Genomic DNA, 88,269 nt, shown 5'->3' with positions numbered 1-88,269 from the left:
GGTGTGCCTGTAGCAGGGGCAACACCGCGCACATGCGCCGGAAACGGCCAAAAACCGCAGGCCTGAGCGTCATTGGCGCGACCGATGCGGCTTACCTCATCCTCCGATGGCGTTGATCAGACCATCCCTAAGCGATTCATGCGTCGGCATCGGCAGGCGCGTGGCCCGACGACGGCGCGCATCCGCCGCAGGTGCAGGCGCGCCCTGCGCGCAAGCAGCCGGCACCGTGAGGGCATGGGTGATAATACGGCGATGACCACTCTCTGCAATATCGCGGCCACCTTGCCGCAGCTGGCGCGCGAGCGCCCCGATCAGATCGCCATCCGCTGCCCCGGCCGCCGCGCCGCCAACGGGTTTGCCGCCTACGACGTGACCTTGAGCTATGCCGAACTGGATGCACGCAGCGATGCGATCGCCGCCGGCCTGGCGCTGCACGGCATTGGCCGTGGCACGCGCGCAGTGGTGATGGTGCGGCCGTCGCCGGAATTCTTCCTGCTGATGTTCGCGTTGTTCAAGGCAGGTGCGGTGCCCGTGCTGGTCGATCCGGGCATCGACAAACGCGCGCTCAAACAGTGTCTGGACGAGGCGCAGCCGCAGGCGTTCATCGGCATACCGCTTGCGCAACTGGCGCGCCGGTTGCTGCGCTGGGCGCGCTCTGCCAGGCAGATCGTCACCGTCGGCGGACGCTACGGCTGGGGCGGGGTGACGCTGGCGCGCGTGGAGCGCGATGGCACCGGCGCCGGCAGCCAACTGGCCGATACCGCGCCCGACGATGTCGCGGCGATCCTGTTCACCAGCGGCTCCACCGGCGTGCCCAAGGGCGTGGTCTACCGGCATCGGCATTTTGTCGGGCAGATCGAGCTGCTGCGCAACGCCTTCGGCATGCAGCCCGGTGGCGTGGACCTGCCGACGTTTCCACCGTTTGCCTTGTTCGATCCGGCCTTGGGGCTGACCTCGGTGATTCCGGATATGGATCCGACGCGGCCGGGCAGCGCCGATCCGCGCAAGCTGCACGATGCGCTCAACCGCTTCGGCGTGACGCAGTTGTTCGGCTCGCCGGCGCTGATGCGCGTGCTGGCCGACTATGGGCAGCCGCTGCCCAACGTGCGCCTGGCAACGTCGGCAGGCGCACCGGTGCCGCCGGATGTGGTGGCCACCATCCGCGGGCTGCTGCCGGCCGATGCGCAGTTCTGGACCCCGTACGGCGCCACCGAATGTCTGCCGGTGGCCGCGATCGAAGGCCGCACCCTGGACGCAACGCGCGCTGCCACCGAGGCCGGTGCCGGCACCTGTGTGGGGCAGGTGGTCGCGCCCAATGAAGTGCGCATTATTGCGATTGACGATGCGGCCATTGCCGATTGGAGCGGCGTTCGCGTGCTGGCGGTGGGCGAGGTCGGCGAGATCACCGTCGCCGGACCCACCACCACCGACACCTATTTCAATCGCGATGCCGCCACGCGGATCGCCAAGATCCGCGAGCGCAGCGACGATGGCAGCGAGCGCATCGTGCACCGCATGGGCGATGTGGGCTATTTCGATGCGGAAGGGCGCTTGTGGTTCTGCGGGCGCAAGACCCATCGCGTGGAAACGGCCAGCGGCCCGCTGTACACCGAGCAGGTGGAGCCGGTGTTCAACGTGCATCCGCAGGTGCGGCGCACCGCGCTGGTCGGTGTGGGCGCAGCCGGACAACAGCAGCCGGTGCTGTGCGTGGAATTGCAGCCGGGCGTGTCGGCATCGGCCTTTGCGGACGTGCAAACCGCCTTGCGTGCGCTGGGCGCCGCGCATGCGCATACCGCCGGTATCACGCGTTTCCTGCGGCATCCCGGTTTCCCGGTCGACATTCGCCACAATGCCAAGATCGGCCGCGAAACATTGGCGGTGTGGGCAGCGCAACAAGGTGGGTAACGGTCTGCAGCAAATCAATCAGATGCGTGTCGGCGGCCATTCGCCAATGCGATGGCCGCCGGCTATGGTGTGCTCCCTCGAATGAACGGTGCGGTGCGATGAAGGTATTGGTAACCGGCGGTGGTGGCTTTCTGGGCCAGGCGTTGTGCCGCGGCTTGCGCGCGCGCGGGCACGAGGTGGTGAGTTTCCAGCGCGGCGATTACCCGGTGCTGCAGACGCTGGGCGTGGGCCAGATCCGTGGCGACCTGGCCGACCCGCAGGCCGTGCGACACGCCTTCGGCGGGATCGATGCGGTGTTTCACAACGCCGCCAAGGCCGGCGCCTGGGGCAGCTACGACAGCTATCACCAGGCCAATGTGGTGGGGACGCAGAACGTGCTCGACGCATGCCGCGCCAATGGCGTGCCGCGGCTGATCTACACCTCCACACCCAGCGTCACCCATCGCGCCACCAACCCGGTGGAGGGCCTGGGCGCCGACGAAGTGCCGTATGGCGAAGACCTGCGCGCCGCGTATGCGGCGACCAAGGCGATCGCCGAGCGTGCGGTGCTGGCGGCCAACGATGCGCAGCTGGCCACCGTCGCGTTGCGTCCGCGGCTGATCTGGGGGCCGGGCGACAATCATCTGTTGCCGCGGCTGGCGGCGCGTGCGCGCGCCGGCCGCCTGCGCATGGTGGGCGATGGCAGCAACCTGGTGGACAGCACGTACATCGACAACGCCGCGCAAGCGCATTTGGATGCGTTCGACCATCTTGCGACCGGCGCTGCCTGCGCGGGCAAGGCGTACTTCATTTCCAACGGCGAACCGTTGCCGATGCGCGAGTTGCTCAATCGCCTGCTGGCTGCCGTGGACGCACCTGCAGTCACGCGTTCGTTGTCGTTCAAGACCGCGTACCGCATCGGCGCGGTCTGCGAAACGCTATGGCCACTGTTGCGTCTGCCAGGCGAAGTGCCGTTGACGCGGTTTCTGGTGGAACAGCTGTGCACGCCGCATTGGTACAGCATGGAGCCGGCGCGCCGTGACTTCGGCTATGTGCCAAGGATCAGCATCGAAGAAGGCTTGAACCGGCTGCGATCCTCATCTTCCAACGACATCTCCATCACCCGATAAAGACCGGCACATCCACAAGATACGTCTGCGCCGATTCGGCACGACAACTTCTGGAACCCTTGCCATGCTGCATTACGCCATCATCTTTTTCGTCATCGCCATCATCGCCGCTGTGCTGGGCTTCAGCGGTATCGCCGGTGCGGCGACCAACATCGCCTGGATCCTGTTCGTGGTGTTCCTGATCCTGGCAGTGATCTCGATGTTCCGTCGCGGCAAGGTCTAACGCCTTACCGCGATACGTCACGGCAGCGGCGCTGCCGATCGGCGCTCACATGGCCCGCTTCCGCAAGGAGGCGGGCCATGTGCGTTGTGGCGGTTTTCAGCCGTGTTTTGCCTTTCACAGCAGTTTTTCCAGGTACTGCACCTGCTTGCCACTGGCCAGTACCGCATCGCCGATCGGCACGCATCCCAGTTGCCGATGCAACGCCAGCGAGGCCGGATTGGGCGGGCTCAGATTCACTTCGCACACCACGCGCGGTTGCGCTGCTGCACGCGCATGGCGGATGAGGTCGTCGTACAGCTGCCCGGCAAGGCCGCGTCGCTGCGCATGGGTGGCGATCACGATGCGGTCCACATACACAAAGCGCGCAAAGCGCTCCGCTAGCCACGCGAAGTTGGCGTTGGCATAGCGAGCGCTCTGATCCAGTGCGATCAACAAGCCGTCGGCCGGCGGGACGAGGCGTGCGCGCCACGCCATCTGCAACAACGCAGCCAGCCCATCGGCATCGAGCAACGACAGTGCGCTGGCATGGGTATTGTTGAGTGCGAGCAGTGCGGCATGGTCGTACGCCTGCACTGCGCGCAGCTGTGCGGCGCTCATGCGCGCGTATCCACCGCGCTACGCAGCAGTTGATCGTCCGCATGCCGCTGCAATGCCAGCTCGATCAACTGCGTGATCAAGCCGCGATAGTCCAGTCCGCTTGCCTGCCGAAGTTTGGGATGCATGCTGATCCGTGAACGAGCGGCTATCAAACTACTGCGCAGCCGCCATGCGGGCGCAGCCGGTGCTCGGAATCCTCATGTACTGCTTGTACATTCCGGTTCCTGCGCGCCGTCCGCGCCCACCTGGCGACTGCTCGCTACGTTTGTTAGCCACTCTTGACCCCGGAAGCGTATTAACCTCGTTGATCACGATGCGTCCATCCGCGCATAGGAAGACATCCACGCGCGCCATGCCGGCGCAATCCAGCGCCTGGTACGCCTGCACCGCAAGCTGCTGGATGCGCTGCTGCGTCTGCGCATCGAGATCGGCGGGGATCACGATGTCGGCGCCGTGCGCGCTGATGTATTTGGTGTCGTAGGAATAAAACGCATCGTGCACCACCACTTCGCCGCATACGCTGGCCTGTGGCGTGGCATTTCCCAGCACCGCGCATTCGATCTCGCGGCCGACAATGGCTGCTTCCACCAGCACCTTGTGGTCGTAGGACAACGCCAATGCGAGTGCGTCCGCAAACGCATCCGCGCTGCGCACCTGGCTGACGCCCACCGATGAGCCCTGGTTGGCCGGTTTGACGAACAGCGGCAACCCCAACTGCGCGATCAACGCCTCCACATCGGCGTGCGCGGCGGTGCGGCGGTTGAAGCACACAAACGGCGCCACCGCCAGGCCGGCATCGCGCAGCACGCGCTTGGCCATGTCCTTGTCCATCGCCACCGCCGAACCAAGCACGCCGGAGCCGACGAAGGGCAGGTTGGCCATGCGCAACAACCCCTGCAGCGAGCCGTCCTCGCCCAGGGTGCCGTGCACGATCGGAAACACCACATCGATCTGCGCCAGTGCCTGCTCGGTGTCCACCGGCCGCAGCTGCGCCCGCTCGGCGCCGGGCAGCACCGCCACCGAGCGGCCGCTGCGGTGCAGGGCGATCCGGCCCGGGTCGTCGGCATCGCGCAGAAAGCCGTCCGGCGCGCTCAGATGCCACTGGCCCTGCTTGTCGATGCCGATCAGCACCGGCTCGAAGCGCTGCGGGTCGAGCGCGTCCAGGATGTTGCGTGCCGACTGCAGCGAGACCTCGTGCTCGGCGGATTTGCCGCCAAAGATGAGACCGACCCGGATCTTGCGCATCGCCTGCTCCTGCCAACTGTTCGAAAAGAGCGCCAGCATGCCCGCGACCGGCCGGCCGAAGGAAGTCGGCAGATCGGGCGGGGCGGCTGTGCACGGACGCTGCGCTGGTCGCCGCCGGGAGCGACGGGCCGCCTGCGCAGCGCAGCGCGCGCACCATCCTGGCCAGCCATGTGCCGCGCCGGCTAGCAGGCAACCCGGGCGGCGAGGGGTGCATCGATCGTTTCACCGCCAGGCAAGCGCCCGCCGCGGCCACCGCGGCAGGCGCCGGCGCGCAGCGCCCACCATCGTCAGCCAGCTGCGACATGCGGGGGCGGTAGAATGCGCCCATGCCCGCATCACTTTTCAATTCTCTCAAGCCACTCGCCGGCCAGGCCCTGCAGGCCGCGCTCAATCGCGCACTGGCGCTGGACCCGGATACCCGCGATGCCCTGTTGCCGCTGGAAGGCCAGCGCATCGCGCTGACCCTGGATGCGCCTGCCCTGGCGCTGCAGATTCGCGTGCATGAGCGCCGGCTGCTGGTCGGCCCGGTGGATCAGGCACAGGAGCCGGATCTGGCCGTGCGCAGCAGCCTGGCCGGTTTGCTGGGGCAGCTGCCATTTCTGGCCAACGCGCGCCGCAGCGGCGCGCCAGCAGGGCGGCTCAAGGTCTCCGGCGACGCGGAGCTTGCGCGTCAGCTGCAGCACCTGGCCGGGCGGTTCGACCCGGATTGGCAGTTGCCGTTCGTAGCGGTGTTCGGCGAGATCCTGGGCGTGCAGATCGCCGGCGCGGTGCGTGCAGCGTTGCAGCAGGCGCGTCGTAGCGCGTCGGATCTGGCGCATAGCGCGGCCGAATTCGTCACGGAAGAATCGCGCGATGTGGTGCCGCGGGCCGAGCTCGAGGCCTTCCACGACGATGTGGACGAGCTGCGCGACGACGTCGAACGGATGGCCGCGCGCGTGAACCGCCTACGCGGCGCCGGAGGTACGCCATGAAGGCGATCCTGCGGGCCAGCCGCATCGGCCGGGTGATCCTGCGCTACCGGTTGGATGCCTTGCTTGAAGGCACCCCGGCCGAGCGCTGGCTGCGTCTGGCCAAACCGTTCGTGCCGCGCGCCAGCGCCGAAATCGCCGTGCAATCGCGCGGTGCGCGGCTGCGGTTGGCCTTGCAGGAGCTGGGCCCGATCTTCGTCAAGTTCGGGCAGATCCTGTCGACCCGGCGCGACCTGATCCCCGCCGACGTGGCCGAAGAACTCACCTTGCTGCAGGACCGGGTCAAGCCGTTCGATGGGGAGGCTGCGCGCCTGATCGTGGAAGGTGCGCTCGGCCTGCCGGTCAGCGTGGCGTTTGCCTCGTTCGACACCGTACCGCTGGCATCGGCCTCCATCGCGCAGGTGCATGCGGCCACGTTGCCGCCCGATGCCAATGGCGTGCGCCGCGAGGTGGTGGTCAAGGTGTTGCGCCCGGACATCGAGCGCCAGATCGATGCCGATATCGCGCTGCTGCATTCGCTGGCCACGCTGGTCGAGCGCACCCATCCGCGTGCCGACAAGATCCGCCCGCGCGAAGTGGTGGCCGAGATCGAAGGCACCCTGGCCGCCGAGCTCGACCTGCAACGCGAAGGCGCCAATGCCAGCGTGCTGCGCCGGTTCTGGGAAGGCTCTGACGATCTGTACGTGCCGGAAGTGATCTGGTCGCACACCGCCGAGCGTGCGCTCACGCTGGAGCGCGTCTACGGCATTCCCTCCGACGACATTGCCAAGCTCGATGCGGCCGGCATCGACCGCAAGGCGCTGGCGGCCAAGGGCGTGCGCGTGTTCTACACGCAGGTGTTCCGCGACAACTTCTTCCATGCCGATGCGCACGCCGGCAACATCTGGGTCGACTCGGACCCGGAGCGCCGCCTCAATCCGCGCTTCATCGCGCTGGACTTCGGCATCATGGGCCAGCTCTCGCAGGAGGATCAGTACTACCTGGCCGAGAACTTCATGGCGATCTTCCACAAGGATTACCGCCGCATGGCCGAGCTGCACGTGGAGGCGGGCTGGATGCCGTCCAACGTGCGCATCGACGAACTGGAAGCGGCCGCGCGCTCGGTCTGCGAGCCGTACTTCACCCGCCCGCTGTCGGAGATTTCGCTGGCGCAGGTGTTGATCAAGCTGTTCCGCGTGGCGCAGCGCTATGAACTGACCCTGCAGCCGCAGCTGATCCTGCTGCAGAAAACCCTGCTCAACATCGAAGGCGTTGGCCGTCAACTCGACCCCAAGCTGGATATCTGGGCGGTGGCGCGACCGGTGCTCGAACGCATCCTGCGCGAGCGCTACAGCCCGCGCCGTGCGTTGCGCGAGCTGGGCAAACGGCTGCCGGAAATCATGACCCATGCGCCGGACATGCCGCGCCTGGTGCACAGCTGGTTGAAGCAGCAGGTGGAAGGCCGCCATCAGCTGGAGATCCGCTCTACCGAGCTGCGTGCGCTGGAACTGAGCCTGCGCAAACTGCAGACCCGCGTGGTCACCGCCATCACCGGCAGCGGGCTGCTGGTGGTCGCCGCGGTGCTGTACGGCCTGCATCCGGACGGCTGGTACCTGGGCACCGTGCCGGTATGGAGCTGGATCAGCGGCGGTGCCGGCACCGCCGCGCTGCTGGTGGCCTGGCTGCGTCGTTAGACGGTGGGTTGACTGCGCCGCGCACGCCCATGGAGTGGGCGGCGCCGGTGCGCTGCCAGATAGCGACATGCGCCAGCGCGGGGCAGCCAGCTGGCGCAGTGGCACGCGGTGTCGGCGATGCGGATAATCCGCCGGTGAGCACATCCCCCAAGCATCTGCAGATTCTCTACCAGGACGACGTCCTGGCCGTCGTCGACAAACCCGCGGGCCTGATGGTCCACGACAGCAAGCTGGCGCGCGGGGAAGACGACTTCCTGGCCGACCGCCTACGCGAACAGCTGGGCCGGCCGATCTTGCTGGTGCACCGGCTCGACCGCGCCACCAGCGGCTGCCTGCTGCTGGCCTTCGACCGCGACAGCGCCAGTGCGCTGGGCAAGGCGCTGATGGCCGGCGAGGTGGGCAAGCATTACCTGACGGTGTGCCGTGGCTGGCCAGCCGAGGAGCGGTTCGTCGTCGACCACGACCTGGACGGCGGCCCCGGCAAACCGGTGAAAAAGCCGGCAGTGACGCACTTCCAGCGCCTGGCCACCGGCGAGCTGGAGATTCCGTCCACCGGCTTTGCCACCTCGCGCTATGCGTTGCTGCGCTGCCAGCCGCAGACTGGCCGCTTCCGACAGATCCGCCGTCACATGAAGCACCTGTCGCATCACATGATCGGCGACACCAGCCATGGTGATGGCCGCCACAACCGCAGCTTCCGCATGCTTGGCATCCACCGCATGCTGCTGCATGCCGAACGCCTGGAATTTCCGCACCCGGCCGACGGCAGGCGCATCAGCGTCACCGCACCGCTGGATGTGGAATTCGCCAAGGCCTGCGCGTTGTTCGGCTGGGACATGCCGCAGTTGCAGGCGACCGCACAGGCGTAGCACGGGCATGCCGTGACCTGAGGCGAGCGGGCGTTGCGCGCGCAAACGCTCCACGCTCCAGGCACAGCACCGGTACCCAGTTTCGCTTGTGCGTCAGCCGCGCAAGCGTGCCGCTTCAAGCGCGGAGCGTGGCTGGCACGCCAGCCCTGTCGCGCTGCATGCGAGGCACATGAGCCGTTGCATCCTTTTCTCTTTGGGAGAAGGTGCACCGAAGGGGCGGATGAGGGGACGTGCGAAGCCTGCTGCGGTGGAAAGTCACAAGGGCTTCGCCCCGTACCTCACCCCGACCCCCGCTCCGCGCCCCGGCCCGCGCTTGCGGCGGGCGCTCCAAGGCACGCGCGCCAGTGGCGCGCAAGCTGTACCTTCTCGCCCCGCAGGGAGAGAGACGTAATCACCGCGCCCGCCACCCTCAACTACTGATCTAAATGCCAGCAAGCCATGCTCTAACGATTCCCGATTCCCGATTCCCCGATTCCCCGCCCCTCAGGGCTTCTGCGCCGGAGCCGGCTCGTTGACGATCTTCTCCAGATCCTTCTGCAGGTCGGCAAACAGCGGCAGCATCTTCTGCTGGATGGCGCCCATCAGGTTCTGGGTCAGGGCCGGGGTCTTGTCCAGCAGGCTCTGGCCGGCCGAGCTCTCGTAGAACTCGGCCATGGCCAGCACATCCTCGCGCGAGAACGAGCGCTTGTAGATGTCCACGTACATCGGGCGCAGCTCCGACCACGACAGCGCCTTGCGCACGGTCTGGCGGGTGCGCTCCTGGATGCGCTGCAGCTGCGCCTGCTGGGCGGCGTCGAGTTGGCGCTGCGCGGTGAGCTGGGCGAACTGCTGCTGCTGCATCGCTTCGATCTGCGGCAGCATGGTGTCCAGCATGGTCTGCGCGCGCGAGGCGGCCAGCAGGCGGTTGACGTCGGCATCGGTCGGTGCCTGTGCCAGCGCGGCGGGGGCGGCCATGGCCAGCAGGGCCAGCAGTACCAGGCGGCGGGCAAGCGCGCCGGCGGCGGCAAGCGAATCAGGTGTCATCGGAGCATCCTGCAATGGGGAACCGGCCGCAGCATACGGGAAGCCGGCGTTCGCGCGCATGCGTGCCGCTGCCGATACAATCGGCGCGTATGGCCAGCGACCCGATCCAGATCACCCCCAGCCTGACGATTCCGCCCAGCGAACTCGTCGAACGCTTCGTGCGCGCCAGCGGCGCCGGTGGGCAGAACGTCAACAAGGTGTCCACTGCGGTGGAGCTGCGCTTCGACGTGGCCGGATCGCCGTCGCTGCCCGAACCGTTGCGCGCGCGGCTGCTGTCGCGGCGCGACCGCCGCATGACCGCCGAGGGCGTGCTGGTGATCGATGCGCAGCGCTTCCGTACCCAGGACCGCAACCGCGACGATGCGCGCGAGCGGCTGGCCGAGATCATCAGTGCGTGCCTGTCGGTGCCCAAGCGCCGGGTCGCCACCAAACCGAGTCATGGTGCCAAGCTGCGGCGGCTGGATGCCAAGCGTGAGCGCAGCCATATCAAGCGTGGACGCTCTGCGTCCCACTGGGAGTAAGCGTGAGTCAACCCGACCCGTCGTTGCCACCGGTAACACAGGCCAACATCCTGCTGCAGCCATCCCCGCCCAGAATGCCGCGCGCACACGGCCGCTTCGGCCGCTGGCTGGGGCGCACAGCGCTCCGTCTGACCGGCTGGCGCCTGCTCGGGCGCCTGCCCGACGAGCCCAAGCTGGTGATGATCGTGGCGCCGCATTCCTCCAACTGGGACGGCTTCCTGGGCTTTGCGGCCAAGTTCGCGCTGGGCTTCGAAGTGCGCGTGCTGGGCAAGGCGCAGCTGTTCTGGTGGCCGCTGGGCCCACTGCTGCGCAAGCTCGGCGGCATCCCGCTGGATCGCAGCTCGCCACAGGGCACCATCGGCCAGGCGGTGCGGCTGATCCGCAATTCCGAGCAGATGTGGTACGTGATCACCCCCGAAGGCACGCGCAAGCGGGTGGAGCAGTGGAAGGCCGGCTTCTGGAAGATCGCCTCCGATGCCAAGGTGCCGATCCTGCCAGTGTATTTCGACTACCCGAGCAAGACGGTGGGCATCGGCGAGCCGTTCTGGACCGGGACCGACATGGCGGCCGACATCGCCGCCATCCGCACCTGGTACCGGCCATGGCGCGGCAAGCATCGCGATACGTTGTAGGAAGCGGACGAGTCGCGGCACGTGCGTGTGAGCCCCCCGACGAGCCCACCGAGTGCCGCGGCCGCTTTAAAGCATGATGCGGTGCGCGGCAGTGGGATCAGGCCTGCGTGCACAGGATAGAAAGTGTTCGAATGAGCATGACCCAGGAACAGCTGTTCGCATTCGCGCTCTACGAGATTCGGCTCCTGCTGGCCGGGCACCTCGGAAGCCAGAGTGAATCGCCTCTATCGGTGCGTGCCGCCGCGCACCTGGCGTATGCACTGCACAACGATGCGGAGGCGGTGCTGCAAGGCCGGTCATTCGATCCTGAGAGTGTGGCCACCAGGCTCGGCGCGGTGGATTGCATGCTGGGGACGACTTTTCAGCAACGACTGTCCGAGGCAATGCGTGATCTTCCTTGAAAAGTGCGCAGGCTAGATGTTTTTCATCGGTTGGCTGCTTCAGCTCCTGCGTGCCCCGTGCAGCACCTCACTCCGGTGCTGCGGCTACTTGCAACCGAACGCCTCGCTCAACGCCGAACATGGCTTTCTCGCTAGCGAGAGAGAGCCGGCCCGTGCCCGCCCCACCGATTATCATGATCACTTGCAAGGAGGAAACATCATGATCAGCTTATCCGCCCGCGCGCTTTGCCTGTCCTTGTTGCTATGTACCGGCCCGGTGCTCGCAGCCACGCCGATGCTGGTGATCCACGGCGGTGCGGGCGTGGAGAAATCCAGCCTCTCGCCCAACGAACACGCCCAGGCACGTGAGGCGATGCAGCGCGCGCTGCGTGCCGGGCATGCGGTGTTGAACCGCGGCGGCAGCGCAGTGGAGGCGGTGGCCGCCACCATCACCGTGCTGGAGGACGCGCCGCAGTTCAATGCCGGACGCGGTGCGGTGTTCACTCACGACGGCAAGAACGAGCTGGACGCGGCCATCATGGATGGCGCCAGCGGCAAGGCCGGGGCGATTGCCGGCGTGCACACGGTCAAGAACCCGATCCAGCTGGCACGCCGCGTCATGGACCGCTCCAGGCACGTGATGCTGGTCGGCGACGGCGCCGAGCAGTTCGCGCGCGAACAGGGCGTCACCCTGGTCGATCCGTCGTACTTCCGCACCGACAAGCGCTGGCAGCAGCTGCAGAAGGCGCTCAAGGCCGAGGCCGGCGATCGGCAGGCGCAGGCGGCGCTGGATCTGGAAACCGCCAAGCATTTCGGTACCGTCGGCGCGCTGGCGCTGGACCGCGACGGCCATCTGGCCGCTGGCACTTCCACCGGCGGCATGACCAACAAGCGCTACGGCCGCGTGGGCGATGCGCCCATCATCGGCGCCGGCACCTATGCCAATGCGCAGTGCGCCGTCTCCGGCACCGGCTGGGGTGAGTTCTACATCCGCGCGGTGGCGGCCTACGACATCTGCGCACGCATGAAATACGCCGGGCAGTCGTTGCAGCAGGCTGCCGAGGCGGTGATCGACCAGGAGATTCCCACCGCCGGCGGCGATGGCGGCGCCATTGCGCTGGACGCGCAGGGCAACGTGGCGTTTCCATTCAACACCGAAGGCATGTACCGCGGCTGGATCGGCGCCGACGGCACCCCGCATGTGGCGATCTTCAAGGACGAAACGCTCTGACGGGGCGATCGGGTGTGGCGTGTGGCCGGAGTCGCCCTCATCCGCCCTTCGGGCACCTTCTCCCCTGCAGGGGAGAAGGGAAATTCACGACTCCTCGCGTCCACAAGCAGGCATCTCCTTCTTCCACAAGCAGGCGTCTCCTTCTTCCACAAGCAGGCGTCTCCTTCTTCCACAAGCAGGCGTCTCCTTCTTCCACAAGCAGGCATCTCCTTCTTCCACAAGCAGGCATCTCCTTCTTCCACAAGCAGGCATCTCCTTCTTCCACAAGCAGGCATCTCCTTCTCCCGCGTGCGGGAGAAGGTGCCCGAAGGGCGGATGAGGGCGCACCAGCCGCGACCAAGCCTCCCAGTCGCCAACACCGCCCCACCACCCAAGCCAACGGCACATGCCAGCGGTTGCGAAACCCGCTAGCGTGACCGGCTGCCGTAACAACCACTCAGGGAATCACACGCCATGTCGCGTACCGTCGTTCTGGCCGCTGCCATCACCCTGGCACTGGCCGCATGTTCTGGAAAAGAGCCATCCGGTAAGGAGTCCACCACCGTGCCCGAAAAGACCACCACGCCAGCCGCGGACGCAGCGCCGAACCCGTTGCTGACCGCCAGCACGCTGCCATTCCAGGCGCCGCCGTTCGACAAGATCAAGGACAGCGACTACCTGCCCGCGTTCGAAGAAGGCATGCGCCAGCACCTGGCCGACATGCGCAAGATTGCCGACAACAGTGAGCCGCCCACCTTCGACAACACCATCGAGGCGATGGAGCGCAGTGGCGAAACGCTCACGCGCGTCTCGCGCATCTTCTTCGGGCTGGTCCAGGCCGATACCAGCGACGCACGCCAGAAGATCCAGGAAGAGATCGCGCCCAAGCTGGCCGCGCACCAGGACGAGATCAATCTCGATCCCAAGCTGTTCGCGCGCGTCAAGACTCTCTACGACCAGCGCGACACGTTGAAGCTGGAGCCGGAACAGAAGCGCCTGCTCGAGCGCGATTACGAAGAACTGGTACGCGCCGGTGCGCAGCTCTCCGATGCCGACAAGGACAGCCTGCGCAAGCTCAACGTGGAAGAAACCACGCTGTCCACCCAGTTTCATACCCGCCTGGTCGCCGCCTCGGCCGCCGGTGCGGTGGTGGTGGACGACAAAGCCAGGCTCGATGGTCTGAGCGAAGGCGATATCGCCGCCGCCGCCGATGCTGCCAAGGCGCGCAAGCTCGACGGCAAATATCTGCTGACCTTGCAGAACACCACGCAGCAACCGGTACTGGCCTCGCTGAAGGACCGCCAGCTGCGCGCCGACGTGCTCAAGGCCTCGGAAACGCGCGCAGAAAAGGGCGATGCCAACGACACCCGCCAGACCATCCAGCGCCTGGCACAGCTGCGCGCGCAAAAAGCCAAGCTGCTCGGCTTCGACAACTACGCCGCCTACAGCCTGGGCGACCAGATGGCCAAGACCCCGGAGGCGGCGCTGAAGCTGCTGACAGACACCGTGCCGGCGGCCACCGCCAAGGCGCGCCGCGAAGTGGCCGAGATGCAGAAGGTGATCGACGCTCAGAAGGGCGATTTCAAACTCGCCGCGTCCGATTGGGATTTCTACGCCGAGCAGGTGCGCAAGGCCAAGTACGACCTGGACGAGGCGCAGATCAAGCCGTACTTCGAGCTGGACAACGTGCTGCAGAACGGCGTGTTTTATGCGGCTACGCAGCTGTATGGCATCACCTTCAAGCAGCGCACCGACATTCCGACCTACCACGCCGACATGAAGGTGTATGAAGTCTTCGATGCCGACGGCACCTCGATGGCGCTGTTCTACACCGACTACTTCAAGCGCGACAGCAAGTCCGGCGGCGCCTGGATGGACGTGTTCGTCGAACAGGACGGCCTCACCGGCGCCAAGCCGGTGGTCTACAACGTGTGCAACTTCACCAAGCCCGCTGCTGGCCAGCCGGCGCTGCTGAGTTTCGACGACGTCACCACGCTGTTCCATGAGTTCGGCCACGCGCTGCATGGCATGTTCTCCAAGGTGAAGTACCCCTCCATCGCCGGCACCAGCACCTCGCGCGATTTCGTGGAATTCCCCTCGCAGTTCAACGAGCACTGGGCCTCCGATCCCAAGGTCTTCGCCAACTACGCCAAGCACTACCAGACCGGCGCGCCGATGCCGGCCGAGCTGGTGGAGAAGATCAAGAAGGCCAAGACCTTCAACAGCGGCTACGCCACCACCGAGTACCTGTCGGCCGCGTTGCTGGATCTGGCCTGGCACACCCAGCCAGCCGATGCGCCGCTGCAGGATGTAAGCAAGTACGAAGCCGATGCGCTGAAGCGCTTCAAGGTAGACCTGGCCGAAGTGCCCCCGCGTTACCGCAGCACCTATTTCGACCATATCTGGGGCGGCGGTTATTCGGCCGGTTACTACGCGTACTTCTGGTCGGAAGTGCTCGATGACGATGCGTTCGAATGGTTCAAGGAAAACGGCGGCCTGACCCGCAAGAACGGCGACACCTTCCGCGCCAAGATTCTCTCGCGTGGTAACACGGTCGACCTGGCTACGCTGTATCGCGATTTCCGCGGCAAGGATCCCAGCGTCAAGGCGCTGCTGGAGAATCGCGGTTTGACCGAGTAATCGGCGCTGTCTAAGCGATAAACGAAACGGGATGGCGCTGCCATCCCGTTTCGTTTTTGCAGCCAAGGATTCCGTTTGCGCCGATAGCCATGCAGGCATTGCCCATAGTCTGTGCGGCCGCTAACGCGACGCACGCTCGCGTCGCTTGCCCTTCTCATGCAGGGCCCGATGCAGGACGTCAAGGCATCGGTTCTGTGTTGGTTACACTTCCTGCAGAATCGATACACCATGCAACGTTCACTTATTTTGGCTGCTGCGGTTACCTTTGCGCTAGTCGCCTGTTCTGCAAAAGAGTCGCCGCGGACCACATCCGTCGCCACGGGTTCAGCAACGGCGAACCCAGCAGGCGATCTGGCGTCCAATCCACTGCTTGCGCCCAACACGCTGCCGTTTAACGCGCCGCCATTCGACAAGATTCGCGATAGCGATTATCTGCCCGCCTTAGAAGAAGGCATTCGCCTGAACCGGCGCGAATTAAGAGAAATCACCGAAAACCCCGCGCCGCCCACCTTCGAAAACACGGTTGAGGCGTTGGAGCGTAGCGGTTCAACACTCGCCTACGTCTCCAATATCTTCTTCGGCGTTTCGACCGCCGATACCAACGATGCGCGTCAGAAAATCGAAGAAGCAATCGGCCCCAAGCTATCTGCGCTTGGTGATGAGATTGCACTGGATGCGAAGCTGTTTGCGCGCTTCAAGGCCATTTACGATCAACGCCATAGGCTCGCACTGGCTCCGGAACAGCTGCGCTTGCTCGAACACGACTACGACAGCTTCATCAATGCCGGGGCGCAACTGTCGGACGCTGACAAAGCCACCCTGCGTAACCTCAATCTGGAAGAGACCAACCTCACCACGCAGTACCACAAGAAATTGACGGCTGCGGCGTTGGCCGCTGCAGTGGTGGTCGACGATAAGGCAAGGCTCGAAGGCATGAGCGAGAGCGATATCGCCGCCGCTGCCGCTGCCGCCAAGGCGCGCAAGCTTGAGGGCAAGTATCTGCTGAATCTGCAAAACACCACCCGGCAGCCGATGCTGACCTCGCTGAAGGACCGCGCGTTGCGTGCACAAATCCTGCAGGCCTCGGAACAACGGGCCGAGCAGGGCGATGCCAACGATACCCGTGACACCATCAAGCGCTTGCTGCAGGTGCGTGCGGACCATGCCAGGCTGCTGGGCTACGACAGCTATGCTGCCTACAGTCTGCGCAACCAGATGGCCGCGACGCCGCAGGCGGCACTGAAGCTGCTGATCGACACCGTCCCCGCTGCCACTGCCAAGGCACGCCGCGAAGCGGCACAGATCCAGGCGTTGATCGATGCGCAACATGGCGGCTTCACGCTGGCTGCGTCGGATTGGGATTTTTACGCCGAGCAGGTGCGCAAGGCCAAGTACGACCTGGACGAATCGCAGATCAAGCCGTACTTCGCTTTGGACACCGTGCTCACCGATGGTGTCTTCTACGCGGCTACGCAGCTGTATGGAATCACCTTCAAGCAGCGCACTGATATCCCGACCTATCATCCCGACGTGAAGGTCTATGAGGTCTTCGACGTAGACGGCACCTCACTGGCGTTGTTCTACACCGACTACTTTCAGCGGGAGAGCAAGTCCGGTGGTTCGTGGGCAGGCTCCCTGGTCCAACGCAGCGGGCTTGCTGGCAGCAAGTCGGTGGTCTACAACGTGTGCAACTTTACCAAGCCGGCCAATGGCCAGCCTGCACTGCTGAGCATGGAAGAAGTCACCACCATGTTTCATGAGTTCGGGCATGCCTTGCACTACATGTTGTCGACAGTGAAGTATTCCTCGTTGGACAGCGCCTTTACGCCGCGGGATTTTGCCGAATTCCCCTCGCAGTTCAATGAGCATTGGGCGACCGATCCGGCCGTTTTCGCACACTACGCACGGCACTACAAAACCGGCGCGACGATGCCGGAGGCGCTGGTCAAGAAGCTGAAGGATGCAAAGACCTTCAATAGCGGCTATCTGATAACCGAGTCACTCGCAGCGCAGATCGTGGACCTTGCCCTGCATGGTCAACCGGCGGCGGCGCCGTTACAGGAAGTGGATGCGTTGCAGGGCGACACACTGAAACGGTTCAAGGTGGATCTGCCCGAGGTTCCGCCACGCTACGGCGCCAGTTATTTTGACCATATCTGGAGCCGTGGGTATGCGGCAAGCTACTACGCCTACTTCTGGTCGGAGGTCATCGACGATGATGCCTTCGACTGGATCAGCAAAAACGGCGGTTTGACGCGAAAAAATGGGGATCTGTTCCGCGCAAAGATTCTCGCGCCTGGCAATTCGGTGGATGTGACCAAGCTGTATCGCGATTTTCGTGGCAGGGATCCCAGCATCAAGGCACTGCTGGAGAATCGTGGTTTGACCGAATAAGCGATGCGTTTGGGTGGCGATGGTTGCACCGGTGGGCGCACGTCATGGACGAAACGGGATGGCCGTGTGCCATCCCGTTTGCGTTGGTGCAGTCGGGAGCATGCGGTAAACCTACCGCTGTTGCTGTTGCCCCCTGCTTTCGCCATTGGCTTGCCAATCCGCATGCCGGGACGGCAAGCGGCGAAGGCCTGGAGTGGAACCGGCTCTAGCCACCGACGCGGCGGTGCCCGCACAGCGCGTACGGGCTGCGGGCGAACACCCGCAGGCCATGCGCAACCGCCTGCAGCGCGTCGTGATCAGAACGCCACATCCGCCAGCGTGCAGGAGGTTTCCCACAAGCGCGTTGCCACCTGTCGGTCTTGGACCTGGCGGGCGATGATGGCAGGGGCGGGGGCGCCCTTCAGTTCGAACAGGCCATCCGGGCCGTAATACCCGCCGCCCTGTGCCTGCGGGTCGGTGGCGGCATACAACGTGGGGAGCGCGCCAGCGGCCGCGGAGTGGCTGATGTAAGGCCCCAGTAGCGCGGTCGCTGCACCGATCGCGGTGCGGCGACCGCCGGCCGCCGGTCCGTTGGCGATCAAGGCGGTACGCGCCAGACCGGGATGCGCGGCGATGGCGCGCACGTTCCAACCCTGCGCATCGCTGCGTCGCTGCAGCTCCATGCTGAAAATCAGCATTGCCAACTTTGACTGGCCATACGCCTTCCACGGGCGATACGGGCGTGCGCTCTGCAGATCGTCGAAATCGATGCGGGCACTGCGATGCGCCAGACTCGACAGGTTGACCACGCGCGGCGCCGCTGCCGCGCGCAGCAACGGCAGCAGCTGCGCGGTCAGTGCGAAATGCGCCAGATAATTGCTGCCGAACTGCAGCTCCATCCCGTCGGCGGTGGTCTGCCGCTGTGGTGGCGCCATCACGCCGGCGTTGTTGATCAGCAGGTCCACGCGTGGCTGCTGCGCGCCCAGCCGTTCGGCGAATGCGCGCACCGATGCCAGCTGCGCAAGATCCAGTGCTTCCACGCGCACATTGGCATCCGGATACCGGGCAAGCAGCGCCTGCCGCGCGGCCTGGCCCTTGTCGGGATTGCGCGCGGTCAGCACCAGGCTGGCCCCGGCACCGGCCAGGGCCAGCGCGGTCTCAAAGCCCAGCCCGCCGGGACTGGCGCCGGTGATCACGGCCACCCGCGCCCGCTGCGGCGGCAGGTCGGCCAGCGTCCAGCCGCTCATTGCGCCAGCGCCCGCGTTTCGGGCAGCATGCGCCACCAGCGCTCGCCGGTGGCCGGCTGGCGCAGATCCACCCGCTCGCCCATGTGCGGCGTGGTCAGCGGCACGTTGGCGGCCGCGCCAGCGCGACGATGCGCTCGAACGGTTCGGACCAGACATGCATGGCCAGATCGAAGGTGCCGTTGTGGATCGGCAGCAGGGTGCGGCCGCCGATGTCGATGCAGGCCTGCAGGCTCTGCTCTGGCTGCATGTGCACATCCGGCCACAGTTGGTCGTAGGCGCCGTTTTCGATCAGCGCCACATCGAATGGCCCCAGGCGCTGGCCGATCGCCTTGAAATGCGGGCCGTAACCACCGTCGCCGCTGAAGAACACGCGCAGGTCGGCATCCTGGATCGCCCACGAGCACCACAGCGTGCGGTCGCGATCGAACAGGCCGCGTCCCGAGAAATGCCGCGACGGCGTGGCGGTGAGCGTCAGGCCATCGAGCTGCACCGACTGCCACCAGTCCAGCTGCTGCACCTTGGCCGGATCCACGCCCCAGCGCACCAGCAGATCGCCCACACCCAGCGGCGCGACGAACACGCCGACGCGGTCGGCCAACGCACGGATGGTGGCGCGGTCCAGGTGGTCGTAATGGTTGTGCGACAGGATCACCCCGGCCAGCGGCGGCAACGCATCCAGTGCGATCGGCGGCGCATGGAAGCGCTTGGGCCCGGCAAACGCAAACGGCGACGCGCGCTTGGAAAACACCGGGTCGGTCAGCCACAGGCCGCCACCCAGCTTCATCAACACGGTGGAGTGGCCCAGCCGGAACAGGCTGTGATCCGGCGCGGCCTGCACCTGCGCCGCAGTCAACGGCGTGACCGGCAGTGCCTGCGACGGCACTGTGTGGGCCGGCTTGTTGAACAACACCTCCCACAGCAAGCGCAGCCCGCCCAGAGCTCCGGGGGTGCTGAGCGAAGTCGGCAGTGTGTTGCGAAAGCGCCCCTTGCGAAATTGCGGCGAAGCGGCGTGCGATGCGGCGTGGGGCAGCTGACGGGACTGGGTGAGCACGACAGGTTCCATCGTTGGGGAGGGGCGAACATGGAAAGTAGCCATTAACTTACACTACACAGTGTAGTTTTATTGGGCAAATGTAAACTGACGGGTGTAACATGCAGCCATGTCCAGTTCATCCGATTCGGCCCCGGCGCCGCAGCGGCTCACCGACCGCAAGCGCCACGCCATCCTTGAGGCGGCCATCGCACAGTTCCGCCAGCACGGGTTCGAGGCCACCAGCATGGATCGGGTCGCCGCCGCCGCTGGTGTCTCCAAGCGCACCGTCTACAACCATTTCCCCAGCAAGGACGCCTTGTTCGGCGAGATCCTGCGCGGGCTATGGCAACGCAGTGCCGAGGCCGTGAGCCTGGCCTATCGCCCAGACCAATCATTGCGCACGCAGTTGACGCAATTGCTGCAGCAAAAGCTGCGGTTACTCGACGATGCGGCCTTTATCGATCTGTCGCGCGTGGCGATCGCAGAAGGCATCCACTCGCCCGAACGCGCCCGCGCACTGCTGGCGCAACTGGGCAGCAAGGAAGAGGGCACCACCACCTGGCTGCGCGCGGCACTGGCCGATGGCCGCCTGGCGCCGGTGGACCCGGAATTCGCCTCGCAACAGCTGCAGTCGCTGATCAAGGGCTTTGCGTTCTGGCCGCAGCTGGCGCTGGGCCAGCCGCCGCTATCGGCCGACCAGCAGACACAGGTGGCCGAGTCTGCGGTGGAGATGTTCCTGGCGCTGTACGGGCGCACGTAAGCACCGCTTGCAACACGGCGGCGCGTGCGTGCGCAGGCGGGTGCGGCGCTGTGCTCCGAAGCGGCCGTGCCGCTTTCATCTTGCGCGCTGTTCGTGCCGTCCATGCGCCGCTGGCTGACTTGCGACGGTCTGCCAGCCGCCGCAATGTGCCTGTGCGCACCGGCAGGCGTTCAACATCGCCATTGCGCTCGAGTACGCTGCGTGCACGTAAGCGCAGCGGCAACGGCCAACGTGCCTGTCGCTGGTTGCGTCCCTGCACCGCGGAAGGCTGAGAATGTTTACGCGCAGTCGGCGGCAATCGTGTCGGCGCGGCTCACGCGCCGGCAGCATCCTGTGTCCACACCGCCAGCGCGTACCCGTGCGGGTCGGTGAAATGGAAACGCCGCCCGCCCGGGAATGCGAACGCCGGGCGGGTGATGGTGCCGCCAGCGGCTTCGATGCGTGCCTGGGAGGCCGCCAGATCGTCCGAGGCCAGGACCACCAGGGCGCCACCTGGTTGCGGCACGCCATGGAAGAAGCCGCCGCTCAGGCGGCCATCGCGGAACTCGCAATAGTCCGGGCCATAGTCCTGGAACGTCCAGTCGAACGCCGCAGCGTAGAACGCCTTGGCGGTGGCGATGGAGGTCACGGCAAATTCCAGGTAGTCGATACGGTGATGCTGTGCGCTGTGTTGCATGGCGATGTCCTCGCGGTTGGCGGTTGCACAGCCTGCCCTGTGCAGCACCCTGGCGGCTTGGCGAAAACGGCCATCACGGCGCGTGCTGCTGCACCAGCTCGCGCGGACTCAAACCGGCCAGCTGGCGCGCATCGCGCACCAGATGCGGCGCATCGCCATACCCGGCCTCCAGCGCAGCGGCGGTCAGCGTGGGCTGGCTGCCAACCAGCCGCAGGAAACGCTGCAGCCGCAAGATCCGCTCCAGCGTCTTGGGGCCATAACCGAACGCGGCGTGGCAGCGCCGCCGTAGCTGGCGCTCGCTGATCTCCAGGCTTGCGCACACCGCAGGCAGGCGTGGCGCCGCTGCTCCGGCCAGCTGTGCGAAGGTGAGTGCCATCTGCCGATCCACGGGTGCTGCGTGCTGCCGACACAGCGCGTGCAATGTCTGCAACACGTCGGCGCCATCGCGCAGCTTCTGTTGCCAGTCGCCCGCACCGCGCCCCCACAGCGCATCCAGTGCCACGCGCTGGTCGGCGATGTGGTGCAGCGGAAGACCGAGCACACCGGCGGCCGCCCCTGCCGTCAATCGCACGCCGGTGAGCACGTTGCCGGGGGCTACGCAGGCCATGGTTGCGGCTTGGTCGGGGCCGGCGACGAACAATGAAGCGCCATCCCAGATCAGGTCGACACAGCCGTCGGGCAACACCCGTACCGGCGTAGTGGCCACACCTTGCCGATAACGCCAGCTGCAACGCAGCTGGGTACGCAACTCGGGCGGCGGTGGCAATTGCGCGTAGTGGGATTGGCTGTGCGAGGGCATGGCGGCAGTCTGCGGCAAAACGTGTCGATACACCTGTAGGACCAGGTGTGCCGAGCTGTGCTGCGGTGGTCGCGCCACTGCAGCGCCATTCCCTCAACGCTCGGAATCACCGCCTTCGTCGTAGCCGCGCGGGGTAAACAGATCCGGCTGGATCAGTTCAATGAACGCGCGCGCCTGCGGCGACAGGTACTTGCCCTTGCGCACCACCACGCCATAGCTGCGGGTGGGGAAAAAATCCTTCAGCGAGCGCGTGGCAAGCCGGTCGCGATCGGCATCGGTCACACAGATCGCGGTGACGATGGAAATGCCCATGCCCATCGCCACATATTGTTTGATCACCTCCCAGCCACCCACCTCCAGCGCCACGGTGTACGGCACGCGGGCCTGCTGGAAGATCAGGTCGACTAGGCGGTAGGTGACCTGCCGGCGCGGCGGCAGGATCAGCGGATAGGGCGAGAGATCCTGCAGCGTCACGTTGGCCTTGCGCGCCAGCGGATGATCGGGTGGGGTGATCAGCAATTGCTCGAAGCGATACACCGGCGCGTAGGACAGGTCGGCCGGCACATCCAGCATTGAGCCGACCGCCAGGTCCACCGCATCCTCGCGCAACAGGTCGGTGCCATCGGCGCTAATCGCGTTGTGCAGGGTCAGCCGCACATCCGGGTGGCGCGCGCGGAAGTTCTCCACGATGCGCGGCAGCAGGTACAGGATGGTGGAGCTGTTGGCGGCAATGGTGAGTTCGCCGGCATCCAGCCCGCGGACCTTCTCGCGAAAGCTGGCTTCCAGCCCGTCCAGGCTTTCCACCAGTGGCAGCGCCATGTCGTACAGCAGCTGGCCCTCGCGGCTGGGCGCCAGGCGTCGCCCGGAGCGTTCGAACAAGGGCACCCCCAGATCGCGCTCCAGCGCCTGCAGCTGCAACGTCACCGCCGGCTGACTGACGTAAAGCGCCTCAGCTGCCCGTGAGACAGACCCCAGGCGCACCGTCTGGCAGAACGCACGCAGTGGCTTGAGCCGGTCGGATTTGTAGGAAAAACGCGGAGTTGGCGCCATCGGACAGCTGTCAATGAGTCAGGTATAAGTTGAGCTTATTTACAGCATTGATAAAACTGCTTTGTCAAATAATGCGCCTCGGCGCACGGTGCAGGTCCGTACGCACAAGGATCTCCCACATGTCTGCCACCGCTTTTGCCTCACGCCCTACTGACCGCGCCACGCCCGGCCTGTCGCTGACCACCCAGGTTGCAGGGCAGGCCGAGCTGCTGCCGCCGGCCGCGCTGGCCCTGCTGGTATCGTTGCACCGCGCCATCGAACCGGGTCGGCAGCAGCGCCTGGCACAGCGGCGCGCGCGCCAGGCCGCGTTCGATGCCGGCCAGTTGCCCGACTTCCGCGACGATACCCGCGCCATCCGCGCCGGCGACTGGCGCGTGGCTCCGCTGCCGGCGGCGCTGCAGGACCGCCGTGTGGAGATCACCGGCCCGACCGACCCCAAGATGGTCATCAACGCGCTGAACTCCGGCGCCAAGGTGTTCATGGCCGATTTCGAGGATTCCACCGCGCCCACCTGGCGCAACCTGCTGGCCGGCCAGCGCACCCTGGCCGCCGCCGTGCGCGGCGATCTGAGCTTCGACGCCCCCAACGGCAAGCATTACGCGTTGCGCCCGGAAGCCGAGCGTGCCGTGTTGATCGTGCGCCCGCGCGGCTGGCACCTGGACGAAAAGCACGTCCATGTCGATGGCCAGCCGCTGGCCGGCGGCCTGTTCGACGCGGCGTTGTTCGCCTTCCACAACGCCCGCACGCTGTTGGCCAAGGACCGCGGACCCTACCTGTACCTGCCCAAGCTGCAGAGCATGGAAGAAGCCGCGCTGTGGGAGACCGCGCTGTCGCACATCGAAGCGATGCTCGGCCTGCCGCATGGCCAGATCAAGGTCACCGTGCTGATCGAAACGCTGCCGGCGGTGTTCGAGATGGACGAGATCCTGCACGCGCTGCGCGAGCGCATCGTCGGGCTCAATTGCGGGCGCTGGGACTACATCTTTTCGTATCTGAAAACCTTCCGTGCGCACCGCGACCGCGTGCTGCCCGAGCGTGGTCAGGTCACCATGACTCAGCCATTCCTGAAGGCCTATTCGGAGCTGCTGATCAAGACCTGCCACCGCCGCGGTGCGCATGCGATGGGCGGCATGGCTGCGCAGATTCCGATCAACCACGATGAAGCCGCCAACGAACAGGCCATGGCCCGCGTGCGCGCCGACAAGCTGCGCGAGGTCAGCGCCGGGCACGATGGCACCTGGGTGGCGCATCCGGCGCTGATTCCGGTGGCGATGAAGATCTTCGACGAGCACATGCCCACCGCGCACCAGCAGCATGTCTTGCGCAACGACGTGCAGGTGACGCGCGACATGTTGATCGCGCCTTCGCCGGGCAACGTCACCCGGGCCGGCTTCGAGGGCAATGTCGAAGTCTGCGTGCGCTATCTGGCCGCCTGGCTGGACGGCAATGGATGCGTGCCGATCCACCACCTGATGGAAGACGCCGCCACTGCCGAAATCAGCCGCGCGCAGCTGTGGCAATGGTTGCATCACGGTCAGCACCTGGACGATGGCACCGCCATCGATCAGCCACTGTTGCAGGCCAGCCTGCGCGCGTTGCCGGCCCGGCTGGGAGCCGCCAGCACGCTGCCCGGCGCCGCGCGCATCGATGAGGCGATCGCGCTGCTGGAAGAACTCAGCCGCGCCGATGAACTGGCGGACTTTCTCACCGTGCCGGCGTACCTCCTGATCGAGTAATCGTCACGTTGCAGCGACACCTCCCACGGTGTCCCTGCACTCGCCCCAACGCAGCACACCCCCCGTTGCGCGCAGACGCAACGATGGCTTCGCCATGCCGCATGCCGTGTCATGCATGGCCTTCCTTCCTCGTTCCATCCGTCGTCCCTTTTCAGGAGAACGCAAGATGAGCACCACACTGCAAAGCGCCGAACACCTGCAGCAGGACTGGGCCAGCAACCCGCGCTGGGCCGGCATCACCCGCAATTACACCGCCGCCGACGTGGTGCGCCTGCGCGGCACCGTACATGTGGAGCACTCGCTGGCGCGGCTGGGCGCCGACAAGCTGTGGACCTCGTTGCATGCCACCCCGTTCGTCAACGCGCTGGGCGCATTGACCGGCAACCAGGCCATGCAGCAGGTCAAGGCCGGCCTGAAGGCGATCTACCTGTCCGGCTGGCAGGTGGCGGCCGATGCCAATCTGGCCGGGCAGATGTATCCGGACCAATCGCTGTACCCGGCAGACTCGGTGCCGGCGGTGGTCAAGCGCATCAACAACACCTTGCTGCGCGCCGATCAGCTGCACCATGCCGAAGGCAACGACACCATCGACTTCCTGCAGCCCATCGTGGCCGACGCCGAAGCCGGTTTCGGTGGCGTGCTCAACGCCTTCGAACTGATGAAGGCGATGATCGAAGCCGGTGCGGCCGGCGTGCATTTCGAAGATCAGCTGGCCTCGGTCAAGAAGTGCGGGCACATGGGCGGCAAGGTGCTGGTGCCCACCCGCGAGGCGATCGAGAAGTTGAACGCCGCGCGCCTGGCCGCCGACGTGCTGGGCGTGCCGACCGTGCTGATCGCACGCACCGATGCCGAAGCGGCCGACCTGATCACCAGCGACGTGGACGCCAACGATCGCGCGTTCACCACCGGCGAGCGCACCGTCGAAGGCTTCTTCAAGACCCGCAACGGACTGGGCCAGGCGATCAGCCGCGGCCTGGCGTATGCACCCTACGCCGACCTGATCTGGTGCGAGACCGGCAAGCCGGACCTGGAGTTCGCGCGCGCCTTCGCGCAGGCCATCCACGCCAGGTTCCCCGGCAAACTGCTGGCCTATAACTGCTCGCCGAGCTTCAACTGGAAGAAGAACCTGGACGACGCCACCATCGCCAGGTTCCAGACCGAGCTGGCCAGCTACGGCTACAAGTTCCAGTTCATCACCCTGGCCGGCTTCCATGCGTTGAACCACAGCATGTTCCAGTTGGCGCATGGCTATGCACGCCGCCAGATGAGTGCATTCGTCGAACTGCAACAGGCCGAATTCGAAGCGGCCGGGATGGGCTTTACCGCAGTCAAGCACCAGCGCGAAGTCGGCACCGGCTACTTCGATGCGGTGACCCAGGCGATCCAGCAGGGCCAGTCGTCCACCACCGCGTTGCGCGGCTCCACCGAAGAAGAGCAGTTCCACGGCGAGAAGGCGGCCTAGCCTGCAGCAGGCCGCCGCATGTCGCCACCCCGGGAGGGGGGGAGGGGCTCGGGAAACCGGGCCCCTTTTTTGCGTTCCATACCCGTCATTTTGTCTCTTTGCTGATGAGAACGACTGTGATGTGGTGCTGAACAGACGGCTACGGTAGGATTTGCGCATGGGCTAACGTTGCAGGCCGGCCTAAGGAAGAGGGATGACTTGCCATAACACCGCAGGCGCGGTCGAACCGACGGGGAGCGTTGCCAAAACGCTGTCTGACGGGCTGCATGCGTCAATGACAGCCGACGAGCTGGCGTTTTTCGCCCGCTTTGGCCGTACCCGCGATGTCGCGGCAGGTCACGCCTTGTTCGAGCGCGGTGCGGTGGGCACGCAGATGTTCATCGTGATCAGCGGCCAGATCGATCTGGATTTCGGCGAAGACCTGATGCTCAAGCATCTGGGACCTGGCGAATTCTTCGGCGAACTCGGCCTGCTGATCGGCGACCATGCGCGCAGTGCCGGTGCCAGCGCGTCGATGGACAGCCGCCTGATCGAACTGACGCACGCCGATTTCGAACGGCTCGTGGACCACGACCCATCGATGGTGGCGCATTTCCTGCGTCGCTCGATCGTGCGCGTGGTCAACAACGAGCAATTGCTGATCCGTCAGCTGCGCCGTCGCAACCACGATCTGGAAGCGGCGCTGGACAATCTCTATGTCACCTCGCACCAGCTCAACCACACCGAAGAGCTGAGCCGCACCGATGAGTTGACCGGCCTGCATAACCGACGCGGCCTGGCGCTGTACCTGCAGGAATGCCGGCGTGCCGGCAACGTCCCCGGCGTGGGGCTGATCCTGATCGATTGCGATCGCTTCAAGCGCATCAACGACGAATTCGGCCACCTGGCCGGCGACCGCGTGCTGCAGAACGTGGCGCATGCCTTGCGTTCGGTGATCGCCGAAGGCGACCTGGCCTGCCGCCTGGGTGGCGACGAATTCTGCGTGCTGGTTGCGCAGGGAACCCCGGAGTTGGTGCATCACATCGGCGAGTGCATCGTGCGCGCGGTGGAAGCGCGCCTGTGCAACGGCCAGGGTGAGCAGGGCTGCTCGGTCAGCGTCGGGCTGTGCATGATCGCCGCGGAGGCGGCCTGGAACGACTGGTACACGCTCGCCGACAGCGCCTTGTACGAAGCAAAGCGACAAGGCGGCAACGTGCTGTGCATGCACGACACGCTCGCCGTGACCACTGCGCCGCTTCCCGGCATTGCGCCCGAACCGGATACCCGCTGAGCAATGAGCGCCCGCACCCACGCACGCAAAGACGCGTCGTCGGAAGCGATCCAGGCGCCGCGTCTGCGCACCTTGTTGCTGACCGACCTGTGCGATTCGACCGCGCTGGTCGAACGCATCGGCGACAACGCCGCCGCCGCGCTGTTCCGCGAGCATGACCGCCTGGTGGTCAAGCTGCAGCAGCAATGGCGCGGCCGCCTGATCGACCGCTCCGATGGCCTGTTGCTGCTGTTCGACCGCCCTATCGACGGGCTGGGCTTTGCGCTGGACTATGCCCGCGGCCTGAAGGCGATGAGCCAGACCCACGCGCAAACGCTGTGCGCGCGACAGGGCCTGCACGTGGGCGAGGTGCTGACCTGGCGCAACAGCGAGGAGGCGGTGAGCATCGGCGCCAAGCCGCTGGAAGTGGAAGGGCTGGCCAAGCCCACCGCCGCACGGCTGATGTCGATGGCGCGGCCGGGGCAGATCCTGATCTCGGCCGTCGCCGAATCGTTGACGCATCGCGCCGCACGCGAACTGGGCGATCGCGCTGAACGCATCCTGTGGAAATCGCACGGCCGCTGGCGCTTCAAGGGCGTGCCCACGCCGATGGAGATCTACGAAGTCGGCGAAGTCGGCCTGACCCCGCTGCGCGTGCCGAAGAATTCCGCAAAAGCCTGGCGCGACGTACCACTCTGGCGCCGGCCGGCAGCGTTGTTGGCCGAGGTGTGCGTCGTACTGGCGGTAGGCATCGCCGTCTGGTTGTTCATTCGTCCGCAGCCGGCGATCGCCTTTGCCGAGCGTGACTGGGTGGTAGTGGGTGACCTGCACAACCTGACCGACAGCGCGATGCTCGATGAACCCCTGCAGCAGGCCCTGCGGCTCAGTTTGCAGCAATCCAAGCACGTCAACCTGATTTCCGAAAAACGCGCGCACGACATGCTTGAGCTGATGAAGCAGAACGAGCGCGCCAAAGTCGACCGTGCACTTGGCGCGCAGGTTGCGATGCGCGCCGGTGCAAAGGCCTTGATACTGCCGAGCGTTGCGGATATCGGCGGCAAGTTGCGCTTTACCGTCGAAGTGGTGGATCCGGCGACCCAGGCAACCGTGTACATGTACAAGTCGGAAGGTCGCGGCCAGCGATCACTGCTCACGTCTGTCGATACAGTGAGCTCAAACCTGCGCGAGGGGCTCGGCGAAACGCTGGCGTCCATCAAGGCGAACTCTGCGCCGCTGCCGCGTGTGTCTACCGCAAACATGGATGCATTGAACGCCTTCGCACTGGCCCAGCGCGAATTTGGTGTCGGCCATTATCTGCGTGCGCGTGACTATTACCTCAGGGCTGTCGAACTCGACCCGACGTTCGCCCTGGCGAATGTCGGCGTGGCGCGCTGCTATTTCTACCTGGAAAAAACCTCGGTTGGCTTGCCGTATCTCGAAAAGGCATTGAGCCTCAGAGCCAAGCTGCCTCCGCGCGAGCAGGTCTATCTGGATGCGTGGTATGCGCAGATCAAGGACCCGGCAAACGCCTACGAAAAATGGATGCAGATGGCCAATCTGTATCCGGACGATTTTGCCGCAGCCGAGAACACTGCATACGCGCTGGAAGTTCGTAATCGGTACGCAGAGGCATTGGTGTACGCCAAGCGCGCAGCGGCGTCGCGCTACGACTTCGATCCGCTGTCGCTCGAGCTGGTTGGGCGCATGCAGCTGGCATTGGGCAAGACCAGGGAAGCATTGGGAACCTTCCGGTCGGCGAGGGCCTCCGGATTGGCATCGGCTGCGGTGTGGGAGGCGGTGGCCCTTGCGGTGCTGAGAGACTTTCCGGCCGCCCATGCCTCGTGGCCTGCAGAGGGGCGCCTGGACGTCGCCTATTTCGATCAGGTATCCATCTACCTCGACGAGCATCGCAGCGACAAGGCGCTGCCGGAAATGGAGCGCATTTCCAATGCGATCGATCGCAGCTCATCGCGTTACTCACAGTCACTGGTCGCCAAGGCATCGACACAATACGCGAAGGGCGAGCACGCCAACGCCTTGCAGACCATCGACTCGGCCGTGCCGGTGGCGCTCGCAGGTATTGCAAACAGCGAAGAGGGCGTTGCGCAGCGTTCAGATGCGGTCGTTGCGGCATCCCTCGCGCTCATTGGACAGCGCATGGGCCATGGTGAAGCCGCCAGGGAAGTATTGAAAACGCTGTTAGCCAGGCCAGCATTGGCAACGATGCCTGCGGTCGCCGAAATGGTCGTGCTCATGCAGGCGCGCGCGGAACTTCTGGAGGGGCATGCGCAGGAAGCCATTCAACTCTTGAAGCCACGGCTTGATGGAAACGAGGCTTACCAGTTCCACGTGGTTCTCAAAGAAGCTTACACGGCGCTGGGAGATCGACAATCTGCTGCCGGCGAGCAGACCTGGCTGAAAGTGGCACACGGCCGGGCATATGCAGAGTTCGGTGGGTGCGGCTGGTGCCAGCAGCCATTGAACGTCTTCGATGCGGCAATGGCGGACGGCAAATAGCGTCGCTACCTGCCGTCGCAACCTTACTTCTTCAGCTGTGGCGAAGAACCCGACGGCACGTTCAAGCGGATGGGCTGCATGTTGGCCGCTGAAGTTAGGCTGGCCTGGATGTCATCGCGTGCCTGCGCGATGGTGGCCTTGTCGGCCAGCGTCTCGACCTTGAGCCGGGAAGCCATCAGCTCGACATCTTCGGAGGGATAGCCGACCTGCAGCAACGCTGCCTTGGTGTCGGTCTTGAACAGCTCCCGGAAGGCATCGTCGGTTGCCAGAAGGTCCAGTAGCGCGTGGGCTGCTTCCGGTTGCAGGGGAGTTGGGCGTTCGTCGTTTTCGTTCATGCTGGTCACTGGTGGGAAATCTTCAAGAAATCTAATTCCAGACCGTTAGAAGATCAATCTTCGATAAGAGCGTTGGACCATGCTGGTGAGGCGTTGTGCGGTTGTCTATGTTGAACCCAGGGAACGAATAGGAATCGATCTGCTGGATCTGTGTGCGGGCGGGGCGGGCGCCTCCCGGACCCGGGAATGGGTTGCGCTTGCACCGCACCTGGGCGCGGAGTGCGTACTCACCGACGATGAAATGTTCTCGCTGGGTCGCAGCAGTCCGAGCCAGTGGCAACGACAAGACGTGGTTGGAGAGCCGTCGGTCGTGCAGTCGTTGTTGGATAAGGGCCTGTTGCTTGTAGAAGGCGCGAGCCCGAATGCCGCGCACGATCGCGACCAAACACAACGGAAAAGCCAGTGGCATCCACTGGCAGCCACGTATCACGCTTTTACTCGATGGGACAACGTGGACTCCGCGCAAGCAGCCAAGGATGCGGGAGCCGATACCGCCGCAGCGATGTTGAAGGTATTTGGCCCGCCACCTCCCGAACAAGTACCGCGCGGTCGCCCTGACCGGATCGCACTGATGCGGGGTGCCGATGGACACCTGGACAAGCTATTGCGCCAGCGCACGACCTGCAGGAACTTCGACGCCGATCAGCAGATGGAATTTGCAGACTTCTCAAAGGTGATCGAGCGCGTATTCGCCGCAAATGCGGTGTTGCAAGCAGATGCGGAGACTGTTTTTCTCAAGCGATCCAGTCCATCAGGCGGAGGCCTGCATCCACTGGATGCTTACCTGATCATCAGGAAGGTATCCGGGATCACCGATGGGGTATACCACTATCTTCCGATCGACCACGCACTGGAGCCACTGCATGTCGAAACGTCGAATCTGCAAGACGTGGCGCTCACCATTCTTGCAGGACAGGACTGGTTTTGCGGGGCACAGGTGATCGTGGCACTGTGCCCTCGGTACTACCGGAACTTCTGGAAGTATCGCGTACATGCCAAGGCATATCGCGCACTCAACCTGGAGGCAGGGCATTTCTCGCAGACGCTTTACATGGCGGCCACGGAGGTAGGGCTGGGGGCGTTCGTCACCTGCGCAATCAATGAGGTGCAGGTTGAAGCCTTGCTTGGGCTGGAGCCCATCATGGAGGGCGTTCTGGCGGTGTGCGGATTTGGTATCCGCGCTGATGTCATGCAGACGATGGAGCTGGACCCCAACAACGAAGTGTGGGCCTGCCATTAGCCGGTCGCGGGCGGACTACAGGCCGATTCAATGAATGACATCGGGGAGCCGGCGACAGGATGCCGCCGGCCATCATGACGATGATGCTTATGCGGTGTCCCGATACGGCTACTGCCGAATCGCCTGCGTATGCGTCTTCAGTGCATCGCTCAGGCCGATGACCTTGTCGGCGCCTTCCGGGACGGTGATGCTGGAGCCTTGGAGGTCTGCGCCGATCGGTTGCACGCGGCCGCCCAGGCATTGGCCGAGGAAGGCTTCGGTCACCGCGTTGAAGGCCTTGCTGTTTTCCGGGCGGCGGAAGCCGTGGCCTTCGTCGGGGAACAGCACATAGGTCACCGGGATGTTCTTGGCTTTCATCGCGTTGACGATCTGGTCGCTTTCGGCCTGCTTGACGCGTGGGTCGTTGGCGCCCTGGCCGATCAGCAGCGGTTTGCTGATCTTGTCCACGTGTGAGAGCGGCGAGCGCTCGGTGAGCCACTGCTTGCCGGCGGCGGTGGCCGGGTCGCCCATGCGCTTGGTCAACTGCTTGTAGAAGCTGGCCCAGTAGGGTGGCACGGTGCCGAGCAAGGTGTTGAGATTGGCCGGACCGACGATGTCCACGCCGCACTTGAAGCTGTCCGGGGTGAAGGTCATGCCGACCAACGTGGCGTAGCCGCCGTAGCTGCCGCCCATGATGGCGACCTGGTCGGGTTTGGTCACGCCCTGCTTGACCGCCCACTGCACCGCATCGAGCAGGTCGTCGTGCATCTTGCCGGCCCACTCGCCGTTACCGGCGTTGGTGAAGGCCTTGCCGAAGCCGGTGGAGCCGCGGAAATTCACCGACAGCACCGCGTAGCCGCGATTGGCCAGCCATTGCTCGTAGGGGCCATAGCCATAGCTGTCGCGCGCCCACGGGCCGCCATGCACGAACAACACCAACGGCACCGGTTTGTCGGCCTTGCCATCGTGGTTGGCGTCCGCCTCGGCGGGCAGGGTGAGATAGCTGACCAGGGTGAGGCCATCGCGCGCGGTGAGCGCCTGCGGCCACATCGGCACCAGCGGCTTGCCCTCGAGTGCAGGGCGGGCGGAAAACAGCTTGCTCAGCTTGCCGCCGTCGGCGCGGTCGTAGCGGTAATACGTCGTTGGCGTTTCGGCGGCCGAGTAAGCGACGATCCAGGTGCGGTCATCGAGCGTGCGTGCGGCCACAGCGGCATCGCCGGCCCCGAGCGACTTGAGTTTCTGCAGGTCGGCAGCGATCCCGGTATCCAGCGCCTTCCATTCTTCGCGCAGATAATCGGTGGACACTGCCTGTACGACCCCGGTCTTGCGGTCGCTCAAGGTGTCGCCGACGTCGGCTTTCGGGTTCTCGAACAGCAGCGTGCGTGCATTGCTGGCGGTGTCGATGGCATACAACGCGGAGGTGTCGCGGTTACGCGAATCGCGCATGTACAGCGTCTTGCCGTCGTCGGTCAGTCCCTCCGGCGAGGTGTTGGTGACATCCTCGAACGGAATGCGATCCACGCTCTTCCACACCTTTCCATCCGGCACCAGCAACTCCCTGCCGGCATCGTCGGTGGCGCGGGTCGCGTAGCGCAGCCGGAAGTCGCCATCGAGCAGGTAGCTGTCCAGGCTGTCGGTGTTCTTCTGCACCAGGGTACGTTTACCCGTGGCCAGGTCGACGCGATACAGGTCGTGCCACTTGGCGTCGCGGTCGTTCATGCCGACCATGATCGATTCCGGATGGTGCGCGCTGATCCCGGCCACCTCGGCATTGGTTTTCTGGAACGGGGTGAGATCCTTGCTGCTGCCATCGCTCAGGTTGACCGAGAACAGATGGAAATCCTCGTCGCCGCCATTGTCGCGCAGGTACACCAAGGTGTCGGTGTGATAGGTCCAGAAATAGTTGCGGATGCCGCGCGCGGTGTCCTTGGTGATGGCGCGCGCCTGGTCCGGCGCATCCACTGGTGCGACCCAGACGTTGAGCACGCCGTCCAGCGGCGCCACCCAGCTGAGGTACTTGCCATCCGGGCTGATGCTCACGTTGGCGCGCTCCGGGTTGCCGAACAGCGCGTCGCGGGTGATCAGCGCCGGTGCGGCGACCGGTGCGGGCGCGGCAGTGGGCGTCTGCGCGGCGGTTGCCGCAGTGCTGGCGGCCGGCGCGGTCTTGTCGCTGCAGGCGGACAAGGCCAGCAGCATGCTGGAAACGAGAAGCAGGCGTTGCATGAAAGCCTCCGGTGGGAATCGCGGCCAATCCAGCCGATCCGGCCACGCTACGTGCAGTACCAACGCGTGCGGACGTGCCGTTGGTCACCCTGCCGGGCGGGGCTACGCTTTCGCGGACACAAATTCCACCAACAAGGCGCCATCGGCGACCAGATCGCCTTCGGCCACCAGATAGGCCTGCACCGTGCCGTCGCTGGGAGCGTGCAAGGTGTGCTCCATCTTCATCGCTTCCAGCACCACCAGTGCCTGTCCGCGGCTGACCGGCTGGTCGACAGGGGCCACCAGCGAGACGATGCGGCCGGGCATCGGTGCCGTCAGCCCGCCGGCGTCGTGCGCGGGCTGATCGGCCTCGATCAGTGCGTCGTGGTGATGGAAGACTGCCCGCTGCGTGGTACCGATCAAGGTCAGCGTGGTGCCATCGTGCAGTGCCTGCACATGCCATTGCCGGCCATCCACTTCCACGCGGATGTGTTGGTTCTGCGCGTGGTAGCGCAGCGTGTGGGTATGGCCTGCCTGCGTCACCTGCCAAGCGTCGCCGTCCCGGCGGACGCCGAGGTCGCGGCGCTCGCCGGCGGCTTCCAGCTGCACGCGATGCGCCGCATGCGCACCGACCCGCCAGCCATCGCCGGCCTGCCAGGGCGAAAACGGATCGGCCGGATCGGCCGCGGGCTTGGGTAGCGCAGCGGCGATCAGGACGGCGGCGAGACACCACCAGGCCTGATCCGGTGCCACCGTAGCCGGGAACAGCGCCGCCTGCTCGCGTTCGATCAAGCCGGTATCCAGGTCGGCGGATGCGAACGATGCGGTGTCGATCAGCCGCGCAAGAAAGGCGCTGTTGGTGGTGACACCGACGGCGTGTACCTGCGCCAGCGCAGTGCGCATGCGGGCCAGCGCGGCGGGGCGATCGACATCCCAGACGATCAGCTTGGCAATCATCGGGTCGTAGTACGGACTGATGGTGTCGCCCTGTTCGACGCCGGCATCCAGACGTACATGCGCATCGGTAGCCGGCAACTGCAGCTGGCGCAAGGTGCCGGTGGAGGGCAGGAAACCGCGGTCGGCATCTTCGGCATACAGCCGCGCTTCCAGTGCATGCCCATTGATCTCAAGCTCATGCTGGCGGCGCGGCACCGGCTCTCCGGCGGCCACGCGCAACTGCCACTCCACCAGATCGGTGCCGGTGATCAACTCGGTCACCGGGTGCTCCACCTGCAGGCGGGTGTTCATTTCCATGAAATAGAAATCGCCATCCGGGCCGGCGATGAACTCCACCGTGCCTGCGCCGACATAGTCCACCGCGCGTGCGGCATCCACCGCCGCCTTGCCCATCGCGGCGCGGCGTTCCTGTGTCATGCCGGGTGCGGGTGCTTCTTCCAGAACCTTTTGATGACGGCGCTGCACCGAGCAGTCGCGTTCGAACAGATACACCACCTCGCCCTGCGTATCGCCAAACACCTGGATCTCGATGTGACGCGGACGCTCGACATATTTTTCCACCAGCACATGCGCATTGCCGAACGCCGATTGCGCTTCGCGCTGGCAGCTGGCCAATGCCGGCGCGAAGTCGGCGCTGGCATCCACCCGGCGCATGCCCTTGCCTCCGCCGCCGGCGCTGGCCTTGATCAGCACCGGATAGCCGATGGCATCGGCTTGGGCGCGCAGGAAATCCGGCGCCTGTTCGTCGCCGTGGTAGCCGGGCGTCAACGGCACGCCGGCGCGCTGCATCAGCGCCTTGGCGGCGCTCTTGTCGCCCATCGCGTGGATCGCGGTTGCCGGCGGGCCGATGAAGACGATGCCTGCCTGGGCGCAGGCATCGGCGAAGCCGGCGTTTTCCGAAAGAAACCCATAGCCGGGATGGATCGCCTGCGCACCGCTGGCGCGTGCGGCCTCCAGGATCGCCTCGCTGCGCAGGTAACTCTGTTGCGCCGGCGCGGCGCCGAGATGGATGGCCTCATCGGCCAGCCGCACATGCCGCGCGTTGCGGTCGGCATCGGAGTACACCGCCACGGTGGCAATGCCCAGCCGGCGGCAGGTGGCGATGACACGGCAGGCGATCTCGCCACGATTGGCGATCAGGATCTTGTCGAACGGCCGCTGGCGCGGGGTGGCGATGGAAGGCTGCTGGGTCATCGGTTCGGTCTCTGCACAGCGCCGGCGTGGCGGTTGGTCGTGCACTCAGGTGGTGCGATTGAAAGTGGGTGGTTGTGCGTGAGGGGCCGGGTGTTGCTGTGGCATGCCTCCAGCTTGATCGCATGTGCTGGCAATGGCTCGGAACAGCTGCGCACCTGCGCCAGAGGCCATGCAACGATGCAGATCGAATCACGCGCCTGCGTGCGCCGTGCCCGGCTTCGCAGCGTCCTGCTCACATCCGGAACACGCCAAACCGCGTGGGCTCGATCGGCGCATTCAACGCAGCCGACAGGCCCAGCCCCAACACGCGGCGGGTATCGGCTGGGTCGATGATGCCGTCGTCCCACAGCCGTGCACTGGCGTAGTACGGATGTCCCTGCTGCTCGAACTGCGCGCGGATCGGCGCCTTGAAGGCGTCTTCGTCGTCGCCCGACCACGTGCCGCCCTTGGCTTCGATGCCATCGCGGCGCACCGTGGCCAATACGCTGGCGGCCTGTTCGCCGCCCATCACGCCGATGCGGGCGTTCGGCCACATCCACAGGAAATTGGGCGAATACGCGCGGCCGCACATGCCGTAGTTGCCCGCACCGAACGAGCCGCCGATCACCACTGTGAACTTGGGCACCTTGGCACAGGCCACCGCCATCACCAGCTTGGCCCCGTCCTTGGCGATGCCGCCATGTTCGTATTTGCGCCCGACCATGAAGCCGGTGATGTTCTGCAGGAACACCAGCGGAATACCGCGCTGCGTGCACAGCTCGATGAAGTGCGCGCCCTTGAGCGCGGACTCGGAAAACAGGATGCCGTTATTGGCGATGATGCCCACCGGGTAGCCGTGCAGATGCGCAAAGCCGGTGACCAGGGTGCTGCCGTAGCGTGGCTTGAATTCGTCGAACTGCGAGTCGTCGACGATGCGGGCGATCACCTCGCGCACGTCGAAGGGTTTGCGCGTGTCGGCAGGAATCACTCCATACACTTCGTCGGCGGCATGCCGCGGCGGTAGCGGTGCCTGCAGCGCCAGCGTGGCAGCCGGCTTGCGCCAGTTGAGCTGGGCAATGATCGCGCGCACCCGGGCCAGCGCCTGCAGATCGTTGTCGGCGAAGTGATCGGCTACTCCGGAGATGCGTGTGTGCACATCGGCACCGCCCAGCTCCTCGGCGCTGACTTCCTCGCCGGTGGCGGCCTTGACCAATGGCGGGCCGCCGAGAAAGATCGTGCCCTGTTCGCGCACGATCACCGTTTCATCGCTCATTGCCGGCACATACGCACCGCCAGCGGTGCACGAGCCCATGACGCAGGCGATCTGCGGAATGCCCTGCGCCGACAGGTTTGCCTGGTTGTAGAAGATGCGCCCGAAGTGGTCGCGATCGGGGAAGACTTCATCCTGCAACGGCAGGAATGCGCCGCCGGAATCGACCAGATAGATGCACGGCAACCGGTTCTGTTGTGCAATCTCCTGCGCACGCAGGTGTTTCTTCACCGTCATCGGGTAATAGGTGCCGCCCTTGACGGTGGCATCGTTGGCCACGATCACGCATTCCACACCGGACACGCGGCCAATGCCGGCCACTACGCCGGCGCAGGGTACCTGGTCGTCGTACATGCCGTGCGCGGCCAGTGGCGCGATTTCCAGCAAGGCGCTGCCGGCATCGAGCAGCGCATCGATACGCTCGCGCACCAGCAACTTGCCGCGCGCAGTGTGCTTGGCGCGTGCGGCGTCGCTGCCGCCGAGCGCGGCCTGCGTCAGCGTGCGGCGCAGATCCTCCACCACCGCGCGCATGGCCGCGGCATTGGCCTGAAAGCTGTCGCTGCTGACCTGCAGCTGGCTGGTGATCACGCTCATGGTGGCTCCGTCAGGCAGTGCGTTCGAACAGCTCGCGGCCGATCAGCATGCGGCGGATCTCCGAGGTGCCGGCGCCGATCTCGTACAACTTGGCGTCGCGCCACAAGCGCCCGGTGGGGTACTCATTGATATAGCCGTTGCCGCCCAGCACCTGGATCGCCTGGCCGGTCAGCCAGGTGGCTTTTTCGGCGGCGTACAGGATCGCGCCAGCCGCATCCTGGCGCGTGGTCCGCCCGGCATCGCAGGCGCGCGCCACCGCATACACATACGCGCGGCAGGCATTGAGGCCCACGTACATGTCGGCCAGCTTGGCCTGCATCAGCTGGAAGGTGCCGATCGGTTCGCCAAACTGCTTGCGCTCGTGCACGTAGGGCAGCACCACGTCCATTGCTGCGGCCATCAGCCCAAGTGGCCCGCCGGCCAGCACCACGCGTTCGAAGTCCAGCCCGGACATCAACACGCGCACGCCGCCGTTGAGCGTGCCCAGCACGTTCTCGGCCGGCACTTCGCAATCGGTGAACACAAGCTCGCAGGTGTTGGAGCCGCGCATGCCCAGCTTGTCCAGCTTTTGCGCGGTCGAAAATCCGGGCATGCCCTTCTCGACGATGAAGGCGGTGATGCCGCGCGCGCCGGCGTCCGGGTCGGTCTTGGCGTACACCACCAGCACGTCGGCGTCGGGGCCGTTGGTGATCCACATCTTGCTGCCGTTGAGCACGAAGCGGTCGCCGCGCGCATCGGCGCGCAGCTTCATCGACACCACGTCCGAGCCGGAGCCGGCTTCGCTCATCGCCAGCGCGCCCACATGCTCGCCGGTGCACAGCTTGGGCAGGTAGCGTTGCTTCTGCTCATGGCTGGCATTCTTGCGCAACTGGTTGAGGCACAGATTGGAATGCGCGCCATACGACAGCCCGATGGCACCACCGGCGCGCGAGATCTCTTCCATGGCCACCACATGCGCCAGGTAACCCATGCCGCTGCCGCCGTAGTCTTCTTCCACGGTGAGCCCGAGCAGACCCTGCTCACCGAACAGCCGCCACAGCTGCGCGGGGAAGACGTTGTCGTGATCGGCCGCGGCGGCGAGCGGGGCGATGTGGTGGCTGGCGAAGGCGGCTACGCTTTCGCGCAGCAGGTCGATCTCTTCGCCAAGCTCGAAATTCAAGGACGGCACATGCATGCAGCGACTCCACAAGGATCGGGACGTGCCGGGTGGGAGCGGGCGAGCCGCGCGGCGGATGTGAGCAGCCTAGCGGTCTGCAACAAAAAAGTGAACTAAAATTCAACTATTGAACCCAGAATCAGACCATGGCTTATCGACGCTCCGCCCTGATGGAAGAACGCCTGGCCGGCAATCGCGAACGCATCCTGCAGGCGGCGCGGGTGCTGATTGCCGAGGGTGGCTACCGCAATGCCCCGATCACCGCAGTGGCTGCCGCCGCCGGCGTTTCAACCGGGCAGATTTATCGGCATTTCCCGTCCAAAGCCGAGCTGTTCGTGGAAGTTTTGAATGCCGCCGTGCAGCGCGAGATGACCATCCTGCGTGCCCTTGCCAGCACCCAGGCCCCGGCGAGCGAGCGCCTGCGCGGCGCCATCGCCACCTTCGTCCGGCGCGCGCTGGCCGGGCCGGCGCTGGCCTACGCCTTCATTGCCGAGCCGGTGGAAAGCGAGGTGGACGCCGAGCGTATCCGGGGCCGCCGCCTGTTCGGTGAGGTGTTTCGGCAATTGCTGGCCGAAGGCGTGGCGGCCGGAGAATTTCCCGAACAGTCCCTGGATGCCGCGGCGGCCTGCATCGTTGGTGCCTTTACCGAGGCCCTGGTTGGGCCGATCGCGCCCAGCCGCGGCGACCCGCAGCAGGGAGAACAGCTGGTGGAAGCGATCTGCGGCTTCTGTTTGCGTGCAGTGGGGGCCAAGTAAGCAGATCTGACACTGCACTGACCGGGCGCCGCACTGTGCTGGATGGATGTGCATGACTGTGCATATACTGTGCACACCCCCTGTCCGAGCACCTACATGGTCGCCGTCCTCAATCCCCTGTCCCTGACCGAGCGGTTGCGCGCGCCCGACCGCACGATCCTGTCGCCTTCGGCCATGGCCGGCCTGCTGGAGCTGTCGCAGCAGGAGCTGGCCGAGCTGGCTGGCGTACACCGCAACAGCCTGCGCGTGCATCCGGAAAGCCCGCGCGTGCAGGATCTGTTGCGCAACCTGTCGCGGTTGCTGGTGGCCATGGCGCAGATCCAGCCGGACGAGCGCCAGCTGGTCTTCCATCTGAAGAACACCCCGATCCCCGCATTCGAATTCGCCACCTTGCTCGAAGTGGTCAAGCAGGGCCGCACCGATGATGCGCTGACCTACCTGCGCACCGTGGCCGCCGGAGCGGCTGGTTGAAGCTGAGCGCCCCGGCGCACTGCACGCTATATCGCGCCTTCACGCCACGCTGGGCCGCCGAGCCGTTGAGTGGCGCCGGCGCTGCACGCTCGGGCGGGCGCTTCAATCGCTTCGGCCAGCCGGCGCTGTACCTGTCGCTGCAGCTGGATACCGCAGCGGCCGAATATGCGCAGGCTGCGCCGTTCCTGCCGCCATTTACGCTGGTCAGTTATGCCGCGCAGCTTCCGGCGCTGGCCGACCTGCGTCTGCTGGACTCGGATTGGGACGCGCTATGGGCCGACTGGACCGACGACTGGCGCAAGGCCCTGGTCAACAAGGTCGAACCGGTGAGCTGGGTGCTCGGCGACCTGCTGCGCGAGGCGCAGATTCCCGGGGTGATCTTCCCCAGCATGGCATTGCCGGATGGCGTCAACGTGGCGCTGTTTCTGGACATGCTGCAGCCCGACCAGGTGCTGCGCGTGCTCGATGACGGCCGCCTGCCACGCGATGGGCGCAGCTGGGGTGACCCGCCGACTGCGGTGTAGCCGTTGCATCGCATGCACCACAGCTGCTGGGTGCGTGCCGACTATCGCGTGTGGCATCTGCAGCTGCGCTGCGACCAGTACGCCGTCCTCCAGGCTTGGACGATTGCCTGGCGTGTCCGTCCGCACAGCGAGGGCAAGCGTGCACAGGCATCGCGCATCCCGGCACAACGCCACCGCGGCCGCGACGCCGTCGCGAGGGGCTCAACCTGGCAGCAGCTGCGCCATGCCCGCCAGCACCGGCGCGATGAGTGCCGCCGGCAGGATCAGGCCACGCCGATACGGCAGCAGCCACAGTGCCAGCACGGCCGCGGCCGCGGTCAGGCTGCCCAGCCACAGCACCGGCCCGATGCCCCAACCCTGCGCGTGCACGGCCAGGCCAAAGGTGAGCAGCAACAGCAGCCAGCCCACCACCCGCAACTGACGCGTGCGCGGAGTGCCCAGGCCGCGGCCACGCACCTCGTGCTGATGCTTTTCCATCGCCAGGCACAACGCGGCAAAACCGGAAAAATTCAGCGCCAGCAACAGCACGACGTTCATGCGCCTTCCTGCACCGGCACGTTGCTCTGCGCAGCGGGTGATACGGCCGCGCGCTGGCGGCGTGCGGCGGCCGACTGCGGCGCGGTCCAATGCTGCAGGCGCCAGCCGGCACTGCCCAGGCACACGCCCAGGCCCAGGCAGACCAGGTCGACCCCGGCCAGTGCCCATTGCCCGGCCGGCAAGGTCACGCCCAGGTGGACATCGGTGGTCACGGCATTGAGAAGCGGAATCAGCGCCAGGAGCGCTGCGCCCGCATACAGCTGCCAGCTCCACATCGCCCGTCGCGGCCACACGAAGGCTGCCAGCAACGCCGTCGCCCAGGCGGCGAAGAACACATGCGCCTCCATCGCCGCGCGCCCGTCCAGCGCCACCGGCAGCAGCCGGTTGGCCCAGAAGAAACTGGCAAAGGCGATCGGCAAGCCGGCCACCGTACCGATATTGAGCGCATCGACCAGGCGCAATCCAAACCCGATGCGGCCGGCCTTCAGATGCTTGGGCCGTTCTTTCACCGCCCACATCACCACGCCGCTGGCCACCATCAGGCAGCCCAGCAGGCCCGAGCCGAAGAACAACGCGCGCAGCCATGGACCGGCGAAGTGGGCGATATGCAGGCCCACCATCACCCCGCGCGTCTGGCTGGCACCACCGGGCGCGCCACTGCGTTGCAGGCGTTGGCCGCTGACACCGTCGTACAGGATGGAGGGCGCGTTGTTGGAGAGCCTGGCCGCCACCTGGCTGACGCCGACCGCGGCATGCGCATCGTTGGGAAGCGACACCGCCACGTTGCCGATCTGCGCGCCGCGCAGGTCGCGGCGCGCGCGCTCCACGAACTGTTCCAGCGGCAGCATGCGCGCCGGTGTGCCGGCCGCCTGGCGCGTATCGGCCACGCGGTTGGCCGACTCGTCGTAGAAGCGCATTTCATCGCCGGCATAGCGCGCCTTGATGCCCCACGGCAAGTACATGAACATCAAGGTCACGATGCCGGTGTAGGTGATCATCGCGTGGTACGGCAGTGCGGTCACCGCGCTGACGTTATGGAAATCCAGCCACGAGCGCAGGCCCTTGCCCGGGCGAAAGGTGAAAAAGTCCTTGAAGATCTTCTTGTGGGTGATCACCCCGCTGATGATGGCCACCAGCATGAACATCGCGCAGAACCCCACGATGTAGCGTGCCCACAGTACCGGCACGTAGTGCAGGTCGAAATGCAGCCGGTAGAAGAACTCGCCGCCCAGCGTCTCGCGCGCGGCGATCTCCTTGCCGGTGGCCGGGTCGATGATGGCATTGCCGTACAGCTGCCGGCGCCCGGCCGGTTTGCCGTCGGCGGGCGCAGGATTTTGCCAGTACATGCTCACCACCGGAGTGCGCGCATCCGGCAAGGTAATGTTCCAGCTCAGCGCGTCGGCTGCGTGGGTCTGCAGGTATTGCTCGGCACTACGCAGCGCAGTGGCGGTGCTCACCGTGGTGGTGGGCAACTCCGGGCGCATCCAGCGGCTGATTTCGTCGCGGTAATAGCTGGCGGTGCCGCCCATGAAGATCAACAGCAGCACCCAACCGACCAGCAGGCCGGTCCAGGTGTGCAGCCAGGCCATCGACTGGCGGAACCCCTGTTTCATGCCGCGCCCCGTTGCAGCAACGCGGCCAGCGCAAACAGCAGCGCGGCCGGCACCACGATGCCGGCCCAGGCGCGCCAGACGCTGACGGTGGCAAATGCCCACAGCGGCGCGCACGCGCACACCACGATGCCGAGCAGCATGCTGGTCAACACCGCCTCGCTGCGCGGCATCGGCAGCACCAGCGCCAGCACCAGATTGGTGGCGCTGGCCAGCGCATACCCGCCGAAAATGGCGGCCAGGGTGCGCGACAGCACGCCCAGCCAGGGGCGTCTGAACCAGGTCAGCGGTTGGGCAGCGGTCGACATGCGGGGGACTGCGGGGCTGCCGTTAGTCGGCCTGGAAGGTCAGGGTGCTGATGTGGTGCACCAGCGTGACCTGCTTGCCGGCAATCTCGCGCTTCACCGGTTCCTTGGTGTTGACCACCAGGATGTGGCGGCCGGCGCGCAGCGTGGGCAGCGTGACCTGGCCCTTGGCGTCGGAGGTCAGCGTCTTCTGCCACTTCTGCGGGTCGATCACGGTGACTTCGGCCTTGGGCAACGGCTTGTTGCGATAGAGCACGGTGAGCGTGTTGCCATTCGCCGTCGTGGGAACCAGTTCCAGATCCAGCTTGGCCGAGGTGGTGGCGCGCCCGGCACGGGCGTAATAACTCACGGCCTCGAAGCCACCGGCTTCGCCCTTCCACGGTTCGAACACACTGTCGTCGCTGAGCCAGGCATCGCCGCTGCCGGACAGCGGCGCGGTCAGGAACTCGCTGCCGCGCTGCAGGGCACCGGCCTTGCCGGCAGTGCCGAACACGCTCGGCTTGACCACGCGCTTGATCTCGTCCTGGCCGTGGTCGAGGGTTTCCTGCGCCGGCTCACCGAAGTAGATGCGTACCGGGCCACTGCCATCGCGCTCGATCCAGATTTCGTGGGCCTGGGCAGACAGACTGATGCTGGCCAAGACCAGGCAGGACAGCAGGAAGGACTTCATCGCGGCGACTCCTCAAGGGCGGGACCGGCGAGGCGAGAACCGCGCCACCGTGTGTTGTTGGGAATGATACGCAATTCCCACATAGGAGACCAATGCGCGTATGCGGCGTTGCGGCAATTCTCCGGCGGGCGCAAGCGTGGCCGCCGACAGGAGCGCCGGCCCACTGGGGTGCAGCGCACATCGGAGGCGAAACTGTCATGCGCGCTGGTCAGACTGGCGTGAACTGTGCTCTATACTCCGGCGCTAGCAGAGGTCTTCGACCAACAGCCAGGGGTGAGCGCGTGCGGAATTACGACCTCGAGTTCCTGAAAAAATTCTCGATGGTGATCGGTTTACTGGTAGTGATCACCCTGGGGCTGATCGCCCTGGCAGCTTATTTGCAACGTGCCATTCCCGATGAGGTTTCGCCGACTGCCGCCAAGCGCGTGCAGCAACGCATCGCGCCGGCCGGCGCCGTCTACGCGGGCACCACCGGTGCGGCGGCCCAGGCGGCGGCCCAGGCTGCAGCGCTGGCCAAGGCAGCCTCGCAGTCCGCCTACGGCGGCACCACCGATGGCAAGACCATCTTCAACAACCTGTGCACCGCGTGTCATACCACCGGGGTCGGCAAGGCACCGACGCTGGATCATTCGCACTGGGATGCGCGCATCGCCCAGGGCAAGGACACCTTGTACAAGCACGCGATCGAGGGCTACACCGGCCCGGATGGCGGCATCATGCCGCCCAAGGGCGGCAACCCGGCGCTGACCGAAGAGCAGGTGCGTGCCACCGTCGACTGGATGCTGGGCAATCTGAAATAAGACCTCGACGGGCGCGGCGCTCGGGAGCAGGGCCGCGGTTGTGCCGGGTTCCTGGCTGGCTGGCGTCGTCGTCCGTCGTTGCCCTGGACGCGGTGCCCGCAGCCAGCGGAGCAGCACGAACAGCCAAGCGCAGTGCCGTGCAGGGGGGCACCGTGCTAGCGCAGTGATCCCGCCTGGCGTCGCTTCATCGCGGTTTGTTAGCCTGTTTCCGCGCTTTCGTTGTCACGCGCCGCCTTCCGGGCGGCGTTTGTATTTGGTCCACCTTGATGGAGAGTCGTTCGATGTCGCGTCGCCCGCTGGTTGTGCTCGGTCTGGTCGGTCTCCTGGCTCCGCTGCTGTGCAGCGCCGCCGATGGCGCCGCGCAGCGGCTCTCGATTGCCGATGTGCAGGGCGAGGACAGCCGCAGCCCGTATGACGGCCGCATGGTGGACGTGGAGGGCATCGTCACCGCCGATACGCGCGTCGGGCTGGCCGGGCTGTTCGTGCAGCAGCCCGGTTTCGAGCCACGGCGCTCGCATGGGCTGTTCGTCACCGGCGTCGGCGATGCGCAGGTGGCAGTGGGCGATCGCGTGCGCATCGTCGGGACGGTGCGCGAAGTATCGGCCGGTGGCCAGGCCAGCCTGACCAGCGTGGACGCCAGCAGCATCGAGCGGCTCGCCAGCGGCCAGCCGGTGCCGGTGCGCATGCTCAGCGGGCCGCCCGCCAACTGGGAGGCGCTGGAAGGCGAGCATGTCCGCATCGCGGCACTGACACTCAACGGCAGCGACCGGCTGGCCACCTACGGTGAGCTGATTGCCGGCTTCGGCGGGCGGTTGTGGCAGCCGGCCGAGGTGGCTGCAACCGGCACGCCGGCGTTCGCGCAGGTGGAGGCGGACAACGCGCGTCGCCGGGTGTTGCTGGACGACGCCCGCAACGGACGCAACCCCAAGACGGTGTCCTACCTGCCCGCCGATGCGGTGCTGCGTAGCGGCAGCCTGCTCAAATCGGTCGATGGCATCGTCGACCAGCGCTACGACGGGCAGTACCGCATCCAGGTGCTGGCGCCGCTGAACCTGCCGGCCATGCCGACCGCCGTGGCACCGCAGGTGGGAGGGGATCTGCGCATTGCCTCGTTCAACCTGGAGAACTTCTTCAACGGCAATGGACGCGGCGGCGGTTTTCCGACCAAGCGCGGCGCCCGCACGGCTGAGCAGTTCCAGGCGCAGCTGACCAAGCTGGTCGCCACCATCGTGCCGTTGCGCGCCGATGTGGCCGCGTTGATGGAGCTGGAAAACGACGGCAACGACGGCGACACCGCGGTGGCGCAACTGGTGGCTGCGCTCAACGCCGCCGGCACCGACAAGGATTGGCGGTTCGTCGATACCGGCAGTGGCCCCGGCGACGATGCGATCCGGGTCGGCATCATCTACCGCAGCAGCCAGGTCACCCTGGTCGGCAAGCCGGCCACGCTGACCGGCGGGCCGTTCGACAGCCATAGCCGGGTGCCGCTGGCGCAGGCGTTTCGCAGCACCCGCGGGGCGACCTTCGTGGTGGTCGCCAATCACTTCAAATCCAAGGGGTGCGGTAACGCCAGTGGCGCCGATGCCGACCAGCTCGACGGCCAGGCCTGCTGGAACGCGGCCCGCACTGAATCGGCCAAGCGCCTGCACCAATGGCTGCAAACCGACCCCACCGGCGCGCAGACCCGGCTGGCGGTGCTATTGGGCGACTTCAATGCGTATGCGATGGAAACGCCGATGCGCAGCCTGCGCGCCAGCGGCTGGCAGGACGCATTTGCAGTAGCGGGGGTGAAGCAGCCCTACAGCTACGTCTTTGATGGCATGAGCGGGCGGCTGGACCATGCCTTGCTCAGCCCGGCAATGGCCAAGCAGCTGCGTGGCGCGGTCGAATGGCATATCAACGCCGACGCGATGGACGACGCCGGTTATGCCAAACGCAATCTGCCTGGTCCGTGGCGCAGCTCCGATCACGATCCGGTGCTGCTGGGGTTTTCGCTCTAGCACGCGTGCGATGTGCAGTTCGCTGTTGAAGAGGCGCGGCGAGGCGTTGTCAGAGGAAGGCGGCTGGACCGACTGCTTCTGCACAGGCGCGGGCGCGCATCAGTAAGCCCGCTCGCGCTGCGGAGTGGCGTTGCCGAGCGGCCGTTCCAGGGTCACAGCGTCCGGTAGTCATGCATGAGGCATTGCAGTTGCTGAATCAGCGCACAGGGCGCAGCGCTGTCCTGCAGTGTTTCCAGCAGTTCCACCGCGTCCTGGTACGCCTGAGCCACGGAGTTTGGCCGGTCGCCTGTGTCGTCTGCCGGTGCCTGTGCGTCATCGTGCAGCCTCCGGTCCTGCGAGTCGGTCCGTAACGCGCTGTCGCGCTGCGCTTCCTGCTTGCGAATACGCTGCAGTGGAGCGAGCGCAGCGAGCAGGGCATGCAGCTGGAGATCGCGCAGCTGATTGAGTTGCGCCAACAGCTCATTGCGCTGATCGAGCGCGCCTTGTTCCTGGGGCAGCGCGTCGCGATCTTCCAGGAACAGCCGGGTGGTGATGGCGTGATACTGCGGGTTCACGTCGAGTAGACGGCGATTCATTGCCTTCAGCAGCAGAGCCGCCTGCGCAGGCATCTGCGATGTGTCTGGCGGCTCTGGCGTCAATGCGATGACGAGTGCGCATGCAGGCAACTCGGCACGCCGATGCAGTACCCGCTGTTGCGCTTTCTGCCCGCACGATAACGCGCGCATGCGCACACCCTTCTGTTGCGCTGGTGCCACCGTGCAGGACGGGTTTGCGGTTTGTGGCACCCGGTGCGACGGCGGCTGGGACGTCCACCACCTTGTCTCGCCACTGGATGCGCTGACGACAACCACGAGACCGGGCATTCGTTGAATGCTCTTCCACAGCGATTTCAGGCGCATCACCCGCTCCAACCGGGCACCACGCCCTGCTCATGCGTCTACGCTAACGGCCTTGTTTGACCGAACGCCGTGGGCCGCGAACGCAGGGCGCGTGAACCGAACACGCGATCTCCCGCGCGTGGGACATCATTGATCGGTGATGACGCAGATCGCCGCCAGCGAGCGAAAGGACGCTTGCGGCGTCGTACTACACACTGGATGGATCTGGAGCACGCACGATGACATTGCCTGGTCGATGGCGTCGTGTGCTTCGCGCGCCTGGTGGAGGCGGCGTCGGGTGTAGAGTCCGGCCTGGCCTTTGGGCGCGTCGGTGTCGCCGACACGCCGGCAGCCCGGTCGGCGGGCGCGGCGCACGTGGCTAGCCAGCACAGTTCCCATGGCGGCCGCGCAACCGCAGGTTGAGCACGTGCGCGCTGGCCAGCAGCAGGCTGGCGGTCACCGTAATCGGTGTTTCCAGGTGTTCGCCAGTCAGACCACTGGCGCCCAGCACCAGGCCGGCCAGTCCGCAGCCGGCCAGGGCCCACACCGCAGTTGGCAGCGCATGGCGCCGATGCGTGCTCCACAACGCGTAGCCGCTCAGAGGCACGGCTAACGTCGCAAAGACCACGTGCACCCACTCGGCCTGGTTCCAGGCTCCCAGCAGCGGCAGGGCGGCCGCCAGCAGGGGCAATGCAAGGCAGTGCAGCAGGCACAGGCTGGACAGCGCGATGGCCGAGCTGTCGAAGAAGGAAGTAGGGGCCCGCATGGCATCGGTCTCGTCGATCAAGTGTTATATAGTAACATTTCATTCCCCCGAGGTTGTCCGGATGTCCCCGTCTTCCGTCCGCGATTCGCGTCTTCCCGTTACCGTGCTGTCCGGCTTTCTGGGTGCCGGCAAGACCACCTTGCTCAACCGCATCCTGCACAACCGCCACGGGTTGCGGGTGGCGGTGATCGTCAACGACATGAGCGAGATCAATATCGATGCGCAGCTGGTGCGCGACGGTGGCGCGGCGCTGCGTCGCACTGAAGAGACCCTGGTGGAATTCAGCAATGGCTGCATCTGCTGCACGTTGCGCGACGATCTGCTGCAAGAGGTGCGACGCCTGGCCGAGCACGGCCGCTACGACTACCTGCTGATCGAATCGACCGGCATCGCCGAGCCGATGCCGGTGGCGGCCACCTTTGCAGTGCGCGATGCCGACGGCTTCAGCCTGTCGGACATCGCCCGTCTCGACACCATGGTGACCGTGGTCGATGGCAGCAGTTTCCTGCGCGATTTCGGGTCGGCGTCCACGCTCGCCGAGCTGGGCCAGCAGGCCGGCCCGGACGATACGCGCGGGCTGGTGCAACTGCTGGGCGAGCAGGTGGAATTTGCCGACGTGCTGGTGATCAGCAAGTGCGATCGCATCGATGCGGCGCAGCGCCAGCGCCTGCGCGCGGTGCTGCGTGCGCTCAACCGCGAGGCGCAGATCGTGGAGGCGAGCCACGGCGACGTGCCGCTGCACCACCTGCTCGATACAGGCAGGTTCGACTTCACCCGCGCGCAGCTGTCACCGGGCTGGATGCAGGAACTGCGCGGCCAGCACGCGCCGGAAACCGAGGAATACGGCATCAGCAGCTTCGTGTACCGCGCACGTCGCCCGTTTCATCCTCAGCGCTTCGCGCGCATGGTGCACAGCGGTCTGCCGCAGGTGATTCGCAGCAAGGGCTTTTTCTGGCTGGCCAGCCGCATGGACTGGGTCGGCGAGCTGTCCAGCGTGGGCGGCGCCACCCAGACCAATGCGGCCGGGTTCTGGTTTGCTGCGCGCCACCGCGTGGATGCGCAGCTGCAGGGTCAGCCCGTGGCGATCGGTATGACGCCGTTGCCGTATACCGATATCGGCTGGCAGCGGCAGCAGATCCGGTGCTGGACCGCACCGCTGCCGCAGCCGCATGAAGTCGGCGATGCCAGCGAGTACGCCGCCATGCAGCGGCTGTGGCATCCGTTGTGGGGAGATCGCCGCCAGGAGCTGGCGGTGATCGGTGTGGAGATGGATGCGCCACGCACACGTGCGGCGCTGGATGCCTGCCTGCTCAGCGACCAGGAACTGCGCCAGGGCCCGGCGCACTGGCAACTGCTGGACGACCCGTTTCCGCAATGGGAGCGCTGAGCGGCGCGCCTGCTGCCGGCCATGCGCACTGCCTAAACCGGCAGCAGCGTCAGCGCGAGCCCCACGCGATCAGGGTGATGGCCAGGACCGCCAGCGTCAGGCCCACGCGCGTCCAGCGCGTGGTGCGCTCGCCAAAGGCCAGGATGCCGATCACCGCGCCCAGTGCCACCACCCCGATGTTCATCGTTGCAAACACCGTCGCCGGGCTCTGCGGCAGGCTCTGGTGCGCGCGCACGTAGAACAGGATGTTGCCGAAGTTGAGCACGCCCAGCAGCAGGCCGGCGGCCATGCTGGGCGCATGCAGGCGATGGCCGCGGCGCATGCGCAGTACCTGCACGCACAGCAGCAGAACGAAGGCGATGGCAAAGCACAGCGTCAATGCCGTCAGCGAGGGGGTTCCGGACAAGGCGATGGTCTTGAGCAACACATCGATCACCGCAAAGCCGGCCCATACGCCCAGCAGCCATGGCCACGCGCGCACAGGCGCGCTGCCGTCGGATGCAGGCTCAAGTGCAACGGCGTTGCGTGGACGCTGCACGATACCGACGATCGCCAGCAACCCGACCGCCAGGCCCGCCAGCTTCCAGGGGCCGGCGCTTTCGCCGAACACGGTGAAGGCCGCTGCCAGCGACAGCAACAGCGACAGGCGCTGCGCCACATCGGTGCGCACGATGCCGGCCACGCGTACCGAGCGCGCCAGCACCAGGAAGATGCCCGGCAATGCGATCGCCAGGCCCAGCAGTGCCGCCCAGGGAGTGCTGGCCGCGCTCAGGCTGGCGAATGAGGGCTTGAGCAGGGCCACGGCCAGCACGCTGGCGGTGGCGTAGTTCCAGGTGATGGCCTGAAACACGTCGATATCGCGGCGCGGTGCCAGCTTCAACACCACCGACACCAGGACACTGCAGATAACGGCAAACACCAGAAAATGCATGGGCAACGCAACGAAGTGTGCAGGCAGGGCGATGAACGCGGCCGGCGGGGCGGCTATTATGACGGCATGTCCAATCCCCCATTCCCTACCGAATCGGCTGCGTTGACGCTGGACGGGCCTGTCGGCCCGCTCGATGTCGCGATCGATCTGCCCGAGAGCGATGTCACCGCGCAACCGGTCACTGCCATCGTCTGCCATCCACTCTCCACCGAGGGCGGCAGCATGCACAACAAGGTCGTCACGATGGCCGCGCGCGCGCTGCGCGAACTCGGCATCACCGTGGTGCGCTTCAATTTCCGCAGCGTCGGCAATTCGGCCGGCGCGTTCGACCATGGCGACGGCGAGCAGGACGATCTGCGCGCGGTCGCCGAGTGGGTGCGTGCGCAGCGGCCCGGCGACACACTGTGGCTGGCGGGTTTCAGCTTTGGTGCGTATGTGTCGCTGCGCGCGGCCGGTGTGTTGGCGCCGCAGGCGTTGATCTCGATCGCACCGCCGGCCGGGCGCTGGGACTTCAGCGACATGCAGCCGCCGGCGCAGTGGCTGGTGATCCAGGGCGATGCCGATGAGATCGTCGATCCGCAGGCGGTGTACGACTGGCTGGAGACGCTGGAACAACAGCCCGAGCTGGTGCGCATGCCCGACACCAGCCACTTCTTCCACCGCAAATTGATCGACCTGCGCGGTGCGATCCAGCATGGTGTCCGGCGCTGGTTGCCGGCCGCTGTCTGACTGCGGCACGGCCCATGCGCATCGCCTGCCGATGCGCCGTTGAGCGGGCAGGGCAGCAGCCGGCCCGCGGAGAACACGATGAGTGAGATGACCCCGTCGCAGCGCTACGCCGCCGGCGTACAACGCGGCGACTGGCGCGCCGACCCCGCCCAGCAGGCGGCCCTGGCGGAACTGGACCGTATCCATGAGGCGCTGCTGGAGAGCGCGCAGGACGGCTGGCTGGACCGGCTGTCGGCCTTCTGGAAAAAGCCCGAGCCGGTGCGTGGCCTGTATTTCTGGGGTGGAGTGGGGCGCGGCAAGACCTTCCTGGTGGATCTGTTTTACGACGGCCTGCCGATCAAGCAGAAGTACCGCACGCATTTCCACCGTTTCATGCGCGGCGTGCACGAACAGTTGCGCGAGCACGCCGGGCAGAGCGATCCGCTGGCCCGGATTGCCCAGCAATGGCGCGAGAACCTGCGCGTGCTGGTGCTGGACGAGTTCTTCGTCACCGACATCGGCGATGCGATGTTGCTGGCACGGTTGCTGGAGCGCCTGTTCGCCGAAGGCGTGACGCTGGTGACCACGTCCAACACTGCGCCGGACAATCTCTACGCCAACGGCCTGCAGCGCGACAGCTTCCTGCCGGCGATCGGCTTGCTGCAGAAATTCTGCGTGGAGCTCTACGCCGAGGGCACCGAGGATTACCGCATGCGCGCGCTGACGCGCTCGCCGGTGTACCGCGCGCCGCTGGATGCGCAGGCCGATGACTGGCTGCTGCAACGCTGGAGCGAACTGAGCGGCAATGCCGAACCACGCGCGGGCAATATCGAGATCGAGGCGCGCAAGATTCCGGTGCGCGCACGCGGCAAGAGCATTGCGTGGTTCGATTTCGCCTCGCTGTGCGAAGGCCCGCGCGGACCGGCCGACTACATCGAGATCGCACGCGAGTTCACCACGGTGCTGCTGGGCGGCATTCCGCACTTCGACCGCATGAATGAAGATGCCGCGCGCCGCTTCGTCAACCTGATCGACGAGCTGTACGACCGCCACGTCAACCTGGTCTGTACCGCGCAGGACGCCCCACCGGGCCTGTACAGCGGCCAGCGCCTGGCCGGTGCCTTCGAACGCACCGCCTCGCGCCTGATCGAAATGCAGAGCGCGGAGTATCTGGCCACCGCGCACCGGGCGTAGGCGGCGTTTGACCCGGCAGCTGCAGTCCAGCGACGGCACTGCCCGGTTTGCGGCGTTCGGCGCATTGGTCGAGGCCGGGCGCTGTCCGGTCGGCCAGGCCATGGGGCAGGCGTGGCCGGCGTCGGGTTCGACGACGCTACTGCGTGTGGCGTTGGCCCAACAGCGAGCGGACCGCTGCGACATGCGGCCGCAACCTGGGCATTGCACCATCGGCGCCTGCATCGCCCGATGCGGCCAAGGGCGACCGATGTGAGTCTTCTGACAACCACCGAAATAACGACCGTGGCCCAAGGATGGCGAATGCCGCACGCCTGCTGCTCAGGCGCCAGCCAAGAAATAGCTTGCAATTAAATAGCGCGCTATGTAGATTGCAGCCATGGATACCGCACCCGCCAATCAAGCCCGCACCGACGCTCTGCTGCAGCTCGATAACCAGCTGTGCTTTGCGCTGTATTCGGCCAACCTGGCGATGCACAAGCTCTACCGCGGGCTGCTCAAGGCATTGGATCTGACCTATCCGCAATACCTGGTGATGCTGGTGCTGTGGGAAACCGACGGCCGCAGCGTGTCGGAGATCGGCGAGCGGCTGTATCTGGATTCGGCCACGCTGACGCCCTTGCTCAAGCGGTTGCAGGCCGCCGGCCTGGTGACGCGTACCCGCGCGACCAGTGACGAACGCCAGGTCATCATTGCGCTCACCGACGCCGGCCGTGCGCTGCGCAGCAAGGCCGGCGGCGTGCCCGAGCAGGTGTTCTGCGCCTCGGCCTGCTCACTGGACGAACTGCGTCAGCTCAAGCACGACCTGGAAAAACTCCGCACCGGCCTGGGCACGGCCTAGCCGGTCATCGGCAGCATCGGACATTCACCCTGGACCGCAGACGCTGACGCACCTGCAGTCATCCCTCTTCACTGTCTTCAACGCGCACTGCGCTCAACCCTGGAGAACCACCATGGCCCCACCCGAAAAGATCCTCTACACCGCCCACGCCACTGCCACCGGCGGCCGCGAAGGCCGTGCCGTGTCCTCGGACAAGGCGCTGGATGCCAAGCTGTCCACCCCGCGCGAACTTGGCGGCGCCGGCGGCGATGGCACCAACCCCGAGCAGCTGTTCGCGGCCGGTTACGCGGCCTGCTTCATCGGTGCGATGAAGGCCGTGGCGGCGCAGGACAAGCTCAAGCTGCCGGGCGAAGTCAGCATCGACAGCAGCGTCGGCATCGGCCAGATTCCGGGCGGGTTCGGTATCGCGGTCGAACTGCGTGTCGCCGTGCCGGGCATGGACAAGGCCGAACTGCAGGCGCTGGTCGACAAGGCGCACCAGGTGTGCCCGTACTCCAACGCGACCCGCGGCAACATCGACGTCACCCTGACCCTGGCCTGATCGGCCTGGGCCGTGCGCCACGCGCACGGCGATGTCAGCAAACGGCCCGGCGCATGCGTCGGGCCGTTTGCGTTGACGCCTTGACCATTTCGTCGGCCGTGCAGGCGCGGCACACTGCATCGATGACACCGTCACCACTCCTGCCATCGCCCGGACCTGCCGTCGCATGAGCGCAGCACGTCCCACCCTTCTGTTGCTGCCCGGGCTGCTCAATGATGCCGACCTGTGGCAGGCGCAGCGCGTTGCGCTGGCCGACCTGGCCGACTGCGTGGTCGGCGATCTGACCGGTGCCGACAGCATGCGCACATTGGCCTTGCAGTTGCTCGACCAGAGACCTGCACGGTTTGCGTTGGCCGGTTTTTCGCTGGGCGGCTACGTCGCCCAGGAACTGCTGCGCATCGCGCCCGAGCGGATCGAGCGACTGGCATTGCTGGATACATCGGCACGTGCCGATACGCCCGAGCGCATCGCGCAGCGGCGCGCCCAGGAAGCCAGCGTCCGTGCCGGCAGCGCGTTCCACGGCTTCGGCGAACGGCTGATGCGGCACTACGTGCATCCCTCGCGCTGGCAGGACGAGGCCCTGCTGGAACGCGTGCGCGGCATGACCCAGCGGCTGGGCGTGGAGGTCTTCTTGCGGCAGAACCGCCTGCAGCGGGCCGATGGCCGCGCCTTGCTGCGCGCCTATGCCGGACCGATGCTGGTCCTGTGCGGTGCGGACGATGCGATCACCCCACCGGCCCTGCATGAAGAAATGGCGGCACTGTCGCCGCAGGCACAGCTGGTGCAGCTGCCCACGTGCGGACACTTGTCGCCGCTGGAGCAACCGCAGGCGGTGTCGCAGGCGTTGCGGGATTGGCTGCTGCGCTAGGCCGCGGCGCACGGGGCCGGATGCGCTTCCCGGTCAGGCCGTCAGTGAAGCGAGGCCGCAGGGATCTGCAACGCAGTCCTGCGTATAGCGCCTCTGCACACGGCAATCAACCAACCCGCTGGCGTTGCGCCTATTGCGTGGCAGCGGCCACGATGGTGCCCGCTGCTGGCGCGTCTTCGTGGTGCGCGGGCGGGGTGAGTTCCAGCATCTGCAGCGGTTCGCCGCCAAAGCGATAGTCCAGTGACTGCTGGAGGACGTACAGCGCCTGCGCCTGCACGCACACCGCGCGCGCCTGTGCCTCCAGCGCCTGGCTGCGCTGCTGCATCTGCTGTTCCAGCCGCGCGTCCAGTTGGGCGCCACGTCGCTCCAGTTGCCCGGCGCGGCCAGTCATCACCGTCCACATCACGCTGCGGGTCAGGCTGCCGGCCAGGTCTTCGGCGGCGTGCTCGACGCTGGCTTGGAAACGCGCATCGAACAACTCCTGCTCCCAGCGCCCGAGTCCCAGGCTGGCATCGACCTGCGCCAGCGCGCCGGTCCGCAGCCGCTCGACCTTGCGCTGCTGGCGCGCGCTACCGGACAGCACATGCACCACCCCGCCCAGCGCATCGAAGGTGATGTCCACCACCGAATGCGCAATCGAGGTCACCGCCGGCATCAGCGCGCGGGTGCGTTGCTCGAGCTCGCGCAAGCGCTGTGCGTCGGCGGCGCTGACTGGCTGCGGCTGGCGGTCCACGTTGAGCTCGCCGCCATGGAAGAAGATCTCGCGCGGCGCGCCCTGCTTGCGACGCAGCCAGATCCCGCCGCTGTCGGCCAGAACGTCGTAGGACGTGCTCACCGCGCATTGGCGGGACGCCAGTGTCGGTGCGGCCGGCTCGGCATGCGCCGCGCAGGTCGCAAGCAGCACAAGCGGCACGAGAACAAGGCGCATGCGGGTGGCCGCTGGACGGGACTGCAGCATCACGCATCGCCGGGCAGACTGCATGGGCAGGAAGTCAGGGGGCCGGCGGTGCCAGCCGATCGCGGTCTATGCTGAAGCGTGAACCGGGTCGAGCATCCGCACGCTGACATCTTTCAAACGGCTGGCTCACTTGATTCTCACAGCCGATGGTGTGAATTATGTTGCACAGCAGCATCGGAGCTCAGCAATGCTCGACTCACGTATCGAAAAGGTGGACCTGGCGCTGACCGAAATTGCCCAGGACCCGTCGGAAAAGGTGGCGCTGTGGCAATGGGCGTGCCGCGAGATGCTGCACGAAACGCTGATCGGCATGCACCAGTTGTCGCATCTGGCCGGCATCGCCCGCCACGTCGCCAACGATTGGCGCGCGCCAGTGGACGTGATTGCGCCCGAAAAGCCGTACCTGGCCGCCTCGGCGCTGGCGGACCGCCGCCTGCCACAGGTCCTGGACGGGCTGGGCAGCACCCAGGACGACAACGACCGCGCCACGCTGTGGCGGCTGCGCTACGCAAGCCTGATCGCCTCCACGCTGCAGGGCATGCAGGCCCTGGCGGAAAAACACCGCATCGATCGTCAGGCAGTGGCGATGGGGCAGTTGAACTAAGCACGGCGACCAGGACGGCTGCGCAGTCGCCTGGCTGGCGCGGCCGGCGTTGGTCACTCTGGTCTGACGTCGCGCTCTCCGGTGGCTGCGTGCCTGCTCTCCCTGGTCACTCTCGCTAGGCCTGTTAGCCGCTCCGAGTCATCTGCCTGTATGCGACACGACAGCGCGGCATGAATCGCTGGTTCCAATTCGGTATCAGAGGCCCTGGCGCGAGATCCGTTTCGGCTGGCCTCAGCAGCGCAGAAAGCGCGGTAATAGCCGGCTTCCCGCTTTGGCGCGGCTGCAGTTGCCTGATGCGCAGACCGTCCTTTAATGGTGTGAGCCGCGTACGTGCCGAGCCACGCGCCATACGCAACGTCGCTGCGCAAGGCGGCCATCACTGTCCCGCAGTGGCAGGCAAATCTGCTCCACCACAACGTTTTCGCCTGCATACCGTTTGCCAACAAGGATGCGACGTTTGCGCCGAACGGAGCCGTGCATCGCGCTCACGTACGCCGCTACATGAGTGTGACTGCCAGCGGTCTCAATGCAGCACGTTGGCTTCTTCCATATGCCGCCAGGCATGTCGCACGATCCAGCGCGCCTGATCCCAGGGCACCGACAGTACCGGTTGGTAGTGGTAATACCCGTCCTGCAGCACGCGATACAGCTGCGCCTCGGTCGCACGTGGGTAGGCCAGGTAGATGTCGTAGCCCAATGTCAGCACGCGGGCGTAATCGGAAAAATCGTAGCCGCCCAGATGGCCTTCGGCGTGGACATCGCGCCAGTAGGCGATCTCTGCGTCAACGTCGATGTCGCGGCGGGTCAGAACGGATGCGCGATGCATGGGCAGAACTCCGTGAGCGAGACTCCCCCCCTGTGCCGGCACCGTAGCAGCGCTGCGACCGGCTCACCAGCGTGCGACGACGAGCGGCCATCGCACGCTGGCGCGCATCGCGCTAAAGATGGGACCGGCAGCAGCACCGCCATAGTCTTATCGCGTGGCCGTCAGGCAGGCTCGGCAGGCGCCCGCGCGCGTAGGGCCAATCGCCCGTTCCTTGCGCTGTGCACTGCCGGACGACTCACACCATGTGGCGCGGCCGTGCGCGCTATCAGTCCCAATCGGGCGCAATCGCCTTGGGATTGGCCAGGCGCTGCCCGCGGTCGAGTGCAGCGATCTCGGCCATGTCCTGCTCGCTCAGATGCAGCGCTTGCGCCTTGAGATTGCTTTCCAGATTTGCCCGCTTGGTCGAAGACGGGATCACCGAATAGCCCTGCTGCAGGGCCCAGGCCAGCGTGACTTGTGCCGGCGTGGCCGCGTGACGCGCGGCAATGGCCAGGATCGCCGGATCCTTCAAGACCTCACCCACGGCCAGCGTCATGTAGGAGGTGACGTGGATTCCCTGCTCACGCAGGAACGCGATCAGGGTGCGGTTCTGCAGATACGGATGCACCTCGATCTGGTTGGTGGCGATTGCCTCGGCGCCCAGGATCTCGATGGCCTGCCTGATCAACGCAATGGTGAAATTGGACACGCCGATGGCGCGCGTGAGGCCTTGTGCCTTCGCATCGGCCAAGGCTTCCAGGTACTCGCGCATTGGTACCTGATCCTTTGGCGAAGGCCAATGGATCAGGGTGAGGTCGACATGGTCGGTGCCCAGCTTGCGCAGGCTTTCCTGCAGGCTGGGGATCACGGCGTCACGGGCGAACTTGTCGACCCAGATCTTGGTGGTCAGGTACAGCTGATCGCGCGGCACGCCGGATGCGGTGATGGCCTGGCCCACCTGCGCCTCGTTGTCGTAGATCTGTGCGGTATCGATGGCGCGGTAGCCCAGCTCCAGTGCATTACGTACCGAGTCGATGACGACCTGGTCCTTGAGACGGAAGGTGCCGAGGCCGAATGCGGGGACAGTCATTGTGTTCCTTGGGGGAATGGGGAATGGGGAATGGGGAATCGTAAGAGCCGGTGGAGCGCTGCGAATTGATCAGTCGAGTGCGACCACGGCCTTGCCGAAGTTTTCGCCGCGCAACAGGCTGATCAGCCCCTGCGGTGCGGCATCGAGCCCGTGCAGCACATGCTCGCGATAGTGGATCTTGCCCTCGCGCAGCCACTGGCCCATCTCGCGCAGGAAGGCCGGCATCAGGCGGATGAGATCGTGCTGGATGAAGCCGCGCACGGTCAGGCGCTTGCGCAGGATCAGGCCCATGAACTCCGGCAGGCGATCCGGGCCCGGCAACACCTGGCCACGGCTGTTGTAGGTGGCGATCACGCCGCAGATCGGCAGGCGGGCGAAATCGTTGAGTTGCGGCAGCACCGCATCGAACACCTTGCCGCCGACATTCTCGAAGTAGATGTCGATACCGTCGGGCGTGGCCGCGCGCAGCTGTTCGGCGAAGTCGTCTGCGCGGTGATCCAGCGCCACATCCACCTTCAGCGAGTCGCGCAGATAACGCACCTTGTCCTCGCCACCGGCAATGGCCACCACGCGCAGGCCCTGCAGCCGTGCCAGCTGTGCCACCGTCGCGCCGACCGGCCCGCTGGCGGCAGCCACCACCAGCGTTTCGCCGGCCTGTGGCTTGCCGATCTCGTGCAGGCCGGCATACGCGGTGAAGCCGGGCATGCCGTACACGCCGAGCGCGGTGCTGGGCGGAAGGCTGTCGTCGTCGGGCAGTTTGCGTAGCGGTGTGGTGGGGGTAAGCAGCGTGTGGGTCTGCCAGCCGCCAGGCAGTACCAGCAGATCGCCAGGCCGATAATCGGCGTGATGCGATTGAATGACTTCGCCAATGGTGCCGCCTTCCATCACTGCATCGATGGCCACCGGTGCAGCGTAAGACGGGCCGTCATCCATGCGTCCGCGCATGTACGGATCGAGGGACAGGAAGCGGTTGCGTACCAGGACCTGGTCATGCCCGGTGGGCGGCAGGCTGCGTTCTTCGATGCGGAAGTTGTCTGCGCTGGGTTCGCCCTGCGGGCGCGAGGCCAGCACGACGCGGCGATTGGTGATCGATGACATGGGGGAGTTCCTCGCAACGGGGCCACGCAAGCGCGGCCATGGGAGCACAGCCGCGGGGGCGGCTGCGCGAGGGAGTGCGTAATGACGTGGTGCGTTATGCCGCCGCCGGTTCCGGTTCCGGCGCGCTGGCGCTGTCCAGCTGTGCGATCTGCTCGGCGCTGAGCGACAGCTGCGCGGCCGCCAGCACGTCGTGCAACTGGTCCACGCTGGTGGCGCTGACGATCGGTGCAGTCAGCCCCGGGCGTGCGATCAGCCAGGCCAGCGCGATCTGCGCCGGTGTTGCGCGGTGGCTGGCCGCCAGGTCGTCCAGTGCCTGCAGGATGCGCAGGCCGCGCGGGTTGACGTATTGCTTGACCACCGACGCACCGCGCGCACTGCTCTTGCCGGCGTCGTCGGCACTGCGGTACTTGCCGGTCAGAAAGCCGCTGGCCAGCGAGTAGTAACTGATCACGCCCAGCTCGCGTTCGCGTATCAGCGGTTCCAGCTCCGCTTCGTAGCCGGCGCGGTCGTAAAGGTTGTATTCCGGCTGCAGGCTTTCGTAGCGCGGCAGTGTGTACTGCTCGGAGATGTCCAGTGCATCGCGCAGGCGTGCGGCACTGTAATTGGATGCGCCGATCGCGCGCACCTTGCCTTGTTCGATCAGGCGTCCGAATGCGGCCAGCGTGGCTTCCAGCGGAATCGATTCGTCGTCCTCGTGGGCCTGGTACAGATCGATCACGTCGGTCTGCAGGCGCGTGAGCGAATCCTCCACGGCGGCGGCGATGTTGTCCGGCGACAGCCCGGGGTGTTCGCTCCATTTGGCGACCTTGGTGGCGATCAGCACCTTGTCGCGTTTGCCGCTGCGTGCCAGCCAGCGCCCGATGATGGTTTCCGACTCGCCACCGCGGTTGCCGGGCACCCAGCCGGAGTAGGCATCGGCAGTGTCGATCAGATTGAAGCCGGCATCGACAAAGGCGTCCAGCAACGCGAACGAGGTCGCCTCATCGGCGCTCCAGCCGAACACATTGCCACCAAAGACGATGGGTTGAACCTGCAGGCCGGAGCGGCCCAGTGCGCGGGGATGAGTCATCACGGATGCTCCTGATTCGAACTGCCGACAGGATAGTCATGCGTACCGACGATGCGTGTGACATCGATGTGGATTCAGCGTTCCGCCGATCGCACCGGCCGGCTCACAGGATGTGAACAACTTGGCGATTGCGGTAGCAGGCACGGGTGACGAGCGCTGCGATTCGGGCACATGGCAGGCCGCGGGCCGCATGCTAGGCTCGCGCTACTTTTACCCGGAAGAGGGCGCTGCGATGATCCGCAACAAGCTGGCCTGTGCGTGTGTGATGAGTGTCATGGTGGCGATGAGTGCGCCAGTGGCGATGGCGATGAAGCCGGCCGACAGCGCCAGCCTGCCGGCGCCGGATGCCGCGCTGCAGACTGCCATCAATGGCAACTGGCGCGACCGCGTGTACGTGCAGCGCGACCAGTATCGCCACCCCGGTCAGACCCTGGCGTTCTTCGGCATCAAGCCCACCCAGACCGTCATCGAAGTCACGCCCGGCGGCGGCTGGTACTCGGAAATCCTGGCGCCTTACCTGCGCGAGAAGGGCAAGTACGTGGCGGCGGTGGTCGATCCGGCGTCCGCTGCCGAAGGCCGCGCGCGCGACTATGCCCAGCGCGCCCGCGACGAGCTGGAAAAGAAGTTCCAGGCCAAGCCCGACATCTATGGCAAGCCGGCGTTTGTGTCGTATGTGCCCAAGTCGCCGTCGTTCGGCGTGGACAACTCGGCCGACCTGGTACTGACCTTCCGCAACGTGCATAACTGGCGCATGGCCGGCACTGCCGAGGCGATGTTTGCCGGTTTCTACAAGGTGCTCAAGCCCGGCGGCGTGCTGGGTGTGGTCGAACATCGTGCCAAGGCCGATGTGCCGGCCGATGACAAGAGCGGTTACGTGGGCCAGGCGCAGGTGATTGCGATGGCCGAAGCGGCCGGCTTCAAGCTGGCCGGCAAGAGCGAGCTCAACGCCAATCCGCGCGACACCAAGGATTATCCCGGTGGCGTGTGGACGCTGCCGCCGAGCAACAGCCACGATGCCGCCGACGATGCCAGGTACAAGGCGATCGGCGAAAGCGACCGCATGACGTTGAAATTCGTCAAGCAGTGATCGCCCAGCCTGCATGCCGGCGCAGGTTGCGGTGGCATGCAGGCTTTGGCGCGGGGCGCTGCCGCGCTGGTGACGAAGGCGCAGTGGCGCCTTCGTCGTTGTGCTATCGCTGTAAACCTTGAGGCAGCGACCGAAACAGAGGATGTTCACTGCGTTTCGCCCAAACGCCCGCCTAGGGCGGCGTGGTTGGCGCTGTACCGAGTGGAGGATGGCGTTCGGCACGGTGCAGGCATGTGCTTGAGCGTCGTATTCGCCGCCCGCCGGCCACGTAGGCGATTGCACAATGCAGGGTCGGCACGCTTGCAGCCAGTCATCTGGTATGTCGCCGCTGCGCCAGGCGGTGCAGGACCTGGCGAACGATTCCGCGTCGATGCCGTGCTTCCGATGCTCAGATCGCATCGCGACGTACTTGCTGCGCGCGTTGTGGCGGCTCCTGATCAGACGCACTGCCGCGGCGCACGGTCGAGACGCTTCGCGGATGTGTACTCCATCGCCGTTGTCTGCGGCGCTTTCGTAACGGATTCCAATGCCGGTGCTGTTGAACAAGCCCTGCTGCTATCCGTTTTCCGTTCCAGGCGTGATGCGCCAGTGGAAAATGCACGGGCTGGCATCCCCGTAGCCGGCATGCGGGTATCTCGCCGCTGCGCCAGGCGATACTGAAAACGACGCTTGATCGATGATGCGCATCCGATGCCCAGGCCGCGTCACGACACATCTATGGCAATCGCGGTGGCAGCGCTCGATCATAGTCACTGTCATCCGGTGCGCGGACCGCGCTCCACACGCGTGTGCTTCACCGCCGCCTGCGGTGCTTTCGAAACGGAATCTCCATGCTGGTGCTGTTGAACAAACCCTATGGCGTGCTATCGCAGTTCAGCGACCGCTCGCACCCGCCCAAGCGCACGCTGGCCGAATTCGGCCTGCCGGCCGACGTGTATGCGGCAGGCCGTCTGGATCACGACAGCGAAGGACTGTTGTTGCTCACCGACGATGGCGCACTGGCGCATCGGCTGACCGACCCGCGCCACAAACAGCCCAAGACCTATTGGGTGCAGGTGGAAGGCGACCCGCAGCAGGCGCAGTTGCAGGCATTGCGCGATGGCGTGGTCCTCAACGATGGCCCGACCCGCCCGGCCAAGGTGCGCCTGCTCGATCCCGCGCCAGCGCTCTGGCCGCGTGATCCGCCCGTACGGATGCGCAAGACCGTGCCGGATGCGTGGCTGGAAGTGCAGATCAGCGAAGGGCGCAATCGCCAGGTCCGGCGGATGACCGCGTCGGTGGGCTTGCCCACACTGCGCCTGGTCCGGGTGGGGATTGGCGACTGGACCCTGGGCACGCTCGTCCCCGGCCAATGGACAACGGACCCAACCACGCATCCGCGGCCGTCGCGCACACGCAAACGCTAGTGCGGCGTCGTTGCGTCGCGGTGCGGATGCCTGGCGATACGCACCGCAATGCACAGCGTCAGCAGTCTTTCCACAGTCGGCAGTCTTTCCATAGTCGGCAGTCTTTCCATAAGCCAGAACACGCAGTGCCTGGCATGCCAGCCGGACGCGACCAACCGTACGGGGTTGCCAGCCACAAACGACAACGCCACGGCGCGTGGCCGTGGCGTTGAGTGTTAACCCATCTGCGTCTGTCCGACGCAGGCGATGGCTTACTCGATGCCGTCGCTCGGCGTGACCGCAGCACGGCGCTGGTAGGCCGCACGACGGGCACTGGCGTTGCTGGCGTGTTCGCGGTCCAGACGGTGCACGTTGCCACCGAGGGTCTGCTGGTCACGCTGACGCTTGCGATATACCGCGTAGCCGATCAGGCCCAGGCCGGCGACTGCGGCAGCCACGGTAACCGCCGGGTTGCGTTTGACCAGCTTGCTGGCGACCTTGCCGCCGGTGCGCACTGCGCCCAGGGCCGCGCCGGTCTTCAGCCATTCGCTGGCACCGGGACCGAAGTGACGCAGGCTGCTGCCCGCATGGCGGGCCTGGTCGCCCGCGTTGGAGGCGGCATGACGCAGATGGTCGCCCGCGTTGCCTGCCAGTTCCAGGGCACGCTCCAGGGCGCGTTCGGTAATCACAGTCAGCTTGCTCATTGGAGGCGTTTCCTTTCTGAGTACGTGGGGCGCAGTCTGTGGGCTGGTGCGTATAGACGGTGTTAGCGGAATCGGGCGCTGTTTGGCTTGCGGTTAGGAAGAATGCTACGCACCGCTGCGACTGGCGCTTATCCCGCAAGAGACGGAGGTCTGAAACTTGACCGGTGTCGACGTTGAAGTCGCTTCTCCCCTCGGGACATTCTCCCCTTATCAAGGGGGAGAAGATGCAGCGAAGGAGCGGATGAGGGTGCGCCTCAAGCATCTGCCAGTGCCCGGAATGAAAAACGCGTCGCCCCGCGCCTTCAGAAGCGACGCTACGACTGCTTCGCCCCGTACCCTTACCCGAACCCCCGCTCTGCGCCCCGGCGCGCGTGCGATGCAGGCGCTCCGCGGCGCACGCGCCACTGGTGCGTAAGCCGTGCCTTCTCGCCCCGCGGGGACAGGGGCTCGTATCAAGTGCCGCGGGGTTTTGCCCTGTGGGTGGCCGCGGCGGTCCACGGATCATCCGGCCATGGATGCCTCGGATACCGCCCCTTCATTTCCTTCCTGACATCCGGATACGTGGTGGCCCAGAAGCTCTTCAGATCCTGGGTCACCTGCAGCGGGCGGCCGCCGGGCGAGAGCAGGTGCAGGGTCAGCGGAATGCGGCCGTCGGCGATGCGCGGGGTTTCGGCCAGGCCGAACAGTTCCTGCAGCTTGACCGCCAGCACCGGTGGCAGCGGGTGCTGCGCGTGGTCGAGCGCGTAGTGGATCTGCCGCTCCATGCCCGACGGCACGCTGATGCGGGTGGGGGCATGGCGGTCGATGGCCTGGCGGCGCTCCCACGGCAGCGCGCCCTTGAGCGCTTCGCCCAGGCTGGCTTCATCCAGCGCGTCGAGCCGGGTCTTGCCGGCGAAGGCCGGGCGCAGCCAGCTGTCGAGTGTGGCCAGCAGCGCGGCATCGGAGAGATCGGGTAGCTCCAGCTCCGGCATCCATGCCCGCAGCGCCAGCACGCGGGCGCGCCATTGCTGCAGGGTCTCGGTCCAGGGCAGGGCGTCCAGGCCGAGCTGGCGCACCGCTTCGGTCAGTGCGCCGGCCGCCTGCGCGGGGTCGACGCGGCCGGCGGGGCGGCTGTCGAGCACGATGCGGTCGAAGCTGGATTGCCGGCGCGCGATGAGGGCGCGTTTATCGGCGTCCCACTGCACCACGTCCTGCTGCACGAAGCGCTCGGGCAGGCTGCGACGCAGATAGGCCTCGTCCACCGGTGCGGCCCGCAGCAGCAACGCGTCCTTGGCTTCGTAGCGCAGTTCGCTGGCGACCAGCCAGGGTTCGCCGCGCAGATCGCTGTGGTCGAACAGACGCGCGCTGCGGCCGTTGGCCAGCAGGTAGCGCAGCGGGTCGGCCGGGTGGCGGGCGGCGATGCGGTCGGGGAAGGCATGCGCGAGCAGGTCGCCCAGCGCGTGCGCCTCCACGCTCGTGGGCGGGGCGCTGTCGCAGCGCAGCCGGCGTCGCCATTGTTTGGCGGCACTGTCGATGGCGGCCAGGCCGCCGCGGTTGGCATCGGGCGCGCTGCGGCCCTGACGGAACGCGGCCAGTGCGCGCCAGCGTGCGGCCAGGCCATCGCCGCCCTGGCGCAGCGGATCGCGGGCTTCCAGCAGGGCGGCCAGATCGCAGGCCAGGGCCAGGCGCGTTGGTTCGCCGGCTTGCGCGAGCATCGCCGCCAGACGCGGATGCGTGCCCAGTGCCAGCATGCGGCGGCCCAGCGCGGTGATGCCGCCGCTGTCGCTGAGCGCGCCCAGCCGTTGCAGCAATTCGCGTGCGGCGGCCAGCGCGCCGGTGGGCGGGGCATCGACAAAACGCAGCGCATCGCTGCCCCAGGCGGCCAGCTCCAGTGCCAGCCCGGCCAGCTCCACCTGGGTGATCTCGGCACGCCGCTGCGGTTCCAGCCGCTGCGATTGCGGCCACAGCCGGTAGGCCCAGCCGCTCGCCACGCGGCCGGCGCGGCCGGCACGCTGGTCGGCCGACGCCTGCGCGATGGTGGCCACATCCAGCCGCGAGAACCCGCTGTTGGGGTCGTAGTGCGGTTCGCGCGCCTGGCCGCTGTCGATCACCACCCGCACGCCGGGCAAGGTCACCGACGACTCGGCCACGTTGGTGGCCAGCACCACGCGGCGGCGGCCCTGCGGATCGGGCTGCAGCACCTGACTTTGCGCGTCCACCGAGAGCTCGCCGTGCAAGGGCAGCACCTGGATGGCCGGGTCCAGGACATCGAGCAAGGCGGCCTGCACGCGCGCGATCTCGCGCTGGCCGGGCAGGAACACCAGCACATCGCCGGGATGGGTGACCAAGGCATGTTCCACTGCACGGCGCGTCTGCGGCTCCATGGCCTCGTCGCGGCGCGCCGGGAAATGCGCGATCTTCACCGGAAAGCTGCGCCCGGCGCTGCTGAGCCGTGGCGCATCCAGAAAGCCGGCCAGGCGCTCGCCATCCAGCGTGGCCGACATCGCCACGATGCGCAGGTCTTCGCGCACCTGGGCCTGCACGTCCAGCGCCAATGCCAGGCCCAGGTCGCCGGCCAGATGGCGTTCGTGGAATTCGTCGAACAGCAGCGCCCCCACGCGTTCCAGCATCGGGTCGTCCTGGATCATCCGGGTCAGGATGCCTTCGGTGACGACCTCTATGCGGGTGCGCGCCGAGGTCTTGTTTTCGAAGCGGATGCGGTAGCCCACCGTCTCGCCGACCGGCTCGCCCAACTGGCGCGCCATGAACAGCGCAGCGCTGCGCGCGGCCACCCGGCGCGGTTCGAGCATCACGATGCTGCGGCCAGCCAGCCAGGGCGCATCCAGCAGTGCCAGCGGCACCTGGGTGGTCTTGCCGGCACCGGGCGGGGCTTCGAGTACCAGCCGCGGATGGGCGGCGAGGCTGTCGCGGATCTGCGGCAACAGTGGGGCGATGGGGAACACAGGCTCGGTCATGCGCGGCAAGGATACGGACCTGCTCGCGCCGGTGCGATGGTCGGGGATGCAGGTGAAGCCTGTCAGGGGATGGTGCCGGCCCTGTTGACGACGTCAGCGGTTGCGGCTGCCGGCGGCGATATCCGGTCGGGGGCGCGCTGCGGACCGGGGGCTGGGCGTGCCCAGGAATGCACGTCACCCGGTGGCTGCGGCAGCGTCCGCTCGGTTGCCACGCTGCTGGCCGGACGAGGACAAGTGCAGGAGGCTTGCATGCTTCAGAGTGCATGGCTGGCGTCGATAACCTGGGTGAACCCGTCACCGGATCGACCATGTCCACCCCATCCCCGCGTTTTGTCAGTCTGCAAAGCAAGCTGCTGGGCGCCCTTGCGCTTGGTCTGTCGATCATCCTGTTATGTGCACTTGGCGGTCTGGGCTCTGCCTGGCTGAGCCTGTCCGGCAAGGTGCCGGTGGAAGTGGCGCAGGCCTCGGCCAGCGAAGCACTCACCCGCGATTTCCGCCTGCAGGTGCAGGAGTGGAAGAACGTGCTGATCCGTGGCCGCGACCCCGCACTGCTCGACAAGCATCTGACCGCCTTCCGCGACAAAGGCAAGAGCGTGCAGGCCAGTGTCGCGACGCTGGCCGGTGCGCTGCAGGATCCGCAGGCGCGCGCGTTGGCGCAGGACTTCGCCAAGGCGCATCAGGAACTGCAGACCAGCTACGAAGCGGCGTTGGGCAAGTTCGCCGCGTCCGGCTACGACACCCAGGTGGGCGACCAGCTGGTCAAGGGCAAGGACCGCGCGCCCAGCCACACGCTGGAGGCCCTGGTCGCGCGCAGCAAGGCCTTGGCCGATGCCGCCGTCCTGGCAAGTTCGCAATCGGCGCAGCGCATGCTGGTGTATTCGGCACTGGCCACCATTGCTGCCGCGCTCTGTCTGGTGGCGGTGCTGGGGTGGTGGATCCGGCGCTCGATCGTGCGCCCCATCGAAAACGTTGCGCGTGCGGCACGCCTGGTGGCGGCCGGCGATCTGTCCGCGCAGGCTGCGGTCAGCAATCGCGACGAGATCGGCCTGCTCGGCCAGGCGATGGGGCAGGTGGTCAATACGCTCACCGATGTCTCCAGCGCGCAGGCGGACATGGCGCAGCGCCACGAAGCCGGGCAGATGAGCTACCGCATGGATGCACAGGCCTTTCCGGGTGCTTACGGCCGGATGGTTGATGACACCAACGGATTGATCGGCGCGCAGGTGGGCCTGATCGGCACGATGTTGCAGGTAATGCAGCATTACGCGGTGGGCGACATGTCGGTGGACATGCCGCGCCTGCCCGGCGAAAAGGCGCAGATCACCGATGCGATGGACACCACCAAGCGCAACCTGGCCGCCATCAACGGCGAGATCCGTGGCCTGGTGGATGCCGCCGCCGCTGGCGACTTCGCCACCCGCGGCAACGCCGATGCCTATCAGTTTGAATTCCGCGGCATGGTCGAGGGCCTCAATGGCCTGATGCAGAACGTGGACCAGAATCTGGCGGAGCTGTCGCAGCTGCTCAAGGCCATTGCCGATGGCGATCTGACCGCGCGCATGCACGGTAACCAGCAGGGCGTGTTTGCGCGCATGCGCGACGATGCCAACGCCACCGTGCAGCGCCTGACCGATATCGTTGGCGATATCACCCTGGCCGCGCAGACCATTCGTACCGCCTCGGCAGAAATCGCGGCCGGCAACAGCGATCTGGCGCAACGCACCGAACAACAGGCCGCCAATCTGGAAGAAACCGCCGCCTCGATGGAAGAGCTCACCTCCACCGTGCGGCAGAACTCCGACACCGCGCAGCAGGCCAGCCGCGGTGCGCAGGCCGCCGCCGAGATCGCCGGGCGCGGTGGCGAGATGGTCGCCAGCGTGGTCGACACCATGGGCGAGATCGAAGTGTCGTCCAAGAAGATCGCCGAGATCATCAGCGTCATCGACGGCATCGCGTTCCAGACCAATATCCTTGCGTTGAATGCGGCGGTGGAAGCGGCGCGCGCCGGCGAACAGGGACGCGGCTTTGCGGTGGTGGCCTCCGAGGTGCGCGCGCTGGCGCAGCGCTCGGCCGGGGCGGCCAAGGAGGTCAAGCAGTTGATCGATGCGTCAGTCGATAGCGTGGCGCGCGGTAGCGCACGCGTGGATCAGGCCGGACGCACGATGCAGGACATCGTGCAATCGGTGCAGCAGGTCACCACGCTGATCGCCGAGATTTCCGCCGCTTCGCGCGAGCAGTCGTCGGGCATCGAGCAGGTGGCGCGCACCGTCAACGACATGGACGAGACCACCCAGCGCAATGCCGCGCTGGTGGAAGAAGCGTCGGCGGCCGCACGTGCGATGGAAGAACAGGCGGTGGAGCTGAGCGAAGCGGTCTCGGTGTTCCGCCTGGATGCACGCAAGCCGCGTCTGGCGGCTGCGGCTTGATTGAAGGCGTTGTAGCGGCCCGGGTGCAGATGCTTGAATCAAAAGCCCGGTGCGTCGAGGGCGCGGTGCCCTCACCACTTGCGGGACACGCCGTGCATCCGTCCGTGGGGGCACCGCACCAGAGCGTTGGTCGGTGGAGGGGTCAAAACCTGTGTTTGCTTTGGAGTTCGAGATCGCCTTGTTCAAGGCTTGCCTGTTGCTCGAATTCGATTGAGGGGCTAACTGGACTCCCACAATCCGAACAACGCACATCGTGCATTGCTTGCACCCAGCACACCGACCATCTCGCTTGGTCTTTGCCCGCCCACCGTCGCGGGACCTTACGCGGCATGGATGCCGCGTAAGAGCCTACAAGGACGTACTTGCGGCGTGTCCTGCGATGGTGGGCGGGCAAGGGCCTTGCAGCCAAGCAACAGATAGACCGCGTTCGACCAAGCCAGGCCAAACCAGGCCGACCTCAGCACCCGGTCGTCAACCCGCTTCGCGCACCCGGGCAGTCAGCCCTTTGAGGAAGGCGCGCAGCAACTGGTCCCCGCAGGGGCGGAAGTTCTTGTGGCCGGGCTGGCGGAACAGTGCCGACAGTTCCGGCTTGGACAGCGGGAAACCGGCGCCGGCGAAGATGGCATGCATGTCCACGTCCTTCAGTTCGAAGGCCACGCGCAGCTTCTTCAGCACCAGGTTGTTGCCGACGCGGGTTTCCAGCGGGCGTGGCGGCTGGCTGTCGTCGCGGCCGCGGAAGCGCAGCACCAGGCCGTCGAGGAAGCGCGCCAGCATCGCATCGGTGCAGGGCTCGAAGCCGGGTTCGTCTTCCTTCTTCAGCCAGGCCTGTACCTGCGGCTTGTCGAGCGCGAACCCGGGGTCGGCCAGGTGGGTGATCTCCACCACCTTGTCGTCGCTGAGGTCGAGCATGTAGCGGATGCTGCGCAGTACATCGTTGTGGATCATGACCATTCCGGAGCCCCGGCCTGTGGCCGGAAAGCGCATAGTCTACGGGGCCGGAGTGAAACAAGCCTTACCGCCGGTGTGGATGCAGCACCCGGCTGGCCGCGCGGCGCGCGCTCAACTGCCGCGATAGGTGGAGTAGCCGTACGGCGAGAGCAACAGCGGCACGTGGTAATGGCCGTCGTCGGCGATGCCGAAAGCGATCGGTACCTGTTCCAGGAACGGCGGGTCGGCCAGCGCGGTGCCGGCGGCGCGCCAGTAGCCGGCGACATCGAATTCCAGCCGGTAGCGGCCCGGCGACAGGACCAGCGCGGCCAGCGCCGGGCAGCGCCCGTCCTGGTTGGTGACCGCCTCCAGGCGTAGCGTGTCGCCGGCGAACAGGCGCAGCGGCACGCCGGCCGCTGGGCGGCCCAGCGCGGTGTCCAGCACGTGGGTGGAGAGCGTGCTCATGCCACCGCCCGGGTCGGTTGCGGCCACTGGCCGACGAATTCGGGCTGGTCGTAGGCCAGATAGCGGTCGACGATGGCCTGACGGTCGTCCAGGAACAGCTGGTCGGCCACCGCCCGCCCCAGCCGTGGCAGTGCGACCTTGAGCCCGGACAGTGCCGCGGCCGACGGGCCGTGGTTGATCAGCGCCGAATAATTGAAGGCGAACAACCCGTGCAGCAGCGCGGCGTCGTCGGGCGTGCGCGGCAGCAGCTCGAAGCCCGGCCCCAGGTAGGGATGCGCATCCAGCACCGGGTTGGCCTGGCCCGGCGGTGGCTGGTAGCGGTCGGCCCAGCAGGCGATGCGCCCGGACAGCGCGGCCAGCTCCGGGCGCAGCTGCGGGTCGGTGACCAGGCCGGTGGCCACGGCCAGGAAATCGAAGCGGTGTTCGCCGTGCGGGGTGCGTACCACCACCGCGCCGTCGCGCTCGGCCACCTCCAGCCACGGCGCACCCAGATGCAGCGCAAAGCCGGCATGCGCGCAGGCACGCTGGAAGGTGTCGTTGGTGGGCGGTTGGTTGTGTGCGAAGAAGCTGGCCATCATCCGGTACTTGTCCGCATCGGGCAGGGTCAGGAAGCGCGGAATGATGCCGGCCTGTTCCATGTGGCGGAACGGGTTGATGCGCGGCAGCTCGCTGCGACGCACGAACACCTCGGCACTGGCGACACCTTGGTCCAGCGCGAAACAGGCGTTGTCGAACGCCGAAGCGCCGCCGCCCAGGATGCCCACACGCTTGCCGGCCAGTGCGGCGAAGTCGATGTGGCTTGAGGTGTGTGCGTAGCGGTGGGTGGGCAGGGCCCGGCCGATCCAGTCCGGCACCACCCACTGGCCACCGCCCTGGATGCCGGTGGCCAGGATCAGCTTGCGGGTCAGCAGCGGCGCGCCCATCGTCAGATGCAAACGGTGGATGCCGGGCGCGATGTCGGGTTCGACGCGCGCCAGCTGCGTGGCGTTGCGCACCGGCAGCCGCAGCGCCGCGCGGTACCAGCGCAGATAGTCCATCCAGCTGCCGCGCGGAATCTTGTCCAGCGCGTCCCAGGCGGCGCTGCCGTGTTGCGCCTCCCACCACGCACGGAAGGTCAGCGAGGGCACGCCCAGGTCGATCGAGGTGATCTGCTTTGGCGTGCGCAGCGTCTGCATGCGTGCGTACGTCACCCACGGGCCTTCCTGTCCGGCGGGATTTTCGTCGATGACCAGCACGTTGTGCACGCGCTCGCGTTGCAGCGCGAAGGCCGCGCCCAGGCCGCTCTGGCCGGCGCCGACGATCACCACGTCGTACACGTGGCCTGCCGGATGCACGCGCGGTTGCACCCAGGCCTCGCCGCCATGGGCCAGGCATTGCAGGTCGTGGGCGAGCGCGCGTTCGAGTTGGGCCAGGCTCATGGCAGTGCCTCCAGGCGCAGGTGGACGATCTTGCCGATCTCGGCGAGGGCGGTGGCGATCTCGGCGTCGCGCGAGGCACCCAGGCGCTGCTCCAGCGCGGCCAGGATGCCGGCCTTGTCATGCAGCCTTACGCAGATCACGAACGGGAAACCGAAACGCTGGCGATAGGCCTGGTTGAGTGCATGGAAGCGTTTGAATTCGTCTTCGCTCAACCGGTCCAGACCTGCCGATGCCTGCTCGGCAGCCGAGGCGGCAGTGAGCGTGCGGTCGATCGCCGCCTTGCCGGCCAGCTCCGGATGCGCGCGAATCAACGCCACCTGATCTTGCAGCGATGCATCGAACACCACCTGCATCAAGCCGCGATATACATCCTCGAACGGGCGACGGCGCGCGGCGCGCTCCACCACCCATGGCGAATGCTCGAACAACGCGCGATACCGCGCCACGAAGGCGGCATCGTCCAGCACCGGATCGTCGGCCACGTTCATGCGTGGGTGCCTTGCAGCGAAACATGCGCGGCCACCACTTTCCAGCCGTCGGCAAAGCGCACCCAGCTCTGGCTCTGGCGGCCGCGCGCGCTGCTGCCATCGCGCTCGAATTCGGCATGCGTGGTCGCATGGTCGCGGCCGTAGCTGTGCACTTCCACGTGCACGAGCTGGCGTTGTGGCGAGCCGCCGCGGCCGATCCGGAACGCGCGGATGGCATCGATGCCGTACAGCACCTCGCCCACGCCGTAACGCACGGTGCTGGGCGCGGCGTGGAACAGCGCATCCATTGCAGCGATGTCATCGCGCATCAATGCGCGCTCGTAGGCATGAAAGGCGTCAGTCACCTGGGCGATCACCTCGGGCAGATCGATGTCGGCAGGGGCGATGCTCATGCCGGATGCACCTGCAGCCAATGGCGTGCGATATCGATGCGCCGCGCCACCCATGCATCGCCGCTGGCCAGCACATGATCGACGAAGCGAGCTAGCGCCGCGGTACGCGCCGGCTTGCCGGCGATGCGTCCGTGCAGGCCGATCGAGAGCATGCGCCCGCCTTCGCTACGCAACTGCTCGAAGCCATCGCGCAGATAGCGAAAGAACGGCTCGCCATCGGCAAACCCGTTATAGGCGACGAATTTCATGTCGTTGGCATCCAGCGTGTACGGAACGATCAACTGCGTGCGGCCATGGCGGGCGTCGTAATACGGCACATCGTCGGCATAGCTGTCGGCGTCGTAGACAAAGCCGCCTTCTTCGGCGATCAGGCGCGCGGTGTTGGGGCTGGTGCGGCCCTGGTACCAGCCCAGCGGGCGGCTGCCGGTGACCTGGGTATGCACCGCGATGGCCTGCGCGATATGCGCGCGCTCGGTGGCCTCGTCGATATGTTGGTAGTCGATCCAGCGCAGCCCGTGGCTGGCGATTTCCCAGTCGGCGGCCTGCATCGCGGCCACTGCTTCCGGATTGGCAGCCAGCGCGTTCGCAACGCCGAACACGGTCACCGGCACGCCGCGCACGGCGAACAACCGGTGCAGCCGCCAGAACCCGGCGCGGCTGCCGTACTCGTACAGGCTTTCCATGGCCATGGCGCGTGCGCCGGGCTGCGCTTGCGCGCCGACCATTTCCGACAGAAACGCCTCCGAGCCGGCATCGCCGTTGAGCACGCAGTTTTCCGCGCCTTCCTCGTAGTTGATGACGAACTGCACCGCGATGCGCGCGCCACCCGGCCACTGCGCAGGCGGCGGTGTGGCGCCGTAGCCAACCAGGTCGCGCGCTGTGTTCATGCAGCCGGCTCCGCATGCCAAGCCGCCAGTGCGGCTTCCACCGCCAGCCCTGGCGTGCAGGCGTAGCCTTCGGCGCGCAGCACCGCTTCCAGCGCGGCCAGGGTGATCAGCACCTTGTGCTTCATCGCGTTGTAGCCCATCGCGCCGATACGCCAGATCCTGCCTTGCAGCGGGCCGAAGGCGGTGCCGATCTCGATCTCGAAATCCTCGCGCATGCGCCGGCGCACGGCGTCGTTGTCGATGCCCGGCGGGATCACCACGCCGGTGACATTGGTCATGCGATACGCATCGCTGCCGAACACCTCCAGGCCCATCGCGCGCACCCCTGCGCTCACCGCGCGGCCGGCAGCGGCGTGGCGCGCGACGCGTGCGTGCAGGCCTTCCTGCAGCGCGACGCGTGCGCATTCGCGGGCGCCGTACAGCATGGTGGTGGCTTCGGTGTGGTGGTTGAGGCGCTTGTCCGACCAGTAATCCATGATCATCGCCAGGTCGAAATAATTCGAGGCGATGCGCGGCCCGCGGCCGTTGACGATGTCCTCGCGCACGATGCCGCGTTCGACATGGCGGCGCGCGAAGATCGCCTCGGCTGCCGCGTTGGACACGGTGATCGGTGCCGAACCGGACGGCCCGCCCAGGCATTTCTGCAGGCCGCCGGTCACCACGTCCACGTCCCAGCGATCGCTGGCGATCTCCATGCCGCCGATGGTGGCGGTGGCATCCACGTAACTCAGCGCGCCGGCCTTGCGGCACAGCGCGCCCAGGCCGTCGAGCGGCTGCGCCATGGTGGTGGAGGTGTCGCCGTGCACGGTGGCCACCAGTTTGGGGGCCACGCGCTCGATGGCTTCGGCAATCGCGTCCAACGGCACCACCTCGCCCCATGGCGCCTCCACGCTGTGCACGTCGGCGCCCAGGCGTTGCAGGATTTCGGTGAGCAACAGGCCGAAGCGGCCGAAGTTGATCACCAGCACGCGGTCGCCCGGTTGCACCAGCGACACCAGTGCCGCTTCGATGCCGGCACGCGCGGTGCCGTCGACCAGAAACGTCCAGCGATTGTCCGTGCCGAACAAGGGTCGGTACAGCGCCATCACCTCGTTCATGTAGCTGGTCATTTCCGGGTCGAACTGGCCCAGCAGATCGGCCGCCATCGCGCGCAGCACGCGCGGATGCGCATTGACCGGGCCCGGCCCCATCAACAGGCGTTGTGGCGGATCGAGTTCGGCGAAGGTGTGCAGGTGACGCAGGTCAGGTGACAAGGGGGTCTCCCAGGTGTTCGATGAAGTGGCGCATGACAGCCAGGGCGACCTCGGCGTCGGCCGGGTCGACGTGTTCGTCCGGATGATGGCTGACGCCGCCGGCGCAGCGCACGAACAGGATGGCAGTCGGGCAGAGCGCGGCCATCGTCATTGCATCGTGGCCGGCGCCGGAGACCAGCCGCCGGGGGGCGATGCCTTGCGCGGCGACGGCGTGTTCGAGCCGGGTCATCAGCGCTGGTGCGCAGGGGCTGGCGGCCAGCGTCTGCAGCGGCTCGATGGCAATGGCGATGCCACGCGCCGCACCGATGCGCGCCAGTGCGTGTTCGATGGCACGCACCGCGGCGTCGCGGGTGGCGTCATCGCCGGCGCGCACGTCCAGCGTGCAGTCCACGCGGCCGGGCACCACGTTGACGGCGCCGGGTGCGAGCTGCAGCTTGCCGACGGTGGCGACCAGATCGTCGCTGCCCTCGCGCGCGATGCGTTCGATTGCCAGCAATGCTTCGGCTGCGGCGCTCAAGGCATCGCGACGCAGCGCCATCGTGGTGGTCCCGGCATGCCCGGCGCGGCCTTCAAACCGCAGCGCAAACCGCCGTTGTGCGGCGATCGCAGTAACAATACCCACCGGCAGGCCTTCGGCCTCGAGCACCGGGCCTTGTTCGATATGGGTCTCCACGTACGCCAGCACGCTGCCCGGCGCGCGCGCGGCGTGGTGGATCTGCGCGATGTCCAGATCCCATTGCGCCAGCGCGCTGGCGACGTCGATGCCGGCGGCGTCGCTCACCGCCAACGTGGTCGGGTCGAGCGTGCCGGCCACCGCGCGGCTGCAGAACATGGAGGCGGGAAAGCGCGAACCCTCTTCGTCGCCGAACGCGATGACTTCGATGGCGAATGGCAAGCGCCGCGCTTGCGCCTGCAGTGCGGCCACGCATTCGATGCCGAGCAGGATGCCGAGCGGGCCGTCGTAGCGGCCGGCATCGCGCACGCTGTCCAGATGGCTGCCGATCAGCAGCGCCGGTGCGTCGGCATGGGTGCCGTCGTAGCGGCCGATCAGGTTTGCCGCCGCGTCCAGACGCACCTGCATGCCGGCCTGGCGCATCCAGTCGCCCACCTGCGCGACGGCGGCGCGGTGCGCCGGGCTGAGCCAGGCGCGGAACAGTCCGCCGGGCGTGTCGCTGAAAGGAGCCGCGCCCAGCTCGTCGCAACGCGCCACCGCCCGCGCGCCGGACGCCGCCTGAGCGGTGGCAACCGCCGCGCTCAGCATGTGCACGCCCGGCGGGGAGGGTCTGGATGCATTGCATGCGGCAGGACCAACGCCGTGGCGGAAGGGAACATGGCTGCGTCCTTGAAAGGGAAGGCGTGGGGCCGATCCACGACGGAAGGCGGTCGTCCCGACTATACGAAGGGGTGCGTGTCGCCCCAAAGCGGTTTTTTTCGAGGTTGGCGTTGCAAAAAATGCGACGGTGCATGCGACGGCCGGACCTGCGGAGAAGGAAACCCACGCCAGCCACCCCATTCGCGATCGCCAGCGCCAGCCCGCGGGCGGGCTGCTACAGTCCTGCGGAGCATGAATCGGATTCACCAATGGCACGCGATAATTTCAAGGATCTGCTGGCGCTGATCGCCATCGTGCGGGAGGGCAGCTTCACGCGTGCCGCGGCCACGCTGGGCGTGTCGCAATCGGCGCTCAGCCACACCATCCGCGGGCTCGAAGCAACGCTGGGGCTGCGCCTGCTCACCCGCACCACCCGCAGCGTGGCACCGACCGAGGCGGGCGAACGCCTGATCCAGACCGTGGCACCGCGGTTCGCCGAGATCGAGGAAGCACTGTCGGCACTGAGCGAGATGCGTGAGACCCCGGCCGGCAACGTACGCATCACGGCCACCGACTATGCCGCGCGCGAAATCCTGTGGCCGCGGCTGGCCGTATTGCTACGGCAGTACCCTGACATCAAGCTGGAGCTGGTGGTGGACAACGGCCTGACCGATATCGTGGCCGACCGTTACGACCTGGGCGTGCGCCTGGGCGACCAGGTGGAAAAGGACATGATTGCCGCACGCATCGCGCCGGACATGCGCATGGCGCTGGTGGCGTCGCCTGCCTATCTTGCGCGCAGGCCGTTGCCGACCACGCCACAGGATCTGACCGCCCACACCTGCATCAACCTGCGCATGAAGAGCGCCGGCGGGCTCTATGCCTGGGAGCTGGAAAAAGATGGCCGCGAAGTCATCGTGCGCGTGGAGGGGCAGCTCATCTTCAACGGGATCTACGAAGCGCTCGATGCGGCGCTGGACGGTTTCGGAATTGCGTTCGTGCAGGAAGACCTGGTGCGCCCGCATCTCGAGGCCGGGCGGCTGCGTTGGCTGATGCAGGACTGGTCGCCGACCTGGCCGGGCCTGCATGCGTTCTATCCCAGCCGCCGGCACTCTTCGCCAGCATTCAATCTGGTGCTGGACGCGCTGCGTTACAAAGGGTGATGCGGTGCGCGGCATCGCAACGCAACGGCGTGCGCACCGATCAGGACAAAAGCACGGCTCATGAGTGCGCCTCATAGACCCGTGCGGCTGATCGACCTTTATCGCCTGCGGCGGCCCACGTAATCTTCGCCTCCTCCAGGCCGCACGCCAGCGCGGCCATGCCGGCGCGCTCGTCCTGTTGCCGGCTGACGCCGATGCGCTGCATCGGCTGCCATTCCACTCCCTGACTTCGCCCCGGGCCATTGCGCTTGCCGGCGGCATGAGGTCGTCGCATGTTCTTGTGAGGCTGCGTTATGCCAACCAATGCCGTTGCCACCGACACAGCGCCGCGTGATGCGGTTGCAGATCCGCGCCAGCGCTGGGGCGCGGTGGGTTCGATGTCACTGTGCGTGGCGCTGTTGATTGCAGCGGAATTCATGCCGGTGAGCCTGCTCACCCCGATTGCCGCGGATCTGCATGCCAGCCCCGGCATGGCCGGGCAGGCGATCTCGATTTCCGGGCTGTTTGCGGTGGCGGCCAGCCTGCTGATCGCGCCGCTGTCCGCGCGCATGAATCGGCGTCATGTCCTGGTCGGTCTGAGCGCGGTGATGCTGCTGTCGCTGCTGCTGATCGCAAACGCGCACAGTTTTGGCAGGTTGATGGCCGCACGTGCCTTGCTCGGCGTCACCATCGGCGGTTTCTGGGCGCTGGCGACCGCCACGGTGATGCGGATCATGCCCGAGTACGCCGTGCCGAAGGCTCTGGGCGTTGTCTACATCGGCAATGCCGTGGCCACTGCGTTCGCCGCACCGCTGGGCAGTTATCTGGGCGCATCCATCGGTTGGCGCGGTGTGTTCTGGGCAATGGTGCCATTGGTCATGCTCACCATCACCTGGCAATGGCGCAGCCTGCCGTCGATGCCCGCACGCGGGGGCGTGTCGCTGCGTGACATCGGCGGCCTGTTGAAACGCCGCTATGTTGCCCGCGCAATGCTGGCGGTGATGCTGGGGTTTGCCGGGGCATTTTGCGCCTTTACCTACTTCCGCCCATTCCTGGAGTCGGTGGCGCATGTCGATGTGTCGCAGCTGTCATTGCTGCTGCTTGGGTTGGGCCTGGCCGGTTTTGCAGGCACCTACGCTGCCACCGCATGGGTGCCCAAGCGGCTGTTCACCCTGCTTGCCGTGGTGCCGGCGGCACTGGGCGTGGTGACGTTGGCGATGCTGCTGAGTGGGCACGTGCTGTGGTTGCTGGCAGCGGCGATGATCTCTTGGGGCCTGCTCAATTCGGCGATGCCGGTCGCGTGGTCCACCTGGCTCAGCCGCTGCCTGAAGGACGCACCGGAAAGCGGCGGCGGCCTGATGGTGGCCGCGATCCAGCTCGCCATCATGCTTGGCGGTGCGTTGGGCGGCCTGCTGCTGGATCGCCTGTCGATCGGCGCCACTTTCATCGGCGCCGACGTCTTGCTGCTGGCGTCGTCGCTGATGGCCGGCCGTGGCGATCACTTGCGGCCATGAGTGGTGCGCCGATCTGCCATTGCCGTGGATGGCAGAAGGTGTACAACCCGCCTGGTTGAGGGGCCTGGTTGAGGGGCTTGGGTCCTGATCAACGCACACGCAGATGCGTGCGCCGCACAGCGCGCTAGCTGCCCATCCCGAATTGTTTGTGCAGCGCCTTGTCCAGCATCGCGCGCGGCAGAAAGCGACGTGCGAATGCGCCCTGGCGTGCGGACTTGCCAGAGGGATAGCGCAGCTTGGGACGTTGATCGCCTGCGGCCAGCACGATGGTCTGGGCCACGCTGTCGGGTGTGTCGGCGACTGCCATCGCGGCGTCGTAGGCTTTCTGGTAGCCGGCACGCAATGCATCGTAGGCTGACAGCGGGCGGTCTGCCGGCGTGGTGCTGGACTCGAAGCCGGTTCTGGTGGCGCCCGGCTCGATCACCGTTACGCGGATGCCGAAGCCGCGCACCTCGTGATCCAGCGATTCGGAATAGCCTTCCAGCGCATGTTTGCTGGCCGAGTAGTACGCACTGAAAGGCGCCGGAATAAAGCCCAGGCCCGAGCCCACGTTGAGAATGCGTCCGCTGCGCTGTGCGCGCATGATCGGCAGCACCGCATTGGTTACCCGCACCACACCGTACACGTTGGTGTCGAACAGCGCGCGCACCTGCGCGATCGAACTTTCCTCGGCGGCACCGGTGATGCCGATTCCCGCGTTGTTGACCAGCAGGTCGATGCGTCCCTCGCGGGCGTGCAGTGCGTCGATGGCCGACTGCACCGATGCGTCGTCGGTCACGTCCAGCGCCAGCAGCGGGAATCCGCGTTCACCGGCGTCGGCACCGCGCCGGCTGGTGCCATAGACGGTGTACCCGGCCGCGGCCAGCTGGGTGGCGGCCGCCAGGCCGATACCGGACGAGGCGCCGGTTACCAGTGCGACGGGTGGGTGGGAAGTCATGTGAATGTCCTCGGTGAGCGATGCGGGCGATGGAACAAGTGCGATCAGGGAACGCTGTGACAACGGGCAGGGCGGGCTGCGTGCCGCTTGCGGCGGGATGCCGGGCCGTCACGGCGTTGGCTGCGCTCGATGGCGTGCTGCCGGCCACCTGCTGCATCGCCGCCGTACCGGGTCATCCCGTCCACACCCCGGGCAGGCAGGACAGCGGGAGCAGTGGGAGCAGTGGGAGCGGCAGCCAGGAAGGTGTCAGGCAGGAAGGTGTCAGGCAGGAAGGTGTCAGGCAGGAAGGTGTCAGGCAGGAAGGTGTCAGGCAGGGTGGACATCAGCAGCGCGTCCCGGACTCGAGGCAATTAAGATGTCATTCGTAATCTAAAAAAGCAAGCAGTGAGCTTGACCGGCATCAAACTGGCGGCGACGTCGTGGTGGAGTGCCCGTCGCCCACCGGTGACCTGGGGCGGCCCTGACGGTTGGCCGCCTCAGATGCCGGCGTGCGAAAGGTGCGCGCAGTAGTGCTCCCCACCCAGGCGCAGGCACTACCCCAGATCCGCCTCAGCCCTGCCGCCAGCGCGCCACGCGGGCCAGAGTCGGCGATGAGGCAACAAGGAACGCTCTTGGCCAGCCAGCAGATCCGGCGTGGGTGTGCGCCCGCTGGTCAAGGTGGTCAACGCTGATGGGAACAGGGATTCCATCAGGCTGCCGCACGCAGGCCCGGGGCGGCCGCCATGCCGATGCCGATGCAGCGTTAGGTCCCTTGGGCCGGAGGCGCCTCGCCGAGTTCCTGGCGTAATGCGTCGACGCACTCGTCGACGAAGCGGCGCACCTTGGACGAGCCGCGACGTCCTTCCACATGCACCACATGCACCGGTTCCGGTGCGATTTCGAACTCTTCCAGCACGCAGGCGAGTTGCCCGCTGCGCAAATGCTCGCGCACCTGGTAGGACGGCACCTGGGTCAGCCCCCATCCCTGCAGTGCGGCGTGGATGGCGGCGTTGGAGGCGCTGACGCTGAGCCGCGCGCCCACATCCACCAGATGCTCGCGCCCTTCCACCCGGAACGGCCAGCGCGGCGCGCGTTCGGCCGATGAGATCGTCACCGTGGCGTGTTGCATCAGCGCATCCGGATGCGGCGGAATGCCGTGCGCGCGCAGATAAGCGGGCGTGGCACACACCATGCGGCGGACACTGCCGACCGGGATGGCGGTCAGCGACGAATCGGGCAACGCACCGATCCGCACGGCCACATCGATGCCCTCATCCAGCAGTGCCATCACCCGGTCCAGCAGGATGGCGCGTACCTGCACCTGCGGGTAGCGCTGCAGGAAGCGTGTGACCACCGGCATCACGTGCAGGGCGCCGAACATCTGCGGTGCGGTCACGGTGAGCACGCCGCCGGGCAGCGCGTGCAATCCGGCCGCGCGGGTTTCCAGTTCGTCCAGCTCGCTCAGCAGGCGCCGGCAATCGCTGGCGTACTGCTGGCCGGCTTCGGTGAGCCGCATGGTGCGGGTGCTGCGGACCACCAGCAGCACACCAAGGCGGCGCTCCAGCTGCGCAATGGTACGGGTGACCGTGGCGGTGGAAATGCCGAGCTTGCGTGCCACCGCGGCAAAGCTCGCCTGCTCGGTCAGCGCCGCAAAGAGCGTCATTTCCTGGATGCGATCCACCGGTGCCTCGCGCTCGACCATCATCTTCGACAAGACGCGAAGCCTAGCAGCCCGCGGTGATCGCGCCGCCAAGCTGCGCGTCCCGCATGCCTGCAAGCGCAACCGCCGGGCGCGGCATTGCGCGCCACGCAATGCTCCATTCAACGCCATGGTGGTTCTCGCGCCACGCCGGCAGACCTAGCATGGCCGCCATTCCCCCCCCCTCCCGGATCACATGCACGCCGAGTCGCCCACCACGTTCACGCCACACGACGTTTCGGCACTGCGCGAGCGCCGCCGTTTCCTGCGCGCGTCCTGGATCGGCACTGCACTGGCGCTGGGTGCCGGTGTACTGCGAGCGGCCGATGGGCCCGGCCACCATTTCCCATCCCTTGAAGGAGACAGCATGTCCCACGATCCCACCCAGCGCGTCCGCTATCGCACCCAGCAGGTTGGCGATGTCGAGGTGTTCTACCGTGAAGCGGGGCGCAAGGACGCGCCGGTCGTGTTGCTGCTGCATGGTTTTCCCAGCGCCAGCCACATGTTCCGCGACCTGATGCCGTTGCTGGCAGGCCGGTACCGCCTGATCGCGCCGGACCTGCCTGGCTTCGGCATGACCAAGGCGCCGCCGCGCGGGCAGTTCGAGTACACCTTCGACGCGCTCTACAAGGTGATCGAAGGCTTCACCGACGCGCTGGGCCTGGACCGCTATGCGCTGTACGTCTTCGACTACGGCGCGCCGGTGGGCCTGCGCCTGGCGGCCGCGAACCCGCACAAGGTCAGCGCCATCATCAGCCAGAACGGCAATGCCTATCTGGAGGGCTTCAGCGACCAGTGGGATGCATGGCAGGCGTACTGGCGCGAGCCGACGGACGCCAATCGCCAGGCTTGCCGTGCCTCATTGTCGGCGCAGACCATCCGTGAGTGGCAGTACGGCACCGGTGTGGACCCGAGCAGGCTCTCGCCCGACGGCTACACCCTGGATATCGCCTACATGGCGCGCCCGGGCGCCGAAGAGATCCAGCTGGATCTGATCCTGGACTACCGCAGCAACCTGCAGGCCTATCCGGCGTTCCAGGCGTATTTCCGCGCCCATCAGCCGCCGTTGCTGGCGGTGTGGGGCAAGCACGATCCGGCATTTGTGCCGGCCGGCGCGCAGGCCTATCGCACCGATCTGCCGAACGCCGAAGTGCACCTGCTCGACACCGGCCACTTTGCGCTGGAAACCCATGCGGGCGAGATTGCACAGATCATCGGCAAGTTCCTGCCGCGCGCGCTGCAGACGGCGACCTGAGTCGCCGGCATCGGGTTGGGGGATGCATTCAAGAGGCGGGCCGCTGTCATGCTTGCTGTGCGTGGAAGACAATGACAAGCGGCTCCAGCCAGGCCACCGGTGGCCGCAGCACGTGCCGGCCGATCCTGCAGACGGCCGGGCTGCGCGATCAACGGCTACCCGCGTGCCTGCCAGACCTAATCGGCAGACAGCGAGCCCAGGGTGAAGCTGGACACCGCGTTGACCTTGCCGCGCCAGAGCACGCCGCGGTTGCTTGGCAGCGGCTGGCCGCCGGGTGAGAAGCAACGCGCATCGATCAGGTGGATAAACTGCGGCGGTGCGCTGCTCTGCTGGCTGTCGTCATCGGCGTCGTAAATGCTGGCATGGCTGGCGAATGCAAGACGAATGTCTTCTTTCTCCTCGTCACTACCGGGAAACGCCGCAGAAAATTCCTGTGCAAAGGCTTCGAAGTACTGCTTGCCGCTCACCAGCTGGCCCGAGACGATCACGCCTTCCACAAACAGGGTGATGCCGAACTGCGTATTGGAAGCGTTGGCAATGCCGACCAGCTTCTGCAGATACCAATCCACGCTCTGGCCGTCGAACGCCAGCTTGACGTCTTCCAGCGACGGTTGATGTTGTTCCTGGTCTGTCATGGTGCTCTCCTCTGGTTGGATTCGACGACGCGTCGTGCGCATGGCGGATCTGGATCACTGACCATGCGTGCGCAAGCATGGCACACGTCTTCCCGCAGTGACTGCGGCCGGGTTCGCTCCGGCCGTGTCGAAAGCACCGTGTTGTGATGCATGAACGCCTGTGCCGCCTGCACGCGGCCTGGCGTCGGCGTGGCAAGGCCGCGGTGATCGCATGCCGCCTGCCGTGCTCACCACCCTGCAACAACACCGTCTGAGCGCGGGTCGCTGGCGCCGCTGATCACGCCATCGGCCTGCCGCACCAGTGCACCGGCGTGCCCCATCACCGCCGTGTAGGCAGGCAGCAGTTCCACCGCATGCCCGGCCTCCCGCAAGGCCTGCACCAGCGCTGGATCGAAGCGGTCTTCCAGCTTCAACGTGGTGCTGTCCTCGCCCCAGGTGCGGCCGAGCAGCCAGCGCGGTGCGGTGATGGCCTGCTGTAGCGGCATGCCGTAACGGGCGTAACGCGAGAACAGCGCTGCCTGGGTTTGCGGTTGGCCTTCGCCGCCCATGGTGCCGTAGGCCATGACGCGGCCATCGTCGAAGGTGGCCAGTGCCGGGTTGAGGGTGTGGAAGGGTTTGCGCCCCGGCGCGAGCGCGTTCCAGCCGTCTGCCGCCAGGCGGAAGCTGCAGCCGCGGTTCTGCCAGGTGATGCCGGTGCGCGGCAGCACCAGGCCGGAGCCAAACTCGAAGTAGGTGGACTGGATGCAGCTGACCGCACGCCCGGCGGCGTCGATGGCGCCGAACCACACGGTATCGCCGGCCTGCGAGGGGTGTGGCCAGGGCAGGGCACGGGTCATGTCGATGCGTGCGGCCAGGGCGTCGAGCGCGGCGCTGTCGTCCAGCAACGCCTGCGCATCCAGCGTCATCCACGCCGGGTCGCCGATCTGCGCATCGCGGATCAGGAAGGCCTGCTTGGTGGCTTCGATCAAGCCATGCACATGTGCAAGGCTGTCGGCCTGGGTCACCTGCAGGCGGTCGAACAACGCCAGGATCAGCAACGAGGCCAGGCCCTGGGTGGGTGGCGCGTGGTTGTAGACGCGTGCACCGGCAATGCCCACCGACAACGGTACGCTGCGATCGGCGCGGTGCGCGGCCAGGTCGTCGGCATGCAGCGGGCTGCCGAGCGCATGCAGGTCGGTGGCGATGTCGGCGGCCAGTTCACCGCGATAGAAGCTGTCCAGGCCGGCGTCGGCCAGCCGCTGCAGGGTGTGTGCCAGCTGCGGTTGCTGCAGCAGCGCGCCCTCGCGCAGGGGCACGCCGTGGGGTTCGAAGATGCGTGCGTAGGCGCCGGGCTGGCAGCGCAGCGCGTCGCCCTTGCTGGCCGCGATCTGCGCGCCGCCGGCAGTGACCGGCACGCCGGCGCCGGCATGGTGGATGGCATCGGCGAGCAGGCGCTGCAGCGGCAGCCGGCCATCGGCCTGTTGCAGCGCCAATGCCCAGCCGGAGACGGCTCCGGCCACGGTATTGGCCGCACCGGGGCCGCGCCACGGGATGCCGGCCTGGCCGGCGTAGAAGTCCAGGGTCGCTGCACGCGCGGCGCGGCCGCAGGCATCGATGGCGTGGACGCGTCCATCGGGCTCGCGGATCAGCCAGAAGCCGTCGCCGCCGATGCCGGTCATGTGCGGGTACACCACGGCCAGGCAGGCGGCGGTGGCAACGGCCGCTTCGATGGCGGTGCCGCCGTCGCGCAACACATCGCGGCCGGCCTGTGCGGCCAGGTGATGCGGGGCCACCACCATGCCGCGGCAGGCGCGCAAGGTCTGCAGCATCACTGGCCCTCCGCGGGGGGGCTGAAGGCCAGGTGCCCATCGCGTTCGAGCTGCGCGGCGAGGGCGAACAGGCGATCTTCGCGGCCGGGCGCGGCGACCAGCTGCACGCCCAACGGCAGGCGCCCCGGACGCGGCAGCGGCGCGGCCAGCACCGGGCACCCGGCCAGGCCAAGCGGCTGGGTGAAGATGCCCAGGTTGGCGCGTGCCGAGACTGGCAGGCCATCGATCTGGATGGTGTCTTGATCGATGCGCGGCGCCACGCACGGCGTGGCGGGGGCGATCAGCACGTCCACCACGTCCCACAGCGCCCGCATCGCGTTGGTGAACCAGCGGGCGAACGCCTGCGCATCGGCCACTGCGCTGGCCGGCAGCTGCAACCCGGCCAGCAAGCGGTCGCGCGTGGCCGGGTCGAACTGCTCGGCCTGCGTCCCCAGGGCGGCGCGATGGCGATGGCCACCTTCGGCGGCGGTCAGCACGAAGGCCGCCGCGCGGGCACGCTCGGCTTCCGGCAACTGGATCATCGCGGTGCTGTTGCAGGCCTGCATCAATGCGCCCAGGCCGGTCTCCAGCTCGGGATCGTGATTGTGCTGGAACCAGCCGCCAAGCCGGGCGATGCGCAGCGTGTCGGCAGCGCAGGCCGCAACGGGCTGTCCAAGCACCACTTCGTGTACGCGGCGCAGATCGGCCACCGAGGTCGCCAATGGCCCCACCACGTCCAGCGCATCGACGAACGGAAACACGCCCTCCAGCGGAAGTGCGCCATGCGTCGGGCGCAGGCCATACACGCCGCATAACGCGGCGGGCACGCGGATCGAGCCGTTGGTGTCCGAGCCCAGCGCGAACGGCACCAGCCCCGCTGCCACCGCCGCCGCCGAGCCACCCGACGAGCCGCCGGCCAGATGCCGGTGATCGTGCGGGTTGGCGGTGGTGCCGTAATGTGCGTTGACGGTGGCAAAGCCGTAGGCGAATTCGTCCATGTTGGCGGTGCCCACCAGCACCGCACCGGCATCGCTCAGGCGTTGCACCACCGCCGCATCGCGATGGGCCGGCGCGCAGTGCGCGCGTAGCGCCGCGCCGGCGGTGGTGACCTGGCCGGCGACATCGAACAGGTCCTTGACCACGAACGGCACGCCCGCCAGCGCACCGCCATCGCTGCCACCGGTCAGCGCCGACTGCACGCGCGCGGCATCGGCGGCGGCGCGCGCCGGCAGCAGGCGGGTGATCGCACACAGGCGGTCGTTGGCCTGGTGGATGCGCGCCAGGGTCTGGGTGGCCAGGCGCGCGGCTTGCGCGGGCTGGCTGCGCGTGGTGGCGACGATGGCTGCGATCCGGCCCTGCGGGCCAGCCGTGTCATGGGGTGCGGCGCGTGGCGGGGTGAAGCTGGCCAACACGTGCGCATGGCCGCGCAGGATGTCGGTATTGCGATCGATGCCGGCTTGCCACTGCGCTGGGAGTTGCATGGGTCACCTTGGGGTTGGGAATCGGGAATCGGGAATCGGGAATCGAATCGGGAATTGGGAATTGGGAATTGGGAATTGGGAATTGGGAATGGGGAATGGGGAATGGGGAATTGTTTTTTTGGTTGATTGCAGTCGATGGGTTTGTTGATGGTGCGTGGGAACGAGCTGTAATTGACTGCAAGACAGCGCATGAGCTGAGTAATTTGGTGAATTGCAGTTGATGACTGGATGAGGCCTGCACTGAGGATGGAAGGTCTCGGGGAAGCGCGTTAGTGCGGTGATGCTGGGGCGTTGTCGGGGTGCCGCTGCGCGATCTAAGCATGCGGGGGCGGCGTGAGGCGTCGTTTTGTCTCAGCGCCGGCATCTGCCCGCTTCCTGCGCGAGAGGAACTAGGGCGAGTGGTTTTCCGGCCGGTTGACGAGGTGTCAGGCGCGCGCTGGATCGCGTTCTACCTACGCAATGCGCGATAGGTCGTGATCAATTCCCTCATCTGTGCCGCGTGCGGCTTGGTCCGGTGGCAGCGGAGGTAACGGCCTGCCCACGGCCGGCGGCTGCGGTGCGGTGAGGCGGTCCACCAGAAGGTGTTCGAACGCCTCCACATCCACCGCATGCACCACCGTCTGCGCCTGCTCGCCCAGGCCGGGTTGGTAGCCCGGTGCCCATGACAGGATGTCGCCATAGCCCGCGTCGAAGGCAGTGTTGGTATCCACGTACACCGTATCGGTGCGGGTTGCGAGTTCCGGCCGCAGCCACAGCGCCGTGGCCAGCTCATCCCACATCGGAAAGCCCGGCTCGCGTCGGCGCAGTGCATGCCCGATCGCGGTGTCGGCGGCGCTCATGCGCGCGAGCAGTTGCGGGGTGAGTTCGGTGGCGGTGGAAGGGTCCACCGGCACCATGGTGATCTTGCGCCACGGGGCATGCATGACGATGCGGGCGGCTTCCGGATCCCAGCGGATATTGAATTCGCGGCGGGGCGAATTGACGAATTCACGCGCGAATTGCTGTGCGCTCACGCTGCTGCGCTGCTGCCGCGGATTGAGGCTGCCGCCCATGTAGACCAGTTCGCGTGCCAGCGTGGCGAACGCCGGGTCCAGCGATTGCGCCAGCGCCAGATTGGTCAGCGGGCCGGTGGCAATGATGCTCACCTCGCCCGGATACTGGCGCACCATGCGCAGCATGAACAACGCGGCCGGCTCGTCGGCCGGGTGCACCACGCTGGGATTGCCCAGCGCCAGGTCGGGCACCACATCGTGTGCGTGATAGCGCGGCGCGCTCTGCACGGTGTCGCCGTCCACCCACTGCCGCGTCCACGCACCTTTCCAGACCAGCTTGCCGTACAGCGCTTCCCAGCGCTCGGTGGCGGCCTCGCTGTTGAGCAGCGGATGCACCGGACCCGGCAGCACCGGAATCTGCTGATGGCCGGCCAGTTCCAGCAGGCGGCAGGTATGCGCCAGCACTTCGTCGCGCCAGATATTGCCGCTCACCGCGCTGATGCCGAGCACCTCGACCTCGGGCGATTGCAACAGCAGGACATGCGCAGGCGTGAAGCCATCGATATCGTCTTCGAGGATGACGCGGCGTCTGGATGCGGTGGCGTTCGGGTCGGTCATTGCGCTTCGGTCGTGGAGGTGGAATGGGGTGCAGCGGAGATGGAGCGGACGTTGCATGAGCAGGCGCGTGCCTGCGCGCGATGTAGCGTTAGGGATGGTCTGATCAACGCCATCGGAGGATGAGGTAAGCCGCATCGGTCGCGCCAATGACGCTCAGGCCTGCGGTTTTTGGCCGTTTCCGGCGCATGTGCGCGATGTTGCCCCTGCTACAGGCACACCTTCCCCACGGCAGGCAGTAACTGCTTTCGCTTCAGCCACAGATTCGACAGCGCGAACAGCGTCAGCACCTGCGCGGTATTCTTCGCCAAGCCGCGATAGCGCA

At 66.5% G+C, this 88,269-nt stretch carries 78 protein-coding genes, 1 other RNA gene and 3 pseudogenes; 37 read left to right on the top strand and 45 right to left on the bottom strand.

What is annotated here, in order from left to right; translation table 11 throughout:
* The first annotated feature begins 252 nt into the window (after window positions 1-252).
* The 3 genes from oleC to A7D17_RS13170 all read left to right on the top strand — a co-directional run bounded on the left by oleC (window position 253) and on the right by A7D17_RS13170 (window position 3,237).
* Window positions 253-1,905: an olefin beta-lactone synthetase gene (gene oleC, locus A7D17_RS13180; RefSeq protein WP_064509500.1), complete on the top strand. Its 1,653-nt coding sequence runs from the start codon at window positions 253-255 to the stop codon at window positions 1,903-1,905.
* A 98-nt stretch (window positions 1,906-2,003) separates the two neighbouring features.
* Window positions 2,004-3,014, top strand: a complete 1,011-nt coding sequence (oleD, locus tag A7D17_RS13175; RefSeq protein ID WP_064509499.1) for a 2-alkyl-3-oxoalkanoate reductase — start codon at window positions 2,004-2,006, stop codon at window positions 3,012-3,014.
* Window positions 3,015-3,078: 64 nt separating this feature from the next.
* Window positions 3,079-3,237 (top strand): DUF1328 domain-containing protein, encoded by a 159-nt coding sequence (locus A7D17_RS13170; RefSeq protein WP_003468167.1) that lies wholly within the window; start codon window positions 3,079-3,081, stop codon window positions 3,235-3,237.
* A gap of 114 nt (window positions 3,238-3,351) precedes the next feature.
* Here A7D17_RS13170 and A7D17_RS13165 read toward each other — a convergent pair whose 3' ends face one another.
* On the bottom strand, window positions 3,352-3,834 hold the full coding sequence (locus A7D17_RS13165; RefSeq protein WP_064509498.1) for a GNAT family N-acetyltransferase: 483 nt from the start codon (window positions 3,832-3,834) through the stop codon (window positions 3,352-3,354).
* Entirely contained in the window at window positions 3,831-3,959 is a 129-nt protein-coding gene (locus tag A7D17_RS24110) for a hypothetical protein (RefSeq protein WP_425479599.1), read from the bottom strand. The genes A7D17_RS13165 and A7D17_RS24110 overlap by 4 nt, the downstream gene beginning before the upstream one ends.
* Before the next feature lie 74 nt (window positions 3,960-4,033).
* On the opposite strand from A7D17_RS24110, the gene A7D17_RS13160 reads away from it, so the two are divergent.
* A non-coding RNA gene (locus A7D17_RS13160) (sX9 sRNA) lies at window positions 4,034-4,108 on the top strand.
* A gap of 65 nt (window positions 4,109-4,173) precedes the next feature.
* Here the strand turns inward: A7D17_RS13160 and ddlA are convergent.
* A pseudogene (gene ddlA / locus A7D17_RS13155) lies at window positions 4,174-5,079 on the bottom strand (D-alanine--D-alanine ligase); the annotation flags it as partial.
* 326 nt (window positions 5,080-5,405) lie between these two features.
* On the opposite strand from ddlA, the gene A7D17_RS13150 reads away from it, so the two are divergent.
* The 3 genes from A7D17_RS13150 to A7D17_RS13140 all read left to right on the top strand — a co-directional run bounded on the left by A7D17_RS13150 (window position 5,406) and on the right by A7D17_RS13140 (window position 8,589).
* Window positions 5,406-6,050, top strand: a complete 645-nt coding sequence (locus tag A7D17_RS13150) for a ubiquinone biosynthesis accessory factor UbiJ (protein ID WP_064509497.1) — start codon at window positions 5,406-5,408, stop codon at window positions 6,048-6,050.
* Window positions 6,047-7,720: a ubiquinone biosynthesis regulatory protein kinase UbiB gene (gene ubiB, locus A7D17_RS13145; RefSeq protein WP_064509496.1), complete on the top strand. Its 1,674-nt coding sequence runs from the start codon at window positions 6,047-6,049 to the stop codon at window positions 7,718-7,720. The genes A7D17_RS13150 and ubiB overlap by 4 nt, the downstream gene beginning before the upstream one ends.
* 98 nt (window positions 7,721-7,818) lie before the next feature.
* Window positions 7,819-8,589 carry a pseudouridine synthase gene (locus A7D17_RS13140; protein ID WP_095522606.1) on the top strand — a complete coding sequence of 257 codons (771 nt, stop codon included), beginning with the start codon at window positions 7,819-7,821 and terminating at the stop codon, window positions 8,587-8,589.
* Between the two features lie 483 nt (window positions 8,590-9,072).
* Here A7D17_RS13140 and A7D17_RS13135 read toward each other — a convergent pair whose 3' ends face one another.
* Window positions 9,073-9,612 carry a DUF2059 domain-containing protein gene (locus A7D17_RS13135; RefSeq protein ID WP_064509510.1) on the bottom strand — a complete coding sequence of 180 codons (540 nt, stop codon included), beginning with the start codon at window positions 9,610-9,612 and terminating at the stop codon, window positions 9,073-9,075.
* Window positions 9,613-9,701: 89 nt separating this feature from the next.
* Here A7D17_RS13135 and arfB point away from each other — a divergent pair, with 89 nt between their 5' ends.
* The 6 genes from arfB (at window position 9,702) to A7D17_RS13105 (ending at window position 17,389) form a co-directional block, all read left to right on the top strand.
* Complete coding sequence (gene arfB / locus A7D17_RS13130) at window positions 9,702-10,133, top strand: alternative ribosome rescue aminoacyl-tRNA hydrolase ArfB (protein ID WP_011257289.1); 432 nt, start codon at window positions 9,702-9,704, stop codon at window positions 10,131-10,133.
* A 2-nt stretch (window positions 10,134-10,135) separates the two neighbouring features.
* Window positions 10,136-10,765, top strand: coding sequence for a lysophosphatidylcholine acyltransferase (locus A7D17_RS13125; protein ID WP_064509495.1), 630 nt, complete (start codon window positions 10,136-10,138; stop codon window positions 10,763-10,765).
* A 131-nt stretch (window positions 10,766-10,896) separates the two neighbouring features.
* Entirely contained in the window at window positions 10,897-11,166 is a 270-nt protein-coding gene (locus A7D17_RS13120) for a hypothetical protein (protein ID WP_064509494.1), read from the top strand.
* Window positions 11,167-11,365: 199 nt separating this feature from the next.
* Window positions 11,366-12,376: an isoaspartyl peptidase/L-asparaginase family protein gene (locus tag A7D17_RS13115; protein ID WP_064509493.1), complete on the top strand. Its 1,011-nt coding sequence runs from the start codon at window positions 11,366-11,368 to the stop codon at window positions 12,374-12,376.
* A 453-nt stretch (window positions 12,377-12,829) separates the two neighbouring features.
* A complete protein-coding gene (gene dcp / locus A7D17_RS13110) occupies window positions 12,830-14,995 on the top strand; it encodes a peptidyl-dipeptidase Dcp (protein WP_064509492.1) in 2,166 nt (721 codons plus the stop codon).
* A 228-nt stretch (window positions 14,996-15,223) separates the two neighbouring features.
* Window positions 15,224-17,389, top strand: a complete 2,166-nt coding sequence (locus A7D17_RS13105; RefSeq protein ID WP_064509509.1) for a M3 family metallopeptidase — start codon at window positions 15,224-15,226, stop codon at window positions 17,387-17,389.
* 296 nt (window positions 17,390-17,685) lie between these two features.
* Here A7D17_RS13105 and A7D17_RS13100 read toward each other — a convergent pair whose 3' ends face one another.
* Window positions 17,686-18,615 (bottom strand): oxidoreductase, encoded by a 930-nt coding sequence (locus A7D17_RS13100; RefSeq protein WP_064509491.1) that lies wholly within the window; start codon window positions 18,613-18,615, stop codon window positions 17,686-17,688.
* Window positions 18,612-19,678, bottom strand: a pseudogene (locus A7D17_RS13095) (MBL fold metallo-hydrolase). The gene A7D17_RS13100 and the pseudogene A7D17_RS13095 overlap by 4 nt, the downstream one beginning before the upstream one ends.
* A 97-nt stretch (window positions 19,679-19,775) precedes the next feature.
* Here A7D17_RS13095 and A7D17_RS13090 point away from each other — a divergent pair.
* Window positions 19,776-20,408 (top strand): TetR/AcrR family transcriptional regulator, encoded by a 633-nt coding sequence (locus A7D17_RS13090; protein ID WP_064509490.1) that lies wholly within the window; start codon window positions 19,776-19,778, stop codon window positions 20,406-20,408.
* A 313-nt stretch (window positions 20,409-20,721) separates the two neighbouring features.
* On the opposite strand, the gene A7D17_RS13085 is transcribed toward A7D17_RS13090, so the two are convergent.
* The 3 genes from A7D17_RS13085 to A7D17_RS13075 all read right to left on the bottom strand — a co-directional run bounded on the left by A7D17_RS13085 (window position 20,722) and on the right by A7D17_RS13075 (window position 22,933).
* Window positions 20,722-21,084 carry a VOC family protein gene (locus A7D17_RS13085; RefSeq protein ID WP_064509508.1) on the bottom strand — a complete coding sequence of 121 codons (363 nt, stop codon included), beginning with the start codon at window positions 21,082-21,084 and terminating at the stop codon, window positions 20,722-20,724.
* A gap of 73 nt (window positions 21,085-21,157) precedes the next feature.
* Complete coding sequence (locus A7D17_RS13080; protein ID WP_064509489.1) at window positions 21,158-21,883, bottom strand: helix-turn-helix domain-containing protein; 726 nt, start codon at window positions 21,881-21,883, stop codon at window positions 21,158-21,160.
* A gap of 93 nt (window positions 21,884-21,976) precedes the next feature.
* Window positions 21,977-22,933, bottom strand: coding sequence for a LysR family transcriptional regulator (locus A7D17_RS13075; protein ID WP_064509488.1), 957 nt, complete (start codon window positions 22,931-22,933; stop codon window positions 21,977-21,979).
* Between the two features lie 119 nt (window positions 22,934-23,052).
* Between A7D17_RS13075 and aceB the strand changes: the two genes are divergently transcribed.
* From aceB to A7D17_RS13055, 4 genes are all read left to right on the top strand, one after another.
* Window positions 23,053-24,669: a malate synthase A gene (gene aceB / locus A7D17_RS13070; RefSeq protein ID WP_064509487.1), complete on the top strand. Its 1,617-nt coding sequence runs from the start codon at window positions 23,053-23,055 to the stop codon at window positions 24,667-24,669.
* A 166-nt stretch (window positions 24,670-24,835) separates the two neighbouring features.
* Complete coding sequence (aceA, locus tag A7D17_RS13065; protein ID WP_064509486.1) at window positions 24,836-26,131, top strand: isocitrate lyase; 1,296 nt, start codon at window positions 24,836-24,838, stop codon at window positions 26,129-26,131.
* 193 nt (window positions 26,132-26,324) lie between these two features.
* Window positions 26,325-27,401: a GGDEF domain-containing protein gene (locus A7D17_RS13060; RefSeq protein ID WP_064509485.1), complete on the top strand. Its 1,077-nt coding sequence runs from the start codon at window positions 26,325-26,327 to the stop codon at window positions 27,399-27,401.
* Window positions 27,402-27,404: 3 nt separating this feature from the next.
* On the top strand, window positions 27,405-29,897 hold the full coding sequence (locus tag A7D17_RS13055; protein WP_064509484.1) for a putative peptide modification system cyclase: 2,493 nt from the start codon (window positions 27,405-27,407) through the stop codon (window positions 29,895-29,897).
* Between the two features lie 23 nt (window positions 29,898-29,920).
* On the opposite strand, the gene A7D17_RS13050 is transcribed toward A7D17_RS13055, so the two are convergent.
* Window positions 29,921-30,232: an NHLP-related RiPP peptide gene (locus A7D17_RS13050; RefSeq protein WP_064509483.1), complete on the bottom strand. Its 312-nt coding sequence runs from the start codon at window positions 30,230-30,232 to the stop codon at window positions 29,921-29,923.
* Window positions 30,233-30,311: 79 nt separating this feature from the next.
* Between A7D17_RS13050 and A7D17_RS13045 the strand changes: the two genes are divergently transcribed.
* Complete coding sequence (locus A7D17_RS13045) at window positions 30,312-31,472, top strand: putative peptide maturation dehydrogenase (protein ID WP_064509482.1); 1,161 nt, start codon at window positions 30,312-30,314, stop codon at window positions 31,470-31,472.
* 108 nt (window positions 31,473-31,580) lie between these two features.
* Here the strand turns inward: A7D17_RS13045 and A7D17_RS13040 are convergent, their stop codons facing one another.
* The 4 genes from A7D17_RS13040 to A7D17_RS13025 all read right to left on the bottom strand — a co-directional run bounded on the left by A7D17_RS13040 (window position 31,581) and on the right by A7D17_RS13025 (window position 38,821).
* Window positions 31,581-33,674, bottom strand: coding sequence for a S9 family peptidase (locus A7D17_RS13040; RefSeq protein WP_064509481.1), 2,094 nt, complete (start codon window positions 33,672-33,674; stop codon window positions 31,581-31,583).
* A 102-nt stretch (window positions 33,675-33,776) separates the two neighbouring features.
* Complete coding sequence (locus A7D17_RS13035; RefSeq protein WP_064509480.1) at window positions 33,777-35,804, bottom strand: acetyl/propionyl/methylcrotonyl-CoA carboxylase subunit alpha; 2,028 nt, start codon at window positions 35,802-35,804, stop codon at window positions 33,777-33,779.
* A gap of 232 nt (window positions 35,805-36,036) precedes the next feature.
* The gene (locus A7D17_RS13030) at window positions 36,037-37,647 is read right to left on the bottom strand and encodes a carboxyl transferase domain-containing protein (RefSeq protein ID WP_064509479.1); all 1,611 of its coding nucleotides are present in this window, start codon (window positions 37,645-37,647) and stop codon (window positions 36,037-36,039) included.
* Window positions 37,648-37,657: 10 nt separating this feature from the next.
* A complete protein-coding gene (locus A7D17_RS13025; protein ID WP_064509478.1) occupies window positions 37,658-38,821 on the bottom strand; it encodes an isovaleryl-CoA dehydrogenase in 1,164 nt (387 codons plus the stop codon).
* Window positions 38,822-38,949: 128 nt separating this feature from the next.
* Between A7D17_RS13025 and A7D17_RS13020 the strand changes: the two genes are divergently transcribed.
* The 3 genes from A7D17_RS13020 (at window position 38,950) to A7D17_RS13010 (ending at window position 40,553) form a co-directional block, all read left to right on the top strand.
* Window positions 38,950-39,558, top strand: a complete 609-nt coding sequence (locus A7D17_RS13020) for a TetR/AcrR family transcriptional regulator (RefSeq protein ID WP_064509477.1) — start codon at window positions 38,950-38,952, stop codon at window positions 39,556-39,558.
* 96 nt (window positions 39,559-39,654) lie between these two features.
* Complete coding sequence (locus A7D17_RS13015; RefSeq protein WP_055853635.1) at window positions 39,655-40,029, top strand: hypothetical protein; 375 nt, start codon at window positions 39,655-39,657, stop codon at window positions 40,027-40,029.
* On the top strand, window positions 40,026-40,553 hold the full coding sequence (locus tag A7D17_RS13010) for an RES family NAD+ phosphorylase (RefSeq protein ID WP_064509476.1): 528 nt from the start codon (window positions 40,026-40,028) through the stop codon (window positions 40,551-40,553). The genes A7D17_RS13015 and A7D17_RS13010 overlap by 4 nt, the downstream gene beginning before the upstream one ends.
* Before the next feature lie 201 nt (window positions 40,554-40,754).
* Here A7D17_RS13010 and A7D17_RS13005 read toward each other — a convergent pair whose 3' ends face one another.
* From A7D17_RS13005 to A7D17_RS12990, 4 genes are read right to left on the bottom strand one after another with little or no spacing between them, the layout of a single operon-like run.
* The gene (locus A7D17_RS13005; protein WP_064509475.1) at window positions 40,755-41,090 is read right to left on the bottom strand and encodes a DUF3325 domain-containing protein; all 336 of its coding nucleotides are present in this window, start codon (window positions 41,088-41,090) and stop codon (window positions 40,755-40,757) included.
* Window positions 41,087-42,703, bottom strand: coding sequence for a PepSY-associated TM helix domain-containing protein (locus A7D17_RS13000; RefSeq protein WP_064509474.1), 1,617 nt, complete (start codon window positions 42,701-42,703; stop codon window positions 41,087-41,089). Before A7D17_RS13000 ends, A7D17_RS13005 begins: the two co-directional genes overlap by 4 nt.
* Window positions 42,700-43,008 carry a DUF3649 domain-containing protein gene (locus tag A7D17_RS12995; protein ID WP_064509473.1) on the bottom strand — a complete coding sequence of 103 codons (309 nt, stop codon included), beginning with the start codon at window positions 43,006-43,008 and terminating at the stop codon, window positions 42,700-42,702. Before A7D17_RS12995 ends, A7D17_RS13000 begins: the two co-directional genes overlap by 4 nt.
* A gap of 22 nt (window positions 43,009-43,030) precedes the next feature.
* Complete coding sequence (locus A7D17_RS12990; protein ID WP_064509472.1) at window positions 43,031-43,675, bottom strand: DUF4198 domain-containing protein; 645 nt, start codon at window positions 43,673-43,675, stop codon at window positions 43,031-43,033.
* A 281-nt stretch (window positions 43,676-43,956) separates the two neighbouring features.
* Here A7D17_RS12990 and A7D17_RS12985 point away from each other — a divergent pair, with 281 nt between their 5' ends.
* Together A7D17_RS12985 and A7D17_RS12980 are read left to right on the top strand one after the other, a co-directional pair.
* Window positions 43,957-44,475 (top strand): c-type cytochrome, encoded by a 519-nt coding sequence (locus A7D17_RS12985; protein WP_029218421.1) that lies wholly within the window; start codon window positions 43,957-43,959, stop codon window positions 44,473-44,475.
* A gap of 281 nt (window positions 44,476-44,756) precedes the next feature.
* Entirely contained in the window at window positions 44,757-46,475 is a 1,719-nt protein-coding gene (locus A7D17_RS12980; protein WP_064509471.1) for an ExeM/NucH family extracellular endonuclease, read from the top strand.
* A gap of 152 nt (window positions 46,476-46,627) precedes the next feature.
* Here the strand turns inward: A7D17_RS12980 and A7D17_RS24880 are convergent, their stop codons facing one another.
* Window positions 46,628-47,374, bottom strand: coding sequence for a hypothetical protein (locus tag A7D17_RS24880; RefSeq protein WP_239692188.1), 747 nt, complete (start codon window positions 47,372-47,374; stop codon window positions 46,628-46,630).
* A 358-nt stretch (window positions 47,375-47,732) separates the two neighbouring features.
* Window positions 47,733-48,119, bottom strand: coding sequence for a MerC domain-containing protein (locus A7D17_RS12970; protein ID WP_064509506.1), 387 nt, complete (start codon window positions 48,117-48,119; stop codon window positions 47,733-47,735).
* Window positions 48,120-48,180: 61 nt separating this feature from the next.
* Between A7D17_RS12970 and A7D17_RS12965 the strand changes: the two genes are divergently transcribed.
* Window positions 48,181-49,506: a GTP-binding protein gene (locus A7D17_RS12965; RefSeq protein ID WP_064509470.1), complete on the top strand. Its 1,326-nt coding sequence runs from the start codon at window positions 48,181-48,183 to the stop codon at window positions 49,504-49,506.
* Window positions 49,507-49,555: 49 nt separating this feature from the next.
* On the opposite strand, the gene A7D17_RS12960 is transcribed toward A7D17_RS12965, so the two are convergent.
* Complete coding sequence (locus tag A7D17_RS12960) at window positions 49,556-50,437, bottom strand: hypothetical protein (protein WP_064509469.1); 882 nt, start codon at window positions 50,435-50,437, stop codon at window positions 49,556-49,558.
* Between the two features lie 66 nt (window positions 50,438-50,503).
* On the opposite strand from A7D17_RS12960, the gene A7D17_RS12955 reads away from it, so the two are divergent.
* From A7D17_RS12955 to A7D17_RS12935, 5 genes are all read left to right on the top strand, one after another.
* A complete protein-coding gene (locus A7D17_RS12955) occupies window positions 50,504-51,166 on the top strand; it encodes an alpha/beta hydrolase (protein WP_064509505.1) in 663 nt (220 codons plus the stop codon).
* A gap of 78 nt (window positions 51,167-51,244) precedes the next feature.
* Complete coding sequence (zapE, locus tag A7D17_RS12950) at window positions 51,245-52,339, top strand: cell division protein ZapE (RefSeq protein WP_064509468.1); 1,095 nt, start codon at window positions 51,245-51,247, stop codon at window positions 52,337-52,339.
* Between the two features lie 376 nt (window positions 52,340-52,715).
* Window positions 52,716-53,177: a MarR family winged helix-turn-helix transcriptional regulator gene (locus A7D17_RS12945; RefSeq protein WP_064509467.1), complete on the top strand. Its 462-nt coding sequence runs from the start codon at window positions 52,716-52,718 to the stop codon at window positions 53,175-53,177.
* A gap of 112 nt (window positions 53,178-53,289) precedes the next feature.
* Window positions 53,290-53,718: an organic hydroperoxide resistance protein gene (locus tag A7D17_RS12940; RefSeq protein ID WP_064509466.1), complete on the top strand. Its 429-nt coding sequence runs from the start codon at window positions 53,290-53,292 to the stop codon at window positions 53,716-53,718.
* A 166-nt stretch (window positions 53,719-53,884) separates the two neighbouring features.
* The gene (locus A7D17_RS12935) at window positions 53,885-54,586 is read left to right on the top strand and encodes an alpha/beta fold hydrolase (protein ID WP_064509465.1); all 702 of its coding nucleotides are present in this window, start codon (window positions 53,885-53,887) and stop codon (window positions 54,584-54,586) included.
* Between the two features lie 130 nt (window positions 54,587-54,716).
* Here the strand turns inward: A7D17_RS12935 and A7D17_RS12930 are convergent, their stop codons facing one another.
* Complete coding sequence (locus tag A7D17_RS12930) at window positions 54,717-55,568, bottom strand: DUF2884 family protein (protein WP_064509464.1); 852 nt, start codon at window positions 55,566-55,568, stop codon at window positions 54,717-54,719.
* A gap of 163 nt (window positions 55,569-55,731) precedes the next feature.
* Here A7D17_RS12930 and A7D17_RS12925 point away from each other — a divergent pair, with 163 nt between their 5' ends.
* Window positions 55,732-56,148 (top strand): hypothetical protein, encoded by a 417-nt coding sequence (locus A7D17_RS12925; protein WP_064509463.1) that lies wholly within the window; start codon window positions 55,732-55,734, stop codon window positions 56,146-56,148.
* Between the two features lie 523 nt (window positions 56,149-56,671).
* Here the strand turns inward: A7D17_RS12925 and A7D17_RS12920 are convergent.
* The 4 genes from A7D17_RS12920 to A7D17_RS12905 form a co-directional block, all read right to left on the bottom strand.
* Window positions 56,672-56,974: a hypothetical protein gene (locus A7D17_RS12920; protein WP_064509462.1), complete on the bottom strand. Its 303-nt coding sequence runs from the start codon at window positions 56,972-56,974 to the stop codon at window positions 56,672-56,674.
* Window positions 56,975-57,239: 265 nt separating this feature from the next.
* Entirely contained in the window at window positions 57,240-58,043 is an 804-nt protein-coding gene (dkgB, locus tag A7D17_RS12915) for a 2,5-didehydrogluconate reductase DkgB (RefSeq protein WP_064509461.1), read from the bottom strand.
* 69 nt (window positions 58,044-58,112) lie between these two features.
* Complete coding sequence (locus A7D17_RS12910; RefSeq protein WP_064509460.1) at window positions 58,113-59,141, bottom strand: NADP-dependent oxidoreductase; 1,029 nt, start codon at window positions 59,139-59,141, stop codon at window positions 58,113-58,115.
* A gap of 94 nt (window positions 59,142-59,235) precedes the next feature.
* On the bottom strand, window positions 59,236-60,210 hold the full coding sequence (locus A7D17_RS12905) for an aldo/keto reductase (protein ID WP_064509459.1): 975 nt from the start codon (window positions 60,208-60,210) through the stop codon (window positions 59,236-59,238).
* 232 nt (window positions 60,211-60,442) lie between these two features.
* On the opposite strand from A7D17_RS12905, the gene A7D17_RS12900 reads away from it, so the two are divergent.
* Window positions 60,443-61,297, top strand: a complete 855-nt coding sequence (locus tag A7D17_RS12900; protein ID WP_064509504.1) for a class I SAM-dependent methyltransferase — start codon at window positions 60,443-60,445, stop codon at window positions 61,295-61,297.
* Between the two features lie 830 nt (window positions 61,298-62,127).
* Window positions 62,128-62,703, top strand: a complete 576-nt coding sequence (locus tag A7D17_RS12895; RefSeq protein WP_064509458.1) for a pseudouridine synthase — start codon at window positions 62,128-62,130, stop codon at window positions 62,701-62,703.
* A gap of 251 nt (window positions 62,704-62,954) precedes the next feature.
* Here A7D17_RS12895 and A7D17_RS12890 read toward each other — a convergent pair whose 3' ends face one another.
* Window positions 62,955-63,386 (bottom strand): hypothetical protein, encoded by a 432-nt coding sequence (locus A7D17_RS12890; protein ID WP_029218449.1) that lies wholly within the window; start codon window positions 63,384-63,386, stop codon window positions 62,955-62,957.
* A 452-nt stretch (window positions 63,387-63,838) separates the two neighbouring features.
* Window positions 63,839-66,340, bottom strand: coding sequence for an ATP-dependent helicase HrpB (hrpB, locus tag A7D17_RS12885; protein ID WP_064509457.1), 2,502 nt, complete (start codon window positions 66,338-66,340; stop codon window positions 63,839-63,841).
* Window positions 66,341-66,648: 308 nt separating this feature from the next.
* On the opposite strand from hrpB, the gene A7D17_RS12880 reads away from it, so the two are divergent.
* Window positions 66,649-68,766, top strand: a complete 2,118-nt coding sequence (locus A7D17_RS12880; protein WP_064509503.1) for a methyl-accepting chemotaxis protein — start codon at window positions 66,649-66,651, stop codon at window positions 68,764-68,766.
* Between the two features lie 471 nt (window positions 68,767-69,237).
* Here A7D17_RS12880 and A7D17_RS12875 read toward each other — a convergent pair whose 3' ends face one another.
* The 8 genes from A7D17_RS12875 to A7D17_RS12840 all read right to left on the bottom strand — a co-directional run bounded on the left by A7D17_RS12875 (window position 69,238) and on the right by A7D17_RS12840 (window position 75,806).
* Window positions 69,238-69,711, bottom strand: coding sequence for a YehS family protein (locus A7D17_RS12875; protein WP_064509502.1), 474 nt, complete (start codon window positions 69,709-69,711; stop codon window positions 69,238-69,240).
* Window positions 69,712-69,825: 114 nt separating this feature from the next.
* The gene (gene uraH, locus A7D17_RS12870) at window positions 69,826-70,158 is read right to left on the bottom strand and encodes a hydroxyisourate hydrolase (RefSeq protein WP_064509501.1); all 333 of its coding nucleotides are present in this window, start codon (window positions 70,156-70,158) and stop codon (window positions 69,826-69,828) included.
* Complete coding sequence (gene hpyO, locus A7D17_RS12865) at window positions 70,155-71,576, bottom strand: FAD-dependent urate hydroxylase HpyO (protein WP_064509456.1); 1,422 nt, start codon at window positions 71,574-71,576, stop codon at window positions 70,155-70,157. Before hpyO ends, uraH begins: the two co-directional genes overlap by 4 nt.
* On the bottom strand, window positions 71,573-72,064 hold the full coding sequence (gene uraD, locus A7D17_RS12860; RefSeq protein ID WP_064509455.1) for a 2-oxo-4-hydroxy-4-carboxy-5-ureidoimidazoline decarboxylase: 492 nt from the start codon (window positions 72,062-72,064) through the stop codon (window positions 71,573-71,575). Before uraD ends, hpyO begins: the two co-directional genes overlap by 4 nt.
* The gene (hpxZ, locus tag A7D17_RS12855; RefSeq protein WP_064509454.1) at window positions 72,061-72,456 is read right to left on the bottom strand and encodes an oxalurate catabolism protein HpxZ; all 396 of its coding nucleotides are present in this window, start codon (window positions 72,454-72,456) and stop codon (window positions 72,061-72,063) included. Before hpxZ ends, uraD begins: the two co-directional genes overlap by 4 nt.
* Window positions 72,453-73,343, bottom strand: a complete 891-nt coding sequence (puuE, locus tag A7D17_RS12850) for an allantoinase PuuE (protein WP_064509453.1) — start codon at window positions 73,341-73,343, stop codon at window positions 72,453-72,455. The genes hpxZ and puuE overlap by 4 nt, the downstream gene beginning before the upstream one ends.
* A complete protein-coding gene (locus A7D17_RS12845) occupies window positions 73,340-74,596 on the bottom strand; it encodes a pyridoxal-phosphate-dependent aminotransferase family protein (protein ID WP_064509452.1) in 1,257 nt (418 codons plus the stop codon). The genes puuE and A7D17_RS12845 overlap by 4 nt, the downstream gene beginning before the upstream one ends.
* The gene (locus A7D17_RS12840; protein ID WP_239692189.1) at window positions 74,586-75,806 is read right to left on the bottom strand and encodes an allantoate amidohydrolase; all 1,221 of its coding nucleotides are present in this window, start codon (window positions 75,804-75,806) and stop codon (window positions 74,586-74,588) included. Before A7D17_RS12840 ends, A7D17_RS12845 begins: the two co-directional genes overlap by 11 nt.
* Before the next feature lie 371 nt (window positions 75,807-76,177).
* On the opposite strand from A7D17_RS12840, the gene A7D17_RS12835 reads away from it, so the two are divergent.
* Complete coding sequence (locus A7D17_RS12835; RefSeq protein ID WP_064509450.1) at window positions 76,178-77,071, top strand: LysR family transcriptional regulator; 894 nt, start codon at window positions 76,178-76,180, stop codon at window positions 77,069-77,071.
* 293 nt (window positions 77,072-77,364) lie between these two features.
* Entirely contained in the window at window positions 77,365-78,564 is a 1,200-nt protein-coding gene (locus A7D17_RS12830; RefSeq protein ID WP_064509449.1) for an MFS transporter, read from the top strand.
* A gap of 124 nt (window positions 78,565-78,688) precedes the next feature.
* Here the strand turns inward: A7D17_RS12830 and A7D17_RS12825 are convergent, their stop codons facing one another.
* The 4 genes from A7D17_RS12825 to A7D17_RS24870 form a co-directional block, all read right to left on the bottom strand.
* Window positions 78,689-79,501, bottom strand: coding sequence for an oxidoreductase (locus tag A7D17_RS12825; protein WP_064509448.1), 813 nt, complete (start codon window positions 79,499-79,501; stop codon window positions 78,689-78,691).
* Window positions 79,502-79,545: 44 nt separating this feature from the next.
* Window positions 79,546-79,824 carry a hypothetical protein gene (locus A7D17_RS24455; RefSeq protein WP_161946546.1) on the bottom strand — a complete coding sequence of 93 codons (279 nt, stop codon included), beginning with the start codon at window positions 79,822-79,824 and terminating at the stop codon, window positions 79,546-79,548.
* A gap of 419 nt (window positions 79,825-80,243) precedes the next feature.
* Window positions 80,244-81,185, bottom strand: a complete 942-nt coding sequence (locus A7D17_RS12820; RefSeq protein WP_064509447.1) for a LysR substrate-binding domain-containing protein — start codon at window positions 81,183-81,185, stop codon at window positions 80,244-80,246.
* A 19-nt stretch (window positions 81,186-81,204) separates the two neighbouring features.
* Window positions 81,205-81,522 carry a hypothetical protein gene (locus A7D17_RS24870; protein ID WP_239692185.1) on the bottom strand — a complete coding sequence of 106 codons (318 nt, stop codon included), beginning with the start codon at window positions 81,520-81,522 and terminating at the stop codon, window positions 81,205-81,207.
* A gap of 24 nt (window positions 81,523-81,546) precedes the next feature.
* On the opposite strand from A7D17_RS24870, the gene A7D17_RS12810 reads away from it, so the two are divergent.
* Window positions 81,547-82,434: an alpha/beta fold hydrolase gene (locus A7D17_RS12810; protein ID WP_239692184.1), complete on the top strand. Its 888-nt coding sequence runs from the start codon at window positions 81,547-81,549 to the stop codon at window positions 82,432-82,434.
* Window positions 82,435-82,610: 176 nt separating this feature from the next.
* Here the strand turns inward: A7D17_RS12810 and gvpU are convergent, their stop codons facing one another.
* The 5 genes and pseudogenes from gvpU to A7D17_RS23680 all read right to left on the bottom strand — a co-directional run.
* A complete protein-coding gene (gvpU, locus tag A7D17_RS12805; RefSeq protein ID WP_064509444.1) occupies window positions 82,611-83,069 on the bottom strand; it encodes a gas vesicle accessory protein GvpU in 459 nt (152 codons plus the stop codon).
* Between the two features lie 227 nt (window positions 83,070-83,296).
* The gene (locus A7D17_RS12800) at window positions 83,297-84,877 is read right to left on the bottom strand and encodes a gamma-glutamyltransferase family protein (RefSeq protein ID WP_064509443.1); all 1,581 of its coding nucleotides are present in this window, start codon (window positions 84,875-84,877) and stop codon (window positions 83,297-83,299) included.
* Window positions 84,877-86,337, bottom strand: coding sequence for an AtzE family amidohydrolase (locus A7D17_RS12795; RefSeq protein ID WP_064509442.1), 1,461 nt, complete (start codon window positions 86,335-86,337; stop codon window positions 84,877-84,879). Before A7D17_RS12795 ends, A7D17_RS12800 begins: the two co-directional genes overlap by 1 nt.
* Window positions 86,338-86,789: 452 nt before the next feature.
* Complete coding sequence (locus A7D17_RS12790) at window positions 86,790-87,947, bottom strand: nucleoside hydrolase (protein WP_064509441.1); 1,158 nt, start codon at window positions 87,945-87,947, stop codon at window positions 86,790-86,792.
* Window positions 87,948-88,153: 206 nt separating this feature from the next.
* Window positions 88,154-88,269, bottom strand: a pseudogene (locus tag A7D17_RS23680) (IS5/IS1182 family transposase); the annotation flags it as partial.

This window comes from Xanthomonas floridensis (genome assembly GCF_001642575.1).
Classification (GTDB): domain Bacteria; phylum Pseudomonadota; class Gammaproteobacteria; order Xanthomonadales; family Xanthomonadaceae; genus Xanthomonas; species Xanthomonas floridensis.
Note: the sequence above shows the minus strand (reverse complement) of the source record. Positions and strands in the feature narration are given on the sequence as shown.

Bases quoted from the DNA above. Each gene is read 5' to 3' on its own strand.
- A7D17_RS13150 (WP_064509497.1), top strand. From the start codon at position 5,406: ATGCCCGCATCACTTTTCAATTCTCTCAAGCCACTCGCCGGCCAGGCC.
- A7D17_RS24455 (WP_161946546.1), bottom strand. From the start codon at position 79,824: ATGTCCACCCTGCCTGACACCTTCCTGCCTGACACCTTCCTGCCTGAC.
- uraH (WP_064509501.1), bottom strand. From the start codon at position 70,158: ATGAGCACGCTCTCCACCCACGTGCTGGACACCGCGCTGGGCCGCCCA.
- A7D17_RS13115 (WP_064509493.1), top strand. From the start codon at position 11,366: ATGATCAGCTTATCCGCCCGCGCGCTTTGCCTGTCCTTGTTGCTATGT.
- ubiB (WP_064509496.1), top strand. From the start codon at position 6,047: ATGAAGGCGATCCTGCGGGCCAGCCGCATCGGCCGGGTGATCCTGCGC.
- A7D17_RS13085 (WP_064509508.1), bottom strand. From the start codon at position 21,084: ATGCAACACAGCGCACAGCATCACCGTATCGACTACCTGGAATTTGCC.
- A7D17_RS13075 (WP_064509488.1), bottom strand. From the start codon at position 22,933: ATGGCGCCAACTCCGCGTTTTTCCTACAAATCCGACCGGCTCAAGCCA.
- A7D17_RS13055 (WP_064509484.1), top strand. From the start codon at position 27,405: ATGAGCGCCCGCACCCACGCACGCAAAGACGCGTCGTCGGAAGCGATC.
- A7D17_RS12945 (WP_064509467.1), top strand. From the start codon at position 52,716: ATGGATACCGCACCCGCCAATCAAGCCCGCACCGACGCTCTGCTGCAG.
- A7D17_RS13170 (WP_003468167.1), top strand. From the start codon at position 3,079: ATGCTGCATTACGCCATCATCTTTTTCGTCATCGCCATCATCGCCGCT.
- A7D17_RS13005 (WP_064509475.1), bottom strand. From the start codon at position 41,090: ATGAACGTCGTGCTGTTGCTGGCGCTGAATTTTTCCGGTTTTGCCGCG.
- aceA (WP_064509486.1), top strand. From the start codon at position 24,836: ATGAGCACCACACTGCAAAGCGCCGAACACCTGCAGCAGGACTGGGCC.
- puuE (WP_064509453.1), bottom strand. From the start codon at position 73,343: ATGAACACAGCGCGCGACCTGGTTGGCTACGGCGCCACACCGCCGCCT.
- A7D17_RS12965 (WP_064509470.1), top strand. From the start codon at position 48,181: ATGTCCCCGTCTTCCGTCCGCGATTCGCGTCTTCCCGTTACCGTGCTG.
- arfB (WP_011257289.1), top strand. From the start codon at position 9,702: ATGGCCAGCGACCCGATCCAGATCACCCCCAGCCTGACGATTCCGCCC.
- A7D17_RS12920 (WP_064509462.1), bottom strand. From the start codon at position 56,974: ATGCATCGCGCATCCGTTCTGACCCGCCGCGACATCGACGTTGACGCA.
- A7D17_RS13120 (WP_064509494.1), top strand. From the start codon at position 10,897: ATGAGCATGACCCAGGAACAGCTGTTCGCATTCGCGCTCTACGAGATT.
- A7D17_RS12960 (WP_064509469.1), bottom strand. From the start codon at position 50,437: ATGCATTTTCTGGTGTTTGCCGTTATCTGCAGTGTCCTGGTGTCGGTG.
- A7D17_RS12790 (WP_064509441.1), bottom strand. From the start codon at position 87,947: ATGACCGACCCGAACGCCACCGCATCCAGACGCCGCGTCATCCTCGAA.
- A7D17_RS24880 (WP_239692188.1), bottom strand. From the start codon at position 47,374: ATGCGCCTGAAATCGCTGTGGAAGAGCATTCAACGAATGCCCGGTCTC.
- A7D17_RS12910 (WP_064509460.1), bottom strand. From the start codon at position 59,141: ATGTCATCGATCACCAATCGCCGCGTCGTGCTGGCCTCGCGCCCGCAG.
- oleC (WP_064509500.1), top strand. From the start codon at position 253: ATGACCACTCTCTGCAATATCGCGGCCACCTTGCCGCAGCTGGCGCGC.
- oleD (WP_064509499.1), top strand. From the start codon at position 2,004: ATGAAGGTATTGGTAACCGGCGGTGGTGGCTTTCTGGGCCAGGCGTTG.
- hrpB (WP_064509457.1), bottom strand. From the start codon at position 66,340: ATGACCGAGCCTGTGTTCCCCATCGCCCCACTGTTGCCGCAGATCCGC.
- A7D17_RS13035 (WP_064509480.1), bottom strand. From the start codon at position 35,804: ATGACCCAGCAGCCTTCCATCGCCACCCCGCGCCAGCGGCCGTTCGAC.
- hpxZ (WP_064509454.1), bottom strand. From the start codon at position 72,456: ATGAGCATCGCCCCTGCCGACATCGATCTGCCCGAGGTGATCGCCCAG.
- A7D17_RS12995 (WP_064509473.1), bottom strand. From the start codon at position 43,008: ATGTCGACCGCTGCCCAACCGCTGACCTGGTTCAGACGCCCCTGGCTG.
- A7D17_RS12970 (WP_064509506.1), bottom strand. From the start codon at position 48,119: ATGCGGGCCCCTACTTCCTTCTTCGACAGCTCGGCCATCGCGCTGTCC.
- hpyO (WP_064509456.1), bottom strand. From the start codon at position 71,576: ATGAGCCTGGCCCAACTCGAACGCGCGCTCGCCCACGACCTGCAATGC.
- A7D17_RS12800 (WP_064509443.1), bottom strand. From the start codon at position 84,877: ATGCTGCAGACCTTGCGCGCCTGCCGCGGCATGGTGGTGGCCCCGCAT.
- A7D17_RS13030 (WP_064509479.1), bottom strand. From the start codon at position 37,647: ATGAGCGTGATCACCAGCCAGCTGCAGGTCAGCAGCGACAGCTTTCAG.
- A7D17_RS12900 (WP_064509504.1), top strand. From the start codon at position 60,443: ATGATCCGCAACAAGCTGGCCTGTGCGTGTGTGATGAGTGTCATGGTG.
- A7D17_RS12990 (WP_064509472.1), bottom strand. From the start codon at position 43,675: ATGAAGTCCTTCCTGCTGTCCTGCCTGGTCTTGGCCAGCATCAGTCTG.
- A7D17_RS12820 (WP_064509447.1), bottom strand. From the start codon at position 81,185: ATGATGGTCGAGCGCGAGGCACCGGTGGATCGCATCCAGGAAATGACG.
- A7D17_RS12930 (WP_064509464.1), bottom strand. From the start codon at position 55,568: ATGCAGTCTGCCCGGCGATGCGTGATGCTGCAGTCCCGTCCAGCGGCC.
- uraD (WP_064509455.1), bottom strand. From the start codon at position 72,064: ATGAACGTGGCCGACGATCCGGTGCTGGACGATGCCGCCTTCGTGGCG.
- A7D17_RS12810 (WP_239692184.1), top strand. From the start codon at position 81,547: ATGTCCCACGATCCCACCCAGCGCGTCCGCTATCGCACCCAGCAGGTT.
- A7D17_RS12795 (WP_064509442.1), bottom strand. From the start codon at position 86,337: ATGCAACTCCCAGCGCAGTGGCAAGCCGGCATCGATCGCAATACCGAC.
- A7D17_RS12955 (WP_064509505.1), top strand. From the start codon at position 50,504: ATGTCCAATCCCCCATTCCCTACCGAATCGGCTGCGTTGACGCTGGAC.
- A7D17_RS13135 (WP_064509510.1), bottom strand. From the start codon at position 9,612: ATGACACCTGATTCGCTTGCCGCCGCCGGCGCGCTTGCCCGCCGCCTG.
- A7D17_RS13025 (WP_064509478.1), bottom strand. From the start codon at position 38,821: ATGCATGTGCCGTCCTTGAATTTCGAGCTTGGCGAAGAGATCGACCTG.
- A7D17_RS12890 (WP_029218449.1), bottom strand. From the start codon at position 63,386: ATGAGCAAGCTGACTGTGATTACCGAACGCGCCCTGGAGCGTGCCCTG.
- A7D17_RS13045 (WP_064509482.1), top strand. From the start codon at position 30,312: ATGCTGGTGAGGCGTTGTGCGGTTGTCTATGTTGAACCCAGGGAACGA.
- A7D17_RS12925 (WP_064509463.1), top strand. From the start codon at position 55,732: ATGCTCGACTCACGTATCGAAAAGGTGGACCTGGCGCTGACCGAAATT.
- A7D17_RS12935 (WP_064509465.1), top strand. From the start codon at position 53,885: ATGAGCGCAGCACGTCCCACCCTTCTGTTGCTGCCCGGGCTGCTCAAT.
- A7D17_RS12875 (WP_064509502.1), bottom strand. From the start codon at position 69,711: ATGATCCACAACGATGTACTGCGCAGCATCCGCTACATGCTCGACCTC.
- A7D17_RS13090 (WP_064509490.1), top strand. From the start codon at position 19,776: ATGTCCAGTTCATCCGATTCGGCCCCGGCGCCGCAGCGGCTCACCGAC.
- dcp (WP_064509492.1), top strand. From the start codon at position 12,830: ATGTCGCGTACCGTCGTTCTGGCCGCTGCCATCACCCTGGCACTGGCC.
- A7D17_RS13080 (WP_064509489.1), bottom strand. From the start codon at position 21,883: ATGCCCTCGCACAGCCAATCCCACTACGCGCAATTGCCACCGCCGCCC.
- A7D17_RS12980 (WP_064509471.1), top strand. From the start codon at position 44,757: ATGTCGCGTCGCCCGCTGGTTGTGCTCGGTCTGGTCGGTCTCCTGGCT.
- A7D17_RS12940 (WP_064509466.1), top strand. From the start codon at position 53,290: ATGGCCCCACCCGAAAAGATCCTCTACACCGCCCACGCCACTGCCACC.
- A7D17_RS12825 (WP_064509448.1), bottom strand. From the start codon at position 79,501: ATGACTTCCCACCCACCCGTCGCACTGGTAACCGGCGCCTCGTCCGGT.
- A7D17_RS13050 (WP_064509483.1), bottom strand. From the start codon at position 30,232: ATGAACGAAAACGACGAACGCCCAACTCCCCTGCAACCGGAAGCAGCC.
- dkgB (WP_064509461.1), bottom strand. From the start codon at position 58,043: ATGACTGTCCCCGCATTCGGCCTCGGCACCTTCCGTCTCAAGGACCAG.
- A7D17_RS24110 (WP_425479599.1), bottom strand. From the start codon at position 3,959: ATGCATCCCAAACTTCGGCAGGCAAGCGGACTGGACTATCGCGGCTTG.
- A7D17_RS13060 (WP_064509485.1), top strand. From the start codon at position 26,325: ATGACTTGCCATAACACCGCAGGCGCGGTCGAACCGACGGGGAGCGTT.
- A7D17_RS13015 (WP_055853635.1), top strand. From the start codon at position 39,655: ATGGTCGCCGTCCTCAATCCCCTGTCCCTGACCGAGCGGTTGCGCGCG.
- A7D17_RS13040 (WP_064509481.1), bottom strand. From the start codon at position 33,674: ATGCAACGCCTGCTTCTCGTTTCCAGCATGCTGCTGGCCTTGTCCGCC.
- A7D17_RS12835 (WP_064509450.1), top strand. From the start codon at position 76,178: ATGGCACGCGATAATTTCAAGGATCTGCTGGCGCTGATCGCCATCGTG.
- A7D17_RS13105 (WP_064509509.1), top strand. From the start codon at position 15,224: ATGCAACGTTCACTTATTTTGGCTGCTGCGGTTACCTTTGCGCTAGTC.
- A7D17_RS13165 (WP_064509498.1), bottom strand. From the start codon at position 3,834: ATGAGCGCCGCACAGCTGCGCGCAGTGCAGGCGTACGACCATGCCGCA.
- A7D17_RS24870 (WP_239692185.1), bottom strand. From the start codon at position 81,522: ATGGTGGCCGGGCCCATCGGCCGCTCGCAGTACACCGGCACCCAGCGC.
- aceB (WP_064509487.1), top strand. From the start codon at position 23,053: ATGTCTGCCACCGCTTTTGCCTCACGCCCTACTGACCGCGCCACGCCC.
- A7D17_RS12830 (WP_064509449.1), top strand. From the start codon at position 77,365: ATGCCAACCAATGCCGTTGCCACCGACACAGCGCCGCGTGATGCGGTT.
- gvpU (WP_064509444.1), bottom strand. From the start codon at position 83,069: ATGACAGACCAGGAACAACATCAACCGTCGCTGGAAGACGTCAAGCTG.
- A7D17_RS13000 (WP_064509474.1), bottom strand. From the start codon at position 42,703: ATGAAACAGGGGTTCCGCCAGTCGATGGCCTGGCTGCACACCTGGACC.
- A7D17_RS13020 (WP_064509477.1), top strand. From the start codon at position 38,950: ATGGCTTATCGACGCTCCGCCCTGATGGAAGAACGCCTGGCCGGCAAT.
- A7D17_RS12880 (WP_064509503.1), top strand. From the start codon at position 66,649: ATGTCCACCCCATCCCCGCGTTTTGTCAGTCTGCAAAGCAAGCTGCTG.
- A7D17_RS13100 (WP_064509491.1), bottom strand. From the start codon at position 18,615: ATGAGCGGCTGGACGCTGGCCGACCTGCCGCCGCAGCGGGCGCGGGTG.
- A7D17_RS12895 (WP_064509458.1), top strand. From the start codon at position 62,128: ATGCTGGTGCTGTTGAACAAACCCTATGGCGTGCTATCGCAGTTCAGC.
- A7D17_RS12905 (WP_064509459.1), bottom strand. From the start codon at position 60,210: ATGACTCATCCCCGCGCACTGGGCCGCTCCGGCCTGCAGGTTCAACCC.
- zapE (WP_064509468.1), top strand. From the start codon at position 51,245: ATGAGTGAGATGACCCCGTCGCAGCGCTACGCCGCCGGCGTACAACGC.